68 protein-coding genes, 1 other RNA gene and 1 riboswitch are annotated in these 82,134 nt (G+C 32.6%); of the genes, 34 read left to right on the forward strand and 35 right to left on the reverse strand.

Annotation, left to right across the window (positions count from 1 at the left end):
* Positions 1-123: 123 nt before the first annotated feature.
* The 4 genes from AC2A1C_RS07260 to AC2A1C_RS07275 form a co-directional block, all read right to left on the reverse strand.
* A complete protein-coding gene (locus tag AC2A1C_RS07260) occupies positions 124-573 on the reverse strand; it encodes a transposase (protein WP_484024813.1) in 450 nt (149 codons plus the stop codon).
* A gap of 263 nt (positions 574-836) precedes the next feature.
* On the reverse strand, positions 837-1,463 hold the full coding sequence (locus AC2A1C_RS07265; protein WP_484024815.1) for a response regulator: 627 nt from the start codon (positions 1,461-1,463) through the stop codon (positions 837-839).
* Positions 1,464-1,498: 35 nt separating this feature from the next.
* The gene (locus tag AC2A1C_RS07270; protein WP_484024817.1) at positions 1,499-3,640 is read right to left on the reverse strand and encodes a sensor histidine kinase; all 2,142 of its coding nucleotides are present in this window, start codon (positions 3,638-3,640) and stop codon (positions 1,499-1,501) included.
* Positions 3,637-4,461 (reverse strand): hypothetical protein, encoded by an 825-nt coding sequence (locus AC2A1C_RS07275; protein WP_484024819.1) that lies wholly within the window; start codon positions 4,459-4,461, stop codon positions 3,637-3,639. The genes AC2A1C_RS07270 and AC2A1C_RS07275 overlap by 4 nt, the downstream gene beginning before the upstream one ends.
* Positions 4,462-4,745: 284 nt before the next feature.
* On the opposite strand from AC2A1C_RS07275, the gene AC2A1C_RS07280 reads away from it, so the two are divergent.
* The 4 genes from AC2A1C_RS07280 to AC2A1C_RS07295 all read left to right on the forward strand — a co-directional run bounded on the left by AC2A1C_RS07280 (position 4,746) and on the right by AC2A1C_RS07295 (position 10,076).
* Positions 4,746-6,578 carry a fibrinogen-like YCDxxxxGGGW domain-containing protein gene (locus AC2A1C_RS07280; RefSeq protein WP_484024821.1) on the forward strand — a complete coding sequence of 611 codons (1,833 nt, stop codon included), beginning with the start codon at positions 4,746-4,748 and terminating at the stop codon, positions 6,576-6,578.
* Positions 6,579-6,916: 338 nt separating this feature from the next.
* Positions 6,917-7,225 (forward strand): hypothetical protein, encoded by a 309-nt coding sequence (locus AC2A1C_RS07285; RefSeq protein WP_484024823.1) that lies wholly within the window; start codon positions 6,917-6,919, stop codon positions 7,223-7,225.
* Positions 7,226-7,762: 537 nt separating this feature from the next.
* Positions 7,763-8,719, forward strand: coding sequence for a hypothetical protein (locus AC2A1C_RS07290; RefSeq protein ID WP_484024825.1), 957 nt, complete (start codon positions 7,763-7,765; stop codon positions 8,717-8,719).
* Positions 8,720-8,723: 4 nt separating this feature from the next.
* Positions 8,724-10,076, forward strand: coding sequence for a hypothetical protein (locus AC2A1C_RS07295; RefSeq protein WP_484024827.1), 1,353 nt, complete (start codon positions 8,724-8,726; stop codon positions 10,074-10,076).
* Between the two features lie 383 nt (positions 10,077-10,459).
* Here the strand turns inward: AC2A1C_RS07295 and ssrA are convergent.
* Positions 10,460-10,859, reverse strand: a transfer-messenger RNA (tmRNA) gene (gene ssrA, locus AC2A1C_RS07300).
* Positions 10,860-11,232: 373 nt separating this feature from the next.
* Between ssrA and AC2A1C_RS07305 the strand changes: the two genes are divergently transcribed.
* The 3 genes from AC2A1C_RS07305 (at position 11,233) to AC2A1C_RS07315 (ending at position 13,705) form a co-directional block, all read left to right on the forward strand.
* Complete coding sequence (locus tag AC2A1C_RS07305) at positions 11,233-12,057, forward strand: peptidase associated/transthyretin-like domain-containing protein (protein WP_484024829.1); 825 nt, start codon at positions 11,233-11,235, stop codon at positions 12,055-12,057.
* A complete protein-coding gene (locus tag AC2A1C_RS07310; protein WP_484024831.1) occupies positions 12,057-12,836 on the forward strand; it encodes a carboxypeptidase-like regulatory domain-containing protein in 780 nt (259 codons plus the stop codon). The genes AC2A1C_RS07305 and AC2A1C_RS07310 overlap by 1 nt, the downstream gene beginning before the upstream one ends.
* A gap of 137 nt (positions 12,837-12,973) precedes the next feature.
* On the forward strand, positions 12,974-13,705 hold the full coding sequence (locus AC2A1C_RS07315; protein WP_484024833.1) for an SIMPL domain-containing protein: 732 nt from the start codon (positions 12,974-12,976) through the stop codon (positions 13,703-13,705).
* 187 nt (positions 13,706-13,892) lie between these two features.
* Here AC2A1C_RS07315 and metF read toward each other — a convergent pair whose 3' ends face one another.
* From metF to AC2A1C_RS07360, 9 genes are all read right to left on the reverse strand, one after another.
* Positions 13,893-14,849: a methylenetetrahydrofolate reductase [NAD(P)H] gene (metF, locus tag AC2A1C_RS07320; protein WP_484024835.1), complete on the reverse strand. Its 957-nt coding sequence runs from the start codon at positions 14,847-14,849 to the stop codon at positions 13,893-13,895.
* A 324-nt stretch (positions 14,850-15,173) separates the two neighbouring features.
* Positions 15,174-16,541: a Fic family protein gene (locus AC2A1C_RS07325; protein ID WP_484024837.1), complete on the reverse strand. Its 1,368-nt coding sequence runs from the start codon at positions 16,539-16,541 to the stop codon at positions 15,174-15,176.
* Between the two features lie 26 nt (positions 16,542-16,567).
* Complete coding sequence (gene metH / locus AC2A1C_RS07330; protein WP_484024838.1) at positions 16,568-19,228, reverse strand: methionine synthase; 2,661 nt, start codon at positions 19,226-19,228, stop codon at positions 16,568-16,570.
* A 153-nt stretch (positions 19,229-19,381) separates the two neighbouring features.
* Positions 19,382-19,834 carry an IS200/IS605 family transposase gene (tnpA, locus tag AC2A1C_RS07335; protein ID WP_484024840.1) on the reverse strand — a complete coding sequence of 151 codons (453 nt, stop codon included), beginning with the start codon at positions 19,832-19,834 and terminating at the stop codon, positions 19,382-19,384.
* A gap of 126 nt (positions 19,835-19,960) precedes the next feature.
* Complete coding sequence (locus AC2A1C_RS07340; RefSeq protein ID WP_484024936.1) at positions 19,961-20,926, reverse strand: homocysteine S-methyltransferase family protein; 966 nt, start codon at positions 20,924-20,926, stop codon at positions 19,961-19,963.
* A gap of 64 nt (positions 20,927-20,990) precedes the next feature.
* Positions 20,991-21,356: a four helix bundle protein gene (locus AC2A1C_RS07345; protein ID WP_484024842.1), complete on the reverse strand. Its 366-nt coding sequence runs from the start codon at positions 21,354-21,356 to the stop codon at positions 20,991-20,993.
* Between the two features lie 39 nt (positions 21,357-21,395).
* Entirely contained in the window at positions 21,396-22,601 is a 1,206-nt protein-coding gene (locus AC2A1C_RS07350) for an O-succinylhomoserine sulfhydrylase (protein WP_484024844.1), read from the reverse strand.
* Between the two features lie 32 nt (positions 22,602-22,633).
* Positions 22,634-24,172 (reverse strand): ACT domain-containing protein, encoded by a 1,539-nt coding sequence (locus AC2A1C_RS07355; protein ID WP_484024846.1) that lies wholly within the window; start codon positions 24,170-24,172, stop codon positions 22,634-22,636.
* Positions 24,169-25,107 (reverse strand): alpha/beta fold hydrolase, encoded by a 939-nt coding sequence (locus tag AC2A1C_RS07360; RefSeq protein ID WP_484024848.1) that lies wholly within the window; start codon positions 25,105-25,107, stop codon positions 24,169-24,171. Before AC2A1C_RS07360 ends, AC2A1C_RS07355 begins: the two co-directional genes overlap by 4 nt.
* Before the next feature lie 62 nt (positions 25,108-25,169).
* Positions 25,170-25,271, reverse strand: a riboswitch (SAM riboswitch).
* 101 nt (positions 25,272-25,372) lie between these two features.
* Here AC2A1C_RS07360 and AC2A1C_RS07365 point away from each other — a divergent pair.
* On the forward strand, positions 25,373-27,979 hold the full coding sequence (locus AC2A1C_RS07365; protein WP_484024850.1) for an MGH1-like glycoside hydrolase domain-containing protein: 2,607 nt from the start codon (positions 25,373-25,375) through the stop codon (positions 27,977-27,979).
* Between the two features lie 63 nt (positions 27,980-28,042).
* The gene (locus tag AC2A1C_RS07370; protein WP_484024852.1) at positions 28,043-28,441 is read left to right on the forward strand and encodes a four helix bundle protein; all 399 of its coding nucleotides are present in this window, start codon (positions 28,043-28,045) and stop codon (positions 28,439-28,441) included.
* 5 nt (positions 28,442-28,446) lie between these two features.
* Here AC2A1C_RS07370 and AC2A1C_RS07375 read toward each other — a convergent pair whose 3' ends face one another.
* Positions 28,447-28,872, reverse strand: coding sequence for an OsmC family protein (locus AC2A1C_RS07375; protein WP_484024854.1), 426 nt, complete (start codon positions 28,870-28,872; stop codon positions 28,447-28,449).
* A 168-nt stretch (positions 28,873-29,040) separates the two neighbouring features.
* Between AC2A1C_RS07375 and AC2A1C_RS07380 the strand changes: the two genes are divergently transcribed.
* From AC2A1C_RS07380 to AC2A1C_RS07420, 9 genes are all read left to right on the forward strand, one after another.
* Positions 29,041-29,838, forward strand: coding sequence for a DUF4197 domain-containing protein (locus tag AC2A1C_RS07380; protein ID WP_484024856.1), 798 nt, complete (start codon positions 29,041-29,043; stop codon positions 29,836-29,838).
* Positions 29,839-29,924: 86 nt separating this feature from the next.
* Complete coding sequence (gene ctlX, locus AC2A1C_RS07385; protein ID WP_484024858.1) at positions 29,925-30,848, forward strand: citrulline utilization hydrolase CtlX; 924 nt, start codon at positions 29,925-29,927, stop codon at positions 30,846-30,848.
* Between the two features lie 24 nt (positions 30,849-30,872).
* The gene (locus AC2A1C_RS07390) at positions 30,873-31,232 is read left to right on the forward strand and encodes an S-adenosylmethionine decarboxylase family protein (protein WP_484024860.1); all 360 of its coding nucleotides are present in this window, start codon (positions 30,873-30,875) and stop codon (positions 31,230-31,232) included.
* On the forward strand, positions 31,232-32,716 hold the full coding sequence (locus AC2A1C_RS07395) for a DUF4178 domain-containing protein (protein ID WP_484024862.1): 1,485 nt from the start codon (positions 31,232-31,234) through the stop codon (positions 32,714-32,716). Before AC2A1C_RS07390 ends, AC2A1C_RS07395 begins: the two co-directional genes overlap by 1 nt.
* 3 nt (positions 32,717-32,719) lie before the next feature.
* Positions 32,720-32,911: a hypothetical protein gene (locus AC2A1C_RS07400; protein WP_484024863.1), complete on the forward strand. Its 192-nt coding sequence runs from the start codon at positions 32,720-32,722 to the stop codon at positions 32,909-32,911.
* A gap of 12 nt (positions 32,912-32,923) precedes the next feature.
* Positions 32,924-33,139, forward strand: a complete 216-nt coding sequence (locus AC2A1C_RS07405) for a DUF350 domain-containing protein (RefSeq protein WP_484024864.1) — start codon at positions 32,924-32,926, stop codon at positions 33,137-33,139.
* Positions 33,132-34,646: a polyamine aminopropyltransferase gene (locus AC2A1C_RS07410; protein ID WP_484024866.1), complete on the forward strand. Its 1,515-nt coding sequence runs from the start codon at positions 33,132-33,134 to the stop codon at positions 34,644-34,646. The genes AC2A1C_RS07405 and AC2A1C_RS07410 overlap by 8 nt, the downstream gene beginning before the upstream one ends.
* Positions 34,621-36,216: an NAD(P)/FAD-dependent oxidoreductase gene (locus AC2A1C_RS07415; protein ID WP_484024868.1), complete on the forward strand. Its 1,596-nt coding sequence runs from the start codon at positions 34,621-34,623 to the stop codon at positions 36,214-36,216. Before AC2A1C_RS07410 ends, AC2A1C_RS07415 begins: the two co-directional genes overlap by 26 nt.
* Complete coding sequence (locus AC2A1C_RS07420; protein ID WP_484024870.1) at positions 36,213-37,238, forward strand: hypothetical protein; 1,026 nt, start codon at positions 36,213-36,215, stop codon at positions 37,236-37,238. The genes AC2A1C_RS07415 and AC2A1C_RS07420 overlap by 4 nt, the downstream gene beginning before the upstream one ends.
* A gap of 88 nt (positions 37,239-37,326) precedes the next feature.
* Here AC2A1C_RS07420 and AC2A1C_RS07425 read toward each other — a convergent pair whose 3' ends face one another.
* Positions 37,327-38,310 (reverse strand): glycosyltransferase family protein, encoded by a 984-nt coding sequence (locus AC2A1C_RS07425; protein ID WP_484024872.1) that lies wholly within the window; start codon positions 38,308-38,310, stop codon positions 37,327-37,329.
* A 283-nt stretch (positions 38,311-38,593) separates the two neighbouring features.
* Here AC2A1C_RS07425 and AC2A1C_RS07430 point away from each other — a divergent pair, with 283 nt between their 5' ends.
* The 8 genes from AC2A1C_RS07430 to AC2A1C_RS07465 are packed head-to-tail and all read left to right on the forward strand — an operon-like array spanning position 38,594 to position 44,932.
* A complete protein-coding gene (locus tag AC2A1C_RS07430) occupies positions 38,594-39,265 on the forward strand; it encodes a MarR family winged helix-turn-helix transcriptional regulator (RefSeq protein ID WP_484024874.1) in 672 nt (223 codons plus the stop codon).
* Between the two features lie 6 nt (positions 39,266-39,271).
* Complete coding sequence (locus tag AC2A1C_RS07435) at positions 39,272-40,738, forward strand: phytoene desaturase family protein (protein ID WP_484024875.1); 1,467 nt, start codon at positions 39,272-39,274, stop codon at positions 40,736-40,738.
* Between the two features lie 10 nt (positions 40,739-40,748).
* Positions 40,749-41,585, forward strand: coding sequence for a phytoene/squalene synthase family protein (locus tag AC2A1C_RS07440; RefSeq protein WP_484024877.1), 837 nt, complete (start codon positions 40,749-40,751; stop codon positions 41,583-41,585).
* Positions 41,582-42,037: a hypothetical protein gene (locus AC2A1C_RS07445; RefSeq protein WP_484024879.1), complete on the forward strand. Its 456-nt coding sequence runs from the start codon at positions 41,582-41,584 to the stop codon at positions 42,035-42,037. Before AC2A1C_RS07440 ends, AC2A1C_RS07445 begins: the two co-directional genes overlap by 4 nt.
* A 1-nt stretch (position 42,038) precedes the next feature.
* Complete coding sequence (locus AC2A1C_RS07450) at positions 42,039-42,503, forward strand: SRPBCC family protein (protein WP_484024881.1); 465 nt, start codon at positions 42,039-42,041, stop codon at positions 42,501-42,503.
* Positions 42,500-42,958 (forward strand): sterol desaturase family protein, encoded by a 459-nt coding sequence (locus tag AC2A1C_RS07455; RefSeq protein ID WP_484024883.1) that lies wholly within the window; start codon positions 42,500-42,502, stop codon positions 42,956-42,958. The genes AC2A1C_RS07450 and AC2A1C_RS07455 overlap by 4 nt, the downstream gene beginning before the upstream one ends.
* Positions 42,959-42,963: 5 nt before the next feature.
* Complete coding sequence (locus tag AC2A1C_RS07460; RefSeq protein ID WP_484024885.1) at positions 42,964-43,659, forward strand: lycopene cyclase domain-containing protein; 696 nt, start codon at positions 42,964-42,966, stop codon at positions 43,657-43,659.
* Positions 43,643-44,932, forward strand: coding sequence for a cryptochrome/photolyase family protein (locus tag AC2A1C_RS07465; RefSeq protein WP_484024886.1), 1,290 nt, complete (start codon positions 43,643-43,645; stop codon positions 44,930-44,932). Before AC2A1C_RS07460 ends, AC2A1C_RS07465 begins: the two co-directional genes overlap by 17 nt.
* 2 nt (positions 44,933-44,934) lie before the next feature.
* On the opposite strand, the gene AC2A1C_RS07470 is transcribed toward AC2A1C_RS07465, so the two are convergent.
* On the reverse strand, positions 44,935-45,285 hold the full coding sequence (locus tag AC2A1C_RS07470; protein ID WP_484024888.1) for a winged helix-turn-helix transcriptional regulator: 351 nt from the start codon (positions 45,283-45,285) through the stop codon (positions 44,935-44,937).
* A 101-nt stretch (positions 45,286-45,386) separates the two neighbouring features.
* Here AC2A1C_RS07470 and AC2A1C_RS07475 point away from each other — a divergent pair, with 101 nt between their 5' ends.
* The 4 genes from AC2A1C_RS07475 to AC2A1C_RS07490 all read left to right on the forward strand — a co-directional run bounded on the left by AC2A1C_RS07475 (position 45,387) and on the right by AC2A1C_RS07490 (position 50,568).
* On the forward strand, positions 45,387-45,989 hold the full coding sequence (locus AC2A1C_RS07475) for an NADPH-dependent F420 reductase (RefSeq protein WP_484024889.1): 603 nt from the start codon (positions 45,387-45,389) through the stop codon (positions 45,987-45,989).
* Between the two features lie 6 nt (positions 45,990-45,995).
* Positions 45,996-46,349, forward strand: coding sequence for a YybH family protein (locus AC2A1C_RS07480; protein ID WP_484024891.1), 354 nt, complete (start codon positions 45,996-45,998; stop codon positions 46,347-46,349).
* 380 nt (positions 46,350-46,729) lie between these two features.
* A complete protein-coding gene (locus AC2A1C_RS07485) occupies positions 46,730-47,473 on the forward strand; it encodes an outer membrane lipoprotein-sorting protein (RefSeq protein ID WP_484024893.1) in 744 nt (247 codons plus the stop codon).
* 50 nt (positions 47,474-47,523) lie between these two features.
* A complete protein-coding gene (locus tag AC2A1C_RS07490; RefSeq protein WP_484024895.1) occupies positions 47,524-50,568 on the forward strand; it encodes a WD40/YVTN/BNR-like repeat-containing protein in 3,045 nt (1,014 codons plus the stop codon).
* Positions 50,569-51,256: 688 nt separating this feature from the next.
* On the opposite strand, the gene AC2A1C_RS07495 is transcribed toward AC2A1C_RS07490, so the two are convergent.
* The 4 genes from AC2A1C_RS07495 to AC2A1C_RS07510 all read right to left on the reverse strand — a co-directional run bounded on the left by AC2A1C_RS07495 (position 51,257) and on the right by AC2A1C_RS07510 (position 57,697).
* Positions 51,257-53,434 (reverse strand): TonB-dependent receptor, encoded by a 2,178-nt coding sequence (locus AC2A1C_RS07495; protein ID WP_484024897.1) that lies wholly within the window; start codon positions 53,432-53,434, stop codon positions 51,257-51,259.
* A 489-nt stretch (positions 53,435-53,923) separates the two neighbouring features.
* The gene (locus AC2A1C_RS07500; protein WP_484024899.1) at positions 53,924-54,370 is read right to left on the reverse strand and encodes a hypothetical protein; all 447 of its coding nucleotides are present in this window, start codon (positions 54,368-54,370) and stop codon (positions 53,924-53,926) included.
* Positions 54,371-54,514: 144 nt separating this feature from the next.
* Positions 54,515-54,931 (reverse strand): hypothetical protein, encoded by a 417-nt coding sequence (locus tag AC2A1C_RS07505; RefSeq protein ID WP_484024901.1) that lies wholly within the window; start codon positions 54,929-54,931, stop codon positions 54,515-54,517.
* Positions 54,932-57,697 carry a T9SS type A sorting domain-containing protein gene (locus tag AC2A1C_RS07510; RefSeq protein ID WP_484024903.1) on the reverse strand — a complete coding sequence of 922 codons (2,766 nt, stop codon included), beginning with the start codon at positions 57,695-57,697 and terminating at the stop codon, positions 54,932-54,934. It abuts the gene before it with no gap.
* A 577-nt stretch (positions 57,698-58,274) separates the two neighbouring features.
* Between AC2A1C_RS07510 and AC2A1C_RS07515 the strand changes: the two genes are divergently transcribed.
* Positions 58,275-61,181, forward strand: coding sequence for a proprotein convertase P-domain-containing protein (locus tag AC2A1C_RS07515; RefSeq protein ID WP_484024905.1), 2,907 nt, complete (start codon positions 58,275-58,277; stop codon positions 61,179-61,181).
* Between the two features lie 223 nt (positions 61,182-61,404).
* Positions 61,405-61,656, forward strand: a complete 252-nt coding sequence (locus AC2A1C_RS07520; RefSeq protein WP_484024906.1) for a hypothetical protein — start codon at positions 61,405-61,407, stop codon at positions 61,654-61,656.
* Positions 61,657-62,427: 771 nt separating this feature from the next.
* Here AC2A1C_RS07520 and AC2A1C_RS07525 read toward each other — a convergent pair.
* From AC2A1C_RS07525 to AC2A1C_RS07590, 14 genes are all read right to left on the reverse strand, one after another.
* Positions 62,428-62,895, reverse strand: a complete 468-nt coding sequence (locus tag AC2A1C_RS07525; RefSeq protein WP_484024907.1) for a hypothetical protein — start codon at positions 62,893-62,895, stop codon at positions 62,428-62,430.
* A 191-nt stretch (positions 62,896-63,086) separates the two neighbouring features.
* Entirely contained in the window at positions 63,087-63,692 is a 606-nt protein-coding gene (locus AC2A1C_RS07530) for an REP-associated tyrosine transposase (RefSeq protein ID WP_484024909.1), read from the reverse strand.
* 331 nt (positions 63,693-64,023) lie between these two features.
* Positions 64,024-64,335 (reverse strand): hypothetical protein, encoded by a 312-nt coding sequence (locus AC2A1C_RS07535; RefSeq protein ID WP_484024910.1) that lies wholly within the window; start codon positions 64,333-64,335, stop codon positions 64,024-64,026.
* Positions 64,335-71,237, reverse strand: coding sequence for an RHS repeat-associated core domain-containing protein (locus tag AC2A1C_RS07540; protein WP_484024912.1), 6,903 nt, complete (start codon positions 71,235-71,237; stop codon positions 64,335-64,337). The genes AC2A1C_RS07535 and AC2A1C_RS07540 overlap by 1 nt, the downstream gene beginning before the upstream one ends.
* A gap of 56 nt (positions 71,238-71,293) precedes the next feature.
* Complete coding sequence (locus AC2A1C_RS07545) at positions 71,294-71,758, reverse strand: T9SS type A sorting domain-containing protein (protein ID WP_484024913.1); 465 nt, start codon at positions 71,756-71,758, stop codon at positions 71,294-71,296.
* Between the two features lie 4 nt (positions 71,759-71,762).
* Positions 71,763-73,073: a hypothetical protein gene (locus tag AC2A1C_RS07550; protein ID WP_484024915.1), complete on the reverse strand. Its 1,311-nt coding sequence runs from the start codon at positions 73,071-73,073 to the stop codon at positions 71,763-71,765.
* 296 nt (positions 73,074-73,369) lie between these two features.
* Positions 73,370-74,416: an ATP-grasp domain-containing protein gene (locus AC2A1C_RS07555; RefSeq protein WP_484024917.1), complete on the reverse strand. Its 1,047-nt coding sequence runs from the start codon at positions 74,414-74,416 to the stop codon at positions 73,370-73,372.
* Positions 74,394-75,107, reverse strand: a complete 714-nt coding sequence (locus AC2A1C_RS07560; RefSeq protein ID WP_484024919.1) for an NRDE family protein — start codon at positions 75,105-75,107, stop codon at positions 74,394-74,396. Before AC2A1C_RS07560 ends, AC2A1C_RS07555 begins: the two co-directional genes overlap by 23 nt.
* Complete coding sequence (locus AC2A1C_RS07565) at positions 75,095-75,583, reverse strand: DinB family protein (RefSeq protein ID WP_484024921.1); 489 nt, start codon at positions 75,581-75,583, stop codon at positions 75,095-75,097. Before AC2A1C_RS07565 ends, AC2A1C_RS07560 begins: the two co-directional genes overlap by 13 nt.
* Positions 75,576-75,977: a DoxX family protein gene (locus AC2A1C_RS07570; protein ID WP_484024923.1), complete on the reverse strand. Its 402-nt coding sequence runs from the start codon at positions 75,975-75,977 to the stop codon at positions 75,576-75,578. Before AC2A1C_RS07570 ends, AC2A1C_RS07565 begins: the two co-directional genes overlap by 8 nt.
* Before the next feature lie 177 nt (positions 75,978-76,154).
* Positions 76,155-76,583, reverse strand: coding sequence for a DM13 domain-containing protein (locus AC2A1C_RS07575; RefSeq protein ID WP_484024925.1), 429 nt, complete (start codon positions 76,581-76,583; stop codon positions 76,155-76,157).
* On the reverse strand, positions 76,580-77,029 hold the full coding sequence (locus AC2A1C_RS07580; protein WP_484024927.1) for a YHS domain-containing (seleno)protein: 450 nt from the start codon (positions 77,027-77,029) through the stop codon (positions 76,580-76,582). The genes AC2A1C_RS07575 and AC2A1C_RS07580 overlap by 4 nt, the downstream gene beginning before the upstream one ends.
* Positions 77,030-77,079: 50 nt before the next feature.
* Positions 77,080-77,346 carry a hypothetical protein gene (locus AC2A1C_RS07585; RefSeq protein ID WP_484024929.1) on the reverse strand — a complete coding sequence of 89 codons (267 nt, stop codon included), beginning with the start codon at positions 77,344-77,346 and terminating at the stop codon, positions 77,080-77,082.
* 2 nt (positions 77,347-77,348) lie between these two features.
* Positions 77,349-77,939, reverse strand: a complete 591-nt coding sequence (locus AC2A1C_RS07590) for a sigma-70 family RNA polymerase sigma factor (protein WP_484024931.1) — start codon at positions 77,937-77,939, stop codon at positions 77,349-77,351.
* A gap of 186 nt (positions 77,940-78,125) precedes the next feature.
* Here AC2A1C_RS07590 and aspS point away from each other — a divergent pair, with 186 nt between their 5' ends.
* Both aspS and AC2A1C_RS07600 read left to right on the forward strand, forming a co-directional pair.
* Positions 78,126-79,880 (forward strand): aspartate--tRNA ligase, encoded by a 1,755-nt coding sequence (gene aspS, locus AC2A1C_RS07595; protein ID WP_484024933.1) that lies wholly within the window; start codon positions 78,126-78,128, stop codon positions 79,878-79,880.
* 127 nt (positions 79,881-80,007) lie between these two features.
* Positions 80,008-82,014, forward strand: coding sequence for a hypothetical protein (locus tag AC2A1C_RS07600; RefSeq protein WP_484024934.1), 2,007 nt, complete (start codon positions 80,008-80,010; stop codon positions 82,012-82,014).
* The last annotated feature ends 120 nt before the right edge of the window (positions 82,015-82,134 follow it).

The raw sequence follows: 82,134 nt of genomic DNA on the forward strand, positions 1-82,134 counted from the left end.
TAAAATTACATCTAACTGAGAAAACTCTTTTTTTTGCAATAAAAAAAAACAAAGATCAGCTTTTTCAGGATGTGAAAAAGTAAGAATATCTTTATAAATTTGTTTATAGTTAGGTTTCATTTTTTAAGAATTTGATTTATCTTTCCTATAAGAATCACCATATTTAGAAAGCCATTTATACAGTGTCGTTTTAGGAATTCCATAATTATTAATTATTTGATCTTTAGTCATTCTTCCCGACTTATATGACTCTATTACAAAATCTACTATTTCAATTGTATACAAATTTTTTCTGAACTGTGGTAAAGTAGAGGGGCTTTTTTCTGTTGCTTTCTTCTTAAATTCGGGGGTATAAAATATCAAATGTTGTGAGTATATTCTAAAAAAATCATATCTTAAAAGTTTACTCCATTTTAAAAGTATATCACAATCCACAGAAGAATGAGAATACATTTCTTCAATTTCAATTTCAGAACAACAAAAAAAATTGCAAATACGATCAATACTAATTTCACATTCAGCCACTCTTTCTTTTATAAGTTGACCGATGTTAATATTTTTAAAAGCACTCATTTTAATACTATCTACATTTTTTTGTCAAAGGTATTACAATGCTTTTTTTTTATATGTAGTATTAATTTATGTCAAAGTAAAATTTTTTCAATTTTAATTATGGATATTCGTTTTTAATAATAATGCCGTAATGGTAGCAATAATTAAGATTTCAAATATTTTATAATAAAATACTTTGATTTAATGTATAAACGAACACATTTGGAGATAGTTGAAAATGTTTTATCTTGATTTTATGATTCCATTTTTTAATGAATTTTCTTCTATAAGTAGATGTTAAATATTTCTATTAGTTCAGATAAATTATTAATTTTTAGTTTTTCAAAAATTCTATTTTTGTATGTACTTACTGTTGATCTTTGAAGATTAAGAATAGACGAAATTTCTAAATTACCATATCCTTTTATTAGCAATCTTGCCACCTCAACTTCTCTATCAGAAAGGTTATTTATTGGATTTATACTTTTATTGGAAACAAACTGATCAAAAATAATTTCTTTCAAATTACTACTATAATAGCTTCCATTTTCACAGAAACTGATAATAGCTCTTTGCATTTCTTGCTCTGAAGTCATTTTGTTTAAATATCCATCTACTCCAGCTTTTACGTATCTGGGTGCATAAATATTTTCATCAAAAGCAGAAAATATTAAAATTTTCACATTTTCATTCAGCATTTTAATTTTATTAATAATATTAGTACCTTCAGAATCTGGTAAATTAATGTCAAGAATTAAAAATTCAATATTTTCAGTTTTTAGAATTTCCATTGCATTACTTATATCTTTCGCTTGAAAAATTTCAGAATTTTTAATGTTATTTTTTATCAATGACAATAATCCTTGTCTTACAATACTGTGGTCATCAACTAACAAAAATTTTTTTTTCATGGTAAATTGTTTAAATAAAACACTATCAAAAGTATTTAAATATTATGATTAAAGTAAATTTTAATAGTTGTACCCTCACCTTCTATACTTTTAATTTCTATAGATCCATTCATTTTTTTCAAAATTTCCTTTATTATTTTATATCCTATTCCAAAATTAGCATTGGTATTATCATTATTGATATTTGAATAATTGTTCAGCTCATCTTGGGTCATTCCTTTTCCTGTATCTTCGATACAGATTATAACTTTCTTTTCCTTTAAATAGGCATTAAGTTTTATAACACCATTATTTGTGTTTTTTATGGCATTATCAATAAGATTATGTATAATAATACTCAAATTGTATTTATTAATACTGGTGTATAATGAGGCTTTCAATAAGTTAATTATTACGTTGCCATTATTTTGAGCAATTCTATCAAAAAGCATTTTTTTCTCTTCCAAGATATCAAAAATATTAACCTTGTGATTTTCATTGTTAATATCTATAAATACCTTACTATAATCCAATATGTTGGTAATAAAATTATAGGTTTGGAATGAAGACTCATACACAGACCATAGAGTATCATCATAATCTTTGTTGTTGTGCTTATTATTTTCTATAAGATATTTAACACCCAAGTTTAAAAACCATAAAGGACTTTTTATATCATGGGTGATAGCACTTATCATCTTTTTTTGATTATCTACTTGTTTGTTAAGTTCTTCCTTTGTTGCATTCAAAGAATTTATAGTATTTTTTTGCTCTATTGTATGCTCTTCTATTTTTAAATTTAATAGTCGATTTTCATTTTCAATATATCTTGTCCTAAATTTTGTAATCATTACTATCAATAACAAAAGGGAAATAACACATAGAATTTTAAACAAATAAGTTTCCCAAAATTTAGGCTCTATATATACGATAATTTCTTTGTTGATATAATCACTACTGAAATTCCTAAACTTTCTTACTTTAATTCTGTGCTCTCCATAACCCAAATTAGGAACAGGAATTGCACCGGAAGCAGAAAGTTTAGACCATTTGTCTGAATTATCAAAGGAGTACTCTATATATAATTCTTTTTGATTACCATAATTAGGACAATCCACATTTATATTAAAACTAATAAAATTCTGTTTAACAGATATTTTATTTGTAAAATATATTGGAACTCCGTTTATATTTCCTCGGTTGATATAGAAGTTTGAAAATGGCAAAACTGTTTTTATAGTAGGATTAACGAAAGCTATTCCATTAATTGTAGGGAAGGCCAAATAGCCATTATTCAATCTGACACCACAATTGGTGGATCCACCATTAAATTCATTTGTTATTAAACCATCTTTCTTGTCGTATCTATAAAAATATGCTGAAGAATCTTTATTTAGAATATATTTTATCAAATTGCTTTTTCTCGCTTGAAATAATCCACTATTAGTAGGAAGCCAATAATAGCCATACTTATCCTCTACAACTGTATGTGTAGTATTGAGAGCTTGGATATCTGTTTTGAGCTTGAAAATTTTCCAATTTCTGAATAAATATAATCCTTTACCATAGGTAGACAACCAGATATTAATACCATCATTGGTACTGATATGTCGGACATTAATTTTTTTAAAATATTTTAGTTCTGACTTTTTATAGTTAAAAATATATAGCCCTTGATAGGTTGCAAGCATTATATTATCTCCAATCTCATACATTGATTCTATATGCGCTTTTATTTTAAAAAATTTTAGAAAGATTTTTCTATTTTTAAAATAAAAATATCCTAATGTGTTATTATTACCACTAAACCAAGTTTTTCCTCCATTTCCTTTAACAATTTCTTCAATATAAAAATCAAAGCCAAGAATTTTTTTGAATTTTTTCTTTTTAGTATCAAGTAAAAATAGAGAGCTGTATTGTTTTAGAATTTTATACTTATCGTTATATTCTATTATGGTATTGTAGTCATTCTTATATTCTCCTAAATCTAAATTTTCTTTAGAACCATTACTGGAAAGTATATATTGATAGTTTGCTGTTATCACACTGCTATCAGAAAATCGATCCAAAGAATAATGAGATTCTATAGTATTGAATTTAAAGGTATTGATCTTAAATTTTCTTATAACACAGAAACCTCTGACACCATCACCGAGAAATAAGATATCATTTTCTTTATCATAATAAAGACTTTTCAAAGACTTTTCAAAGACTTTTCATTTACACAATCTCCTTCATAAATAAGAGAAGAGTCAAATTTTCCATTATTATAGAAAATAAAATAAATTTTATTCTCCTTTACGATAAATAATTGTTGATTTGGAAGATTATTTAAAATGAAATAATCTGATTTCACTGAAGAGTTTGTTTTTATAAGGCTAACATTACCTTTATCATCTATTCTCTCAATAAGCGTTGGATTTTTAAAGTAATATAGCTTATCCTCGCTTAGGAAAAAATTATAAAAATTATATCGATAAAAGTTTTTAGAAAAAATTTGTTTACCGTATTTGTAATAGGTGAGCTTATCATTATAGAAAGTATAATATATATTTTTATCTACCCAAAATGTATATTTTATTTTCTTAAAATCATCATATTCATATTTAGCTTCACGGGAAATATTATCATCAAAATACTCTGAAAACTTATATGTCGAGGAAAATTTATTTTTTAAGTCGATATTTAAAATTTTGCTACGTGTAGAATCTATTAGCTGTACCGTTTGTATTCCTCCAAGATATGTATAAAGAAAGTCTCCTTTTGCGGATCCTCCTATAATTGTAGCTCGATTTTCCAGCATTTTATCTTGATACGTGCTCGATATAAAATTAACACCGTCATATCTAACCAATCCATTTTCGGTGGTTAACCAAATAAAATCATATTTATCTTTTACGATAGATTTTACCGAATTCTGTGGCAATTGACCATTATCCGAAGAAAACCACTCTATTGAATATTCTTTTTGAGCCGAAAGATTAATAAATATAAGCAAAAACAAAAAACTAATTCGCATTTAAGATTTTTGAAATTAAATTGTTTTTTAAAAAAAATTTTTGACCTACAAATTTCATAATTTAAACATATACTAAAGTAGCATATTGATTAACAGCGTGTAGAATTTATACTACATTAAAACATGTTTACAATCTGTGTTTTTATTCGAAAAAGTTTACTACTAAAATATAAAAAAAATTACATCTAAAAAAAAAAAAAAAAAACAATTTTGCCAATCAAAATAAAAGGATTGATTTTTTCAATTCAAATTTATAATAACAAAAAATAGTCTTAGGTAATTTTATGAACACAAAGAATTTTATTTTATTTGTTTTAGGCTTTTCTTCAACAATTCGGGCACAGGTAGGCATCAATAATGCAAATCCTAAAGCAAGTCTAGATATCTTTGCTAAAACATTTGATGGAAGTAAACCAGAAGGTTTAATTGCTCCTCGTCTTACAGGAGATCAGATTAAATCTGGAGATATGCAATATGGAGCCTCACAAACTGGTACTATTATATATGCTACTTCTGCTGTAACTTCTCCCAGTACAAAAACAGCAAATATTACATCTAAAGGATATTATTACTTTGATGGCTCTCTTTGGCAAAAATTAGCAACAGCATCATCAATGTCTAATGTCTGGAGCTTATCTGGAAATTCATCTACAAATCCTGGAACCAATTTTTTAGGTACAACTGATAATCAGGATCTATCAATAAGAACCAATAATACCGAAAAAGCAAGGCTAACTTCCAATGGCAGTTTTGGAATTGGAGTTTCTGTTCCAGAAAACACGTCAATTGTTGATATTTCGTCTACCAGTAAAGGGGTATTATTTCCTAGGATAACAACTACACAAAGAGATCTTATCGCAAATCCTGCAATAGGATTAATGCTTTACAACACAACCGTAAATTGTTTGCAGATATATACTGGTTCTTGGAATTGTATAGCCGGAGTTGGGCAGACTGCATTTAATTTTGATATCAGTAATGCGCCTATTATTAATGTTGATGCAGGTACTCCATCCAGTGGAGTTATTAATGTTCCTATCAATTCTGTTACAATATCCGGCACTGCGAATGTAACTGCAATACCTGTAAATGGTTTTAACTCTCCGGGAATTAATGTCACTTTATCCCCTACAAGTACACAAATTTCTAACTTTCCGTGGAATTATGACGGAGGTGGTACTTATGTAAATTCATTTACATTGCAACCCATAACGCTTACATCTTCATCATCCAACAGCAACGGAATTTTGAACGCATGTGTTTTTAATAAAGCAGTAGCAGATGGGTCTTCGGCTGCAAAAGCCGGCAAATCATGTAAGCAAATCTTAACGGATTTTCCTTCCAAGCTAAATCAAAATGGTATATATTGGTTAGATCCTGATGGTTGTGGTACATATTTTCAACCGGCACAAGCTATTTGCGATATGACGACCGATGGAGGAGGTTGGACACTTGTTATGAATTACGCTTCTAAAACAGTAGATCCTACATTTCAAAATCAGTATTTAACTAATCCAAGTCAGACTCAAATTGATAGAATTAAATATGAACTTCGCACACCTTCTAGTCATACCAACGTTTTCCCTATTAGCAATCCTACTCTTGGTGATGACGATTTTTCCAATAAAACCAAATCCGGCCAGTTATCTACAACAGCATTATCTCATATGGATGCGTTTAATGAGGCAAGATGGAGAATCGAAATTGGGAATAGTAATGTATCGCCAAATGGTGTTTTTGATTTTAAAACTAATAACTTAAGCAATATCAATGTACTAAGAAGAGTTGGAGGAGGAGCTCTAACAAAAGCCTTCACTACTGTGAGCGGTTCAGGTGCGACTTTGAATCCTAATAGTTCAGGAGCTTACTTTGCTAACCTTAATAATATTTCTGCCAACGGAGAATATGCATTATCAATAAACAGTGCAGGAGTTCTAAGCAATCCTGGTTTAGGTTGGAGGGTTGATTATATTATCGGATGTTGTACACAAGCACTTATAAATGGTGCGCAGACAACTCCTGCACTCATAATGTCTAGATATGAAAATAATGCATCCAGTGGAGCTAATACTCGTATATGGTATCATAATGCAATATTTAGAGCATGGGTAAGATAGGTTATTGAATAAAAGAACAAAAAAATTAATTTAAAACTTCTTATAACTCAATCTAATATTCTACATCTTAAAAAGGCAATTATTATACTACACATTTTAATTGCCTTTTAAGTATTTACAACTATTTGAAGATCAATATATTATAAATAATAACATTAAACTTTCATCAAAAGAATTTAGGAAAATCCAATTCTTGAAGTTTAAGACAAATTCACATTTTTAGAAATAACAAAATTCTCTAACTAAAGATTATGCATAAAATCTGTTTTTTTTCTATACTATTCATCTTGATTTCTTGTTCAAAAAAATATTTGGACAACCAATATCAGCCAACAGTCATGAATACAGGTACTGAAGCTAGAATTTTAGGGGATATTGTCCCTAATCATGAAACCCTGATTAATGGAACGCATCTCATCAAAGGAAAATTTTTAGATGGTACATCGGCAATTAGAATATTTGTGTTGCAATCCTCTTCTATAAAACTTAATCAATATAAAGGTAAAAAAGTAATTGTGAGAGGGTTTATTAAAGAAGGCTATCCTGTAGATTATGGAAAATATTATATGAATGTTAAAAATATTGAAATTATAACATCCAATAGAGCCGACAATAGATCTCTAAAAAATACTTCAGTACACAATTAAAAATATAAATTATTGAGAAAACAATTATTTAAACTTATTGAAATTTAATCAAATAAAATGATATAGTTACATTAAAATATATTGATAAATAAGGCTTATGAAATGTTATAAATATCAATCAGAAAATAAAATTTAGGATAGGTTTGCAAGGATATAAACGTAAGAATTGCGGTTTTTTTTAGTGTTGAAAGTAATGTGTCATTTGACAAAATTTAAAAGAAAAACGAAATGCTATTCTAAAAAAAAAATTTATGTAAGAAAACTCATTGAACTTGTTGTTTTTAAAACTGAACAATCAATTAGATAATTCTGCTTAACAATATCTTTATTATTTCTAATATTTTTCTAATATTCCTTTGTTTTTGTAGAAAAAATTCGACACTTCATGTAGTTCAATTTCTATAATTTTTCAACTAATTTTTACAATGAAAATCTTTAATAACAAAGAACTTTGCATCATATTATATATGAAGAAATTAAAAAAATTGTTTTTCTTATTTGTAACAAATAATTAAAAACTTAAAAACATTTACAGTTATGAGAAAAAAAATTATGCCCTTAGCTTTATTGCTTTGTCTAAAAGCATTCCCTCAGGTTGGGATTAACACTTCCTCACCTGAAGCAACTTTTGATATCAGAGGTAAAAATCATCTTGGAGTTGTTACAGCAACAGATGGTATATTAGTACCTAGAGTTAATGATTTATCTACAAATGGATCTGTTAATGGTCAATTAGTATATTTAATTGCAGATGCCGGATTATTTACAAAAGGGTTTTACTATTGGGATGGTAGCATATGGCAAAGAATGCAAGGCCAACAGTATCTAGGTTCTTCTTCGGTTACACTAAATGGAAACTCTTTCGAAAGAGCTGCGCTAACTGGAGATATAACTGCATCTGCAAATAGTAATGCAACAACAATTTCAAATGACGCTGTTACGTCCGCAAAAATTTTAGATAATACTGTAGCCAATGTCGATCTCGCATCCGGCAGCGGAGGGATATATAAAGGAAGCGGTTCTCTTAGCGGCAGTACTACTGTCGACCAAGGAACTAATACATTGGCATTCACATCCACCGCAACTACCGGAACAAGTCATTTTACAGTGGATGGATCTACTTTTAGTATTGATGCCGTAAATAACAGAGCAGGGATCGGAACCAATACTCCAAGAACTACATTAGAAGTTACAGGAGCTGCCGTGAATACCTCCGCACTAAGTACTACACTTACTACTATTGATTTTTCTGCCAGTAATTTAGCTGTTACTTCAGCAACTAATACCAACTATACGCTGAACAATCTTAAAGATGGTGGAGCCTATAGTTTAATTCTTTCTTCTACTTCCAATAGTGGAACAGCGAATTTTACTGCTAGTGGATTTACTATGGTTTATATGGGTACATCTGCAATGACCTCAGGTAAAAACCATATCTACTCCTTTATCGTAGCAGGCACCAATGTATATGTTACTATGGCTACACAAAACTAAAATCATGAAAATAACTAAATCCACAATAAGTAGTTGTATACTTGTCATCATGTCTTTGATTTCAGGCTATACCAACGGACAACTTTTCGGGGGACAGATCAAACCTAAGAAAACTAGTTTTTCATTACCCCCTGGCTTGATTTTGGCACAGAACAGAAAATATTTCATTGGATCTGTAATTGATAATGACTATTTGCCATATACACCTCCATCCTCCTCTGCATCTTTGATACCAGCAGCTGCAGATAACAACACCAATACAAATGGGATAGAAATACCTCTTAATATACAAGGTAGTCTTACCACTACTGGCGTAACCCTCAAGATTCCTATAGTGCAAAGTTCAGCAAGCGGTACGTTACCTGCATATTCTTATACAGTGAATGTACCAAGTCTATATACTGAAGACGGAATTAGCGGAGACGTTGTTTTCAGCTGGGCTTCGCAAGCTTATCCCCTTGTGACTCTTGGCAGCACACCCAATAAGTATATTACAGCTAAGATTGCAACTGTATCAGGAACCCTTAATCTAAAAAAACTTGATATCAACTCCGGTATAGGAGATGATTATCTGGGTTTTTTAGTAGCCCAATTTTTATATCCATATAGCTCTACCAACACTACCACATGCCAGCTTAGAGATCATCCTGGTATCCCCGATAAAATGATAGGATTGCCTGATAAAGCTAGTAATATATCCACCCATAGATTTCTTTATCTGCCTGCACAGGCTGAAACTATAGCAGGTGAAATCTGGCTGAATAACAATCTTGGGGCTATGTACTCAAATATTGGAGGAGCTAACTTTGCACCATTTACCCAAGCAACGGCCAGTAATGATGAAAAATCTTATGGATCTTTGTTCCAATGGGGAAGAGCACCGGACGGACACGAACTGGTCAATTATACCTCACCTACTAGTGGAACTGCGGTTTATGGTACAACAGCTGGACCTGTTTCTACAGATACTCCTAACACTCCTAATTATATTTCTGTGCTTACGAGCGTCAACTGGACTACTACAAATACCACTACTTTATGGGATGTTGGTGCGGCTAATAACCCTTGTCCTTCCGGGTTTACAGTTCCTACAATTGGTGGAACTACGGGTCAGCTTACGGTACTTTTTAATCAACTAGGATTTCCCTATATTGCCAATGCAAGCTCTACGGGTAACAGTCTGAAAATTCCTACTGGTCGTTGGAGAGGTATTAATGGGAATCTTGCGTCAATTGCTGAGTTTGATCTTTTAAGTTCATTATCTACAAGTAACGACACCGCTGGAGTTCTAAATACCAGTGGAGGAGCTTCCAGAATTAAATCTCAAGGCTATCCTTTGAGATGTATTAAAAATTAATTTATAGAATTGAAGTAAAATTTAACCACGCTTTTTAGGCGTGGTTCTTTTGTTAATTATTTTAATCATTAATATGCATAGAAAATAGATTTATGTCAAAATAAATAAGGAAATTTTCCGCCACATATTTAAATTGTCATCTATTTTATGGGCAAATTCACTCCGAGGTATTTATCTTTTGATTTCTTTCTCCATTGGAGATCAGTAGAACTCTGAATATCTTTATGTTGTATGATTAATTTTAAAGATTAATACTTATCTGGTTCAAATTCTAAATTAGTTTTATATTCAAAAATTCAATAGTAAAGAAAAAAATATCTTTGAGAATTGACACTAGTATCTCTAAAAAAAATCCCTATAAATCAATATTTTATAGGAATTTTTTGTGGAGTTGGAGGGATTCGAACCCTCGTCCAAACAAGCAATACATAAGCTTTCTACATGCTTATTCTGTTTTTGGTTTTCGTCGTAAAGCAGACAACAGACCGCCAACTTTACGCTTATCTTCTAAAATTTTCGTTCCCGAACCGAAGTTTTTCGGGACTTATTTCCGCATTTTCTATGCCTCGAAATCGAACGTCGCAGAACAGAACTTTCGGGAGACATCTTGTTTCCTTACTATACTTCAGGAAAAACGCTAATCGTACTAAACTTCAGATTAAGCAGCAAGAGCAAACTCTTCGTTGCCAGTTAAATTTTGTAGCAAGGGATTTAAGAGATCGCGCTACGGTTCTCTGCATGCTTACTTACCCATTGGTCTTGCTGTCGAAACCAGTCAACCCCCATTTTGATAAGGTTGCAAAATTACAGAAAAAAATATGCCACTCCAAAATCATTTTACACTAAAAATAACATACATTATACCATTTATTTGGGCGTGTCCCTCTCCAAAACTTTGGCAGCAGCTCGGGTCGGGCTGTCCGTTGCAATCTTTTTTTTGGTTGCGGCGGCTTCGCCGCCGCAACCAAAAAAAAGGATTTACACTTCCATCCCTCACGCAAAAAGCGTTCTTCATTAGAAAATTTTTAACAAAAATGAAACATTCGTTTCCTAAAAAAATCTTAAAACCGCTTAAAGAGGGTTAAACTTTTCATTAATTTAACATAAAACGCTTTGCAAAAAAATTATCAGTTTAATTTTATCAAAATTTTTGTCTGTGAAATTAAAATTACTCGCTCTATTATTCACTTTTTTGGCCACAATGTTTTACGCTCAAAAAAAATACATTATTGGGAATGTAAAAAATGAAACAAAGGAAAATATTCCTACTACGTATGTATATAATCCCAGAACAGAAGAGCTTATTATTACGGACATTTCAGGTAACTTTATAATTTCTGCTATTGCTTCGGATGAGTTGAGAATAATTAAAAATGGCTATGAACGTACTTCTCTAAAAATATCCGATGATGACTTCAAAAAACCTGTAGAAATTTTGCTGAGCAAACTCCCTTACGAGATTCAGGAAGTTGTAATTGCGTTTACTCCCACCGGAGATTTGAAAAAAGATTTGGCTTATTTCAAAACTTCGGAACGAATTGAAAAACTAAATACCGAAATGGACAATTACATGAAAACTCCATTGAATAAACCAATTCCACAAAACAAAATCCCTTCTTCATTCGCACCTCGCAACCTGAATGAAGGCCTACTTTCCATTCTGAGCATGGATTTAGGAAGTGGAAAATCGGGAGGAATTGTAGGATTAATTGGAGCTATTGCCAGAAAAAAGGATAAGATCTCAACTCCGGATTATTCGGAAGTAAAAGATTTTTATCGTCGGGTAAAAGAAACGGTTGATATCAGTTATTTCAAGCAATACGGTCTTTCTGAATATGATTTTGAAATATTTCTTGCGTATGCCGACAAAACGTTTTCGCTGACTAAAAAATTTGACAAAAATTTTGACAAAGCAGCAATAGAAGCACAATTGAAGATTGCACTTGTCGAATATTTGAAAACACATAATATCAATTCCTGATGCTTCGTTGTTCAATTATTTTATTTTTATTTTTCGCCACTCTCCTATTTTCTCAGCAAGTTTCAGGAATTGTAACAGATGAAGAAAATAATGCACTTCCAGCCGTAATGGTTTTCAATATGAAGACGGAGAAAAAGACATACACCAATCTTAATGGAGAATTTACCATAGCTGCTTCCGAAAACGATGAGCTTCGTTTTATAAGAAAAAGTTATGATAGAACTTCCAAAATTTTGAAACCTGTCGATTTTCTATATACATTCCATATAAGTATGGTTAGAATTCCTGAAGAAATCGAGGAAGTTCAAGTTCCAAGTGTCCGTCTTTCAGGAAATATAGATAAAGATTCAAAAAATCTCACCAAAATTGATAAAGTAGATCAGCTTCAAAAAGAAATTGGAGTACCAAAACCACCCGAAAAGCCAAGAGAAAAACCGGCAGATGTAAAGAAAAATATTCTTTTGCCATTACTTTTTGCCAATTTAAATGTTCAGGCCATTTATGATGTAGTGAGTGGAAAGGCAAAACGCCAGAAAAGATTATATAAATATGAAGATTTGCAAGATAATATAACTTGGATTCGGAAAAGAATTCCGGACGAATATTTCACAAAAGCCGGAATTCCTGAAGAAAAAATTTCAGAATATCTACAATTTTCTATCGGACTGAAGCCGGATTTAACTAAATATATTAAAGCCAAAAATCTTTCAAGAGTAATGCTAGATTTGGAAGAAACATTACCAAAATATTTAGAAAACACAAAAGTTAATAATCCTTAAATAAAAGTTAATAAAATCTTAAAATTTTGGAATGAAATTTGATATTTCTTTTTTAGCTTCATTTCTATTGTTTTGAATTTCTTATATTTAGAAATAATTTTTTTGAAGCTAATTAACCAAAACCCTTTTCACAAATTATGAATAAAAACATTATTGCTATTACCATTGCAGCCTTAGGTTTTATTATTGGACTTGCATTTTTGGGAAGTGCCATCAAAAACCGCAACAAATCTGAAAATACCATTTCGGTTACAGGTTTGGGAACTAAAAAATTCACATCCGATTTGATTACATGGAACGGAAATTTTTCCAGAAACAGTTTTGAACTTAAAGAAGCATACGATGCTCTTGCAAACGATAGGAAAGTAATCGAAAATTATCTCCTGAACAAAGGAATTCCAAAAAATGAAATTGTTTTTTCTGCGGTAGATATTCAGAAGCAATTCTCATATAGCAATGATTCCGGTGGAAACAGCCATCAGACTTTTGCAGGATATCAGCTTTCTCAGTCTGTTTCCATTGACAGTAAAGATGTAGCCAAAATTGAAAATCTTTCCAGAAATATTACGGAAATTATCAATTTGGGAATTGAATTTACCTCTTCTCCTCCAAGCTATTTTTACACAAAATTAGCCGATGTAAAGCAACAAATGATTGCTGACGCAACAAAAGATGCAAAAGAGCGAGCCGAAAAAATTGCAGAAAATGCAGGAAGTAATTTGGGAAATCTGAAAAAAGCAACAATGGGTGTCATCCAAATCACAGCTCCCAATTCTAATGAAGATTATTCGTATGGAGGGACTTTCAATACTTCTTCAAAAGAAAAAGAAGCAAGCATTACAATAAAATTAGAATACGAAGTAGATTAATCTCAACATAAGAAATTTATCTTAATGTGGCCGAAAATAATTCCGGCCATTTTTTATTTAAAAAAAACTTGAAGCGGTAACCAAAGTTATATTTTATAATCCTGAAACCCCATAAAAACCACTTTAAAATACTGAAAATCAACAAAAAAAGCGGAAGATTTTTTCTTCCGTCAAAAGTTAATCATCTTTAGAATATTTCTCTTCCGATTTTCAATATATTATCACTCTTCCCCATCGAATAAAAATGCAGAACTGGAATTCCAAAATCCAAAAGTTCTTTGCATTGGTTGATACACCACTCTATTCCTAACTCCCGCACATCTTTATTATCCTTACATTTCAAGACCTCTGAAATTAGAGTTTCCGGAAGATCAATTTTAAAAACGTGAGGCAAAAGTTGCAGGTGATTTTTAGTAGCAATCGGCTTGATTCCGGGAATTATAGGCACATTGATCCCTATTTCTCTGGCCTGTCTTACAAATTCAAAAAACTTCTGATTATCAAAAAACATTTGAGTCACAATATAATCTGCTCCTGCCTCTACTTTCTTTTTGAGCATTTGCAAATCATAATTCATGGAAGGAGCTTCTATATGTTTTTCGGGATAACCGGCAACTCCAATGCAAAAACTATTATTTTCTTCACTTTCAATTTCACCGTGAAGATATTTTCCAGCACCTAAATCCTGAATTTGCTTTACTAAATCCGAAGCATATTTATTTCCGCCAATGGTTGGTTCAAAATATTTTTCGCCCTTCATAGCGTCACCACGAAGCGCCATTACATTATTGATTCCCAAATACATACAATCTACCAAAAGATATTCTGTCTCTTCCTTGGTAAAACCTCCACACAAAACATGCGGAACAGTGTCTACTCCATATTTATATTGTATTGCAGCGCAAATTCCCAAAGTTCCGGGACGCATTCTTGTGATTTTTCTTTCAAAAAGTCCATTTCCTTTTTCAATGAAAATGTATTCTTCTCGGGATGTAGTAACGTCTATAAACGGTGGTTTAAACTCCATCAAAGGATCTATATTTTTATACAAATCCGAAATCCCTGTTCCTTTTGCTGGTGGAATAATCTCAAAAGAAAAAAGCGTTTTTCCGTTGGCATTTTTTATGTGTTCTGTGATTTTCATTTGTCATTGCGAGGAACGAAGCAATCTGTTCCTATTTCTTATATTTTAAATTTATTTTGGGCGTGTCTCTCTCCAAAACTAAGTCCTTTGCTCGGGTCGGGCTATCCACTACAATCTTTTTTGTTTTTGTCCTTCTACTTCGCTCAGGATGACAAAACAAAAAAGGATTTCCGTTTCTATCCCTCACGCAGTTTGGTTGGTTGTTTTTAATTTTATTCTAATTTCTTTCGCCACTTCGTGGCTCAGATGGATTGTTTTTATAATTTCATTGGGCTTTGCCCAATGCTTTTTATGTCGGTGCTTCGCACCTTTTTTATCTTCAAATTATTTGGAATTATTTTTAATTTCAGTCATCAGATAATTAAGAATATCTTTTGAAACTTCTTGATAAATTTGATCTAAATTATCATTATATGAATATGTCTTTGAATATGAAATTCCATTCATTTGGAAATCTTTATAGACTTTGCTATACGTCATTTTTTCAATAAAATACTTAATTGTTTTATTTTTTATTGATATTGAAAGATTAAAAGCTGTATTAAATTCATTTTTAATATGATCCTGAAAACTAAAAGGCATTTTCAATTCAAAACTGTCGAGTGGAACTGATCCAAAGTCTTTATTAATTTTATCTAAAAATAAATTATAATCATCAAGATAATAATTTGAATCCGAATAATTCAAATAAGATTCTTGAAAAAGTTCTCCAATTTTACTCAATTTTGGCAACAGATATTCAAAAAAATTAACGACATATTGATTCATTAGTTTTGTTCTATCTTTTTCAGAAGTTAAAATTGAAGGCTCTATTGCAGATTCTTTTAAAAACAAATCTATTTCCTTATCCAAATCATCGGGTTCATTTATATCTTCTCCTGCGATTGCTTTTTGGTAAATACTAAAACTGTGAGCGATGCTTTCTGCAAAAAGTAAAACCAAATCATTGTAAATTCCATTATCAGCGATATTTAAAGCTGCATAATACTGGTTTTTATCTTTGTTTTTAACTACAATTACAGGATATTGTTGTTTCAGTAAAATGAAATTGCTTAGTAATCTTGCCAATCTTCCATTGCCATCATCAAATGGATGAATGGCAGTAAATTTATGATGAAAAATGGCCGAAATAATTACAGGGTGCCAATTATCTTGTTCAGCATTTCTGTACCAGTCCAACAATTTGTTCATTTCAAAGGGAACTTCTTCTGGATTGGTGTAGTAATGTATATCACCCGAAACTGTTTTTACGTGATTCGGAGAAGTTTTGTATTTTCCTATTTTTATTTCTTTCTGAAATTCAATTCCTTCTGGAGAAATGGTTTTCATGAAATAAGGTTCTACCAATAAGATTTTATGCAAATCAAAAATATCATTTTCAGAAATTGGCCTGTTTTCCTTGATGAGTTGAAGCATAAATTGTATTGCTTCGTTATGACCTTTAATATCCAAATGATCTTTGAAAGGTTTTCCTTTTGCTGTAAGACCAAAATTTAAAAATGCAATAGTCTCTCCATAGCTCAATTGATTGCCCTCAATAGCATTAGAATTGTAATTCCAATCCAATTTTAATTTTTGGAAAATCTTATCTTCCATTTCTCTGGAAAATGGTCGCTTTCCATCTATTTCCTTTTTTTTTTGGTCAATAGATTTTATTTCTTCCAAATTTTCTAAAAATCTTAAATTTTCCATTGCTTATTTTTTAACAAAAATACAAACTAATCCACTAAATTCGGGCTCAACCATTTTTTAGCAAAATCCAATTCTATATTTTTTCTTTCAGCATAATCTTTCAATTGGTCTTCGGCAATTTTTCCTACCCCAAAATATTTTGATTTTTGATTCCCGAAATAATATCCGGAAACTGCTGCTGCTGGAAACATAGCCAAACTCTCCGTGAGTTTCACTCCAATATTTTCTTTTACTTTCAATAAATCCCAGATCGTCAATTTTTCCAAATGATCCGGGCAAGCTGGATAACCAGGAGCAGGTCTGATTCCCAAATATTTTTCTTTGATTAAATCTTCGTTTTCTAAATTTTCATCAGAAGCATAACCCCAATATTCTGTTCGTATTTTTTTATGCAAAAATTCGGCAAAAGCTTCTGCAAAACGATCGGCTAAAGCTTTTACCATAATGGCGTTGTAATCGTCATTCAGCTCTTCATATTCTTTTGCTAATTCATCCGCACCGAATCCTGTACAAACACAGAAAGTTCCGATGTAATCTTGTTTTCCGGAATTTTCTGGCGCAATAAAATCACTTAAAGCAAAATATTCTTTCCCTTCGGATTTTTTGTGTTGCTGACGCAAAGTTCTGAAAGTCGAAATCACATTCCGATTTTCATCATAAACCAAAATATCATCTTGTTCATTCGCATTTGCAGGAAAAATCCCAAAAATACACTTTGCTACAAAACTCTTTTCTTTCAGGATTTTTTTGAGCATTGTCTGAGCTTCATTGAATAAAATGGTCGCTTGTTCTCCAACTACATTATCCGTCAAAATTTCAGGAAATTTTCCAAATAATTGCCAGCTTCTGAAAAACGGAGACCAATCTATAAAATCAACCAATTCATCCAGATTTTGGTCTTCAATAATAGTAATTCCTAATTTCTTCGGAGTTGGAATATTTTCATTTTCCCAATCGATTTTGAATTTTTTCTCACGCGCTTCTGCAATCGAAACATATTCTTTATCCACTTGTCGGTTCAGGAATTTTTCACGGAAATCTGCGTAATCTGATTTTAATTCAGAAATAAATTCTGCGTTTCTATTACTCAACAAAGAACTAACCACACCAACAGCTCTGGAGGCATCATTCACATGTACTACCGCATTTTTATATTTTGGATCAATTTTTACTGCAGTGTGAGCTTTAGAAGTTGTAGCACCACCAATCATCAACGGAAAATTAAGATTTTTTCGTTCCAATTCATCGGCAATATGTACCATCTCATCTAAACTTGGTGTAATCAATCCACTTAAACCAATCACATCCACTTTTTCATCAATTGCCGTTTGAATAATTTTTTCCGCAGGAACCATCACTCCCAAATCTACAATTTCGTAATTGTTACAACCCAAAACCACACTCACAATATTTTTACCAATATCGTGAACATCACCTTTTACTGTTGCCATCAAAACTTTTCCGTTCGCTTTTTGTGTAGAATCTTTTTCCGATTCAATAAAAGGCTGAAGATAAGCCACGGCTTTTTTCATCACTCTCGCTGATTTTACAACTTGCGGAAGAAACATTTTCCCACTTCCGAATAAATCTCCGACAACACCCATTCCTGTCATTAAATTTCCTTCGATTACATCTAAAGGTCTTGCAGCAATTTTTCTCGCTTCTTCTACATCTTCTTCAATAAAACGGTCAATTCCTTTTACTAAAGCGTGTGTAATTCTATCTTGTAATGGTTGATTTCTCCAACTTAAGTCTTCTACTTTTTCCTTTTTTACCGATTTATGTTTTTCGGAATAATCTAATAATCTTTCCGTAGCATCGTCTCTTCTGTCAAGCATTACATCTTCTACCAGTTCCAATAAATCTTTTGGAATTTCGTCATAAACTTCTAGCATTGTAGGATTTACGATTCCCATATTCATCCCGTTTTTAATGGCGTGATACAGAAAAACCGAATGCATTGCTTCTCTCACGGTATCGTTTCCTCTAAATGAAAATGAAACATTGGAAACTCCACCCGAAACCGAAACGTGAGGTAAATTTTCGCGAACCCATTTTGTTGCTTCTATAAAATCCAAAGCATTTCTACGATGCTCTTCCATTCCTGTTGCAACAGGGAAAATATTCAAATCGAAAATGATATCTTCTGCAGGAAATTTTACAATTTCTGTGAGAATTTGGTAACTTCTTTTGCAGATTTCAATTCTACGTTCGTAATTATCCGCTTGTCCGATTTCATCAAAAGCCATTACAATTACGGCTGCTCCGTATCTTTTTATAGCTTTTGCTTGCTTAATGAATTCTTCTTCACCACCTTTCAAACTGATGGAATTTACTACGCATTTTCCTTGAACGACTTGTAAACCCGCCTCCAAAATTTCCCATTTTGAAGAATCTATCATGATCGGAATTCTGGCAATATCGGGCTCAGAAGCTATTAAATTCAGAAATTTAATCATAGATGTTTTTCCATCAATCAATCCATCATCAAAATTGACGTCCAAAATTTGCGCACCACCTTCTACTTGATGTCTTGCAATATCCAACGCTTCGGAAAATTTTTCTTCTTTAATCAATCGAAGGAATTTTTTAGAACCTGCAACATTGGTTCGTTCTCCAACATTGATGAAGTTACTTTCGGGAGTTATAATTAAAGGTTCGAGACCAGATAATTTTAAATATTTCATTTTTTTAAATTTTTGGAGAAGCCACGAAGTGGCGAAAGCATTAGCCAAGGGTGGAACCCTTGGTTGTGTAATATTAGCAGCATTGCGGAGCCCTGAAAGGGCGAAATCCTTTTTTCTATATTTAAAAATATATCAACAAAGTATATTTTAAATTTAATCCCAAACATATCTTTCATCATATTCTACATTATATTTTTTTAAAAATTTTACATACTCTTCTTGGAACGTCAATTTTCTATGATGTTCTTCTTGATTTGTTATATAATTTTTAACTACTTCTATCTCGGTTGGATTAACTGAAAATGCACCATATCCATTCTGCCAATAAAAATTTGAAAAATTTTCCCCTTTTGTCTTAATCCATTTTGAAGAATTTGATTTTATCTTTTCTATTAAATTCATCAGAGCAATTTTTTTGGAAAGCAAACACAAAATATGAATGTGATCTTTATGTCCGCCAACTTGAATCGGATTACATTCCAAATTTTTACAAATACCTCCTATATAACTGAACAAATCTTCATTAATTGAATCATCAATTAAAGGTTGCCTATGTTTAGTGCTAAAAACCAAATGCACATAAATTTTATTTAAAGATTGTCCCATTCTGTTTTCTTTTCTTTCGGTCTTTCAGACCTCATCATTATTTCGTTTCATTTTACATCGGGCTTCACCCGATGCTGTTGATTTCGCCACTTCGTGGCTTGACTGTAATTGAGAAACCGACAACGATTAACCAACAACCGACAACTTTCTAGGTTCATAATCTTTCACCAATTCTGCAATAGCTTTAATGTGATCTGGAGTCGTTCCGCAACAACCTCCGATAATATTGATTAAGCCTTTTTCAGCATATTCTTTTATTTGATCCGCCATTGCTTCCGGAGATTCGTCATACTGACCAAAAGCATTTGGTAAACCCGCATTTGGATACGCAGAAATATAAAAATCTGAATTATGGGAAATCGTTTCTAAATAAGGTGTCAATTGTTTTGCACCAAGAGCGCAGTTAAAACCAACGCTCAATAAATTGAGATGAGAAACAGAAACGAGAAATGCTTCCGCAGTTTGCCCACTCAATGTTCTTCCCGAAGCATCAGTAATCGTTCCGGAAACCATAATTGGAATTTCAATATTTCTTTCTTCCTGAATTTCATCAATCGCGAAAAGTGCGGCTTTTGCATTGAGAGTATCAAAAATAGTTTCCACCAAAAGAATATCAGAACCACCATCTAGCAATGCTTCTGCTTGTTGTTTATACGCAATTCGTAACTCATCAAAAGTAATAGCTCTAAAACCCGGATCATTTACATCGGGAGAAAGTGAAGCCGTTTTGTTTGTCGGCCCAATAGAACCTGCAACAAATCTTGGCTTTTCAGGATTTTGAACAGTAAATTCGTCGCAAACTTTTCTGGCAATTTTTGCAGATTCATAATTCAGTTCGTAAACCAAATCTTCCATGTGATAATCTGCCATTGCAATGGTAGTTCCGGAAAAAGTATTGGTTTCAATAATGTCGGCTCCAGCTTCCAAATATTTACGGTGAACTTCTTCAATAGCATGAGGTTGTGTTAAAGAAAGTAGATCGTTATTTCCCTTTAAAGGAGATTTCCAATCTTTGAATCTTTCTCCACGATAATCTTCTTCCTCAAATTTGTATCGCTGAAGCATGGTTCCCATTGCTCCGTCCAAAACCATTACTTTAGTTGAGAGTTGATGGCTGAGAGTTGAGAGTTTAGAGTTCTCAACATTACTCTTTATATTATTTTCCATTTTCAAGTTTTTTATAATAGGTAATAAATCCACTGATTAATTTTTTGCAAAGAATAATTTTGGATTGAATAATATTGAATTCGTCTTCATTAATATATTTTTGGTCTAAAGAAATATATAACTGGGTTTCTAATTCATAAACCGAACCTCTTGCAATATGTAGAAAATTTAGTGTGTCTTTTGATGTTTTTCTTCCACAGCCTTCAGCAATATTCGATGGAATAGAAACAGCTGAGCGTCTTATTTGATTGGTTAAACCAAACAATTCTTCTTTAGGAAATTTTTTAGTAAAATCATAAGCCAGATTTGCTAATTTCCGGCTTTCAATCCATACTTCCAATTCTGTATAATCCATAATTTTTTAATCTATCAACTTTTAACCATCAACTCTCAACTAGCTAAGAGCTTGTTTCAAATCATTAATAATATCATCCACATTTTCCAAACCAACGGAGCAACGAACCAATCCAGCGGTAATTCCTACTTCGCTTCGTTCTTCATCCGAAAGTTTGGAGTGCGTTGTAGAAGCAGGATGCGTAACAATCGTTCTCGTATCTCCCAAGTTTGCAGAAAGAGAACACATTTTTATTTTATTGAGAAAATTTCTTCCTCCTTCTATTCCACCTTTTATTTCAAAAGCAACAATATTGCCTCCTAATTTCATTTGCTTTTTGGCAATTTCATAATTGGGATGAGATTTTAGGAACGGATATTTTACCAAATTTACATTAGGATGCGTTTCTAAAAATTCTGCAACTTTCAATGCGTTTTCGCAATGTTTTTCGACACGAATTGCTAAAGTTTCCAAACTTTTACTTAAAACCCATGCATTGAATGGCGACATTGCCGGTCCTGTATTTCTGGCAAAAAGATAAATTTCCTGAATCAAATCTTTTCGTCCAACTGCAACTCCCCCCAAAACTCTTCCTTGTCCATCAATCAGTTTAGTAGCAGAATGAACAACAACATCGGCTCCGTATTTTATTGGTTGTTGTAAATATGGAGTTGCAAAACAATTATCAACAATGAAAAGCAAATTATGTTTTTTTGCAATAGTTCCTAAAAATTCCAAATCCAAAATTTCAATTGCAGGATTGGTAGGTGTTTCCAGATATAAAATTTTGGTGTTTGGCTGAATGTATTTTTCAATATTTTCAGAATCTTCGGCTTTGAAATAAGTTGTTTCAATATTCCACTTCGGAAAATATTTGGTGAATAATGTATGCGTAGAACCGAAAACTGACTGGCAACTCACAATATGATCTCCCGAATTCAGAAGCGCCGCAAATGTGGAATAAATGGCTGCCATTCCTGTTGCAAAAGCATATCCCGATTCTGCCCCTTCCATTTGAGCAATTTTTGTAACAAATTCCGTAACATTCGGATTGCTAAAGCGGCTGTAAAGATTTTTAGGCTTTTCTTCCGCAAAACTTGCACGCATATCTTCCGCATCTTCAAACACAAAACTTGAAGTAAGATACAACGGAACCGAATGTTCATCAAACTGCGTTCTTTCCGTTTGCGTTCTTATTGCTAATGTTTCGAAATTAGTTGTTGGTTGATACTCGTCAGTTGATAGTTTTTCCCCGTTATTCATCATTAATACATTTTACGTTGTACTTTTTACAAGAATTATTTAGTTTCACTCAATCTTAAAATATCTCCGAAAACACCTCTTGCCGTTACTTTTGCTCCGGCTCCGGCTCCCATTATTACGATTGGATTTTCGCCATAGCTTTCTGTGTAAATTTCAAAAATGGAATCTGAGCCTTTCAGTTGTCCGAGTGCGGAATTTACAGGAACAGAAACCAGTTTTACATCCAATTCACCTTTATCTTTTTGTAAATCTCCATGCAAATCTCCTAAATATCTCAAAACGTGGTCGGTTTCCTGATTTTCTTTTATTTTCTGAAATTCTTCATCCAATTCTTTCAAGCGCAAAATAAATTCATTCTTTTCGATTTTCAATAAACTTTGAGGAATTAAATTTTGAATTTTAATATCCTGAAATTCATTGATTAAATCCAATTCTCTTGCTAAAATCAGAAGTTTTCTTGCGACATCATTTCCTGAAAGGTCTTCTCTCGGATCAGGTTCGGTAAAACCTTTTTCCATTGCTTCGCCAATAATTGTAGAAAATGCATCATTCCTCACCGAAAAATTATTGAAAATATAACTTAGTGATCCGGAAAAAACACCTTTTATTCTTGTAATATTTTCTCCTGACAAATGCAGCAATTTAATAGTATCAATCAATGGTAAGCCTGCACCAACATTGGTTTCGTACAGATATTTTTTATTGTTTTTAACTAAAATCGTACGCAAATTTCTATATTCCGAAATCGGTAGTGTGTTGAAAACTTTGTTGGAAGAGACTATATCAAATCCGTTTTCAGCCAAAATATGGTAATTCTTCACAAAATCTTTATTCGCCGTATTATCAACCGCAATAAGATTTTCAAACTGGTTTTCTTTGGCAAATTCAATCACTTTCTTAGTTTCCGAAGGATGAATGGTAGAAATAATTTCATCGTTCCAGTTTTCATCAAAGCCTATATTGTTTAAAGCTAATTTTTTGGAATTAGCAATAGCAATGATTTTCAGGTCTAATTTTTTTCTTCTCTTTATTTCTTCGGAGGATTCTAAAATCTGCTCAATCAATGTTTTACCCACGTTTCCGTGTCCGAAAATAGCAAGATGCAACGTTTTTGGTCTTCCAAAAATTTCAGCTTCTATAATGTTTTTGGCTTTCTCATCCTGAGAAGAAGTGACCACAATATTTACACGATTTTCCGAAGCAACCTGGTTCAGGATAAGCGGAAAAATATTGTTTCTGGCTAATTCCGCAGAGATTTTATTATAATCATCGGTGACAAAACCAATGACAGAAACATTATTGATACTGTAAATCAATTTTACTTTTCCAGACTTTCTTTCTTCAGAAAACTCTTCAATTAAGCAATTTACCCCTTTTTCAGCATCATTTTCGTTCACCAAAACAGATATACCGTTTTCGATAGCTTGTTGGGAAATAACACCCACACTTATTCTCGCATAAGTGAGTGCTTTGAAGATCCTTCCATCAATACCTACTTCTCCAAGGAAATTTTTTCCTTCAAATTTAATGATGGATTTATTTTTCAAAAGTCGTACTTCGTATTTTCTTTTCATATACTAAAAATTGGAGTTAAAATTTCGTTTAGCTGCCCGTATTCCATTAGAAACGCATCATGTCCATGAATGGATTCTATTTCATAATAGAAAGCATTTTTTTTATTTTCGATTAAAAAATCATACGTATTTTCCATTTCAAAAGCAGAAAAAAAAAGATCTGAATCTATTGATATTAAATGAAATTCAGTATTGATTTTATTTATTTGCTCTTTGCTCCCGTTGATATTCATCAAAAGATGATTTACCAATTTATATGCCTTTAAACTAAATCTTTCGTTTAAACGATTTCCATGAAAATCCAGCCAATCTTGTGATTTCAGAATTCCTTTTTCTTTATCCATTTCTCTTTGGAATCTTATGTTCAAAGAAGCCGGTGTTCTGTAGCAAAGCATCGCATGAATTCTTGCTTTTTCTATAGGTTTTTCATTGCTTTCCAACAAAAATTTCTGAACCCGACATTGAGAATACAACCAATCCGAAGTTTTAAAATCAGTAGCAATGGGAATAAATTTTTCTGTTAAATGATTTTCAAGAGCCAACATTTCCCAACCAATAGAGCCACCAATGGAACCTCCGATTATTGCAAATAATTGATGAATATCCAATTCTTTCAGACCCAAGAGGAAAAGAGAAGCAATATCATGAACGGTAAAATTTTCATAATCATCAATAAAAAATCCGTCAAAACCATTTCCCGGAATATTGAAACAAATAATGGTAAACTGGTTTATGTCGATTGCTTTATTTTTTCCAACCACATTTTTCCACCAGCCATTTTCTCCTGCAACATCAGAATTACCTGTAAGAGCATGATTTACTAATACAATTGGAGCAGAATGAAGCTCTTTCCCAAAAATTTGATAACTTAAAGGGATATCATCTACTCTTCCTGAGATGGTTTTAAAGTTTCTAATGTAGGTTTGTTGCAGCAAGTTTTCAGTTTAAATTTATTAAAATATAATTGAAAATGCTACTAAGAATGTAGAAAAATTGCCTGTTATCTTTCTCTAAAAGAGTAGAATTTAGCACCTTCTTCGTTCCCGAAGGGTTGCCAAGGTTTCATAGAGTCTAATCTCTCCACCTTTCTTGATAACATTTTCAATATGTAAAAGAACAAATCTGACTGCAAATGTAGGATATAATTTTAACATTCAGAAATTTTTTTATTTCATAATTTTGCAGTGAAAAGAAATTTATATGAGTGATGAACTAAAAAGATTGAAAGAAGATAGTTGGAAAAATTGGGGACCTTATGTAAGCAACAGACAATGGGGAAATGTACGTGAAGATTATAGCCCAAATGGAAATGCATGGGAATATACCGGACATGATATGGCTGAAAGCTATGCATACAGATGGGCAGAAGAAGGAATTGCCGGAATTTCCGATACTAAACAACTGCTTTGCTTTGCTCTTTCATTTTGGAACAAAAAAGATAAACGGATAAAAGAACGTTTTTTCGGATTGAGCAATTATCAAGGGAATCATGGTGAAGACATTAAAGAAATTTTTTATTATTTGGATAATACGCCTTCTCATAGCTACATGAAAATGGTATACAAATATCCAATCAATGAATTTCCTTATGAACAATTAATTGTCGAAAACTCCCGAAGAAGTAAAAAAGAGCCGGAATATGAACTAATAGATACCGGAATTTTTGATAATGATGAATATTTTGATATTTTCATAGAATACTGCAAAGTAGATCCTGATGATATTTTTATAAGAGTTATAGCGCATAACAGAAGTGATAAAAATGCGCCACTTGTAATTTTACCAACTGTCTGGTACAGAAATAATTGGAAATGGGGATATAACGAATACAAACCAAACCTAAAGGCAGGATCAGACGGAATTATAGATATTGAGCACGATAGTATTCCCATTAAAAAATTCTATTCCCGAAAAAAAAATGCAGAAAGTCTTTTTTGTGAAAATGAGACCAATACACGAAAATTATACGGAGCTCCAAAAACGTATGGTTTTTTCAAAGATGGAATCAATAATTATGTTGTAAACGGGCGAGATTCTGTAAATCCTAAAAAATTCGGAACTAAAGCGTGTTTTCTTATCAATGAAGAGATAGAAGCCGGACAAAGCAAAACATTTGACTTCAGACTGAGTCCGCATTCTATGGAAGATGCTTTTTACGATTTTGATGAAATTTTTGAAATACGAAAAAAACAAGCCGATGAATTCTATGCAATTGTACAAAAGGATGTAACGAATGAAGATGAAAGAAATGTGCAAAGACAAGCATTCGCAGGACTTTTATGGAATAAACAATTCTATCATTACAATGTTGGAAAATGGCTGAAAGGCGATCCAAATTTTGAAGCACCAAGAAATTTTAATCATCATGTGAGAAATAAGGATTGGGATCATCTTCACAATAAAGATATTATCTCCATGCCGGATAAATGGGAATATCCGTGGTATGCAACTTGGGATCTTGCTTTCCATTGTGTTCCGTTTGCTTTGATAGATTCACAATTTGCAAAAGATCAGCTTCTCCTTCTTACAAAAGAATGGTATATGCATCCAAATGGACAACTTCCCGCTTATGAATGGGATCTTAGTGATGTGAATCCGCCTGTTCATGCATGGTCTTGTTTCAGGGTTTTTAAAATTGATGAAAAAATATACGGAAAACCGGATTTACCATTTCTGGAAAAGGTCTTCCAAAAATTATTGCTGAATTTCACTTGGTGGGTAAACAGAAAAGATAAAAAAGGAAACAATCTTTTTGGTGGTGGATTTTTAGGTCTTGACAATATCGGTGCTTTTGACCGAAATATGCAGATGAAAAGCGGAGAACATCTGGAACAAGCCGATGGAACAAGCTGGATGGCAATGTATGCGCTCAATATGATGAGAATAGCGATGGAACTTGCCCAATACAATATTGTGTACGAAGATATGGCCATCAAATTTTTTGAACATTATCTTTACATTGCAGAAGCCATGGAAAATCTTGGAAACGAAAAACAAGGTCTCTGGAATGAAGAAGATGGATTTTTCTATGATGTATTACAATTACAAAATGGGGAAAGTATTTCTCTGAGACTACGAAGCATTGTTGGATTAATACCTCTTTTTGCAGTGGAAGTAATAGATCACGATATGCTCGAAAAAATGCCTAAATTCCGTGAAAGAATGGATTGGATTCTAAAAAATAAAAAGGAATTGGCCAATTTGGTTTCTCATTGGGAAGTAGAAGGACAAGGCAAAAAGCATCTGATGAGTATTCTTCGCAAAACACGTCTTAAAAAAGTTCTCAACAGAATGCTGGACGAAAACGAATTTTTAAGTCAATACGGAATTCGGGCAATGTCTAAAGTTTATGAAAAAAATCCTTTTATTTTTTCAGCACATGGAAATGAATATGTGGTACATTATACACCTGCAGAAAGTGATAGCCGAATGTTTGGCGGAAACTCCAATTGGAGAGGTCCGATTTGGTTTCCAATTAATTTCTTAATTGTAGAAAGTTTGCAGCGTTTTCATTTTTATTACGGTGAAAGTCTGACTGTAGAATTTCCTGTAGGAAGTGGAGAAGAAACGTCTTTAGACGAAGTTGCAGAAAACCTGAGTAAAAGACTCCAAAATATTTTTCTGAAAGACGAAAACGGAAACCGTGCTTTCAATGGTGGAATTGAGAAATTTAATCAAGATCCTTTCTTTAAAGATTATATCATGTTTTATGAATATTTTCACGGAGATAATGGTCGTGGAGTTGGAGCCAGTCATCAAAGTGGATGGACTGCAACTGTGGCAAAACTGATACAGCCGAGAACGTAAGACTGGAGAGTTGGAGAATGGTAGAATTTGAGAGAAAAAATAGGATATTATCAAAAATTTAAAATGGCAATTATAAAACTTCATACAGAACTGAATGTTTACCAAAAATCTTTTCAAACTGCTATGAAAATATATTGTCTTTCTCAATCCTTTCCAAAGGAAGAAAAATATTCATTAACCGATCAAATTCTGCGTTCTTCCCGTTCAGTTTCAGCAAATATCAGTGAAGCTTGGGGAAAGAGAAGATACTTAAAATCATTTATTGCTAAATTAACGGATGCAGAAGGCGAAGCAAGAGAAACTCAAACTTGGCTGGAGTTTTCTTTTGCCTGCAATTATATTTCAAAAGAGTGTTTTGATGAATATAATGCAGCATATAACCAAATTTTAGGAATGTTGGTCTCAATGATTAACAATGCTGAAAAATGGACTTCATTCAAGCCGCTCGAACAAAAACTCTAAATTCTCTACTCTCTAACTTGTTGCCCGTTTACAAAAACTTCATAACCTATTTCTACATTTGGTTCCAAAGTTTTGGAAACAGAGCAATATTTTTCAAATGAAAGTTGTGCAGCTTTCAATGCTTTTTTGGGATCAATGTTTCCTTCGAGAATAAATTTCGTCAGAATTTTTTTGAAAGGTTTCGCTTCATCTATTTGAACTCTTTCACCTTCCACTTCGGCAGAAAATTTTGTAATTTCCTGACGCTGTTTTTTCAAAATCGAAACCACATCTATTCCACTACAACCGGCAACTGCCATTAAAACAGACTGCATTGGTGAAACACCTTTTGCTCCGGGCAAAGTAGTATTATCTAAAAGAATTGTATTTCCCTGCTCGTTGCTGCATTCAAAAAGGAAATCATCATTGATTCTGTTGAGTGTTATTTTCATCTTACCAATTTATTTTGCAAAATTAGAAAATTGAGATGGAAAGACTAATAATTTGATTCTCAAAAAATAATTTTTAACAGCTTATCTAAAAAATAAAAAATTTAGAATGATAAAAAAGTTTATTTAACTTTTATAATTTTGAAAAATCTAATCTGAAATTTCAAATCAATGAAAAAGACTTACTTTATTGCGGCTGGATTATTCTTTTCAATTTCTACACAAGCACAAATTTTGGATATCATAAAATCTACCGTTAAAAATCAGACTGGTGTTGATATAGATAAAACCATCAAAAAAGATACTTCTTCTGGGACAAGTTCTTCTACAACTTCCAACTCAACCAATATAAATCTCGGAAGTCTCACCTCCACTCAAATTTCTTCAGGTCTAAAAGAAGCCTTGAATCTCGGTGTTCAGGAAGGTGTAAAAAAATTGGCTGTTCAGGACGGATTTTATAAAAATGAACTTGTAAAGATTTTACTTCCCGAAAAACTAAAAACAATTGACACCAAATTAAGAGCAATTGGTTTAGGAAATTTAGCTGATAAAGGTATACTTCTACTGAATCGTGCTGCGGAAGATGCTGTTACAGAAGCTGCTCCTATTTTTGCAAACGCCATTACATCAATGACCATCACTGACGCAAAAAATATTTTACTAGGAAATGATAATGCTGCCACCATTTATTTACAACGCAAAACTCAAGCTCAACTATTTACTGCTTTTCAACCAAAAGTAAAAACTTCGTTGGGAAAAGTAGGTGCAGATGTTGCATGGAAACAAATTATCTCCAAATACAATCTGATTTCAGGGCAAGCTGTTACTACTGACATTAATGAATATGTGACCAATGAAGCAATAAACGGTATTTTCAAAATGGTTGCTCAAAAAGAAAGCGGAATTCGTAATACTCCTGCTCTTCGTACCACTTCCCTTCTGAAAAAAGTTTTCGGAGCTCAAGATTAAAAACAATATTTTTTTATAAATGAAATTCAGTTCTTCGTGTGTGGAACTGAATTTCTTTTTATTTTTGTAAAAATTCAAAATCTTTTATGCAAACCACCGATACTGTACTGATGATTGAACCTGTCGCATTCGGATATAATGCGCAGACTGCCGAAAACAATTATTTTCAGGTAAATTCTGAAAACAATCAAACTCAGGAAAAAGCTTTGGAAGAATTCCAAAATTTTGTTGAAAAACTGAAAAGCAAAGGTATCAATGTGATTACCATAAAAGATACGTTGGAACCTCACACTCCGGATTCTATTTTTCCCAATAATTGGGTAAGTTTCGGAAGCGACGGAAACGTTTTCCTCTATCCTATGTTTGCTCCAAATAGGCGTGATGAAAGACGCTCTGAAATTTTGGATGCCGTAAAAAATAAAGGGTTTGACATCAAGGAAATTGATGATCTATCCGATTACGAAAATAAAAATCTTTTTCTTGAAGGAACAGGAAGTATGATTTTCGACCATGATTATAAAATTGCTTACGGATCGGTTTCATTACGTTTGGATGAAGGTCTTTTCAGAGAATTTTGTAAAAAAATCGGATATGAACCTGTAGTTTTTCATTCTTTTCAGACTGCCGGAACTGAACGCCTTCCTATTTATCACACCAATGTAATGATGTGTGTTGCCGATACATTTGTAGTAATTTGTCTTGATTCTATTGATGACGAACTGGAGCGTGAAAAAGTTCAGGAAGTAATAAAATCTACCAATAAGGAAATTATAGAAATTACGGAAGAGCAGCTTCAGAATTTTGCCGGAAATATGCTTCAGGTGCACAATAATGAGGGCAAAAAATTCTTGGTGATGAGCCAAACTGCATATCAATCTCTCACTTCAGAACAAATCCAAAAAATCGAAAAGTATTCCGAAATTCTGTATTCGGATCTTACTACTATTGAAATAAACGGAGGCGGAAGTGCAAGATGTATGCTTGCCGAAGTTTTTTTACCGAAAATTTAATGATTTCCAACTAAAAATTTATTTTTGAAATCTACCTACAATAAGGGATTGCATATACTTCTGACATTAAAAACAAAATCGGAAGATTTGCTGGTTGAATGTGACCAATTTTTGAATTTTTCACAGAAAATTTTAAAAGAAAATGATGCGGAAATTGTCGGAATTACAAAGCATATATTTGAGAATGGAAGTTTTACGGCTGCTATTTGTCTGAAAGAGTCCCATCTTTGCATTCATACTTGGCCGGAATTTCAGCAACTTAATTTTGATATTTTTCTTTGCAACTATATCCATGACAATACAGAAAAAGTGGAAAAAATTGCCGATACAATTATTGAGTATTTCAACGGAGAAATTTTGCAACAGGATAAAATCTACAGATGATGAATAAATATATTTGCCCTGTTTGTAAAAAAGAAAACAGCCATGAACTCGATTTTCATGTAGAAGAATATGTTTGCTTTTCATGCAATAATCTTATTGATGTAAAAACAAATTCTTCAAAAAAAGTAGTGAAAAAACCTACTGCCAATGTTGTTTTAGATACTACGAAAAAAGGGATTATTGATGGTACGGAATATTTTGTGACCGGAGTTGTCGTTCGGAAATACGGAGCGTCTATTTTTTGGAGAGAATATTATCTCAAAGATAAAAATGGGAACAATGCTTATCTGAGCGAAAGTGACGGACATTGGGTTTTTCTTCTTCCGCAAGAAAAGCCTTTTGAAGAATTCAAATATTATTCGGAATTTAAAGGGAAAAAATACCGTTGGTACGAATCTACACCTTGCCATATTCACTCCGTTGCAGGATTTTTTGAAGATACTATTGATTTCAAACTTTCTAATTACAAAGAATTTGTAAACGGAACCGAAATGGTTTCTTGGGAGGAAAGCGGCAGCAAAAAACAGTTTTTCTGGGGAAAGCATATCCCAAAAAGCGTCATCAAGAAAAATTTTCAGCCTTTTTATATGCCCGATTATTTCGGAATCGGAATTGTTCAGCCTTATTATGTAAATGTAAGACAGGCAGCTAATATTTTTGGAATTACGGCGATTGCTATTTGCCTTTTCCAGTTATATGTCTATTCTACAAGGGCAAATTCTACTATTTTTAATGAAACCATCCAGTTTCAGAATGTGAAAGATAAAGAATTTGTGAGTAAAAGTTTTGAATTGCAAGGTGGTTCTGCTCCTTTGGAAGTTACTTTGAATGCTGCCGTAGACAATTCTTGGGCAAATGCAGAACTGAGTCTTGTGAACGAAAATACCAATGAAATTATTTACACTTCTCAAGATGTAGAATATTATCACGGCTATGAAGATGGCGAAAGTTGGTCTGAAGGAGCTCAAACAAAAAATTTTAATTTCTGTGGTATTGCTCCCGGAAAATACCATTTCTTGATCTCCGCCGAAAAAGAACTGGGAATTGCTCAACAAATTTCGACAGCATCTTCTGAAACAGTTTCTGTTTATGATAATGGAACCCATATCGTGACCAAAAAAACCAACGGATTGATAGATGTTTTGGAAAAAAGCAGTGGCAAAATTACTACATACGATAATATTGAGCATTTCCGCAGAGATTCTGCTAATAGACAACAATTTATAGATTCTGCTATTCCAAATAATTCACAAAATCTGCAAAATAGCAATTTGAATTCTTCTTATGTTCAGCCTGTTATAGAAAGTACAGACAACAATCCAAGTATTGGAATCCGCGCAAAATGGCTGCCAGTTTCTTTTTGGAATTTTGGGATCATCTTAGTGATATTACTGGTTTTGTATGGCATCATCTATTTTGGAAAATATTATTTTGATAGAAGCAAGTGGAGCAATAGTTCAAATTCACCTTATGACACCAACTAAAAAATGGATAAAATAACTCATTATATTAAAAGCAATTGGCTACTGTTCATGATCGGGATATTTTTCGTGGGATGGTTTGTATATCTTACCTACTCCGGAAACCAGTTCTGCGATTGTGCAAAAACAGAAAAATACCAAGACGGAACCGGAACCAGAACTCACGGACATTCATATTACAGATTTTATCATAAATAAAAAAGATCAATTATGGGAGATATTAATTTTTTACCGATCATCAATTCAGTGTTTTATTCTTTTTTGGGAATAGCGATTTTATTGATCTGCTATCTTATTATCGAGCGAATAACGCCAGAAAAAACATGGCACGAAATATCTAAGAATAACAATACCGCTTTAGCAATTATTTTCGGAGCTTTTATTATAGGAATTTCTATTATTATCAGTGCTGCCATTCATGGATAAAAGAAAAATTCCATTCGAATTATTACTGCTATTTTCGGTTTTTGTCATTGCAACGTGCGGTTTGGTTTATGAGCTTGTAGCCGGTGCATTGGCAAGTTATCTTTTGGGCGATTCCGTAAAGCAGTTTTCATTCGTAATCGGGGTTTATCTTTTTTCGATGGGAGTTGGCTCTTATTTAGCAAAATTCATTACCAAAAATTTAGTAGATACTTTTATCGAAATAGAAATTTTGGTGGGCGTTATTGGTGGAATCAGTTCCGTTGTTCTTTTCTGGACTTTCAATACCTCCGAACATTTTGAATGGCTACTCTATCTTTTTGTTTTTTTCACAGGCTGCTTTGTAGGTTTGGAAATTCCGTTGTTAATGAATATTCTGAAAGACAGAGTTGCTTTCAAAGATTTGGTTTCCAATGTTTTTGCTTTTGATTATATTGGTGCATTATTGGCTTCCATTCTTTTTCCCTTAGTGCTGATTCCGAATCTCGGAATTGTAAGAACGCCCTTGTTTTTCGGACTTATCAATATTTTCATTGCTATATTTTTGAGCTTTTATCTCAGTGAACATATCCGGAAAAAATTTCAACTGAAATTCAAATCCATTGCCGCATTTATTGCACTATTGTTGTTATTTATCTTTGCTGATAAAATTCTCGCTTTTTCGGAAGAAAAACTTTACGGAGAAAATATTATCTATGCCAATTCTTCTCCCTATCAAAGAATTGTACTTACCAGAAATAATAAAGATTTCCGATTATACCTCAATAATAACCTCCAGTTTTCATCTGCGGATGAATACCGTTATCATGAAGCTCTGGTACATCCTGCAACATCAATGGCAAAAAATATTTCAAATGTTTTGATCTTAGGAGGAGGTGACGGTTTTGCAGCACGAGAATTTTTAAAATATCCCGAAGTGAAGAATATTACATTGGTGGATTTGGATGGACAAATGACAGCTTTTTTCAAAAAAAACGAAACCATGAAGGCGCTCAACGGAAATTCCCTGAACAGTCCGAAATTGAAAATCATCAATCAGGATGCATACGTTTGGGTAAAAAACAGTGCCGAAAAATTTGATGTCATTATTATTGATTTTCCCGATCCTTCCAATTACAGCTTGGGAAAACTTTACTCGCTGCAATTTTATAGGGAATTAAAAAAAATAACTTCACCGGAAACTTTTATAGCCGTTCAGACCACTTCTCCTTATTTTGCCCCGAAATCTTTCTGGTGCATCCAAAAAACCATTGCTCAGGTTTTCCGAAATGTAGCGGCATATCATACGTATGTTCCGTCTTTTGGAGAATGGGGATTTTGTCTGGTTTCGGATTCTCCGTTGAATAAAAAAGTAAATCATCCTTTGAAAAACCTGAAATTCTACGATTACCGATTTTCGCAAATGGCTTATTTCAGCAAAGATATGATTGAAAAAAATGTAGAAACCAACCGATTGGACAATCAAATTTTGGTACGATATTTCGATGAAGAGTGGGGAAAAGTTCAGTAGAAAAGAATTTCTGAAAACGATCTTTCTGGCCGGAATTTTTCTTCCGTTCTTTCAATATTGTGCAAAAAAAACAAAAACTTTGCTTCTGAAAATCACCGGAACCAATAATGTATTGGGACATCGTCTTTGGGCAAAAGATTTTCCTAAACCTTCGGAAGAAATCTCTGTAAAATATTGTATTGTAGGAGCAGGAATTTCCGGACTTTCTGCCGCTCGCTATTTTTTTCAAAACGATGAAAAGGATTTTCTTATCTGCGATATGGAAAACCATCTTGGTGGCAATTCTTCCGGCGGACAAAACCAATTTTCAAAATTTCCTTTAGGAGCTCATTATCTTCCGCTTCCCAATAAAGAAGATTCGGAAATAATTCGGTTTCTCAAAGAATCCGGAATGTATCTGGGCGATGATGAAAGCGGAAACCCGATTTTAGACGATGAGCAATTGGTATTTCCGCAAGATGAACGTTTGTTTTACAAAAATTCATGGCAAAGTGATTTAGTTCCTCAAAAAGCAATTTCTCATGAAACAAAAAAAGAAATTCAGCGTTTTTTTAGTTTGATGAATGATTTCAGAACCAAAAAAGATGCAACCGGAAACTATTGGTTTGATATTCCGATTCATAATTCCAGTAATGAAAAAGAAGCAAAAAAACTTGATTCTTTTACATTTGAAAAATGGCTTTCCAATCATGGATTTTCATCAGAAGAATTGCTTTGGTTTTTGGATTATTCTTGCAGAGACGACTATGGTTTAGGAATACAATACGTTTCTGCATGGGCAGGAATCCACTATTTTGCGGGAAGAAAAAACAATTGGGCAATCCACCGAAAAGAGCAAGTTTTTACTTGGCCGGAAGGAAATGCAAGATTAGCAAAACATCTTTCGCAATATTCGGAAAACAGGACTTTGAAGAATCATCTTGTTTATGACATCAGTATTCGTGAAAATAAAGTGGAAACTATCCTCTTTGATAACATTTCAAAAAAGTCAAAAAAAATAATTTCTGAAAAAGTATTGTTGGCCACTCCACAATTTGTGAATAATTTTATTTTGAAGGACAGAACGATAAAATCCTTCCAGTATGTTCCGTGGTTGCTCGCAACTCTTACTTTGAAAAATGAATTTGGTGGTGAAGAAGAATTAGCTTGGGATAACGTGATCTACGGAACGGATGGTTTAGGATACATCTACAATCAGCATCAGAATTTATCACAAAATAAAGGCGAAAAAGTAATTACATATTACAAAAGTTTTTCAACAGGAAATTGTGCAAATGCACGGAAGAAACTTTTCAGCTATACGGAAGACGATTTAAAAAAAATGGTTTTGCATGATCTGCAAAAAGCACATCCTCAAATTGAAAATTTTATTGTAGAAATGGATTTTCATAAAATAGGACACGCAATGATCTCTCCTGTTCCGAACCAAATTTTCGGGGAAGAAACCCGGAAAGCAAGAGAAAATATTCATGGAAAAATTTTCTTTGCACATTCGGATTTATCGGGGATTTCTATATTTGAAGAGGCTTTCCATCAGGGAATTCGTGCAGCTAAAGAAATGACGACATGAAACAACCTTGGATACATAATGCAAAAACCGACATCGGATTTATTCTATCTCCGCCGTTTTTAGTTTTATTGTTGGTATTTTTATTCCAGAGGCCATTAGCAGAATTGGAGTCCGATTTTTCCTTTTACACTTGGCTTATTTTGATTGTTTTTGTGGATGTTGCTCATGTATATTCTACATTATTTAAAACGTATTTTGTAAAGGAAGAATTTCAGAAAAGAAAATTACTATATCTCGGAATTCCCGTAATCAGTTTGATTTTAGGATTAATTTTTTATCAATTTGGAGATTTATTTTTTTGGTCTGCATTAGCTTTGGTGGCGGTTTTTCATTTTGTGAGGCAACAGTATGGTTTTATGCGGCTTTATGCCCGTTTTGAATCTTCAGGATTTTCAAAAAAAATAGATACTCTTGCTATTTATTCCGCAACAATTTATCCCATGTTTTATTGGTTTTCCACACCACGAAATTTTAATTGGTTTGTAAAAAACGAATTCCAGTGGATGGAAAATTTGCAGAAATTTTTACCTTTCGTCACGGTTTTATATTTTATATTAATCGCAATATGGACGACAAAAACCATTTATCTATACATTGCTAAAAAAGAATTGAATGTCCCAAAAAATCTTTTAATTGCAGGAACGTATCTTTCTTGGTATTTCGGAATTGTCTATTTCAACAATGATTTAATCTTTACACTTTTGAACGTGATTTCTCATGGAATTCCTTACATTGCTTTGATTTACATTAAAGAAATTGAACAAAAAAATCCTTCAGAACTGAAAAGACTTTCTGTTTTCAAAACCTCTTTTGGTGTTTTGCTTTTTGTTTTTATCATTTTAGGATTTGCTTTTTTTGAAGAAATAGTTTGGGAAATTTTGGTTTGGAAAGAACATTTCGCCATTAGTTCAATACAAATTCCTGATTCGTTTTACCGGTTTTTGATCCCTTTTTTGGTTGTTCCGCAACTTACTCATTATTTATTGGATGGCTTTATCTGGAGAAAACCTAAGAAAATATAAATCATTCACTAGTCTAATTTTTCCATTTGCAAAATTTTAGAAATGAAATAAGAAAAACTTTTCTTTACGCTCTATTCTCTGATTACAGTTACGGTTTTGAACCATCCATAATCATTTTAATAATCTCTGCAGTTTCATCCGGAAAATCTACTTTTATATAATTTTCTGAATTGACCCAAATTATAAGTTTTTCCAGAAATTCGGATTCTTTCCAAATAACCGGAACTCCCATTTTTTCTAAAGCTAATGCATTGCATTGTTGCTCATATTGGTTTTTCATGGGAACACTTAATAATTTCTTTTGCAGGAACAATGCTTCAGCAGGCCCTTCAAAACCTCCACCTGTGAGAAAGCCACAACATTTTTCCAAAGATTTTTGAAATTTTTCATTATTGATCGGAAAAACTTCCGCATTATTTCTCTGATAATAAATTTTTGAATGTTTAGAGAAAATTTCCCATTTTATCTCAGGAAAATTTTTCACCTGATTCAAAATAAATTCATCTGAATATGCCGGTAAATAAACGGTATAATGTCCAAAATTTTCAGGATTAAGATTTCGTATTTCGGAACGAATTACAGGAGTATGGATAAAATTATCATATCGATCAAAATGAAATGCAATCTGTGAAGTAGTAGGAGCATAATGGTTCATAATCAGTTTTCCCCAATGAAATCCTTTGAATTGTGGAGTTTTAGAAGAAAGAAAGGCAGACTGATGACTCAAGGAAATGTTTTTTACATTTTTATATTTACAAGACCATGCTGTTACTGGTTCAAAATCATTGATAATAACATCATAATTTTCAACGGGAAGGCTTTTGCAATCTGTAATAAATTGCTTTATATCAAATTCTTTCCATGTCTTTTTTATGTCTACTCCACCTTTTTCTCCAAATACAAATCCGAAACCTTTAAAGCGAAATTTCACTTCTTCATCAAGATTTACTTCTGCTTGTGTTCCGCTAATTAACAAATCAAGCTCTCCATATTTTTTTAGATAAGGGATAATTTCCCGAGCTCTACTTACATGTCCGTTTCCTGTTCCTTGGATGGCGTAAAGAATTTTCATAAAACGAAAATAATGATCATATTTGGAATATTACGAAAAATTTAATTTTGATATGCATAACGTTACAAAGTCCAAAGCATTAATTATAACATAAAAGTATTCTATTCTTGTAAATCTTTACAAAACGCAATAGCAAAACTCACAAAATATATTCCATTTAAAAATAGATAGACTCAAGATCAATAACTATAGATAAATATTACAATTAAGGCATAAAAATTTATTTAATACATAAATAAACAAAATAAAAATATTTTAGTATATTTACATATAAATATATACTATGCATTTCTCTATTATAAATGATGTCATAAAATTGCTTGAACAGTTTGAAACTGAAAATAAAAGCAACATCTATCCTATGGATATTAATGGTTTCAAATCTTGGATTTTTGATAAAGAATCTCAAAATAGTAATACTATTGAAGAACCTTACTGGGAAGGAAAAGAAAATGGAAGAAGTCCAGAAAGTGTTATTAGTACTTTATTGGTACACCTTAACAGGTATGCAAAAACGTATTCCAAATCAGCTATAGCAGATTCTGATTTTGCTACTCAGGAAGATTTTATTTATCTGATCAATCTTAATTCTTTTGGAGCCATGACCAAAACAGAACTCATCAGAAAAAATATTCATGAAAAACCTGTAGGTATACTTATCATCAACAGGCTTATCAATAACGGATGGGTAGAACAAACAGGTTCTGAAGCAGATAAAAGAACCAAAGTAGTAAAAATCACTAAAAAAGGAAAAGCCGCTCTGGAAAAGCAAATGAAAAAAATACGTGCTGCTACAGAGATTATTTCCGGTAATCTTAATTATACTGAAAAAATGCATCTAATTCGTCTGTTAGAAAAATTAGAAAAATTCCATTACCCGATTTATTCCCGGAACATAGAGCCGAAAAACCTTATAGATACTGTTTTTCAAGAATATTCATTTACAAAAAACTAACGCTTCATGAAAAAGAAAATAGCCATTATAGGTTCCGGATTTTCAGGTTTGTCTGCCGCAGCTTACGCTTCCAAAGAAGGGCATGAAGTTCATGTTTTTGAAAAAAATGAACACGCAGGTGGAAGAGCGAGAAAATTCATTACAGATAACGGCTATACATTTGATATGGGACCAAGCTGGTACTGGATGCCGGATATTATAGAATCTTTTTTCAATGATTTCGGAAAAAAATCATCGGACTTTTATCAATTGGTTTCGCTTGATCCTCAGTTTGAAATGGTTTTTTCGGATGGCACGATGAGTATGCCCCAAAATTATGAAGCCATGAAAAACCTTTTTGAAACAACAGAAAAAGGGGCAGGAAAAAAACTGGATGAATTCATGGAAGATGCACAATACAAATATGAAGTGGGAATGAAAGATTTTGTGAACAAACCTTGCCATTCGTGGATGGAATTTGTATCTCCAAAAATTGCCAAAAGTGCTTTGAAACTGGATCTTCTTTCCAATTTTCAACGTTTTGTAAGAAAATATTTCAAGCATCCCAAACTGATTATGATTATGGAATTTCCTGTGATATTTCTTGGTGCTGCTCCAAAAGATATTCCGGCGTTGTACAGCCTCATGAATTATGGGGGATATAAATTGGGAACATTTTATCCTATGGGTGGCTTTTCAAAAATAATAGATGCCATGATGGAAGTTGCCTTAGAACAGGGAGCATATTTTTATTTTAACAAAAATATTGAAAAAATACATGTGAAAAATGGCAAAGCCTCTTCGCTTGTTATTAATGGAGAAGAATTTGAATTTGATACCGTAATTGCCTCATCAGATTATCATCATACGGAGAATGTACTACTTCCTAAAGAATACAGAAATTATACAGAAGACTATTGGCAGAAACGTATTTTTGCGCCTTCATGCCTTATTTTCTATTTGGGATTAAACGAAAAAATTCCCAACCTGAAACATCACACGCTTTTTTTTGAACACGATCTGGATCTTCATACCGAAGAAATATATAAAACTAAAAAATGGCCTACTCAACCTTTGTTTTATGCTTGTTGTCCTTCCAAAACCGATGAAAGCGTAGCTCCGAAAAATTGCGAAAACGTTTTTCTGCTGATGCCAATTGCCACAGGAATAGAAGACACGGAAGAAATGAGGGAAAAATATTTTAATGAAATGATTTCAAGGCTTGAAAAGCATACCGGAACAAATAACATTTCAAATAAAATAGAATACAAAAAAAGTTATTGTATACAAGATTTTAAAAAAGATTACAATGCTTACGAAGGAAATGCATACGGTTTGGCAAATACATTATCCCAAACTGCCGTGTTAAAGCCTTCTTTAAGAAATAAAAAAATAAAAAATCTTTTCTATACAGGGCAGCTCACCGTTCCCGGTCCGGGTGTGCCTCCCTCTATTATTTCAGGTAAAATCGCGGCGCGGGAAGCAATTAAATAAATTTATAAGTATGAAAAAGTTATTCGACGAACTTTCTTACAAGATAAGCAAAGAAACCACAAAAAAGTACAGCACAAGTTTTTCTTTGGGCATCATGGCGCTTTCGCCTAAAATAAGAAATCCTATTTATGCCATTTATGGTTATGTGCGTCTTGCAGACGAAATCGTAGATAGCTTTCAAGGTTATAATAAAGAAAATCTGCTTTCCCGTTTTAAAGAAGAAACATTTCAGGCATTGGAAGATAGAATTTCTCTAAATCCCATTCTAAATTCTTTTCAGGAAACCATAAACCGTTATCAGGTAGATGAAGAACTTATTCTACGTTTTCTGAAAAGCATGGAAATGGATCTTCATAAAATAGATTATAATTCGGAACTGTATAAAGAATATATTTTGGGTTCTGCGGAAGTAGTAGGTCTTATGTGCCTGCAAATATTTGTGGAAGGCAACAAGCAAGAATATGAAAGACTAAAACCTTATGCCATGAAACTGGGTTCTGCTTTTCAAAAAGTAAATTTTCTAAGGGATATGAAAGACGATTACCATATTCTGGGAAGAACCTATTTTCCGAATGTAGACATTTCTTACTTTGACAATACTGTAAAAGCTAACATAGAAAAGGAAATTGAGAAAGAATTTAAAGAAGCGTTGCAAGGAATAAAAAAACTGCCTGCTTCTTCCAGATTTGGGGTATATCTTGCCTATCGCTATTACATTTCTCTTTTTAGAAAAATAAAAAGCACTTCTGCCCATAAAATTATCAATCAACGGATAAGAATTTCCAACGGGAGAAAAATATCGCTTATGATGAGCAGCTATATACAATATAAAATGGCAATCTTATGATTAAATTTATCCTTATTCATTTTTTTAGTGTAACTTTCTTTACCCATTTATATGCACAATCTCATACTATGGATAAAATGAGAAACAGCTATGAAAAGGCAACTGAAGATAAGAAAATCTGCAAGGAAATCATTGATGAACTGAGCAAAAATGATCAGACTGGGATCGCTTTAGCATATTTGGGTGCTTACCAAACCATTTGGGCAAAACATACATTAAATCCGATTTCAAAATTGAAAACATTCAATAGAGGAAAAGAAAATATTGAAAAAGCAATTCATTCTTACCCAAATAATATTGAAATTAGATTTATCCGTTTTTCTGTACAGAAAAATTGTCCAGGTTTTTTGGGCTATAAAAAAAATATAGATGAAGATAAAGCATTCATAAAAAATAATATCCATACTGTATCTTCTAAAACGTTACTTCAATTAATCAGCAAAACTATTTGAAATGATCCATCGTCTCAAAAGAACGCAGCAATTAAATTGTAATATCGAAACAGCATGGAATTTTTTTTCATCGCCTCACAATCTTTCTAAAATTACACCGGAAGATATGGGATTTGTTGTTCTCACCAATACTGGCGAAAAAGCCATTTACGAAGGGATGATTATTGATTATCATGTATCTCCTGTTTTGGGAATAAAACTGGATTGGCAAACTGAAATCACTCAGGTTTCTTTTCAGAAAAGTTTTACAGATTTTCAGAAAAAAGGTCCTTATAAACTGTGGAATCATTTTCATGAATTTATTCCAAACGAAAAAGGAATATTGATGAAAGACACCATAGATTATGAGTTGCCATTAGGTTTTTTAGGAGAAGCGGCGCATCGTATTTTCGTTAAGAAAAAACTGGATTCTATTTTCAGTTACAGATATAAAATATTAGAAAATCTCTTTAATAACACTCCATGAATTTTCTTATTGTCATAATAACATTTTTCACGATGGAAGGCATCACATGGTTGATTCATAAATATGTGATGCACGGTTTTTTGTGGATTCTTCACAAAGATCATCACGACCACAGCAATGTAGGAAATATGGAAAGAAACGACTATTTCTTTGCAATTTTTGCTGTTCCTACTATTGCGCTGATGTACTATGGAACGGTTCAAAATTTCAATTTTTGGTTTTATATAGCGATTGGGATTACCTTATACGGAATGGCGTATTTTTTTGTACACGACATCTTTATCCATCAAAGGATAAAAATTTTGAGAAATACAGAAAATCCTTATTTACTTGCCATAAGAAGAGCCCACAAACAGCATCATAAACATACAGGGAAAGAAAAAGGCGAATGCTTCGGTTTTTTATGGGTTCCTATTAAATATTTTAAAATGTATTTCAGTAAAGATAAATCGTAAGAATAATGCATCAATATACTTATCTTTTGATTAATTTTTTTACGGTAATTGTCTGTTTCCTTTTTTCATTTCATCCTAAAATAAAATTCAGCAAACATTTCAAGGCGTTTTTTGTATCCTCTTTTTTGGTTGCTATTGTCTTTATAGTTTGGGATATTTGGTTTACGAAGACTGGTGTTTGGTGGTTCAATGACCGTTATATTTTAGGAATACGCTTTTTTGAACTTCCATTAGAAGAAATAATGTTCTTTTTCTGCATTCCTTTTTCATGTATGTTTACCTATTTCTGTATAGATTCGTTTTTCCGTCTCGATTGGAAACCTCTTCCGCAGAAAATATTTGTTATCATAAGCATTCTTGTAGCATTAACTATTGCTTTTTACTTCAATGATCGTATTTATACGTTTGTTACCTTTCTATCCGTTGCGATAAGTATGTTTATTTTACAGTTTATTTTAAAAGAAGCATGGTTGGGTAAAGCGTCTGTGATTTATGCTATTTTGATGCCTTTTTTTCTGATCGTAAACGGAATTCTGACAGGAACAGGTTTAGAATCCCCGATTGTAAATTATACTCCCGGAACGTTTATGGGAATGCGGATACTTACTATTCCGCTGGAAGATGCTGCTTTTGGCTACGAATTAATACTATGGAATATTTACTTATTTCAAAAATTCAAAAAAAATGAAGAAGAAAATTAATGTTTTTTGGTTCCGAAGGGATTTGAGACTTGAGGACAATACAGGATTATATCATGCTTTGCAATCCGAATTTCCGGTTCTTCCTATTTTTATTTTTGATACGGAAATTCTGGATAAACTCACTAATAAATCAGACCGGAGAGTAGATTATATTCATCAGGCTTTAAGCGAAATTAATGAAGAATTAAAAAAGCAAAACAGTTTCCTGAAAACCTTTTACGGAAATCCACAGGAGATATTTGAATCCTTATTGAAAGAATTTGATGTTGATACTGTTTTTTGTAATAAAGACTATGAACCCAAAGCGATAGAAAGAGATAAAAATATTGCAGAATTTATTGAGAGCAGAAATATTAAATTTTCAAGCTATAAAGATCAGGTCATTTTTGAAGAGCATGAAGTACTGAAAGAAGATTATTCTCCTTATACGGTTTTCACCCCTTATTCTAAAAGATGGAAAGAAAATTTTAATAAAATAAAAACTCAATGTTTTGTACCCGATCTCTCAAATTTAATTAATTCTGATAATCCTGAAAATATAATTGATCTTGAAAACATTGGCTTTAGAAAAACTGATATTCATTTTACGAAACCATCTCTGAATAAAAAAATTATCAATTCCTATGATAAATACCGAGATTATCCTGCATTAGAAAATACCACACAATTGGGGATTGCTCTTCGTTTTGGCACTATTTCGATCCGTAAATGCGTGGAATTTGCAGTCAATCATAATGAAACATGGCTTAATGAACTCATCTGGAGAGAATTTTTCATGCAAATTCTGTTTCATTTTCCATATGTGGAGAACCATTGCTTTAAGAAAAAATATGAAAATATTGCATGGAGGAACAATGAAGAAGAATTTAGGCTTTGGTGCGAAGGAAATACCGGTTATCCAATTGTAGATGCAGGGATGCGACAGCTCAACCAAACAGGATTCATGCATAATAGAGTAAGGATGATTGTTGCGAGTTTTTTAACCAAACATTTGCTTATTGATTGGCGATGGGGAGAAGCCTATTTTGCTGAAAAACTTCTAGACTACGACCTTTCGGCAAACAACGGAAACTGGCAATGGGCAGCAGGATGTGGTTGCGATGCAGCTCCTTATTTCAGGATATTCAATCCTGAGGAACAAACCAAAAAATTTGACAAAGACCTGAAATACATTAAGAAATGGCTTCCTGAAGATTATTTTATATTCCCTATTGTAGATCATAAAGCAGCAAGGGAAAGAGCCTTGAAAATCTATAAAGAAGCATTGGGGTAGTTTTATTTCATTTCCCTTGCATATATTCCCCAATCATAGAGTTGGCTTAAAATAGGTTCTAAAGATTTAGACATATCAGTAAGGGCATACTCTACTCTTGGTGGCATTTCCGGATATATGGTTCGGGTAATGAGACCATCTGCTTCCAATTCCCGCAAATGTTGGGTAAGCATTTTTTCAGAAATTTGGGGAATTTCCCTTTTAAATTCTCCGAAACGGTAAAAACCCTGCATCATTTTCCAAAGAATGGCAGGTTTCCAACGTTTTCCGATTAACGACAACGCAAAAATAAACGGACAATCGTTTCCGAGAGCTTGTTCGTTTTCGAGGTTGGTGGAAGATTCTTTTCTCATAACACTTACTTTTTAGTAAGCACCCTACAATTTTGTAACTACTTGCAAAATGTATGGTACATTCCGAATTTTACGGCGTAAAAATATTAATTTTTTTGATAATGAACATTAGTTTTATAGGAGCCGGAAATGTGGCTTCATCTTTGGGAAATCTATTTTCAAATGCAGGACATACAGTAAAGTACGGCGTACAAAACCCAAAAGACGAGCAACTGTCTATTGAAGATGCTTGCAAATTTGGAGAAGTAGTTTGCTTTGCTATTCCTTTTACGGCGATGAATGAAGTACTTACTGCCAACAAAGAAGCCTTGAAAAATAAAATTGTGGTGGATATTACCAATGCCATCAATATTGCAGATTGGTCGCCTTTATTTTTAGGGGAAGACAGTGGTGGTGAACAAACAGCACGCTTGCTCCCGGAAAGCAAAGTAGTAAAGGCTTTCAATACGATTTTTGCTGACGTAATGAAGCCTGAAAAACAAGAATTCAATGGGCAGAAACTCACCGCTTTTATTGCAAGTGATGATAATGATGCTGCAGAAACGGCACACAAACTTGCCGATGATGCAGGTTTTGCAGGTTTTATTGTTGGAGGCATAAAAAATTCCCGATATTTGGAGTCAATTGCCCATCTCAATATCGCTATTGCATTACAAGGAGGCGGAACTGAAGCGGGTTTTACCTATTTTCAACAAAAAAATTAAAATACAATGACAAAACCTTCAATGAAAGTATGGACAGAAGCGTGGCATAATGCAAATGCAGAAAAACTGAAAAATGTCTATTCGGAAAAAGCATTTATTTTCCCACCCAACAAACCTGAAATTCAGGGAAATGAAAATATTCTCAACTTTATGAAAGGTGGATTGGGAAAAGTAGATGTATTTTTTGAAGCCGAAGAATTGGTTGTAGGAAGTAATGTGGCTTTTGAGTACGGCATTTTCAGAGATGTAGAACCTTCCGGAAAAACCATTGGTGAAGGCAACTATTCTGTAACGTGGGTTTTGGAAAATGAAGAATGGAAAATAGCCTGTCATTCTTGGGGAATGCCTGTGAAATTTTAAAAAGTAAACCCTAATTTTCGGATTTGTAGTCATAAGCATTCGAAATGCTAAGTAAAATTGACAAATCCACCATTTTTACTTTAATCCCCAATACATTTTAGAATATTATTTTTTTATAATAGGTGTCTCAAGCTCATGTTTTTCACATGAGCTTGGATATTTTATATTCGTCAACTTTTTCATATTAACAAAATACTGATAAAGCCAATTTCATAAACATTACTAATATTTTTACAAAACTTTCACAAAAAAAACAATTATAGAATCGCTAAAATATTATAAAGTAAAGAAAAGGATTATTATTTTCTAATAAAATTGTAGTTTTATGTAACAAAAGATTGAATATCTTTACTAACTATAAAAACAATTAAATTAAAAAAATGAAAAAAGTATTTTTATTGGTAAGCCTGTTTTTCGTAGGAATGATGGCACAAGCTCAGACAACGGATGAAATATTAACAAAATATTTTCAAAACATTGGGGGAAAAGACAAATTGGAAAAAATGCAAGGGATGAAAATGCAGATAAAGGTGAAATACGGAACAATGGAAATGCCCGGAGAAAGTATTAAGCTAAAAGATGGAAGACAGTTTTCAAAAGTTACTTTTCAAGGGATGAGTTTTTACCAAGAAGTTTACGATGGAACTACACTTTGGGGAACCAACCAAATGACAATGAAACCAGAAAAATCGGATTCTGAGAAATTAGAAAATTTCAAAAACAACACGTTGCTAGATTTTCCGGATCCTTTTATGGATTATAAGAACAAAGGATATGCTGTAGAATTTTTAGGAAAAGAGAAAAAAGAAGGAACGGAGTATTTTAAAATCAAACTTACCAAAAAACCACTAAAACAACAAGGTAAAGAAGTTCCAAATGTAGAATATTATTATTTTGATACAGAAAATTATGTTCCCGTTATTCAGGAAACTGTTTTAACAGAGGGACAAATGGCAGGTAAAACACTACAAGTAGTAATGGGAGATTACCAAGAAGTAGAAGGAATTACTTTTCCATTTTCTATACAACAAAAAATGGAGGGACAAGTAATAAGCTCTGTTAATCTGGAAAAAATAGAATTAAACCCGAAAGTAGATGATGCTATTTTTAAATTCAAAGAGTAATATTACTAAATAATATGATAGTGAGTAATATAAAAAATGTAAAAAAGGGAATGAATGTTCTCTTTTTTGCGTACAGTATAAGTGCATTTGCGCAAAATACCATAAAAGGAGACGAAATTTTTGGAGCATTACAAGCACGGCAAATAGGACCGGCAGTAATGAGTGGAAGAATTACAGATATTGCAATGCACCCTTCCAATGCCAATGTTGTTTTGGTAGGAGCAGCAGGAGGCGGTGTTTGGAAATCGGTGAATGGAGGACTAAATTACGCTTCTATTTTTGATAAATACAATCAGTCTATTGGTGCTGTAGCTTTTGATCCCAATAATCCGGACACCACTTATTGGGTAGGAACAGGAGAAGTATGGACTCGAAATAGCGTTTCTTATGGAGATGGAATCTACAAAACGGTGGATGGAGGAAGCAATTGGGTAAAGATGGGATTGGAAAAATCCGAACGGATAGGCAATATTTTTGTAAATCCTAAGAATTCGGATGAAGTTTATGTTGCAGTATTAGGCGCATTATGGGGAGATAGTGAAGAAAGAGGCGTCTTTAAAACCACAGACGGAGGCAAAACATGGAACAAAATTCTTTATGTTAATCCCAAAGTAGGTTGTGCAGATCTAGCAATGGATCCTTCCAATCCTAATGTATTATATGCTTCTATGTGGGAGTTTCGTAGGACAGCTTGGTCTTTCGAATCGGGAGGTCTGAACGGAGCTTTATACAAAACCACAGACGGAGGCAAAACGTGGAACAAAATCCATAACGGTTTCCCTTCAGGAAAATTGGGAAGGATTGCAGTAGCGGTTGCACCATCAAACACCAAAATTGTTTACGCTGTGGTAGAAAGCGAAAAGGCGGAAAACAATGGATTGTATCGCTCCGAAGACGGAGGAAACACATGGAAACATCTGAATAAAGATTTCGAACTCACAGTACGCCCGTTTTATTTTTCCAGAATTGTGGTAGATCCTAAAAATCCCAATATTGTAGCTAAAGCAGGCTTGTTTGGCTCCATCAGTCGGGATGGTGGAAATACTTTCAAATCTTTAGGAAGTATGCATCCTGATATCCACGATATTGCATTTGATATTAACAATTCCGATAAAATGATTGTAGGAAATGATGGTGGAGTTAACATATCCCTTGATGGTGGAACTACCACCACTTTTGTAGATAATTTACCAGTATCGCAGTTTTATCATGTAAGCGTAGATAACCAGAAACCGTACAACATTTATGGAGGTTTGCAAGATAACGGATCTTGGTATGGTCCATCCAACAGTCCACAAGGAATAGAAAACAAGGATTGGGTTTGTGTAGGAGTTGGAGACGGATTTAGAGTGTATCCACATCCTACAAACTCTAATATTGTATATTCTGAAATGCAAGGAGCGGAAAATATTTGGAGGTATGACAAAGAGAAAAAACAAATAAAAACAATCAATGTATTACCAGAAAAAGGAGAAAAATTGCGCTTTAATTGGAATGCATCTCTCACCACAAGTCCGAATAAACCCAATAGATTGTATATAGGAAGTCAGTTTGTACATGTGTCGGATGATATGGGGGAAAACTGGAGAAAAATATCTCCGGATTTAACCACGAATGACAAAGCAAAATACGATGATCAAGAATCGGGAGGTTTAACAAGAGATCGTTCGGGAGCGGAAAAACACTGCACTATTTTTACAATTGCAGAATCTCCTTTGGATGAAAACGTAATTTGGACAGGAGCAGATGACGGTAACGTACAAATTACAAAAAATGGAGGCGCAAGCTGGGAAAACATTACCAAAAATTTCCCAGGATTACCAACAGGTACTTGGTGCTATCATATAGAAGCCAGTGTTTTTGATAAAGCTACAGCTTATGCCGTTTTTGAAGGACATACAAAAAACGATATGAATCCGTATGTGTATAAAACGACCGATTACGGAAAAACTTGGAAATCTATAGTAACTGCAGACGTAAAAGGAATCTCTCGCAATTTACAGGAAGATTTGGAAAATCCCAATTTATTATTTCTAGGAACAGAATTGGGGATGTATATTACATTAGACGGAGGTAGTTCTTGGTCTCAGTTCACCAATAATTTTCCATCTGTCCCAGTTCATTACATTGCTATGGATAAAAATACCAACGATGTAATTGCAGGAACGCACGGAAGAGGAGTTATTATTATTGATGATGTAAGCATCCTTAGAAATCTTACACCGGAAATTGTAAATAAAGATTTTCATTTTTTTGATATAAAACCTGTTGAATTTGACGAAGAATCTACCTTTGGTGGAGGCGGCAACGTAACCGAATTTGTAGGAAGAAACCCTTCGAAGGAAGTAAAAATCAGCTACTACATGAAGAAAAAACCAATTTTCGGAAAGTATACCCTGAAAATATTCAATTCGGAAGATAAAGAAGTAGCAGAATTAACCCCAACTAAAAATAAGGGGATCAATATAGTAACTTGGGACGGAAAACTAAAATTGCCTAAAGTAGCAAAAGGAAAAACCTATGTAGGCGACGCTTTTGCAACAATACGTGTGCCTGCCGGAAAGTATAAAGTAAAATTATCCAACGGAAAAGAAACTTTTGAAAAAGATCTGGAATTTACCTATCCTAAAAATTCGGTGTATAGCCTTTCGGATCGTAAACTACAGGAAAAAACAGCAGAAACATTGTATAATATGAATCAAGAGCTGGCGTATTTGGTCTATCAGATTGATGAAATTCAGGATAAATTACAGGCAAGTACACTGAATAATAAGCAAAAAACCGAATTGGATAAAAAATTACAGACCTTTAAAGAAACATTGGTAATAACAAAAGGAAATAATTATACCGATACAGCAGATCCACAATTGCGTGAAGATATTGCAAAACTATACGGGAAAATAGCATCCACATATGATAAACCTTCTAATAACCAATTGGATAACCTAAAGGAGTTACAAGTAAGATTGGATGCAGCAAAGAAACAGCATCAAAATTTCATCAGTAAAGATCTTGTAAAAATAAATGCTGAACTATTGAAATTAAAGCAACCTGAAATTGTTTTCAAAACTTTCGAAGAATTTGTAAAAGAATAGCAGTAATCGTTTGACTTTATTTGTAAATATCGTAAAGATAGTATATCTACACATAAAAATTATTGTTTCTTCGCCAAAAACTGTGGAATTGAATTTCAAATGTTTTTCATGATCTTCAATTCTCTGTTCTTTTGTCTTGAAACAAAAGAACCAAAAGTTCAAGACTTGAAAACTCGGCTAAAATTTTGAAGAATTTCCTAAAATCTCCAAAACTCGGGCGGAAGCAAGGATTTTGTCTTTCATAAAAAGAGTAGTGACGCCACTCAAACAGTGGAGATTTTTAACGGAAATTCTTCAAAATTTTTTAACGCCTCCGTTTCATATGTCGAGATAAATCCAATGGACAATAATTTAATTTCCATACTTTTTGGCGAAGAGCTAAATTATTTTTTCTAAAACAAAAACCTTGTGGACTACAAGGTTTTTGTTGTTTTTACAAGCACAGTTACAGCTACGGACTTCGCTTAAGATTATACTGCTCGATACAATTAATAAAAATTAAAAACAAAGCATGAAACAAACTTAGATCTACTTGTAAAAAAGATACGTATCTCTTATCAAAAAGATGCGGACGTTTTAGTAAAAAGATGCGGACGTTTTGTAGAAAACATCCGTATCTTTTTTAAATATTCTTTTTATCTCTTTAAATAGACTTTAGAATCCTATTTTATAGAGTCTATTTTTTAGATTAAAAATGATATTTTACATTAAATCCAGTAAAATAATATGCTTTTTTAGAACCTGGATTAACATCCGTAAATTGACCTGGATAATTGGAATTGGCATCCGAATCATTAATGCTATTCCCTAAGAATAGGAAAGTGTAGTTAATTTGGTTGCTAAGATTATTGCCCATTGCAAAAACATCCACATCAAACTTACCAAAAGATTTTTGATAGCCCAGTTTTGCATTGAGTAAGCCAAAACCTTTTACTAAATTATCATTATTAAAATCCGAATACACATTTCCTAAATAATTGTAGGTATTATTAAGATACAATCCCACTTTGGTGTGGATGTCTAAACCAATGGCATATTTGTTTCTGGGTACTCCTACCACGTTTTTGTGGGTATAATCTGTTAATTTTCCACCCAAAATGGTTTTAAAATCTGAATATTTGAAATCATAATAAGACATATTAAAGAAAGGAACAATTTTATCGATAAATCCTTCCGAAGTATAATTGTAACCCAAACTCAATTCTGCACCTGTATTTCTTTGGTTCCCAGTATTGTCCCAATAGGTATAATTATTTCCTGCACTATTTCCAGCAAGTTGGGTCAATTTATTTTTCACATTAATCTGAAAAACAGAAACTTGATAATCTAACTTGGTATCAAATAGTAAACCATGCACACTAAAATCCCACATTTTGGCTCTTTCGGGTTGTAAATTTTCGTTGAGTATATTCACATTCGTTGTAGAAATAAAATTATTTCCTGCGACAGGAGTATTGTAACCTTCGCTGTAACTCAAATTAAAAATCTGGTTTTTCCATTCTTTTTGTAAGGCAAAGTGTGGAGTATAAGCAACATCGTATTTTTTATCGAAAGAAAGGTTTTTATTGTATTGGTCTATACCATTATAAACCAATAATCCTGGTAAAGCCAATAAATCTTGGCGATTATAATGGGTGGAGTTAACACTTACACCTGCTAAAAAAGTTAAATCCCAAGGTTTGTAGGTTATCTTGTCTATCGCAAAATAAGTCCCCTGATTGTTTTTGTAATTAAAATACGCCCCTCTATTAATTGGATTTACATCCAAAGGAATATCAACAGTTCCCTTGAATCGGTAATTTGAAATTTGCGAACGAGACACTTGCATTTCTGCTCCAAAATCTAAAGCATTTTTAAAATCTCCCCATTCGTTGGTAAGCTGAAAGGTACTTCGGAAGCCCATATTTGGGTTGGTAGAAGTTTCATACGCACCTGCTGCAATTCTATCAAAAGAACTTCCGGAATAGAATATTGTGGTCATATTCTTAAAATTTTTGGTAATATCCCAAATGTGTCCAAGCCCAACTCGTGTAGAATTAATTTGGTTTTTTGCTCCTTTTCTTATGTAGGCAATGTTTCCATCATCCATTCCTTGCTCGTAAACCGCATAAGGAATTTGTCCAGAAACTTTTTCATTAGAGTAAGACTGACTTGCAAATAGTGTTATTTTTTGCTTCTCATTAAGTTTCACTTCGCCATTTAAGTTTACAAAATTCTTTAAACTTCCTCCGGAAGGTCTATAACCATCGCTTTCTATATGTCCATAATTTACATTTAAAGAATAGTTTTCTCCTGTAGTGTTTACCTGAGTGATGGATTGAAGATGCTTAAAAGAACCTACCATTAGTTTTTCGGTGATACTTGTTCCGGGTTTTTCATCGGTTCTGGTGTACAATCTTACCACACCACCAACTCCGCCACCATACATTGTTGCGGCAGGACCTTTAATCACTTCAATATTATTTACATAAGAAAAATCTACATCGTCCAATAATGTAACGCCTTCTGCGTTGGTAAGAGGCATATTGTTCCAATATACTTTTATTCCCCAGTTGTTGAATTTTTGGTCGTTTCCGTAACCTCTTATCACAAATCTTTGTCCGCCAAGTTGGGTTCTCTTATCCACCTGAACTCCCGACATTGTAGAAAGCGTGTGGTCTATAAAAGCGGGGTTATTTCTATTAAGCTCTTCTTCGGAAAGAGTTTCTGTAGATTGCGCGTGTCTTTTAAATTCGGCTCTTTCTTTTTTTACTTTGGATCTTGCATTAATGGTAACGGGTTCTATTTCTGTTTCTTTACCTTGCTTTTGTGCAAATGCCGAAATGGACGCTAAAAGTAATGCGCCCGTAATATATGTTTTCTTCATTATAATCTATTTATCTTACTCAAATCATCATTATTATATGATAAAATTGAGATTTGTATTACTTTATAAATGTGTATTTAGTTTTCTGTTTTAAACAATCTGGTTCTATCCTCAGTATTTCTAATTTTATTTAAATTTTGATATTTTTCAAGAACTTTTCTAAAAAAGTTTGATTATCTGTTATCAATCATAATGCTTGATTTTAACGCTAAGTCCGCAAAGATTTTTTACAAACAAACTGTTTTTAAGGTTCGTAAAGGCGTTAAAACTTAACCAAGATCGCAGATGTTTTTTATTATGATAAATTGCAGACAATCATAAAAAAGTTCCTGAATTTTGATGTTTACAAAAAATGAAAGAAAAAATACTTCAGTTTATTTAACCCTAAAACATTGCTTTGTATTTTTCAACAAAACAGAATGTCGTTTTTAAGGCAATGCCATTTTCTTAACTATTCAAAGAAATAATTAAGAGGCAAAATTTTACTTTTTAAGACTGATTATTAGAAGAATATTCGGGAGGAATGATAATCCGAATAGGAAAAAAATGAGTGTAATGAGATTGGTAAAAATGTTCTTCTTGAATTATAATACCCGAATGTGTATATGAAGGTATAAATAAGTCCACAAATCCAGTGTTCTTATATTTGAAGCAGAATTTAGGAGACCTATTGCTTTGGTAATGTTGGTATTTTTCATTTACACTTTTTTTAATAAAGTTTTCCAAAAAGCTGATTTTCTTTATAATATCGGTTTCTTTACTATCTTTTACACAAAAATAAATAATGCCGCTTTTTGTAGAGATTTTCTTTATTACATCATACATTTCGCCTTTTAGCATAAACTCCCAGTTGTCTTCCCATTTGGCATTGGTAAGTTGAGGTTCGGAAAATTTTATCCATTTTTTAGGATCAATTTCCTGTGCTTTAAGTGCCATTTTCATTTCCTTTTTGGCATCTTTTTGTGCATGTTTAAGATATGCTATTCCGGAAAGAAGGCCTATTACTAAAAAAATGAATGTGTATATAAAGTTCTTGCTTTTCATATCAAAAACTGAGCATTGTGAATGCTCAGTTTTAAATTAATTAGGTAATTCTTCGCCGGAAGGAATCACCCGTTCGGCTTCTGTAAATGTTATTTTTTTCCTTTTCTTTTTAGAAGAATTTTTAAGTTTATAGTTTACCCATAATACATTGGATTGCTTCTCTTCTTTTGCCTCTTGTCCCCCGAAATTTTTCTGCGCTTTATTTTCGGTATATGTTGCAGAATAATGTATTCCATCCTTGGATGTAAAGGAAATTGTATGTTTGCCAATTTTCAGTCGGGTTACGATAACATCACTTTTAGAAGCGAGAGTCAATGTATAAGTTTTAATGACAACATCTCTTGCTCCGCCATAGCTTGTCATTACCTCAGCTTTATAGGGCTTTAATACTTGTGCAGAACAAGAGTAGGTAATGAGTAAGCACATTAAACTTAAAAATAAGAACTTTTTCATTTATTTTTTTATAACTGTGGAGCTATAAATTAATTTACCTTGGCTGGTTGCCTTAAGGATATAATCTCCTTTTGCCAATTGTTCTATATTGAAAACTTCATCGGAAGCAACATTTTGTTTTGTAAAAACAATTCTTCCGGATGTGTCATATATTTCTACATTTACCCGCTTAGCTTCGCTATTCTTGAAATGTATTCTCAGTTCGCCTCTAGTTGGGTTAGGAGTAAGGAAATATTTGTTCTTATTTTTGGCATTTTCCTCTGTAGCAAATGTAGGCGAATTTTGGGAAGTCCATACTCCACGTCCATAGGTAGCAGCTAAAATAGTTCTAGTGGCGGGTCTGTAATCAAAATTGGTAACCCTCACTGTTCCAACTCCGTTAGTGTATCTTGCCCAAGTAGGAGTTGTGCTTAGGAAATTTACGGTACCCCAAATTCCTAATTCTGTTCCAATAAGAACCTCATTTTTATCTTCAGGATTCATAATTACTGTTCTTACAGGCATATCCGGAAGATTTCCTTCTTTATTCTGCCATGTAGAACCACCATCTGTGGAATAATATACGCTGGTAACATTATAATTGGACAAGGTTACGATAATTTCATTTTCGTTGGCTCCAAACTCAATATCAGAAATAGTTCCTGTTGCAGGTTTCGTAAGTTCTGTGGAAACAAAAGAAGTGGTATCTGCGTTATTTACTTTAAAAATTCTACCTAAATTTGTTCCGACTAATAGAGTAGTAGAAGCCGTAGTGTATGGAGAAACTTTCATCCAAGAAATTTGTTCACCACTTTGGGCTGTACCTACTGAGAAAGAAACATTGGTGGGTGTAGATGTTCCTGTAAAATTTGTTGTACGGAAAAGTGTTAAGCCAGAACGATAAGAGTAAAATACGTCCTTGTTTCTATCTAAAGCAATTTCATTGGCAAAATGTCCCAAATTTCTATTAGCAGAAGATGTAATAAGATATTTTTGTGTATTAGTAGAAGTTATAAGCACATAATGGTAATTATATACATAACTGTAAATTTCGTATGCATCTTGGTCATCATATTCATTATACATTCCATCTCCACCACTAGCCGTATAAGAAGTGTAAAAATTATTGGAAAGAGGAGCACCGGAAAGTCCTTGCGTCCCATTATCCTGAGCTCCCGCCATAATATCTTCGTTATTTGAGGTGGTTGTAGGGTTTAGCATCCCGCTATAGAACTGAGTTACATTATATCTTGTATTTCTTGAAGAAGCACTTGAAGTAGATGAAAAATTGTTTTTGTCGGATGCGTAATAAATTCCTCCATCATTTCCGAATAACATTTGACCGGTAGAATAATTATTATAAGGATTAAAGGTAATGACGTGCTGATCTGCGTGGATTAAAGGTATACTTAAAGCCGCCAAGTTATTATTATTGGACCATTTGGATATTTGTGTCCAAGTGGCACAACCATCCGTTGATTTAAATAAATCAATTCCACCAATAAATACGGTATTATCATTTAAAGGATCTGTTTTTATTACAAGATCATAAAAAGACTGCCCTCTTGTGAAATCATTCGCTGCAATTCCGGTATCTGCATCGTCAGGTAGAGAAACCAAACCGGAACTGTCTCCTGTGTAATTCCAATTACTACCTCCATCTGTAGATTTAATAATCCTTACTGGTTCTGTAGTAGAAACTTCTAATAGACCATAAATAACATTGGGATTAGTTCGGGACAATGTGAAATTTACTCTAGAACCACTAGCTCCTACATTATATTTTTCTGTAAAGGTATTCCCATCTGTTGAGCTAAGAATTCTACCTCCAGAATCGACATTAGTAAATCTAGAACTTCTTGTAGATACCCATACCGAATTATCTGCTCCTATTTCAATCTGTTGGATGGAATATCCGATAGAGCTTCCTGCAATTAAAGAGGAATTTTTAACAAAAGTAGCTCCACCATCGGTAGATTTATATAAGCCTGCTTGGTAAAGACCGTTCCAACCTTCCATATAACCTCCACTCACTCCGGCATATATTTCAGATACACCATTGTTGTTCCTTACTTTTATATCATTAATATAAAAGTTTCCGTTTTGTATGCCAGAAGTATAAGATGAGGTAATGGTAAAAATATTAGTCCAAGTTGCTCCACCATCTGTTGTTTTCCATATACCAGAACCTATCGCATCTTGTGTACAAGACTCCCCTGTTCCAACATAAAAAATCTGAGGATTATTAGGATCGTATGCAATACAGGAAATGGATGTATTTGCCCAAAAATCATTAACGGGAGTCCATTCATTGGTTGATACAGAAGGATCATTATTTTTCCATAATCCTCCCGAAACTCCTCCAGCAAAAACCCTTTTTCCTGTTGCATCATTAGGATCATACATTATGGCTCTTGTTCTTCCTCCCACTTTGTAAGGTCCTCTTTCTATCCAAGTTTCGTCAAATTTTCCGGTTTCGGAGGAAGATCCACCTAAAAAGGACATTGGTGAAGTAGGAGCATATTTCCCCGCTTTTATATCATCATAGGTTTTAACCAAATTTTTAGGATAAATAAGCCCCGTTATAGGATCCATCGTTCTTTTATAATCGGCTTCATTATACGAATTAGGAGGAACACCTTGCTTATGTGATTTTTTTATAAGTTTATCGTATTTCTTGTAATTTTTTTGTAAAATTTTAGTGTTATCCATAGCTTCTTGTCCATTACTAAAATAAAAAGCACCTATTGCGGATACTAAAAAAAGTTTAGAGATTATTAATTTCATGCTGTTTTTTAATTTATTTGTACAAATGTATTAATTTGTTAAGTAATAATTAACAATAATTAAAAAAAGGCCTGATTCTTCTCCGTCTCGTTTGTGTTCTATTCATCTATTTTTTAAAACTTCTTCAAAAGTATTAGAACTAATTTCTTGTACTACTGAGTTCCCATTCCCATGGTTCAATTACAAAACCGCACTTTACTGGATTTTGATGTACATATTCTAGCTTTCAGCGGGTATTATCTTCGAATAATTTTTATTGATATGCTGAACCACTGTGAAAGTAACAATTTTGGCTTCTGATTTTAAATCCTTCAAAGGTTATAGATTTACTAGTTTTTAAGCAAAAAATTAAATACTGAGTTGCAAAAGACAATACAAAAATATTCTTTAAACGTTAAATTAGTGCAAAATTTCATTCAAATTCTCTCTTTAAAAACTTCTCTTGCAATCAATTTAGGTTCTAACCAATACTAATTCAAAAAAACACCCACATAATGTATTGAATTTTTGAATTAAATTCGCTTTTTTTCACAATTTTTAAATTATTTATATATTTTTGAACAATTAATTAATTCGAATGAAAAAAACATTTACCAAATTAGCGGTTACAATATGTACATTCTTACTTATTGTAGTAAATGCTCAAGAAAAGAAAGGCCCTTTATTTGAGGGAAAAGCAGACAAAATGGTGGTAGTACCATCCATTGCAAGTAAAACAAATCTCGAGATTGCAAAAGACAAAACTGCAGAGATGAAAGATTCCAGATATTACAAACACAATGTAATTATAGGGAAGGATCCTCAAAAAACGAATGACATTTTCACATTAGAACCCAATAAACTTTCTCAAAAAATTCCGGGAAAAGCTCCAAGTTTAGTTTTTGATGCAGCTTCATCAAGCTCGCAGCCTACAGATCCTGCTTTAGCAGTAGGTCCTAATCATGTAGTGGTGGTTTTTAACACTGGTTTTAGAATTTTTGATAAAGCCGGTAATCCTTTAACTGGGCAATTGGCTCCAAGCAATATTTTTGGTACCAATGGATGTTGTGATCTTACAGCTTCGTACGATCATATTGCTGATAGATGGGTATTGACTTTATTAGGTAATGGTGCTTATGTAGCTGTTTCTAAAACCAATAATCCTGTAACCACAGAATGGAATGTTTATACCTATTCTTCTGTAACAGATTATCAAAAATTATCAGTTTGGAGTGATGGTTATTATATGACAGACAATACATCTGGAACCAACAAAATATATGCGTTTGAAAGAAGCAAAATGTTGGCAGGCGATCCTAATGCAAAAATATTAGCATTTCCTTTACCGGGTATTGTTACTTCAGGTTTTTATAGCCCACAGTTTTTTACGCTTTCAGACACTAATGCTCCTGCTCCAGGAAACGTACCAATTGTCTATATGCAAGACAATGCTTGGAGTGGAGTTACCAACGACCATTTAAAAATTTGGACTCTGAATGTAGATTGGAATACCACTGCCAACTCTACAATTTCAAGCCCTGTTGAATTAAATACTCAACCATTTATTGGTGTATTTGATGGTGGAAGTTTTAGCAATCTTCCACAGCCAAATGGCGGTGCAACAATAGATGCATTGCAAGCAACAATCATGAATCAAGCTCAGTTCAAAAAATTTAGCACATACAATTCTGCTGTTTTTAATTTTGTGGTTGATGCTGATGCCTCTTCAGGAAAGTTGGCTGCGATTAGATGGTTTGAATTGCGACAAAATGGTGACGGACAACCTTGGAGCATCTATCAAGAAGGTACTTATACATCTCCCGACGGAAAACATGCATGGCACGGAAGTTTAATCATGGATCTTCAAGGTAATATAGGAATGGGATATACCGCAATGGGTGGTACTAATAATAAATTCGTATCTTCTTACTACACAGGTAGAAAAGCGTCTGATCCTTTAGGAACAATGACCATTGCAGAACAGTTGATTGCTGAAGGAACTGCAAATATTCCTAGTTTTCGTTATGGTGATTATTCAAAAATAGACATTGATCCTTCTGATTATAAAACCATGTGGTTCATTAATGAATATGTAAAAAGTGGCAGAAAAGACGTAGTCGGAGTTTTTAAAATTGCGCCTAATTACAATAAAGACGTTGGTGTCATTAGTATTGATACTCCTAATACTGGTGCGCTAACTTCCGCAGAAACAGTAAAAGTAACCCTTTATAATTTTGGAGAGAATCCTCAAAGTAATTTCCCTGTTAATCTAAAAGTAAATGGAGTTGATGTTGCCACGGAAACATTTACAGGAACTTTAGCTTCTGGAGCAACTTCAGAATTTACTTTTGCAACCAAAGCAAATTTAGGAACTGAAGGTTCGGTTTATTCTTTAGAATCATCAACTCAGTTAACTGGTGATGAGGATAATGCTAATAATTCCAAAACCAAATCGGTAACCCATTTATTCCAATTGGATACAGGAGTTACAGAAATCTCTGCCCCTAATTCTGGAAGTAATTTAGGAAGCCAAACTATTACCATCAAAGTAACCAATAAGGGAAGTAGTGCAGTTAGTAATGTGCCGGTAAGTTACCAAGTAAACTCTTCTTCTCCAACTGTAGAAAACATTGCAGCAACTATCAACCCTGGTTCTACCGTAAATTACACTTTTGCAACATCATATAATTTTTCTGCATTACAAGCTTATACCATCGTTGCAAAAACCAACTTAGTAGGAGACAAAGTACCTAGTAATGATGCTTTTACAAAGACCATAAACAATTCTTCTTGTGCTACTTTTGTTAACAACACTCAATACCCAATTGGTCCAAATGCAAATACCATTACCAAATCTGTAATTAATAACACTCAAAGTTTCATTATATCTGATGTGAATGTAAAAATAAATCTAACCCATACTTGGGACGAAGATTTAGATATAAAACTTATAGCACCAGATGGAACAGAAGTTATCTTAGCACAAGATTTGGGAAGTTCAGGAGACAATTATACCAATACCGTTTTTGACGATGCAGCCGCCACATCAATAACTACAGGCTCTGCTCCTTTTACAGGTACATACAAACCGCAACAGTCTTTATCTGTTCTAAACGGAAAACAGGCTTTAGGAAATTGGACGTTGCACATTACAGATGATACAAATACGGACGGAGGAAAATTACTCAATTGGAGTATGGATCTTTGCAGCAATGATACCGCTGTTTTTAGCACCAATGATAATGAGCTAAGCAATACAGATTTCATGGTATATGAAGCCTCTAAAGGTAAATTTAAAGCCTCCATAAAAGACAATAAAATGTATAGAATTGCCGACTTACAAGTTTTTGATATGACAGGGCAAATTCTTTTGGTAAAAAGAATGGACAAAAGTGGTGAAAATTTCGAAACAGAATTCGATATGTCTTTTGCTCCAAAAGGTGTATACATCATCAAAGTGAGTGACGGGAAACAAACCTACTCTAAAAAAATTATTGTTAAGTAAATTTATATCAAGTTATAAAAGAGCTGCTTTTTTAAGTAGCTCTTTTAAATTATAGAATATGGAATATTTAATATTAATTTTGTGAGGTGCAAAAGCATCGACAAAGTTTGAATATGACTTAAGAGAAAAACAAAATCTATTTATGAAAAATATCCTGTTCATTTGTTCTGTTCTACTACCATTCTTTTTGTCTTGTGCAAATAACAAAACATTCAAAAACGAAATGCAAAAGGAAACAACAATTAAAAATGAGGGTTTTACAGAAATGCTCATTATTGAAGATCAAAAAACGTCTTGTACATTTCTTTTGCAAGATCAAAACAAAAATTTGTACGAAGTTCAAGATATAACCTCAAAAATTCCTAACGCTAAATCGGGAAATAAAATTTGGATAAAATATTCTGTACTCAGAAGAATGTCCATTTGCAATGCACAACCCATCTCTATTACAGAAATATACGACAATAAAAATTAGTTTTATTTAAATCATTATTGAAATTTTCTCCCGAGATTTTTTTGATTAGTTTCATGAGAAGATTCAAATATGAAAATCTCAAGCAGAAAAAGGATTAAATTCCCGAAGTAAATTCCAGCATTCTTCCCTCTGCTGGTGCGAGCGTCCCGCTCGTGTCTTTTTCACAAATTTACATTTATCTTAAAATAATGAAAATAATCTTTTCTTTCTCTTACTATTTTTTTGCTTTTATGTTGCAGATGGGTTTTATTTTATCTATAGGACACAAGATAGAAACTCGCCAGAAAGAAGCAAAGTCTTTGTTGTATTACTGCACTTTAGCACTATTTTACAAAACACATAATAATTTCATCCAATACTTGCAAATATCACAATGAAAACGTAAAATTTCATGTAATGAACCTAAATTTTCATGTATTATACCCTAAAACTTTGGTCAGGAACCTAAAATTTTACGTTCTATACCCTAAAATTTTACATAAAGAACCTAAAATTTTACACCCTACACCGTAAAACAACCACTAAACAACCTAAAATTTTAGATTTTCAGGAGGATTCTGATGCTTTACATTTTGTTGACATACCGTAAAAATAATACTTTATAAAAACAAAAACCTTACAATCTCATCAATATATAAAAAGTAAAGCAAAAGCCTTACTTTTTGTTTTGATTCCTTTTTTCTTGGCACGAGCTAGAAGCTCGCGCCAGCAAAGGGAAAAATACAAAGTATTTTATAAAATAAAATTCCCGCCAAATGGCGGGAATTTTATTTATAGAATATCATAATAATTTTGAATAAGCCATTTTTCTTCAATTTTTTGTGCTTTCAAAAACAAAAACACAGGTTTTGGTAAATTTTCACTTTCAATAATTTGAAAAAAATACCCGGTGTTGTCACTTTCAAAAAAAATAGGACTACAATACACTTTTTCAGTATTATCAATTTTCAGTCGTTTGAATTTTTTATGTTGTAATTCTTTTCCGTGAATACTTAGAGTAAGTTTTTCGGAATCCAATTTTTTAATAGGTAATCTCATTATTTTTTGTGTCATAGAATCATTTTCAAATAAAATTAAAAGAGATTTTTGATACTTCACAGGAATTCCTAATTGAAATTGATAGTTTTTATATTCTCCATTAGCTAGTTCTTGTCCATATATTTCATATTCGTTTTTTAAAAGTTCTTGTCCATAAATACAACAACTAAAAACAAATATGAGTAAAAATATAACTCTCATAATACTACCATTTTAAAAATTGATTTGGGTCATATCCGTAATTCTGATAAATAAAGCTACCATAATTATTTAGATAGTTTAGTCCTGATCTATTATAACTAGAAGGTGCATACTTTAACTCATAATCATACATTCTATATTCAATAACAGCATCCCCCCGCTGCGCAAAGTCTCCTGACTTTGAGCCAAACTTACTCGTCATAATTACTGTATTTCCAAAATTCATTTGTTTTAGTTGTTTCTATTATTGGGTTATCTGCCAATTCTACATTTACCAATCCTTTACCTGTTGTATAATTACTCGCTGATGAATAAATATAATGTTGTGCTTTTTCTACAATACCTGCTCTTATTGGATTTAAGTGTATATAATTTAACTTATCCCACATAAAACGTAACGTATAAATTTCTTCTGCATGATTACCATATTGCCAAAACTGGTAATTTTTATTTCTTGTATGGCTTTCTGTTGCTTTTTTAAATAAATATAGTATCCACTCTCTTCTGCTTTCTGGCTCTGTATGTATGGCTTCTAAAATATTTTTTGCAGTAAACTTTTTAAAGTCTCTTACTAAATCTGATAGTTTACCTCCTTTAGATTGAACTATTAAATGAATATGATTACTCATTATCACATAACCATATAAAATCATTCCTTTTTCTTTTATGCAATATTCTAATGATGAAATCACTATATCTTTATAAACCTTTCTTGTAAAAACATCTATCCAATCTACTACTGTACAGGTAATAAAGTGGGGGTTTTCTTGGTCTTTTATGGTATAGCCTTCTTTCATCTTTTTATTTTTTATTGTTGCTCAAAGTCAGGAGACTTTGCGCAGCGGGGGTTTTTTAATGGTTAACAAACCAAATATATTAATTTTCAATTAGCTTTCACAAAAAAGTTACTTAGCTTTTTTATACCCCCTGGAAAGCCTTCTGGAAAGCACTTTGCAATAAGGCGTGAGCGGGGGGGGGCGTTAGGCATTTTTTTTAAAATAAAAAACGCTAACCTTCTTACAGTTAGCGTTTTGCTTTTATTTACGGCTCAAAGTCACAGACTTTGCGCAGCGGGGAGGGTTTTTTTATTTATCTGCTACGAAGTTACAAACTTCGCAGAGCGGGAACTTAGTGTTCTGGTTTTTTTATGTATTTGTAAAAATTATTATTCCCCTCAATGAAATAATTTGCCTCACTATCTCGAGTAAAATAAATTGTAATTGAATCTTTTTTATTGATTTTTTTATAATACATTAATGTATACTGTATATAATTATGATTATCAGTTTTATAATAATGTTTTTTATATTCGTTATAATCAATTTTTCTCTTATTAAAAAAAGATATACTATATTCTTCTAAATTTTTTTTTATTCTATCTTCATTTTCGCAAGAAGTCAATGAAAAAAGAATAATTAAAACATATATTAATCTTTTCATCATTTGCCAATTTTAAACATACCATTGTATCTAATGGTAAAAGGATCTCCCCCTACAAATCTTGGAATATTTACCATTAACATTCCTCTTGGTCCAGCATTAAGAAAAGATAGTCCATTAAAAATAGTTCCTCCTATTGCTCCTATATTTCGTGCAAAACCACTTCCTGTTGTCCATTCATTATTTTTAATATCAAAATCAAATCTTTCACATCTACATCCTGTTTCTCCATCATATGCAATCTGGTAATAACCAGGTTTTCCTTTAACGGGTTCAAAAGTTACAGTTCCTTGAACCATAGCTTGATCAGGATTTGTATAATGTTTTGAATCGAACAAAGCCCTATAAGTTCCAGGTTTATTTCCAGGCACACTTAAATCTACATTTGACCAATCAATTGTTGAAACATCAACATCTACAACTCCTCCTTGTCTTGCCTGCCAACGTTTTCTCGCATCTAACGCTGAAAGTTTTCTGCCTGGAGGATCGTCTCCACTATCCATTTGATGCATCGCATGGTTTAACCCAGCAACAATTCCACCAGTTATAGCTCCCTGCCAAAAATTACCACCTGTAAGCTCTGCTCCAATACCGCCGCTAATTGCTCCAAAGAAAATCTGTCCGCCGGCTTTTCCTGCCCAATCTCCTGCTATTTTTCCAAAACCACTTGCCGCTAAACTTCCTAACACAGCAGATACAAACGCCTGCTGGAAGGTACCACCTTGCATCAATGAAAGAGCACCTTGGGCAACTCCATGTGCGGCTGCTTGTGTAAAAACTCCCAAGGTTGTTTTTGCAAATTCTGTTGCCGCTTGATAACCACTCGCTGCTGTACTGAAACAGTTTCCTATCCCTGCCGTAACGGCTCCACCGACCGCTCCCCAAAACATTGATTTCAATGCCCCGCCTAAATTCCATTTTCCACCATTAAAAGCTACCCCAAGAGAATAGGTTACTAATCCTATCGCTGCACCAATAATTGCACCTGTTACTACGGTAGCCCAAAATGCACTCATCAATGGAGCCAAAAACAGAAAGAAAAACTCCCCGCTCGGGTCATTATACATCAATGGATTGTTCATTACATATCCATACTTATTATAATTTTGGGTATTATGTGGATCCTGAATATTTTCATCCGCATTTAAAAACCTTCTTAATAGCGGATCGTACAATCTTCCGTTCATGTGGATGATGCCAATCTCGGCAAAGTGTTCATGTCCGGTATATCCTCTGTCTATTAAAAGACTTCCTGTGTAAAGTTTTGGATCCACAGCAGAACCTGCAATTCTAAGATGGGTAAAATTGCCCCATGCATCGTAATGACGCTGTTCTATGGCATACCCCGATTCATCTGTAACTGCTAAGATACTTCCCAAATAATCTTTATGTAAAAATAAAAACCTTGTATTGTTAGAATAAAAATCTTTTGTGTAGACAATATTGCTTTCATAAGGTGTACCTCCAATATAAATGAAGTGTTTTTCCTGTCCGGTCTGATTATTACGAATTACTTCATAGCTTCCGTCTTCACTGTAATACTTAGTGAATTTTCCTTCTGCTCCGTTTTCAAAATCAAAATTTCCTCCATAGGTCACTCTTTGACGCATACTCGTCAATCCATATTCAAATGCTACATCTCCTTTTTCACCATCAATAAAAATAGGGTCATTATTTTCATTATAGAGAATATTTTGTATTAAATCATTGTTGTAGTTTTGTGCACCGGCAGCATTTAGGGTCATTCCTGTTGCCTGATAAATTTTTTGGGGATTTTCAAATTTAACAGTACCTATCTGATTGTTGTATGTAATTCTTCCCTTATTATCATACACATTAAGAACCTGATTTTGAGTGAAAACACCGGTTACAGGATTCGTCCAGTTAATCAGACGATTGTTATCATCATACTGAAAATTTTCTATGATATTAAATTGTCCCCCTCTGAATCTGCTAGTCAGCTCATTTCTAATAAGGTCAAAACTATAACTCATATATAATACAGAGGCATTGTTTGAAGTAGTAGTATGTGTAGTACTTCCTAAAAACCCATTTGTGTAGTAGTTTTCAATACTAGTTCCTCCCAATTTAGTCTTAAGAACTTGACCTTTTGTATTTACATCTTGAAGTTCCCAAAGAATTTTTCCGGTACTCTTTTCTTTTATCTGATATAATTCTCCACTCCATGCATCATAAACATTTTCAATAGTTACTTTCGTTAAAATTCCAGAAGAATAAATAGATTTTTCATAAGAAGTTATACGAAGTTTATCATCATAGGTAATTCCTTTTTTCATAAAATACTTCCCATTGCTATCTTCGTAGGAACTTAATATTCTTCCAAAACTATCATACGTAATGCTACTGCTGTATGGTTTTTCTAAAGATGTCCCATATTTCTTAATAAGAAGTCCTTTGTCATTATATAAAAAGTTGATTTTTTTTTGAAAACCACCAAGACTTACCTGTTTAGCCGTTCCTTCTTTTTGCTCTATAAGTTGTCCTTTTGTATTGTATGCATATCTTTTTTCTCCTTTAGGGCTCTTAATTTTAGAAATAGCACCCATATAGCCATTGTATTCGTAGGTGTAGACTCCATTAGAAGGGTCTTCAAAACGAGTTTTATTTCCCCAAGCATCATAAGAAGTTTTTACAATATTTCCATCATAATTGGCTTCTATATTTTCACCTGCTGCATTGTATTTGAAAGTAATCGTTCCACCCAAATCTTCAGTAGAGGCAATATTCCCTAATGCATCTGAAATTTGTTTTTTAAATCGGTCAGAAGAAGTGTGCTTAGTCCCTTTTTCTACAATCGTAACTGATCTTTGTACGTCATTGTATGTGGTTTCGATCACTTTCCCTATTATAGCTGTACGAGCACTTATGGGTCTAGAATAATCATCATATTGAATCGTATTCCAAGCAAGTATTAAATCAGAATATGGTTCTGACTCACCAATTTTTCTACCTATACCGTCATAAGCAGTCATTACTGAAACATATTGCTGACCTTGTCCAAATTTTTTAGTAGTTGATTTATAATTCTGACCTTGACTGGTATAAGAAATTTTTAGATCTCCATCAGGAGTATATGTCGCTATAATCGCATTTCCATTACCTCCACTATACTGATACGTTGTAAATCCAGATAGTTTATTTTTAGAAGTAAGTAATTTTCCCCAACCATCATAAGTATTAGTTATAGTATTTCCTAATGGATCGGTTTGAGTAAGAATCTGCCCCCAATCATTATAAGTGATGTTGGTTTCTAATCCTAGATTATCTGTTTTTTTAATGACAAATCTTCCTTTAGTATCATATTCTGCTTTATCTATCTTCGAATTTGAATCGATACTGGAAGTAATTGTTTTCTCATTGATATTTCCAAAACCGTCATAGGTATAAGTCTCTAAAAACCAACCGGAGTTATCTCTGTTATATGATTTTTTTGTTTTTAGTAAATTATTTTCATAACTATATTCTTCCTTTGATCCTTTGGTATCACCATAAGCCTGCATCTGCTCATTCTTCATTTGTAGACGACCGATATAATAATTATTTCCAACTCCTGAAGGGTTGTGAAGATATGTCATATCAGTTGTAGAAACAGCAAAACCATTATTGATATCATTTATAGTTTTTACCGGTAAATAGTATTTTGTATTACCAGAAACATCTACATCATATGTGATAGTATTTACTGTAGTTATATCTTTTAAAAAATCTTTTGTGGTAGTTTGTTTTGGCACAATGGCTTTTATAGGATCATAGCCTAATCCTATAATAATATCTGTCCGATAAGTAGTTTGTTTAAGTGAAAGAAGTTGCAAATTATTTACGGATAAATCTATCGGGAAAATTTGATTTTCGTCATTGGTTTTGATGCTCCATTCTTTTATGGGAACACTTTCGTTTAAGGGATCCATTTCTGTACCGCTCCATATTTTAGTATTTACAAGATCATCGGTATACCATGTAGATCTTGCTGTTTGGCGGAAACCAAGAGTACCCTTACCTCTTAAATGTGTAATAAATCCACGATAACGAAAATCCTGCTTACGTTCTACATTTTTATATGCATTTGTTGTAATATCATATACCGAAACGGTTTGTCGAAGTTGTGAAACTGCATAAGATTGTGAAACTTTGTCTAATTCCATGTAAGGATATTGTTCCGTTTTTACAGATGCATAGAAATTAGGATTTACTAATGGATCCAATTCTTTATAATCAACAGTAGTGATAAGACCACCTTGGGTAATAGATGATATGTTTTTGTCTACATTTAGATTATAGTGTTGAAAAGCAATAATTTTTTTATCTGCAGAATTTGTAAATGAATTAGAAATAAATAGTACATGAGAATTAGTGTTATTTACTCTAAAGTCTCCATAAAGCGGTTGCATAATGCTGCCTCCTCTAAGATTAGAAAAAAGTTTATTTTGTTTAAATTGCCACCTAAATTGAGTATTAGATGAATTATAGGAAAACTCTGATAGTTTATAAAAACTTAAATTGCTAAACAAATCTTGTAAATTATATCCTGCGTAAAAGTTTACAAATTCAGATTTTCCATCAGAATCTATATCTATCAGTGCGGGATAAGAATTATCTTGATATGTATTTGTAGTATTTGTATTTTTATAATAAAAAGAAAGCCCTTGGCAGAATTCAGACAGTGTTTTTCCATTATTTAAGTAAATAGACCAACCTGCATTATATACTGTATAATGGTCATTTTTATTAAGAGGAGCTAGTATTTCAATGTTTCTATCTCCATTTAAATCTCCAAACATTATATTATCCGAAAATCCTTTTACTTGAAAAGTATTTTTTAAATTAATGCTATACTCATTTGTATTAGGGGTTTTAACAATAGAATATTGATAAACATTATTTAGAGGTGTAGAAACTGTTTGTTGGGTAACACTTCCTGTTAACATTTGTTGCGTATAAAAACTTACATTTACATTACCTACGTTTGGTTCAATAAACATAATGTCTTGTTTACCATCATTGTCAAAATCCATAATACCCCCTTTGCTCAAAATATCTTTGCTTACCGGCGCAATAGTATGGAATGTATTATTAACGATATCGTCGTTATTAATAACAATATGCCTGTAGCCCAATTTATTACAAATCCATATAGCTTTCATTGGATCGGGTTCAATAATCTTTTGGTAACATTTTTTATCTGCTACAGAAAGTATCAATTCTGATAATCCGTCAGAATCAATATCAACTTCTTTTGCGGAGGCTACTTCTGATTTTTTTCCATCGCCTAAGTAATCATAGTCAGGAGGAGTAGGTGTAGGGTATAGATTATAATTGTATTCGTAGTCAGCAGCTAATATAGTTTTAGAATACTCCAAAACTAATGGATTATTATACGTGTTTAGTACCGATGCATCACTTTTAATGTTATAATACTTTAGTTCTATATTTCCTGTTACTGGAGGATCACTATCATTAAGGCTTTTCAAAACTAACAACCCTTGTTTAGGTTTTATATAACCATCACTAGGCTTGATATTAAATGTAATTAATCTTGATGAAGGAAAAAAATTACTACTTGCTCCTAAATAAACAAAGGAGGAATTGGCATTATTAATTGCGTCAAAATATAAATAATACCCCCCGAGCCTTCCATTTTGGGCGGGTTGCATTACTATAAAATCTATCAAACCATCTCCATTATAATCTCCAGTAGTAATTATATTATCAAAACTTCCAAATGCCTTTTCTTGTGTATTTGTAGCTAAAGGTTTTGTGTTAAAAATTACTGGATTTGAAGCCTCGTTCTGAGAGTTAAATTCCTGTATGCTTTTTACAAAAGGATAATTAACTGTTTGGGTTGTATCATTATTTACAATATCGTTGTCGCAAGTGATAAAATATTTTTTAAATTGTGACCCATTGGATGTAACTAAAATATAACGTAATAATTTATCTTGTACAAATTCTAATCCATTTAAATAAGAGGTTTCTTTTAGATTTCTTGTAGTATAATTAAAAGTAATTGTATTGAAATGAGCTTTTCCTAGAGTTTCATTACCACCCCATTGTATCGAAGAGATAACGGCTACATTATTTGCCTGACTATAATTGTATGTAATATAGTTTCCCTGTGCATCTTTCCACTTTACAATATTATATTCAATTGGTGTTCTTGCGGTATTAGCACCCGTAGTTATAGCTCCATACCACGCTTGTGAACCATCTTCAAATGTTACTTCCCAATACTCAGGACCTTGCCATTGTTGTCCGGAAATTGATCCTAAACTCTTAATTTTAACATTAGAAAATTTTTCTGTTACATATTCTGCTCCATTTTTTCCGTATTCTCCAGATTTTAAAATTAGTCTCTGACCATTAAAACTATAATAATCGGAATAATCTAACTGGATTCCTTTTACTTCTCCGTCTTTTTCAATGGTTCTTCCCATTCTCGAAATAGCAGTTATACCAGAAATATTCCAGCTGTAGCCTGCAATTCCATTTCCAGAGCCGCTTGTATAAACTAAATTAATTTGAGGAGCTACACTTTTTACTCCAGGAGGTAATGCAATTGGTAAAGTAAATTGTAACTGACCTCCTCCATTTACATCAATATTTCCCTGAGTGTCATGAAAATATAATCCAGAAGGTGTAATGTCACCCGAAGGATTTGTAGATCCCGCTTGCGAATCTGTAGGATTAATTGGTGTATCAGTTGATGCTCCAAGTTTTGCTACAAAAGGTTCTGAAACTGTAGATTTAGCATGAAAGCCTTGTGCTAAAACTACAACATTCGGATCCTGAACTGTTTTGGTCGTCGTTTCCGGCTGATTTAAAATAGTCTGTCCCCAACCAAAAATAGAAAGTGAGGAATATAATAGAAAATATATTTTTTTCATAATATTTTATCTGAGATAGATAATCGTTTAAAAGAAATCGCAAAAAGAAAAACCTCTTAGAATTTTGTTATATTTTTTGTCATAATTCTTCCATCCTTTAATTGGAAAGTAATAATATATACTCCCATATAATAATGAGTCATATCAATTTTTACTTGCTTATTTAGGCTAGGAAGATTTTGTTGCTGGAATTTCCAGTGAACTGTATTTTGTTCATATAAACTAATGTTTTCAATAAGTTCATCTGTTTTATCCTCCCATTGTATAGTTAATACATCTTCCACAGGAACTGGGTAAATTTTTATTTCATTCCAGAATTCTTCATCCTTAGAAACTGTTTGCTTTTCAGAAACCGCATTTTCAACAATTTCTTTTTTAGGCTGTTCTACTGCTTGCTTTCCATTAGGATCAATACCTCGATAACGCTGGTTTCCGGCTTCATCATATTTGAAATAGACTTCAGTTTGAGAGAATCCTAAAAACGGTAAAAGAAAAAAAAGGGAAATATATTTTTTTTTCATATCATTAATGTTTTTTTGAAACTAATTCCTGAACTAATTTTTCCAATTTTTCTATTTTTTGATTTTGGATTTTTAGTTCTTTATTTTCAGACTGCAGGGTTTTAATTTGTTTATTCTGTTCAATAGTATAAAGTGTAAGTTCTTCTATTTTTTGTAAAAGCTTAATCTGAAATTCGCCCACATTTACACCTTCTTTTTCCATTTCTTTTGCAGAAGCTATCTCCGGCAAGTGTTTGTTCTCTTTTACATATTTTTCAACTTCCTCAAGTTTTGGAAGATCATACTTTTCTTCAAACACAAAATCTGCAGTTGGTGTTGCAGTGACTTTCACCTCTTTGGCTTCCAACTTTCCATACAAAGCCATATCACCAGTATCTGCCAGTTTTAATTTTGATTGTACAACACTCCCATCCTGAGAATACGCCCAAAACTGCAGTGAATTTCCGTATCCTCCTGACATATTATAAATTTTCCACTCTTTAATAGCTCCTCCAGTTTTTGATTCATTAATTAAACTTAATGCACCACCTATATCATTATTCGAAGTAGATACTAATGCTTTAGATAATATATAATCCGAAGATAAACTATTTATTATAGCATTTCCATTCACATGCAATTTTGCATTAGGAGTTAAAATTCCAATTCCCACATTACCATTTATAAAATTAAACTGAGGAACCGAAGCCCCATTTGTAAACAATCTAACCGCATTGTTTCCTGAAATCCACAAATCTGCCGAACCATCAGTGTTAGGAGCCGCAATACCATAATGCGGCATTGAAAAAGAAGTAGCCACTAAAGATGGAACATTTGTCTTGGTTACTGTAAATCTTGCATCATCTTGAAAAGTAAAAACAGATGTTCCATTAGCATAAATATCTCCATTTACAGAAAGCTTTTTAGTTGGATTAGTAACTCCAATTCCTACATTTCCATTTGCTCCAATATACATTCTGGTAAGAGGATTGGCATTTGTCTCACTTGTCATAAATTCTAGATAAGTATCCCAACCTCCTCCTCTGTAAGATCTAATTTTTGAAGAGCCTGCAGCTCTAAAATCAAAAGAAATATCTTGTGCACTGTTAGAATTTGTTGGTGAATTTGGACCAATAATACTTAATGCATTTACAGGCGAAGACTGCAATTCTACACCCGAATTAATTTGTAATTTTGCGGTTGGATTATTAATACCGATCCCCACATTTCCAGTACCCGCATTAGTGGTTCCTGCAATAGTCCCGTTAGGAGTATAAATTTGTGCATTAATAATCAAAGTACAAGAAATTCCAAGAATTAATAATAATTTTTTCATATAGTATAAATATCAATTATGTTAAGAACCTGTTTATATTTTATAGTAAATAATGTGGTAATGACTTAAAAACTTTTCAATGAATAGATCAAAAGAATAATTACCTATAGAAAATATCGCCAGTGATTTTTTATGAATAAAGATTTCGATGGATTAAAATTGTCTTTCTATTTTAATTTTGTCCATCACCACTTGTATTATGACAACAAAAACTATTTTTGATCTTTTCACTAATAATTTTCAAATTTAATATTTTTTATAATATTTCAAAAATATATGGATATTTTTTTAAAATATCAAACAGTAAAAGGATTAAACTCTTTCAGCAACATCCAGCATTCTTCCATATTGGTAAACTGGTGCCCTTTTTGCTTATTTATTTGAGATATTTGATACATATAACCCCAATGTTTTGTAATCTCTTTTATGGCAAAAAAGTAGGAATGTTCAGGATCATAAATAAAGGTAGGTTCGGAAGCAGCACCATTTAATTCGATGATTTTAAAATTTTTCCCTGCTTCCAATTCTTCCCAAGTGTTGAATTTCACATCAAATCTTCCATAATAAAATCCTTCTACTGAAGAACAGATTTCATTAAATAAATTTGTAAGTTCTGATGAAATTTTATCAGAAACATCATAAAATGTAGCACCACGAGCGTGATTTCCTATACTGCTCAAAAGTACTTTTTCATCTTTTTGGGGAACATAATTTTCATTATAGTCATTATTTTGGAAAATTTCGGGATAAAAACCATGATAACGAAGATTGTATTGTATCAATTCTCCTAAAGTTTGCTTGCCATCTCCCAAAACCTCAACGCCTTTTTTCTCTACAATTCCACTAATAAAACCTTTTTTTTCATTGGGAAACCTTACATAGAAAACGCCAATTTCATTAGGGAAATTAATATATTCTTCTAAAAGTACATCTTCATTTCCAAAATTTTTGAGGTAACTATTAAATTGATTTTCATTGTTTATCAATTCTACGTTTCTACCTCTGCAACCATTATTTGGTTTTAAAATTACAGGATAATGTAAATGATTTTCTTTCAGCATATTTTCAGCTTCTTCCGAAGTTATTTTTTCTTTCAAGAGAAAAGATTTTGCTCTGTATTTTTGTGGAATAAGCTGATTGACAAAATTTTTATCTTCCAGTGTCATTCCGCCATGAAGTATAGCAGGATTCACAGCTTTGAAAAATCCGAAAGACTGAGATTTAATACTAATCCAGGCATAATAAAAAATACACGGAAAATAAATAGCCCACATTGGCCAAAATTCCCAGTGTGTCAATCGGTACCATTTGTACTTTAATTTAAACCAAAGTTCTTTTTTCAATTTTTTTATTTTGAGATGTATTTTCCACTAAATCGTAATAACTAAATTCAATACTATCTTTTGTAATAATGAGTTGGGTGATACTTACCGTAATGAATCTTTCTTTTATTGCGGCTTCTATATCCGGTTCTTTTTCTATCTGATGAGTTTTATGGAAATTTAAAATTTCTTCGGCAGTACATTTTTTTGAGTCTTGAAATTCCTGAAACTTATTCGCTCTGTCAGATTCTATCTTATCATTATAAAGAGTTTTGGAAGACAGAAGATGATTCTTATTTTCATATAAAAAGATCTCGTGCTTATCATTTCCATCCCAAAGCAACCTGAAAAGTTTTTTCTGCGAATACACCAATAACTGAAAAGGTTCAATTCCTAACAAATCATATTCCCGAAAAGCATTCAGAAGATTTTCGCTTTTTGCCAGATCCAAAAGTACAATTCCCCTGCTTTTTTTGTACGGAGGATTATTTTTATGCTTTTGAAAAGCTCCATTGAGGAGAATAACCACATTTCCGTTTTCATCCGCAACAAACCATGTTCCGGAAGCTTTTTGGTCTTTCGGGAAATATAAAACGGTATCATCCGTTTCAAGAATATTCGGAAAAACAGCTTTTTCCCGGTCTTTTTTTTCGTCTCTGTTGGAGGTGAAAACCAAAGAATTTTCTGTTTTAAAAAAACTTACTGTGCACATGCAAGACGAAATTTTATGGTAGAAGGTGCCACTCCAAAATTTTCAGGAATGTTTCCCCAATTATATTCTTTAAGAGCCACTTTTATCAAAGCCTGATGATGGATGCCGTGTTCAAAACAATATAGTAATTCTCTGAAATAAGTGGTTTTAAACTGCTGTTCATTATCTTCATTATTGTTTAAGACACAAATCAGCTCTTTATCTTGTTTATTAATTTTGGAGATTATTCCATCAATCGTAGAAAGCATTTCTTCCACACTTTCCTCTAAAGCCAGCTTTCTATCTCTATTTTCAAAAGAAAATTTACCCAAAGAATATCCTGCCAGTAAAACTTCATACATTTCTAAAATATGTCTGATGTGCTGCCCTATTGAACTGCCAAATAAATAATGGCTGGGTTTTGTATATAATTCATCCGAAATTGTTCCCAATGTTTGGGACAATTCCTTTAGATTATTTTCTACACTATTAATCATTCGTTACTGTAATTTTATTTTTTGAAAATATGGAAAAAATTTGATTTCTGTACATAGCAATAAGTATTGCACAAAAAACAGCAGTAATTACGGCAAGATAGAAAAGTTTTCCTCCATCATTTTGCACATCAATGCCCAATTCTGTTAAATGAAATTTAATAGCTCCCAACATTAATCCTAATCCTAATATTGCACCATAAACTGTTGTTCTGGGAATTAAAATTAAAAGTGCGGCGATAAGTTCTAAAACACCTATTCCTATTCTTCCATAAGGTTCCATACCTATTTTAGAGAAAATGTAAACCGATTCCGGTGCTGCAGAAAATTTGAAATAAAGTGTTTGTAACATGATAACTACAGGTACAAGTTTAATAATCCAATTAATAGCTTTCATAATTTTTTTAATTTAATTTTTAGAATAAATTTAGTTTTTTAAACCATTAAGAAGAATTAAAGTGTTAAGAATATCAAGAATAGCTACTATTTTAGTCTTAAAAATCAAAATGGTTTATCTTAACTAAGGCTTAATTCCTTAAATCTTCTTAATGATTATAATTTAAATATAATACTTTTATTTTTTTTGAAGTAATGCGTAAGAAAATAAATGATTGTATTGCTGGCAATGCACTACAGCATATTTATACAAATCTAAATTGGGAGCGGATGTAAACGTATATACCTGTCCTCCGTTTACGGATTTTAATTTTCCTAAAGAAATAAATGTATTGGGCTGCTGTTCTGTGCTTACATATACATAAAGATCAGGTCCGTTACTTACAGAAAAACTCTGATCAAAAACTAAAGTATACACTCCGTTTTTTTCATAAATTTCTGCTTTTCCAGCAATATTATTTCCGTAAGGTCCTTTCATAAAATCTCCTGAATATTTAAGTTTGGCATTTTCCGGAGCCATTTCCATCAGGTCTTCTGTAGAAGTATTTTCCCTAATACAACTTTGAAAAAGAAAACCTATCGTTAAAATTAAGATTATTTTTTTCATTTTCCGGTTAGTTTTTTCCAGTTTTTGTCTGCTTTTATAGTCAAATTCTTTTCGTCTTTATTCCAACTCGTTAAAGTATTATTGAACAATTTGTTATAAAACAGATACAATTTTCCGTTGGTAATTTTGTAGGTTTTAGGATTTACTTCTACCTTCTCACCGTAATCTCCCATTGCAAAAGCGCAATAACCTCCATATTGCGGAAGATATTTGTTGGGAGCTTGCTGAAATTTGGTTTTATTTTGGGCGTTTGCGAAATAATAGTTTACACCCTGATATTTTACGGCATTTTTTGCAGAACCTTCTTGTGGTTTTCCTGAGAAGTAGCTTACTACATCATAACCATAATTGGCAACACCGTTTTCCTGATTAATGTCTTTTGCAGATTGCGCAAAAAATAAACTGCTTAGAAATAAAAGAATCGGAAATAAAAGTTTTGTTTTCATAAATTTTTTTAAACTTAGACGAAACAAAATTTTATTCCTTACAAAAAAAATTATTTTTCTTTTAAAATGAGTTTTATTTTATCTTTCAATTCTTGTGGAGCTTTTGTAGAATCCTCCGAAACTTCGGTATGGAAATGGTGATGCAGTACTTTATCTATGGCTTTTGTTTGCTTCCCGAAATTTCTGCAACACTTGCAAAAAGCAATGTGGAATTTCATTTTCCACCAGGCAGAAAATGATAAAGAAGTTTCTTCAGACTTAATAATGTTAAGAGAAGTTTCTTCGCAATTATGTAAAAGATTGTTTAAAAATTCCATACTTACAGTGATATTTCGTTTTTTTCAAGGCAGCTTCTTAGTAATGTTTTTGCACGAAAAAGAAGCACCCAGTAATTAGACGAAGTAATATTAAAATCCTTACAAATTTTTTCGGCATCTTCATCCAGCATATATTTGGCAACGAAAACGGGCTTTAATTTGGTAGGTAGTTTTTGAAGACAGAAATCCAGAATTTTATAAAATTCTTTACTTAAAATATAGTTGTCTGCACTTTCTGAGATGTAGTTTTTATTAATATCCTGTTTCCACCTGCCATAATTATCTTGATTGAAAAAAGAATGTTCAAAAGATTCTTCTGTTTCTTCCAGATAATCATCATAACTTTGGTTGTTATTACCTTTCTTTCTGTAATAATCGACGATTTTATTTTTAAGAATGCTTGTAAGCCAGGTTTTTACAGAAGATTTTCCCTCAAACTGCTGTCTGTTTTTATAGGCTGCAAGAAAAGTTTCCTGCACAAGGTCTTCTGCATCTTCTTTAGAATTTACCCTCACAATGGCAAAAGCATACAGAAAATCTGTAAAATTATCTACCCATTGTTCCGGATTGAGGTTGTCGTCTTTTTTTATCATTTTTTATTTTACCTGAAAAAACAGTTATTTTGCAAAATTAGCAAATATTGTTTTTAGATATTACTTCGCTTTACCTTATTTTATTATTTAATTCATTGAAATTTTATTGGTAAAACTTATCTTTGCAAACGAAAATTAAAGGCTTAAAACTTTAAGCCTTAAACTTTGAACTTTAAACAAATAATTATGTTTCGATCGCACACCAACGGAGAATTATCTCTAAAAAATCTTAATGAAGAAGTTACACTTTCAGGATGGGTACAAACCATTCGTGATAAAGGATTTATGATTTGGATAGATCTTCGGGATCGTTACGGAATTACGCAGTTGGTTTTTGATCAGGATCGTTCTACAGCGGAACTGATGGAAAATGCAAAAAAATTGGGACGTGAATTTGTGATTCAAGTGACAGGAAAAGTAATTGAAAGAGTAAGCAAAAATCCAAATATTCCAACAGGAGAAATTGAACTATTAGTTGAAAAATTAACAGTTCTTAATGAATCTCAGCTTCCGCCTTTCACCATTGAAGATGAAACAGACGGTGGCGAGGAATTGAGAATGAAATACCGTTATCTGGATATCAGAAGAAATCCTGTAAAAGACAAACTGATTTTCCGTCATAAAATGGCGCAAAAAGTAAGAAATTATCTATCAGACAACGGATTTATTGAGGTTGAAACTCCGGTTCTGATTAAATCTACTCCGGAAGGAGCAAGAGATTTCGTTGTTCCAAGTAGAATGAATCCGGGACAATTTTACGCTTTGCCGCAGTCTCCGCAAACTTTCAAGCAATTATTAATGGTTGGTGGAATGGATAAATATTTCCAGATCGTGAAATGTTTCCGTGACGAGGATTTGAGAGCCGACAGACAGCCGGAATTCACCCAAATCGACTGCGAAATGGCTTTCGTAGAACAGGAAGATGTGATGAATGTTTTCGAAGGAATGACGAAAATCCTTTTAAAAGACATTACAGGAAAAGATTTCGGGGATTTCCCAAGAATGACGTTTGCAGAAGCAATGAAAAAATACGGAAATGATAAACCGGACATCCGTTTCGGAATGGAATTCGTTGAATTGAACGAATTGGTAAAAGGAAAAGATTTCAAAATATTTGATGAGGCAGAACTGGTTGTCGGAATCAATGTTGAAGGTTGTGCAGACTATACAAGAAAGCAAATCGATGAGCTTGTTGATTGGGTAAAAAGACCACAAATCGGAGCTTCAGGAATGGTTTGGGTTAAATTCCAGAATGACGGGGTAATAACTTCTTCAGTAAATAAATTCTACAACGAGGAAGATCTGACTAAAATCATTGAAAAATTTGGAGCTAAAGAAGGAGATTTACTATTGATTCTTTCCGGAAATGAAAATAAGGTTAGAACTCAGCTTTCTGCATTGAGAATGGAGCTTGGAAATCGTTTAGGACTAAGAAAAGGAAACGAATTTGCCCCACTTTGGGTAGTTGATTTCCCACTATTAGAATTTGATGAAGAAAGCGGACGTTACCACGCAATGCACCATCCTTTCACGTCTCCAAAACCGGAAGATATTCATCTATTGGAAACTGATCCGGGAAAAGCAAGAGCTAATGCTTACGACATGGTGTTGAACGGAAACGAAATCGGTGGAGGTTCCATCAGAATTTTTGATAGAGATTTGCAGTCTAAAATGTTCGATTTATTAGGATTCTCAAAAGAAGAAGCTGAAGCTCAGTTCGGATTCCTGATGAATGCTTTCAAATACGGAGCTCCGCCTCACGGTGGATTGGCTTTCGGATTTGACCGTTTGGTAGCAATTCTTGATGGAAACGAAGTGATCAGAGATTACATCGCTTTCCCGAAAAATAATTCCGGGCGTGATGTGATGATTGATGCACCTTCTTCCATTGCTTATGAACAGCTTGATGAACTGGAACTACAATTGAATTTAAAAGCATAAATTTGAGCGAGGTTTTGAGCCTCGTTTTTTTATTATGAGAAAAACGATAATATTTATTTTCAGTCTTTTATTTGTTTTGTCTTTTTCACAAGACGATTTAAAGATTTATAGTATTGAAAAAAAATTAATGAATGGTGACAAAAAAGCCCTTTTTGAAATAGCTCCATATCTAGACAGTCAAAAAGAAGTGTATTACAATTTGGGTTATCATCTATTGAATGGTACTGAATCTAGTATTACAAGAAGAATTTTATCTGAAAACACACTTTTTTTAGGCTCTGAAGTTAAAATTGATTCTACCCTTTCCTCTTCAAAATTCAGTTTATTCCTGAAGCATAATGATATAAAATGGTCAGATGTTGCTAATGCTTTTTTGATTACATCTATCGAAAAAAGGGATGAAGTAATTTATTTTAGAGAGCTACCTCTCACAAAAAAACAAAATTTAGAAAAAGAATTTGCAAAAATAAAATCTTCAGATTTCTATATTGAAAATCATTTTGACAATCTTTATCAGAAAAAAGATCCAAAATTACTTTTTGAAATTGCATCAGCTTTTTACAAAAAAAGAGAACGTTTCAATAGATATAATCAAAACAAAGAAGATTATTACAATCTTTTGCAATGGTTAACAAATACAGAAATTGGAACTTTGGGCTTTGATAAAGAAACAACTTGGCACACCGAAGATTATAGTTTTGATAATGGTGCAATCCTTAACTTACTTATTTATTTTACTAAAAACTATCAATATTTTCATTGGACTTCTAATGGTTATTTCGAAAATCCAAAAATGAGTATTGAAAAATCTAATCGAACACGTGAATTATTTGAACAAATAAAAAACAAAAATGATTCTATTGCCATTCAATCTTACACAAAACTTACGAAAGAAAATTCTGAAATTGTAAACACAATTTGTGATGAAAAAGAAAAATCATTTAATCATGATGTAAACGATAAGCTTCCTACATTTCCATATCGGTTTTTGAAACAATTAAGTAAACTTGCAAATTATTGCAAACTAAACACTATTGATTTTGAAGGAAATAAAAAAATTAAAAAAATAATTGAGAAGTTAAAATCAGACTTATCTTTCAAGGAAAGAAGAAATTACGAAAACTTTTTAATTTCAAATCTTAGAATTGAAGACATCACACCTATAGAATATTGGTCTTTAATTAATGAAAAGAACTACGATTTGCAATATTCCATTTCAAGAGTTTTAGATATTTACTATTCCAATAATTGGAATAAAATTGTAAATAACGAAACACAACTTAAATTATATTTAAAAAAATCAACACTATACAGAAACGTTGGTATTATTGGAAATTTGCGTTACTACTTATGGAAGTTTTCAGACAATGGGAATGAAATAATTGATAAATTAGCCCAAATAAAAACGAACGATAATGAAATTTTAATAGCTATGGAAAAAGCTAAAAAATTTAGTGTTGAAAAATTTTATTTCCGTGAGGATAATAAAAAAATTAACGATGCTAATTTTGATGGTAAAATTACAGATATCAATTCCGAAATAGAAAAAGAAAGAATTAAGGCAAAAGACAAAAGTGATTTTGAATATGCTGTTGAAAAAATTACTTCCAAAATAAATTACTCACAAATTCCAGAAATGATTTTGGAACTCAAAAAAGTAAATTTTGATGACAGTTATCGTAATAAATATGATTTTCTAGAAAGAGATTTTGGCTTTTTTCTTTTAAAAGACTTAAAAAAAGATGAAACGGCAGATAATTTTTTAATTCTCTACAATAAAATGAGTGAAGAAAAACTTTATAAATACTTCCTAAATGAAGCAGGAATAGATTATTTGGACGCTCAAAATAATTTGGATTATGATAAAATTTATGAAATTTTAAAATATAATGTAATGATTGCATTTTCTGGAGGTGGTGGTGGAAAACAAGATAATGAGGTGTATTCCATCATAAAATTACTTGAAATTAATTTCAAAACAACTTTAGGTTATCCTAAAAAATTATGCAATTCTGCTGGAATTTACGGTTGTGACTCGTCTGAAAGAACTTGGCATTGGATGAAATATTTAAGTGAAAATAAGTTTCTAAAAAAGGAACACAACAAAATTGTTTCTTTTAATTATCAAAAGTAAAATTTATAAATTAGAGCGAGGTTTTTCCTCGCTTTTTTTATTTGATTAATTTACTGTCTTTCATCACGCTCATTCCGACATTAAAATTCAGATAATTTTCAAAAGAATTTTCATTCCAGA

Source organism: Chryseobacterium sp. HNCC26DJ241 (assembly GCF_057180505.1).

Coding starts and splice junctions, on each gene's coding strand:
- AC2A1C_RS07260 (WP_484024813.1), bottom strand. CDS start 573: ATGAGTGCTTTTAAAAATATTAACATCGGTCAACTTATAAAAGAAAGA.
- AC2A1C_RS07265 (WP_484024815.1), bottom strand. CDS start 1,463: ATGAAAAAAAAATTTTTGTTAGTTGATGACCACAGTATTGTAAGACAA.
- AC2A1C_RS07275 (WP_484024819.1), bottom strand. CDS start 4,461: ATGCGAATTAGTTTTTTGTTTTTGCTTATATTTATTAATCTTTCGGCT.
- AC2A1C_RS07280 (WP_484024821.1), top strand. CDS start 4,746: ATGAACACAAAGAATTTTATTTTATTTGTTTTAGGCTTTTCTTCAACA.
- AC2A1C_RS07285 (WP_484024823.1), top strand. CDS start 6,917: ATGAATACAGGTACTGAAGCTAGAATTTTAGGGGATATTGTCCCTAAT.
- AC2A1C_RS07290 (WP_484024825.1), top strand. CDS start 7,763: ATGAGAAAAAAAATTATGCCCTTAGCTTTATTGCTTTGTCTAAAAGCA.
- AC2A1C_RS07295 (WP_484024827.1), top strand. CDS start 8,724: ATGAAAATAACTAAATCCACAATAAGTAGTTGTATACTTGTCATCATG.
- AC2A1C_RS07310 (WP_484024831.1), top strand. CDS start 12,057: ATGCTTCGTTGTTCAATTATTTTATTTTTATTTTTCGCCACTCTCCTA.
- AC2A1C_RS07315 (WP_484024833.1), top strand. CDS start 12,974: ATGAATAAAAACATTATTGCTATTACCATTGCAGCCTTAGGTTTTATT.
- metF (WP_484024835.1), bottom strand. CDS start 14,849: ATGAAAATCACAGAACACATAAAAAATGCCAACGGAAAAACGCTTTTT.
- AC2A1C_RS07325 (WP_484024837.1), bottom strand. CDS start 16,541: ATGGAAAATTTAAGATTTTTAGAAAATTTGGAAGAAATAAAATCTATT.
- metH (WP_484024838.1), bottom strand. CDS start 19,228: ATGAAATATTTAAAATTATCTGGTCTCGAACCTTTAATTATAACTCCC.
- tnpA (WP_484024840.1), bottom strand. CDS start 19,834: ATGGGACAATCTTTAAATAAAATTTATGTGCATTTGGTTTTTAGCACT.
- AC2A1C_RS07340 (WP_484024936.1), bottom strand. CDS start 20,926: ATGGTTTTGGACGGAGCAATGGGAACCATGCTTCAGCGATACAAATTT.
- AC2A1C_RS07345 (WP_484024842.1), bottom strand. CDS start 21,356: ATGGATTATACAGAATTGGAAGTATGGATTGAAAGCCGGAAATTAGCA.
- AC2A1C_RS07350 (WP_484024844.1), bottom strand. CDS start 22,601: ATGATGAATAACGGGGAAAAACTATCAACTGACGAGTATCAACCAACA.
- AC2A1C_RS07355 (WP_484024846.1), bottom strand. CDS start 24,172: ATGAAAAGAAAATACGAAGTACGACTTTTGAAAAATAAATCCATCATT.
- AC2A1C_RS07365 (WP_484024850.1), top strand. CDS start 25,373: ATGAGTGATGAACTAAAAAGATTGAAAGAAGATAGTTGGAAAAATTGG.
- AC2A1C_RS07370 (WP_484024852.1), top strand. CDS start 28,043: ATGGCAATTATAAAACTTCATACAGAACTGAATGTTTACCAAAAATCT.
- AC2A1C_RS07375 (WP_484024854.1), bottom strand. CDS start 28,872: ATGAAAATAACACTCAACAGAATCAATGATGATTTCCTTTTTGAATGC.
- AC2A1C_RS07380 (WP_484024856.1), top strand. CDS start 29,041: ATGAAAAAGACTTACTTTATTGCGGCTGGATTATTCTTTTCAATTTCT.
- ctlX (WP_484024858.1), top strand. CDS start 29,925: ATGCAAACCACCGATACTGTACTGATGATTGAACCTGTCGCATTCGGA.
- AC2A1C_RS07395 (WP_484024862.1), top strand. CDS start 31,232: ATGAATAAATATATTTGCCCTGTTTGTAAAAAAGAAAACAGCCATGAA.
- AC2A1C_RS07400 (WP_484024863.1), top strand. CDS start 32,720: ATGGATAAAATAACTCATTATATTAAAAGCAATTGGCTACTGTTCATG.
- AC2A1C_RS07405 (WP_484024864.1), top strand. CDS start 32,924: ATGGGAGATATTAATTTTTTACCGATCATCAATTCAGTGTTTTATTCT.
- AC2A1C_RS07410 (WP_484024866.1), top strand. CDS start 33,132: ATGGATAAAAGAAAAATTCCATTCGAATTATTACTGCTATTTTCGGTT.
- AC2A1C_RS07415 (WP_484024868.1), top strand. CDS start 34,621: ATGAAGAGTGGGGAAAAGTTCAGTAGAAAAGAATTTCTGAAAACGATC.
- AC2A1C_RS07420 (WP_484024870.1), top strand. CDS start 36,213: ATGAAACAACCTTGGATACATAATGCAAAAACCGACATCGGATTTATT.
- AC2A1C_RS07425 (WP_484024872.1), bottom strand. CDS start 38,310: ATGAAAATTCTTTACGCCATCCAAGGAACAGGAAACGGACATGTAAGT.
- AC2A1C_RS07430 (WP_484024874.1), top strand. CDS start 38,594: ATGCATTTCTCTATTATAAATGATGTCATAAAATTGCTTGAACAGTTT.
- AC2A1C_RS07435 (WP_484024875.1), top strand. CDS start 39,272: ATGAAAAAGAAAATAGCCATTATAGGTTCCGGATTTTCAGGTTTGTCT.
- AC2A1C_RS07440 (WP_484024877.1), top strand. CDS start 40,749: ATGAAAAAGTTATTCGACGAACTTTCTTACAAGATAAGCAAAGAAACC.
- AC2A1C_RS07445 (WP_484024879.1), top strand. CDS start 41,582: ATGATTAAATTTATCCTTATTCATTTTTTTAGTGTAACTTTCTTTACC.
- AC2A1C_RS07450 (WP_484024881.1), top strand. CDS start 42,039: ATGATCCATCGTCTCAAAAGAACGCAGCAATTAAATTGTAATATCGAA.
- AC2A1C_RS07455 (WP_484024883.1), top strand. CDS start 42,500: ATGAATTTTCTTATTGTCATAATAACATTTTTCACGATGGAAGGCATC.
- AC2A1C_RS07460 (WP_484024885.1), top strand. CDS start 42,964: ATGCATCAATATACTTATCTTTTGATTAATTTTTTTACGGTAATTGTC.
- AC2A1C_RS07465 (WP_484024886.1), top strand. CDS start 43,643: ATGAAGAAGAAAATTAATGTTTTTTGGTTCCGAAGGGATTTGAGACTT.
- AC2A1C_RS07470 (WP_484024888.1), bottom strand. CDS start 45,285: ATGAGAAAAGAATCTTCCACCAACCTCGAAAACGAACAAGCTCTCGGA.
- AC2A1C_RS07475 (WP_484024889.1), top strand. CDS start 45,387: ATGAACATTAGTTTTATAGGAGCCGGAAATGTGGCTTCATCTTTGGGA.
- AC2A1C_RS07480 (WP_484024891.1), top strand. CDS start 45,996: ATGACAAAACCTTCAATGAAAGTATGGACAGAAGCGTGGCATAATGCA.
- AC2A1C_RS07485 (WP_484024893.1), top strand. CDS start 46,730: ATGAAAAAAGTATTTTTATTGGTAAGCCTGTTTTTCGTAGGAATGATG.
- AC2A1C_RS07490 (WP_484024895.1), top strand. CDS start 47,524: ATGAATGTTCTCTTTTTTGCGTACAGTATAAGTGCATTTGCGCAAAAT.
- AC2A1C_RS07495 (WP_484024897.1), bottom strand. CDS start 53,434: ATGAAGAAAACATATATTACGGGCGCATTACTTTTAGCGTCCATTTCG.
- AC2A1C_RS07500 (WP_484024899.1), bottom strand. CDS start 54,370: ATGGCACTTAAAGCACAGGAAATTGATCCTAAAAAATGGATAAAATTT.
- AC2A1C_RS07505 (WP_484024901.1), bottom strand. CDS start 54,931: ATGAAAAAGTTCTTATTTTTAAGTTTAATGTGCTTACTCATTACCTAC.
- AC2A1C_RS07510 (WP_484024903.1), bottom strand. CDS start 57,697: ATGAAATTAATAATCTCTAAACTTTTTTTAGTATCCGCAATAGGTGCT.
- AC2A1C_RS07515 (WP_484024905.1), top strand. CDS start 58,275: ATGAAAAAAACATTTACCAAATTAGCGGTTACAATATGTACATTCTTA.
- AC2A1C_RS07520 (WP_484024906.1), top strand. CDS start 61,405: ATGCAAAAGGAAACAACAATTAAAAATGAGGGTTTTACAGAAATGCTC.
- AC2A1C_RS07525 (WP_484024907.1), bottom strand. CDS start 62,895: ATGAGAGTTATATTTTTACTCATATTTGTTTTTAGTTGTTGTATTTAT.
- AC2A1C_RS07530 (WP_484024909.1), bottom strand. CDS start 63,692: ATGAAAGAAGGCTATACCATAAAAGACCAAGAAAACCCCCACTTTATT.
- AC2A1C_RS07535 (WP_484024910.1), bottom strand. CDS start 64,335: ATGAAAAGATTAATATATGTTTTAATTATTCTTTTTTCATTGACTTCT.
- AC2A1C_RS07540 (WP_484024912.1), bottom strand. CDS start 71,237: ATGAAAAAAATATATTTTCTATTATATTCCTCACTTTCTATTTTTGGT.
- AC2A1C_RS07545 (WP_484024913.1), bottom strand. CDS start 71,758: ATGAAAAAAAAATATATTTCCCTTTTTTTTCTTTTACCGTTTTTAGGA.
- AC2A1C_RS07550 (WP_484024915.1), bottom strand. CDS start 73,073: ATGAAAAAATTATTATTAATTCTTGGAATTTCTTGTACTTTGATTATT.
- AC2A1C_RS07560 (WP_484024919.1), bottom strand. CDS start 75,107: ATGTGCACAGTAAGTTTTTTTAAAACAGAAAATTCTTTGGTTTTCACC.
- AC2A1C_RS07565 (WP_484024921.1), bottom strand. CDS start 75,583: ATGATTAATAGTGTAGAAAATAATCTAAAGGAATTGTCCCAAACATTG.
- AC2A1C_RS07570 (WP_484024923.1), bottom strand. CDS start 75,977: ATGAAAGCTATTAATTGGATTATTAAACTTGTACCTGTAGTTATCATG.
- AC2A1C_RS07575 (WP_484024925.1), bottom strand. CDS start 76,583: ATGAAAAAAATAATCTTAATTTTAACGATAGGTTTTCTTTTTCAAAGT.
- AC2A1C_RS07580 (WP_484024927.1), bottom strand. CDS start 77,029: ATGAAAACAAAACTTTTATTTCCGATTCTTTTATTTCTAAGCAGTTTA.
- AC2A1C_RS07585 (WP_484024929.1), bottom strand. CDS start 77,346: ATGGAATTTTTAAACAATCTTTTACATAATTGCGAAGAAACTTCTCTT.
- AC2A1C_RS07590 (WP_484024931.1), bottom strand. CDS start 77,939: ATGATAAAAAAAGACGACAACCTCAATCCGGAACAATGGGTAGATAAT.
- aspS (WP_484024933.1), top strand. CDS start 78,126: ATGTTTCGATCGCACACCAACGGAGAATTATCTCTAAAAAATCTTAAT.
- AC2A1C_RS07600 (WP_484024934.1), top strand. CDS start 80,008: ATGAATGGTGACAAAAAAGCCCTTTTTGAAATAGCTCCATATCTAGAC.